Below are 114,098 nucleotides of genomic sequence, written 5' to 3'. Positions count from 1 at the left end.
CGGACCCCGTCGCAGCCCGGCGTGGGGTCCTCCGTGCACTCGAAGCGCGCGAGTTTCCAGTTGCGCAGGGCCGAGGTGATCCCGGCGGCGGTGCCCGGCTTCCCCTCCCAGTGCAGTTCGGCGCGCAGAGTCCCGGGGGCGGCGGGCTGGTCGGCCCACTCAAGGGACACGGGCACGCCGAGGACACCTGCGGCGGCCCACTCGATGTGCGGGCTCAGCGCAGGTGGCGCGGAGTGGACGTAGAAAACGCCACGTGCGGTCACCGGACCTCCTGGATCTGTACCGAGGCTCGTCTTCCCCTACGGCCTCGTTCGCACCACGGGCGGCGTCCGCGTTGCTCATTCTGCATCATCGGCACGGGTCGCACCACTGCGCGAGCCCTGTTTGCCGAACCCTTGCCGCCTTCTTCCGATCCGCGTGGCGTCATTCCGCCCGGCCAACCGGCATGTTCGTAGATATCCCCATTTCCAAATGACGATCATGGTGAAAAGCACCGCGCCGACGCGGGAGCCGTAAGGGCGGCCTCCAGGCCATTGCCCTGCGCCCGGTACCCATCCGGCCGGATTCCAATCATCGAGACTCGGCCACGACCCGGCCGCGACTCGATAACCGCCCCGTGCGCGTCGTGTGCCCGTCCGGCTACCGTCGGCGACCGGCGGGAACGACGGGGGGAACCGCGTGAGGGAACTCGTGCTCCGCGCGCGCGACGGCGACGCGGCGGCGTGGACGGCGCTCGTGGAGCGCCACACCGAGACGCTGTGGGCGGTGGCGCGCTCGTGGCGGCTCAGCGACGCCGACTGCGCGGACGTCGTCCAGATCACCTGGCTGCGGCTGGTCGAACGGCTCGACACGATCCGGGAACCCGAGGCCGTCGGCGCCTGGCTCGTCGTCACCGCGCGCCGCGAAGCCGGCCGCACGGCCCGCGAGCGCGGCCACGAGCCGCTCGGCGCGGCCTCGGCGGCGCTCCCGCCCCCGGACGACGTCGTCGCCGGACGCGAACAGGTCTGCGCCGTCGGGACGGCCCTGCGGGGCCTCCCCCGCCGCTGCCGGGACCTCCTGCGCCTCGCCGCCCTCGTCCCCCGCCAGGCCGAACTGGCGGCGGCGCTGGACATCCCCGTCGGCGGAGTCGGCCCGACCCGCGCCCGCTGCCTGCAACAACTGCGACGAAAGCTGGTCTCGTGACCGACGACGAGCTGGTGGCGGCCGTCGTCCGCGCGTTCCGGGCGACGGATCCCGTGCCGGACGGCGTTCTCGACGCCTCGCGGGCCGCGTTCGGACGGCGGACGGCGGGGGCCGTCGTCGCCGCCGAGGTCCCGGCCGCGGAGCCCGTGGGCGTGCGCGGGGACGGGGTGCGGCGGGTGGCGTTCGCGGCGGCGGACGCGGCGGTCGAGATGGAGGTCGCGGGACGGGAGGTGACCGGGCGGCTGCGGCCCGCGGCGTCCGTCCCGGTGGTCGTGCGGCGCGCGGGCGGCGAGACAGAGCGGACGCGGACGGACGCGGCGGGCCGGTTCGCCTTCCCCGATCTCGCGCGCGGCCCGCTCAGCCTCACGTTCGAGCTGGCCGCCGCGACGGTCGTCACGAGCTGGATCCGGGTCTGATGGAGACCCGGCCCGGCGCGGCCCCGGACGCCTACGCGGCGGCGTTGCTCCGCATCGACCTGATGGACGTCCTCGCGGCGCGCGGGGACGCGGCGGGGGCGCTGGCGGAGGCGGAGCTGGCGCGTCCGGTCGTGACGGGCGCGGACGCCGACCGGCTCGACGCGGCGGTCGCCCGCGCCCTCGCCCACGCCGGACGGCTCCCCGAGGCGACCGGCCTCGCGATGGACACGCTGCGGCGGCTGCGGCGCGGCGGCGACCCGGTGACGCGCGTGGACCTGCTGTCCGCGCTCGGCACCGCGCAGGCGCTGCGCGGGTCGGCCGGGTGCGCGCGGGCGGCGCTGGCCGAGGCGGTCGCGACGGCGGCGGACGCGGGGCTCGCGGCCCGCGCCGCGGCGGCCCGCGCCGATCTCGCGCTCGCCGCCGCGCGCTGCGGCGACCTGCCGGACGCGCTGGCGCTGTTCGCCGCCGCCGAGCCCGGCCTGTCCGGGGAGCGGCTGGCGCGGTGCCGGCTCGGCCGCGCCGAGACGCTGCTGCGGGCCGGGCTGCCCGCCGAGGCGCGGGCGCTGCTGGCCCGCACGCTGGCCGCGGCCGAGTCCGGCGGGCACCGCGCCGCCGTCGCCGACGGCCTGCTGCTGCTCGGGCACGCCGAACTGGCCGACGGCGCCCCGGACGCGGCGGCGGGCACGGCCGAGCGCGCTCGCGCGGCGTTCGCGGCGCAGGGCCGGACGGGCTGGACGCGGCCCGCCGAGCACCTGCTGCTCCGCGCCCGGTACGCGGCGGGCGACCGGTCGCCGCTGCTGCTGGCGACCGCGCGGGCCGTCGCGGCACGCCTGGACGCGGGCGGCTGGACGACCGCCGCCGCGCAGGCCCGCGTGATCGCCGCGCGGGTCGCGCTGCGCCTCGGGCGTCCGGACGCCGTGCCGCGCGGGGTGCCGGTGCGGGTGGGTCCGGCGGCGCTGCGGGCGGCGTCCTGGCACCTGGTCGCGCTGGAGCGGTGCGGGCGCGGGGACGCGGCGGGCGCGCGGGAGGCCGTCCGGGCGGGCCTGCGGATCCTCGCCGCGCACGCCGACGCGCTCGGCGCCCACGAGCCGCGCGCCCACACGGCCGGGACGGGCGCGGACCTGGCGGCGCTCGGGCTCGAACTGGCCGGGACGGCGGCGGACCTGCTGGCCGGCGAGGAGCGGCGGCGGGCGCTGGCGCGGCGCCCGGTGGCGGTGCGCCCGCCGCGCGACCCGGCGCGGGCGGCGGCGCTGGCCGAGATCCGGACGCTCAGCGCCCGCCAGGCCGCCGCGACCGCCGAGACCGCCGCGTGCCCGATCCTGGAACGGCGCCTGCTGCGTCTGGAGGCAGCCTTGCGGGCGGGCGCGCTGCGGCGGACTCCCGAGCGGACGCCCGCTCCGCCCTCATTGCGCGCATTGTCCGCCGCGCTGGACGGACGGGTGCTGGTCGAACTCGTCCGGATCGGCGACGGGCTGCACGCGGTGACCGTCCGGGACGGGCGCGCACGCCGCCACGTCCTCGGCCCCTACGCGGCGGCGGCCCGGGACGCGGCCCTGCTCCGGACGGCCGTCGACCACGCCGACGCGCCGCCCCCGTCCGCGCTGCTGGCGCCGCTGCGCGACGTGCTGGGGGACCGGGAACTCGTCCTCGCCCCGACGGGCGCGCTGCACGGCCTCCCGTGGGCGGCGCTGCCCGAACTGGCCGGACGTCCCTTCACCGTGGCGCCGTCGGCGGCGGCCTGGCTGCGCGCCCACCGCGTCGCCCGCCGCGCCGGACGGACCGTCCTCGCGGCAGGCCCCGGCCTCGACCACGCCGAGGACGAGATCACCCGCGTCGCAGCCGCCTATCCGGACGCCGAACGCCTGACCGGCGCGACGGCTCGGGCCGAGGCGGTCCGCGACGCGCTGGACGGCGCCGCCGTCGCCCATGTGGCCGCGCACGGCAGGTTCCGCCCCGGCAACCCGCTGTTCTCCGCCCTGCGGATGGCCGACGGCCCCCTGCTCGCCCACGACCTGGAGGACATCGCGTCCGTCCCGCCGCTCGTCGTCCTGTCCGCGTGCGACGCGGGCCGCTCGACGGGCGGCGAAGCGGTCCTCGGCCTGCCCGGCGTCCTGCTGGCCCTCGGCGCCCGGACCGTCATCGCCCCGGTCACCCGCGTGGCCGACGCCGAGTCCCCGGCGTTCATGGCCGCCCTGCACCGGGCTCTGGCGGCCGGAACCCCGCCCGCCTGGGCGCTGGCCAGGGCACCGGCGACGCCGGGCACAGCGGGCTTCCTCTGCTTCGGCGCGGGCTGAACCGTCAGCCCGTCGCCACCGGACGGGACGGGTCGGTGATCCACTCCGACCACGACCCGACGTACAGCGCGGCCGGCACGCCGGCGATCGTCAGGGCCAGGACCTCGTGCGCCGCCGTGATGCCCGAGCCGCAGTAGGCCCCGACGTGCTGCGCGTCCGTCGCGCCGAGGCCGGCGAACCGCTCCCGCAACGCCAGGGACGGCAGGAAGCAGCCGGATTCGTCCACATTGTCCGACGTCGGGGCGCTGACCGCGCCCGGAATGTGCCCCGCCACCGGATCCACCGGCTCCTTCTCGCCCCGGTACCGCTCGGCGGCACGCGCGTCGAGCAGGACGCCGTCGCGGGCCAGCGCCGCCGCGCCCGCCGCGTCCAGCACCGGCAGGCCGCCTGGACGGGCCGTGAAGTCGCCGCGCGGCGGATCCGGCTCGTCCGTCTCGACGGGACGGCCCGCGCCCGTCCACGCCCGGAACCCGCCGTCCAGCACGCGGACGTCCGGGTGCCCGTAGTACCGCAGCGTCCACCACAGCCGGGCGGCGGCCGACGCGTCCGCCTCGTCGTACACGACGACGGGCTGCGCCGCCGACACCCCGGCGCGGCGCATGGCCTCCTGGAACGCGTCGGCGGACGGCAGCGGGTGACGGCCGCCCGCGCCGGGCTCGGCCGCGACGTCGCGGTCCAGGTCCACGAACACGGCGCCGGGCAGGTGGCCGCGCCGGTACGCCTCGATGCCGGGCGGCCCGGCGAGGTTCCAGCGGACGTCCAGCAGGACGGGGCCGGGATCGCGATAAAGCTGACGCGCGAGGGCGCTCACGTCGACGAGAGGATGCACGGCGTCAGTCTGACCGGCGTGCACCGGGGTCGTGAAGGGCGGATCGACAGGCGTCACGCATCGTAGCCTAGCGGGTACGACACGCGGTCATTCCACCCGCCAGGCGACCCCGTGCGGGACGAGCGCGTCCAGGAATCCGGCGGGCTCGAACGCCTGCGCGGGCGTCAGCGCGCCGGGCCGCGCCTCCCCGCGCGCGAGCCGCAGCGCGCCCTCGACCGCGATGACGGCGGTCAGCCCGTACGGGTCGGGCCCGGTGACGGTCCCGGTCGCGGTGCCGCCGTCCCCGGTGGCGCGGGCGAGCATGAACCAGCGTCCCGCGCGGCGCGTCGCCTCGTCCAGGACGGCGGGCGCCAGCTCGGCGGCTCCAGGATCGAACGAGCCGAACAGCTTCACGACGTCCGCGCGCATCGCCGCCCGCACCCGCGCGGCCGGGACGTGGCGCGGCACCGTCGCGACGCCCGGCAGCGGGAACGACGCCACCTCGACCCGCTCACCGGGCAGGACGACCGGGTCGTGCCCCCCGTCGTCGGGACGCCAGCCGCCGTCGGCGTACTCCAGCGGGCCGCGCGCGACGATCGACGCCATCGACCGGGCGGTGCCGCGCGACGCCGCGCCCGGCGCACGCAGGTCGGCGACCAGGATCTCGCGCCCCGGGGCGACCCGCGCCGCCGTCAGCGCCGCGATGAGGTCGCCCGGACCGCCGTCGTCGGCGAGCGCGGGCACGACCGTCACCCCGGCGCGCTCGGCGTCCGGCCCGGCCGTCGCGAGGACGTCGTGGATCTGCCCCTGCTCGCCCGAGGTGTCGACGTAGTGGACGCGGGCGGCGAGCGCGGCCCGCAGCACCGGCCCGCCCCAGCGGGTGAACGGCCCGGCCGTGTTCACCACGGCGGCGCAGTCGGCGAACGCGGCGGCGAGCGCGTCCGGGTCGTCCAGCGTCGCGACGCGGACCTCCGTCCCGGCGGTCTCGCGCAGCCGCTCCCGCGACCGTCCGACGAGCACCGCCGGGACGCCCCGCCGCGCCAGCTCGGCGACGACCAGCCCGCCGGTGAATCCGCTCGCCCCGTGAACCGCGATCTTCATGTCCGGTCTCCTCTCGTTCGGAAACGACGCTAGGAAGCACGGACGAGACGAACAATGTGCGCGAGCCGCGCGACGATGTCCGATCGTCTCTACACTGGACGGCATGGACGTGCTCGGAGACGTCGTCCAGGTCATGCGCACCGGCCGTCCGCACGCGAACCGGACGGTGCTGGACGCCCCCTGGCGGCGGAGCTTCCCCGCCCGCGAGGCCGCCGGGTTCCACGTCGTGCTGCGCGGCTCCTGCGAGATCAGCCCCGCGGACGGCGCGCCGGTCGCCCTCACCCAGGGCGACGTGGCGTTCCTCCCGCGCGGCACCGGCCACACCATCACGGGCGACGCCGCGACCGTCCTGCTGTGCGGCGCCTACGACCTGGACCTGGCCCGTCCGCACCCGCTGCTCGCCGAGCTGCCCCGCGTCGTCCGGCTCCCGGCCGAGGCGCCGTGCCCGTCGGTGCGCGCCGCCGTCGGCCTGCTGGACCGCGAGCTGGACGGCGCGGGCCGTCCCGGCGCTCCCGCCGCGCTCACCGCCCTCCTCGACCTGCTCCTGCTCTACCTGCTGCGCGCCTGGCACGACGCGCACGCGGCCACCGGCTGGAGCGCGGCCCTGCGCGACCCGGCGGTCGGGGCGGCGCTGCGGGCCGTCCACGCCGACCCGGCCCGGGACTGGACGGTCGCGGCGCTCGGCGCGGAGGCCGGCCTGTCCCGCGCCGCGTTCGCGCGCCGCTTCACCGGCCTGGTCGGACGCCCGCCGCTCGGCTACCTCACCTGGTGGCGGATGAGCGTCGCGGCGCGGCTGCTGCGCGGCTCCGACCTGCCGCTGCGCGCCGTCGCCGCCCGCGTCGGCTACACGTCGGAGTACGCGTTCGGCAAGGCGTTCAAGCGGGAGCTGGGCGTGCCGCCGGGCGCGTACCGGGCCGTCAGCCCTTGACCGTCCGCACCAGCGGGACGAGCTGCTCGGCGGCCACCAGCGACCCGTGCATCCCGACCATCGCGGCCAGCCACGGTTCCCGCGCGGACGCCGTGATCGCCACGTCCGCGTGCGGCACCGCGACCACGTCGCCGACGCGCCCGGCCATCTCCGGCGTGATCGGCCCGAACCAGCCCTCGGCGACGGCCTCGGCGCGGGAGCGGACCCAGCACGTCCCGGCCAGCCGCTCCCGCCACGCCGCGAGGACGTCGCCGTGCGCGCCCGGCAGCGCGTACACATAGCGGGACCGGGCGTCGCCGCCGAGCCGCGCCACCCCGGCCGACAGCGCCGGATCGGTGTCGGCGTCGATCCGCCCGGACGGGTCGGTCATGCCGTGGTCGGCCGTGACGTACAGCGCCGTCCCGGACGGCAGGGCGTCGGCGAGGCGCTCGGCGAGCAGGTCCACGAAGCGGAGCTGCTGCCGCCAGTCCGCCGAGGCGACGCCGAACCGGTGGCCGGTCGAGTCCAGATCCGGGTGGTAGACGGTCGTGTAGGCGCGGTCGCCCGCGCTCAGCGCCCGCTGCGCCGCCGCGACGAGCTGGCCGAGCGCGTCCGCGCCCGTGTAGTCGGCGCCGCGCGCCGTCGCCCGGGTGAGCGGGCTGTCGCGGTAGAGGCTCGCGCCGACGTAGGACGCCGCGACGCCCGCCGCCCGCGCCCGCTCGTAGACGGTCGGGGCGGGCTGGACGACGAACGGGTCCGCGCCGTCGGCGGGCCAGCGCAGCAGGTTGACCAGGGCGTCCCGGCCGGGCAGCGCGATCTGGAGCCCGAGCAGCCCGTGCCCGCCGGGCGGCAGGCCGGTGCCGAGCGAGCCGAGGCTCGTCACGGTCGTCGCCGGGAAGCCCGCCGTGAGCGGGCCGCCGCCGAGCGACGTCAGGAACGGCGCGTCGCCGGGATGGGCGCGCAACTGCTCCCAGCCGAGGCCGTCCACGAGCAGCACGCAGATCCGCCGCGTCTCCTGCAGGCCGAGGACGTTCACCGCGCCCGGCACGCCGAGCGCCGCGAGCGCCGACTCCGGCAGGTCCGCCAGCGCCGCGCGCCCGTACGCCGGGACGGGCGGCGCGGGCCGGGTCACCCCGCCGTCACCCCGCCGCCGCCGAGGTCGCCGACGACAGCGCCTCGGCGAACGCCAGCACCTGCCCGACCGCCTCCGCGCCGTCGGCGGCCTCGCTGACCCGCAGCGACAGGTCGTCGGCGGTCACGCTGCCGGTGTAACCGTGGTCGGCCTCGCAGTTCTCGTCGCCGCAGGTCGCGGGCTCCAGGTCGATGTGCGCGATGGCGCCCCACCCGATCGTCAGCACGACCTCGGTGGGCGCGGTGCCCGGCACGTACGACGCCGGGTCGGGGACGACGCGCGTCACCGCCACCGACTGGACGCGCTCGATCTTCACCGCCTCGGTCGTCGTGGACGCGTGCGGCTGGGCGATGCCCTCCCCCGGCGGATGCTCGTCGGTGTGGCAGACGAGCAGCCGCGTCGGCGACAGGACCAGCACCGTCACATGGCGCCGCACCTCCATCGCCGGATCGAACGTCGCCTCGTGGTGGATCACGTAGGCGAGCACCCGCTCGTCGCCGATCGCCGACTGGACCGCGTCCGCGACCAGGGCCGGGTAGTAACCGCTGCGCTCGATGGCCGTGCGCAACCCGTCAGACGTCGCTCGGGTTTCCCTCATGGTCCCATCCTGCCCTGTCGGCGGCGGGCCGCGCACACGAGCCCGATCGGCCGCCGCTCCGGCCCGCATGGTCGTTTCGTCGCACACGGGGTAACAGATCCGCATGAGTACCCGCACAGGCAGGAACGCAACCCTCGGCCCGGACGACCGCGAACCGCTCCCGCAGCCGCCGCCGATCCCCCCGCCGGGGCCGGATCCGGCACCGCCGCCGCCCTCGCCCGTCCCGCCGGGGCCCGAGCCTCCGCCGCCGTCCCCGCAACCGCCCGCGCCGGGCCCGCCGCTCCGGCCGCCGGGACCCGGACCCGAGCCGGACCCGATCCCGCCGATCCCGCCGACGCCGGAGCCCGCACCGCCGCCCCCGCCGTCCTGACGGCCCGGCGGTCAGCGCAGGCGGCGCGGGCCGAGTTCCTGGCGCGGGCCGGTCGGACGGCGCAGGGTCAGCGCCACGTCGCGCACGACCGTGCCGGACGCGCCCGCGAGGACCGGCGACAGCTCCAGGCGCGCCACCTCGGGCAGGTCGTCGGCCAGCCGGGACGCGCGCAGCAGCAGCGTCTCCAGGGCCGCGACGTCCACCGGCTCCGCGCCCCGGTGGCCGAACAGCAGCGGCGCGGCGCGGATCGCGCGGACCATGTCGGCGGCCTCCACGTCGGTGAGCGGCGCCAGCCGGTAGGCGCGGTCGTCCAGCAGCGCGGCGGTCTCGTCGGCGAGCCCGAACGAGACGACGGCGCCGAACGATGAGTCCTCGCGGACGGTGATCTGCGTCGGGACGCCACCCGCCGCGTCGCCGAGCGCGATGCCGTAGCAGGCCAGCAGTTCGGCGGCCTGGGCGCGCGTCGCGGTGACCGGGCCGCCGCCGGCCAGCCACTCCTCGACCAGGGCGCGGGCGCGGCGCCGGTCCGCGCCGACGATCTCGGGGAGCCGTCCGGGCGGGCGCCGCCGCCACTGCGCGTACCGGACGACGTAGGCGAGTGCGCGCACCGCGTCCTCCGGCGCCGCGTAGGACGGCACCGACCCGGCGGCGGCCGACCCGTCCGGGCCGGGGACGCGCAGGTCGGCGGGCATGCCCTCCGAGCCCAGGTACGTCGCGACGATCGGCTTGTCCGCCCCCGCCGCCAGCCGCAGGATCTTCGCCGGGACCGACACGTCGTACCCGCCGATGGTCGGCGGCGTGAACAGGGCGACGACCGCGTCCACGGCGGGGTCGGCCAGCGCGGCGGCGAGCGCGTCCTCGTACTCGGCGGCGCCGGCGGCCGGGCCGAGGTCCACCGGCGGGCGGGCGCGCAGCCCGAACGCCGCCGCCGCGTCCTGCGCCAGCAGCCCCAGCGAGTCGGAGTTGTCGATGATCTCGATCCGGTCCCCGGCGGGCAGCGGCTGGTAGGCCAGGAGCTGCGCGACGTCGAACAGCTCCGACAGGTCCTCCACCCGGATCACCCCGGCCTGCGCGAACAGCGCGCTGACCGCGTGGTCGGGCAGGCTCAGCGCGGACGCCGCGTGCCCGAGCGGGACGCCTTGGGTGCTGCGTCCGCTCTTCACCGCGACGATCGGCTTGCGGCGCGACAGGCGGCGGGCCAGGCGGGCGAACTTGCGCGGGTTGCCCAGGGACTCCAGGTAGAGCAGGACGGCCTTCGTATCCGGGTCCTCCTCCCAGTACTGCATGAGGTCGTTCCCGGAGACGTCCGCTCGGTTGCCCGCCGATACGAACGTCGACAGACCGAGCCCGCGTTCCGCCGTGCGCTGGAGGATCGCGATGCCCAGCGCGCCGGACTGGGAGAAGAAGCCGACGGGGCCGCGTCCCGGCATCGTCGGCGCGAGCGTGGCGTTCAGGCGGACGTCGGGGTCGTTGTTGGCGATGCCGAGGCAGTTCGGGCCGACGACCCGCATCCCGTACGCGCGGGCCAGCCGGACCAGTTCCTCCTGGCGTTCGCGGCCGTCCGGGCCCGTCTCGCCGAAGCCCGACGACACCACGACCAGGCCGTGGACGCCCTTGCCCGCGCACTGCTCCACGACGTCCTGCACGACCGGCGCGCGGACCGCGACGATCGCGAGGTCCACGTCGTCGGGGATCTCCAGCACCGACCGGTACGCCCGGACGCCCCCGACCGCCGTCGCCGTCGGGTGCACCGGGTAGACCGGGCCGGTGAAGTCGCCCGCGAGCAGGTTGCGCAGGACCGTCCGGCCGACCGAGTGCTCCGACCGGCTCGCGCCGATCACCGCGACCGACCGGGGCGTCAGCAGCCGCTGGATCGACCGGGACTCCGCGCGGTGCTCCCGGGCGATCATGACCTCCACCGACGTCTCGGTCGGCTCCAGGTCCAGGACGAGTTCGATGACTCCGTCCTCGAACGTCTGCTCCGCGCGGTAGCCGACCTCGCGGAACACCCGCGTCATCCGCCGGTTGTCGGGCAGGACGCTCGCCACGAACCGCGTCAGGCCGCGCTCGCGGGCCGCCGCCGCGATGTGCTCCAGCAGGACCGGGCCGAGGCCCCGGCCCTGGTGCTCGTCCTCCACGAGGAACGCGACCTCGGCCGTCCCCGGGCGGTCCTTCAGCCGCTCGTAGCGGACGACCGCGACCATCCGGCCGCCGATCGTCGCGATCAGCGCGACCCGGTTCACGTGGTCCACGGTGGTCAGGTGAGCGATCTCACGTTCGCTCAGCCGGGGGCGCGCGGAGAAGAACCGGTAATAGATCGACTCGGGCGACAGCCGTGCGTAGAACTCGCGGAGCAGATCCGCGTCCGCGCTCCGGATGGGGCGCAGATGGGCCGTCCCGCCGTCGGTCAGCAGGACGTCGGCCTCCCAATGGTCCGGATACGCCTCGGTCACACCACCGAGCGTAGGACACGGGCCCGGACGTCCCGCACGCGGGAATTCCCCCGTCCTCCCCGTTTTCGCTGCGCGTTCGAGACCTAATCGCGCCTCGATAGCTGTTACGGTCGAGCACACGCCCAGTACGCCGCTCACGCGGGCCGTGTTGATCGAGGTGATGACTCCCATGACGCGCGTGGTCGTGGTTGGCGACTTGATGAGTGACACCGTGGCGCGTGCCGCGTTCCCCCTCGCCAAGGGCAGCGACACGCCCGCGGCCGTGACGACCCACGGCGGCGGCTCGGGTGCCAACGTGGCGTCCTGGCTCGCCCTGGAGGGCGTCGAGGCCGCGTTCGTCGGCCGCCGCGGGTCCGACATCGCGGGGCGCAACCGCGACATGGAGCTGATGGGCTACGGCGTGGACGCCCGTCTCGTCATGGACTCCGAGCGGCCCACCGGCACCTGCGTCGTCCTCGTCACCCACAAGGGCGACCGGACGATGCTCTCGGACCCGGGCGCCAACGCCGCCCTGCTCGTCGAGGACATCGAGCGCTGCCGCGACCTCTTCCGCCAGGGCACCCACCTGCACCTGTCCGGGTACTCGCTGCTCAACGAGGGGTCGCGCAAGGCCGCGATCTTCGCGCTGGACACCGCCCGCAAGGCGAAGATGTCGATCTCGGTGGACGCCGGGTCGTCCTCGCCGCTCCAGCGCATCGGCGCCGAGCCGTTCCTGGAGTGGACGCAGGGCGCCCGCCTGCTCGTCCTGAACGCCAAGGAGGCCGAGGTCCTCACCGGCCGCGACGTGCCCGAGCAGGCCGCCAAGGTCCTGACCGCCTGGTACCCGCAGGTCGTGATCACCTCCGGCGCCGACGGCGCCCTCTGGTACACCAACGGCCGCCCCGAACCCGTCACCGTGAAGGCCGAGCCCATCGACAAGATCGTCGACGGCACCGGCGCGGGCGACGCCTTCGTGGCCGGCTTCCTGCCGCCCTGGCTGGACGGCAAGTCCCCCGCCGACGCCCTCACGGCCGGCTCCCGCCTGGCCGTCAAGGCCATGCGCCACCTGGGCGCCCGCCCGTCCCTGGACGTCATGGACAACCCGATCAACTAGGTCGTCCCGCCGCTCCGTCCGCCGCCGAGCCGGGCGAGCGCGGCAGCGCGTCGCGCACCTCCCGCCCGGCCCGGTGCCGCGCCACGCGCCCGCGCGGCGGCCGGGTCAGGTGAGGTTCTCGCCGCCGTCGACGGTGATGATCTGGCCGGTCACATAGTTGTTGGTCATCAGGAAGAGAGCCGAGGCGGCGGCCTCCTCGGCGGTGCCGAAGCGGCCGAGGAGCGTCGGGGCGCCCGCGGCGGCCATCCCCTCGTCAGTGTCCAGGCCCGGCGCCGCGCGCAGGAGCGGGGTGTCGATCCGGCCGAAGCGGACGGTGTTCACGCGCAGCCTGGCCGGGGCGAGTTCCACGGCGAGGGTCTTCGTCAGGGCCTCGATGGCGCCGGCCGCCGCGACCAGCGCCGACATGCCGGGGAGCGGGCGGAGCACGACCGTCCCCGAGGTGAAGGTGATCGAGCCGCCCGCCGGAAGGAGGGGCGCCGCCGCGCGGGCGATCGTGAACGCCGCGCGGACGCGGCCGTCGAGGTTCACGGCGATGTCGTCGTCGGACAGCTCGGCCAGGGAGCCGAGGCCGCGGATGACGCCCGCCGTGACGAACACGTGGTCGATCCGGCCCGCGCGGTCGAACGCCTCCTGCACGGTGCGCTCGGCGCCGCCGTCGCCCGCGACGCCGAGGACGGCATCGCCCGGGGCCCCGGGGCTCGCGTCCCGCACGTGGGCCACGGCGGCGTCCAGCCGGGACGGGTCGCGGCCGACCAGCACGACGCGGGCGCCGACCGAGCGCAGCAGGACGCCCGCCGCGAGGCCGATGCCCGAGGTTCCGCCGATCAGGAGGACGGTGGCGCCGGAGAGGCCGCTCGGCAGCGGGGTGCGGACGGGGACGGGGGCGGCGGTGCTCATGTGGGGACCTTCCGAAAAATAAACCATCTGGTTGTTTTACTGTCCCGGCCGATCCTGCCGCGCGCGGGGAACGGAGTCAACCAGATGGTTTAATTCGTGCATGGGCTATGACGCGGAGGACACCCGGCGGCGGATCTTCGCCGCCGCCGCCGCCGAGTTCGCCGAGCACGGCCTCGCGGGCGCCCGGGTCGACCGGATCGCGTCCGCCGCCAAGGCCAACAAGCAGGCCATCTACCTGTACTACGGCGGCAAGGAGAAGCTGTTCGCCGCGATCCTGCGGGCGAAGCTGGAGGCGGTCGCCGTCTCCGTCACCATCGACCCCGAGGCGGTGGGCGAGTCCGCCGGGGAGATCTTCGACTGGTACCACGAGCACCCGGAGCTGATCCGGCTGCTGCTCTGGGAGTCCCTGGAGGCGTGCGACGCCCCCGCCGCCGAGGACCACGAGCGCCGCGACGGCTACCGCGCGAAGGTCCACGGGCTGGTGGACTGCGGCATGGCCCGCCACCTGCCCGAAGAGGCCCGCGTCCCCGCCGTCCAGGACCTGGTGTTCACGGTGATGGGCCTGGTCGCCTGGAACTTCGCCGTCCCCCAGATGTGCCGCATGGTCCTGGACGAGGAGACGAGCGAGGCCGCCCTGGCCCGCCGCCGCGCGGCCGTCGTGGCCGCCGCCCGCACGCTGGCCGCCGACTTCGCCCCGTCCCGCCGGAACGCCGAGCAGCCCGGCGACTGAACACCACCGCCCCGTCCAGGACGACGAGCACCGGCTTTGAGCGCGGGTAGGCAGCGCGCGTCGGACGGATAAGACCTCCTGACGGCTGGGTCAGTTCGGTACGGCGAGGACGAGCGGCAGGACGGCCGGAACCCCGGCGGCGCGCAGAGTGCGGGCGGCGACGGTCATCGTCCAGCCCGTGTCGATCCGGTCGTCCACCAGCAGGATCGGGCCGCCCGCCGCGGCGGCGGCGGACGCGACCGGCGGCGGCAGCGTCTGCGCCGCCCACACCGAGCGCAGCCGCTGGGCGCTGTTGTGGCGGCGCGGCACCGGTTCGGCGGCGGGCTCGAACGCGCCGGTGAACGGCAGGCGGCCGATCTCGGCGATGCGGCGCGCGAGCGTCCCCACCAGCCGGGGACGGCTCAGCGACCCGAGCGCGACGACGCCGGCGGGCCGCTGCTCCCAGTCCCAGGCGGCGAGCACCCGCACCACCGCGTCCACCAGGTCGGCGGGGACGTCGGCGTCGGGCGCGCCAGGGGCCAGCAGGTCGCGCAGCCGGTTGCCCCAGCCGATGTCGGTGAGGCGGCCGAGCGCGCGGCCCGGCTCGGCCAGGTCGGCGGGCGCGATCCGGCCGCCGACGCCGAGGTCGTCCTTCACCCCGGTCGGCCACATGCGGCGCGGCGCCACGTCCACGCCGGGCCGCCGCAGCCGGTCGCGGGCGCGGGCCGCGCCCTCCGCGCTGACCGTCGCGGGGCGCCGCCGCCCGGTGCAGTTGTCGCAGCGCCCGCACGGCACGGCGGTCTCGTCGTCCAGCAGGCGGCGCAGGAACTCCTCTCGGCAGCCCTCGGTGACGATGTACTCCAGCATCGCCCGCTGTTCGCGCTCCCGCGCCTCCCGCACGCGGGCGTACCGCTCGCGGTCGTAGGACCACGGCTGCCCGGTCGACGTCCAGCCGCCTTTGACGCGCCGGACCGCGCCGTCCACGTCCAGGACCTTGAGCATCATCTCCAGCCGCGACCGGCCGAGGTCGACGCGCGGTTCGAGCGCGCCGGTGGACAGCGGGCGGCCCGCCGCGTCCAGGACGTCCAGCGTCGTCCGCACGACCGGTTCGGGCGGGAACGCCAGGCCCGCGAAGTACTCCCAGATCTTCTGGTCCTCCGCGCCGGGCAGCAGGACGACCTCCGCGCGGTCCACGCCGCGGCCCGCGCGGCCGATCTGCTGGTAGTACGCGACCGGCGACTGCGGCGCCCCGACATGCACGATGAAGCCGAGGTCGGGCTTGTCGAAGCCCATACCGAGCGCGCTCGTCGCGACCAGGGCCTTCAGCTTGTTGTCGCGCAGGTCGCGTTCGGCCTGGAGGCGTTCGGCGGGCTCGGTCTGCCCGGAGTACGCGGCGACCTCGTACCCCCGGTCGCGCAGGTATCCCGCGATCTCGTGCGCCGCCGCGACGGTCAGCGTGTAGACGATCCCCGAGCCGGGCAGCGCGTCGAGGTTCTCGCCGAGCCAGGCGATCCGCTGCTCGGCCTCGGGCAGCCGGACGACCGACAGGTGCAGCGAGTCGCGTTCCAGCGGGCCGCGCAGCACGAGCGTGTCGCCCTCGGCGAGCTGTTCGGCGACGTCGGCGGTGACGCGCGCGTTGGCGGTGGCGGTCGTGGCGAGGACGGGGATGCCCGGCGGCAGGTCGGCGAGCAGGGTGCGCAGCCGCCGGTAGTCCGGACGGAAGTCGTGCCCCCAATCGGAGATGCAATGCGCCTCGTCCACCACGACGAGCCCCGCGCCCGCCGCGAGCCTGGGCAGGACCAGGTCGCGGAAGTCGGGGTTGTTGAGCCGTTCGGGGCTGACGAGCAGGACGTCCACCGCGCCCTGCTCGACGTCGGCGAAGACGCCGTCCCAGTCGTCGGTGTTGGCGGAGTTGACCGTCGCGGCGCGGATCCCGGCGCGCTCGGCCGCGTCGATCTGGTTGCGCATCAGCGCGAGCAGCGGCGACACGATCACGGTCGGCCCGGCGCCGCGGGCGCGCAGCAGCCGGGTCGCGACGAAGTAGACCGCCGACTTGCCCCAGCCGGTGCGCTGCACGACGAGCGCGCGCCGCCGGTCCACGACGAGCGCGTGGATCGCCGTCCACTGGTCCTCGCGCAGGCGCGCGCCGTCGCCCGCGAGGGCGCGCAGACAGGCCTCCGCCTCGTCGCGCAATCCATCGTCGGACGGGTTCGGGGCGGCGCCGGGCCGCTCGGGAGTGCTCACCCGTCCTTGCTACCAGCCGCCGCCGACGTCCCGCACCCGGACGGCCGACCTGTGGATAACCCGGCCGCCGCGCCCCGGGACGCGGAAGGTAGCCTGCGAAACAAGATCAGCCGACGGGACGGGAGGATCCGCGCGGAATGGGCCGGGCGACCGAGCGCTTGCGACGGGGCTGGCAGGCCCTGATGAACAACCCGCCGCCCGAACCTCTCGAAGACGAACCCGGCCCCGTCTTCGACCCCCGCGCCATCGACCTCGTGCTGCGGGTCGGGGAACTGCTGCTGGCGTCCGGCGAGTCCACCGAGCGGGTCAACGAGGCGATGCTGAGCCTCGCGGTCGCCTACGAGATCCCGCGCTGCGAGGTGGAGGTCACCTTCACGAGCCTGCTCGTGTCGGCCCATCCCGGCCAGGGCGCTCCCCCGGTGACCGGATCCCGCGCGATACGACGCCGCACCCCCGCGTACTGGCGGCTCACCGCGCTGCACGAACTCGTCCAGCAGGCGTCCATCGGCATGCTGGACCTGGGCGACGCCCGCACCGAACTCGCCCGGATCAAACGCGGCCGTGGCCCGTTCCCGCCGTGGCTGCTCGTGGTCGGGCTCGGGCTCATCGCGGCGTCGGCGGGCGTCCTCGGCGGGGGCGGGCCGATCGTGGCGGGGACGGCGTTCGTCGCGACCGTCCTCGGCGACCGCACCGCCGCCGCCCTCGCCCGGCGGGGCATCGCCGAGTTCTTCCAGCTCGCGGTGGCCGCCGCGATCGGCGCGTCGGCGGCCGTCATCGTCGTCGCGCTCGGCAGCCCCGGCCGCGCCCCGACGATCGTGACGGGCGCGATCCTCGCGCTGCTGCCCGGACGTCCGCTGGTGGCGAGCATCCAGGACGGGATCACCGGCGACCTGCTCAGCGCGGCGGCCCGTCTGCTGGAGGTCTTCCTCATCATCGCGGCGATCGTCGCGGGACTCGGCGCGGTCGTTTACCTGGCCGTCTATGCCGGGGTGCGGGTGGACGTCGGGGACCTGCCGCCCTCACCGGCCCTCCTCGAACCCGTCCGCGTCGTCGCGGCGGCGGGTGTCGCGGTGACGTTCGCCATCACGCTCGCGGTACCGCGCTCGGTGCTCATTCCGGCGGCGATCGGTGGCGCCCTGATCTGGATGATCTACGTGTCACTGCTGCACCTGGAAGTGGCGCCCGTGCTGGCGGCGGGGGTGTCGGCGGTCGTCATCGGCCTCGCCGGGAGCGCGTACGCGCGACGAAAACAGGCGCCGTCGTTGCCGTTCGTCGTCCCGTCCATCTCGCCGCTGCTGCCCGGGATGACGCTCTACCGATCCATGGTCGAACTGAACAGCGGGGACGCCGCCACCGGGGCGCTCAGCTTGGTCGGCGCCCTGTCGATCGCGCTGGCGCTCGCGGCGGGCGTCAACCTCGGCGGCGAACTCGTGCGGGCGTTCCAGCACGTCGGGCTGAGCGTGTCCGGACGCGGCGCCCGCCCGGCCGCGCGCCGGACGCGGGGCTTCTGATCTGCGGGAACGGATTCTGTCGGTGGCGCCGGTTACGTTGCGGGGCATGTACCGACAGGGAGACATCCTCATCGTTCCCGTGGCGGAGGACGCCGTGCCCGCGTCCGTCCGCGCGCTGCCGCCGGCGGCCCGCGACGGACGCGGCCGGATGGTCCTCGCGCTCGGCGAGGCGACCGGCCACGCGCACGCGCTCACCGCGCCGGGCGAGCTGCGCCGCGACCCGAACCCCCTCGCGCCCGACCATCTCTGGCTGCCGTCGGGCGGACGCCTCGCCCACGAGGAGCACGCCGCCATCTCGCTGCCGAAGGGCTGGTACCGAGTGATCCGGCAGCGCGAGTACGTGCCGGGCGCCGTTCGGGTGGTGGCGGACTGATGGAGACCGTCGACCGGGCGAGCCTGCTGCTGTCCTGGCAGTCCGCCGCCTTCGCCACCGGCGCCGCCGACCGTCCGACCGCCGAGGCGGGCATCGCCGCCGCCTACACCGCCGCCGGGCTGCCCGTCCCCGAGCGGTTCGTCTGGGTGGGCTCGCCCGCCGCGGGCGCGGTCGCCGCCGCCGCGCTCGGCGGGCACGCGGACGCGCTGCGCGCCGCCGGGCTGGACGTCCCGGACCTGCCTCCCGCCGGCGCGTCGGTGCGCGACGCCGTCCGGACGCGCCCCTGGGAGGAGGTCCGCGCGCAGGCCCACGCCGCGCTCGGCACCGACGGCTGGCCGCGCGCCTGGGCCGACACCGGCGCGCTGCTCTGGGACCCGGTGAACAGCGTGGTCACGCGCGTCCGCGCCGCGATCGGCGGGCTCGCCGAGCCGGTCGAGACGGTGCTGCGCGCCGCGACGCTCGACGCCGTCCTCGGCCAGCAGGACGCGCCGTGGCTCGCGCAGTTCGACGCGCTCGGCCTGCTCGAACCGCTGCGCGGCCTCGCCGGCGCGGCCCGGTCGGCGGGCTGGTGGTGGCCGTACGAGAACCTGGTGATCGTCGCAGAGCGGCCCGTCGAGCTGCACCGCGACGAGCCCGGCCGCCTGCATCGCGGCGACGGCCCGGCCGTCGCCTGGCCGGACGGCTTCGCCCTCCACGCCTGGCGCGGCATGCCGATCCCCGCCGACTTCGTCCGCACGCTGGACGGCCTGACCCCCGAGCGCATCCGCGCCGAGGAGAACGCCGAGCTGCGCCGCGTCATGCTGGAGATCTACGGCTACGACCGGTACCTCGCCGAGTCGAACGCCACGCCCCTGCACCGCGACGAGACGGGCGTGCTCTGGCGGATCGACCTGCCCGACGACGAACCCGTCGTCATGGTGGAGGTGGTGAACTCGACGCCCGAGCCCGACGGCACCAGCCGCACGTACTACCTGCGCGTCCCGCCCGCCACCCGCACCGCCCGCGAGGGCGTGGCCTGGACGTTCGGCGTGGACGAGACCGACTACCGCCCGCAAGCCCAGACCTGACCCCGTCCGGGGGCGAACGCGTCCACCCCCGCGTCCGCCCCGCGTGGGTGATCATGCGTTGTGGGTGGTGAACGTGGGTAGTGCGTCGTGTGTGACGTCGGGTGACGGGTCGGGGGCGTTCGGTGATGTGCCGCGAGGGTTGCGTACCTCGACGGCGATCGTCGCGTGTCTGATCGTGCTCGCCGTCGGGGGGTGGCTCGTCGCCATCGTGCTGGCGCGGCTCGCCTCGTTGACGTTGTCGCTGGCCGCCGCGTTGTTGCTCGCCGCGCTGATCATGCCGGTCGCGCGGGGGCTGCGGCGGCTGCACGCGCCGCCTTGGCTCGCCGCGCTCGGCGGCGTGCTGTCGATCGTGGTCATCGTCGCCGGGCCTCTCGCGCTGATCGGGAACGAGACCGTTCATCAGTGGCCGCAACTCCAGCAGGGGATCGGGCAGGGAGTCGACCGGATCCGCGAGTGGCTGCTCCACGGGCCGATGCCGATCAGTTCGCGGCGTATCGACGCCATCGGTGGCGAGATCCGTCACCGCATCACCGCGTCCGCGCCCGATCCGGCGGCCGGGGCCAGCGCCGCCGCGCAGGTCGCCGCCGCCGCCGCGCTCGCCCTGCTGCTGGTCTTCTTCGTGCTCAAGGACGGCGCGGCGATGTGGGGGTGGTCGCTGCGGATGATGCCCGAGCACCTGCGGCCCCGGGTGGACGCCGCCGCCCGCGCGGGGTGGGACTCCCTCGTGGCCTACGTTCGCGGCACCGTCGTGATCGCCGCCGTGGACGCCACCGGGATCGGCATCGGGCTCGTCGTCATCGGCGTGCCGCTGGCCGCGCCGCTCGCGCTGCTGACGTTCATCGCGGCGTTCGTCCCGATCGTCGGAGCGGCCGTCGCGGGCGCCGCGGCGGTGATCATCGCGTTCGTCAGCAAGGGGATCACCGCCGCGCTGCTCGTCATCGCCGTCGTCGTCGGCGTGCAGCAATCCGAGGGGAATCTGCTGCAACCGCTGATCATGGGGCGGGCGCTGCGGCTGCATCCGGCGGTGATCCTCGTCGCCGTCACCGCCGGGACGCTGCTGGCCGGGATCGCCGGGGCGGTGGTCGCCGTGCCGATCACGGCGGTCGCCTACCGGGTCTTCCTCACGCTCCGCGCGCCGCTGCCGATCGCCGCGCCCGAGACCGACGACGCGGAGACCGGCGCCGACGCGCCCTGAGCGGCGCCGGCACGGACGTCCCGGCCGGCGCCCCGGCCGGGTCCGGGGTGCGAGTGGTCGTCAGGGCGTGCCGAAGGTCGCCCAGACGCACTTGCCGACCGGCTCGACGGGACGCCAGCCCCAGCCCGCGGCGAGCGCGGCCACGATGATCAGGCCGCGTCCGCTGGTGCCGAGCGGGTCGGGGTCGGCGGCGCGGGGCGGGTCGGGGTCGTCGTCGGTGACCTCCAGGGTGACGGCGCCCGGACGGCGCGTCACCGCGACCGTCGCCGTTCCGGCGTGCCGGAGCGCGTTGGTGACCAGTTCGCTCGCGACCAGTTCGGCGTCGTCGGCGAGGTCGGGCAGCCCCCAGGCCCGCAGCGCCGATCCCACGGTCTCGCGGGCGACGCGGGCCCCCGGCGTCGCGGACGTGAACGTGAGCGCGAACCGGTCCGGGGCGGGCGACTCCGCGACCGGACGCGCGACGGCGCGGCCCGGCGGATCGGGCCGCCGTCGTTCGACGGGGAACGGGACGCCGCCGGGCACCGGCCGCCCGAAGGCGCACTTCGGCTCGGCCACCGGCGGTCCCGCCGGTGGTGTCTCGATCATCGTTCCCCCGTCTCGGGCCGGCCGTCCCCCTCGACCGGCCGGCCCGGGATCCCCCGCTGGCGTACGCGCGTCCACGTTCCCCCCGATCTCCGGCCGTCCAGGCCGAAGGAACCTTGCGCAATCATGTGATCTCTCTCCGTGACCGTGCGAAGCTGAGCCAAGAGTGCCCCCACCGCGCTGAAAATGCAAGGTATGCAGAAACATTCATTGCAACTTCCCCCCGAAGGAGGGACGGCCATGTCCGCCCGCAAGCCCGCGCCGACCGTCCGCCTGCGGCGCCTCACCGCCGAGCTGCGCCGCCACCGCCAGGCCGCCGGCCTGACGCGCGAGGACGTCGTGGAGCGGACCGGGATCAACGCCGCGACCCTGTACCGGATCGAGTCGGCCCGCGTCCGCCCGCAGCCCCGCACGCTGGCCGCCCTCCTGGAGGCGTACGCGGTGGACGAGCCCGTCCGCGCCGAGCTGACGACCCTGCTCAAGGCGGCCGGACAGCGGAGCTGGCTGCACACGCTGGCGTCCGAACTGCCCGAACGTTACGCCTCCTACATCGAGTTCGAGAGCGAGGCGCGGGAACTCCTCACCTATCAAAGCCTCCACATTCCGGGCCTGCTCCAGACAGCGGACTATGCCCGGGCGGTGACACGCGGGTCCCTGCCGGACGCCGGGGCCGAGGACGTCGAGCGCCGCGTCGAGGCCCGGCTCAAGCGGCAGGCGGCGCTCACCGGGACGAAACCGCTCCGGCTGTGGGCGATCGTGGACGAGGCCGCGCTGCGCCGCTCGGTCGGCGGCTCGAAAGTCATGGACGCACAACTCGCCCACCTGCGCGAAACAGCCGAATCGCCATCGGTCACCCTTCAGGTGATTCCGTTCGATGCGGGCGCCCATCCCGGACTTGTCGGCTCATTCACACTGATGCGCTTTCCCGAGGCCGTGGGCCCGGAGGTCGTCTACATCGAGAGCCAGGCCGGAGACCTGTTCCTCGAAGAGCCGCAGGACGTTGACAGGTATAGGGTTTCGTTCGAACATTTGCGGGCAGTGGCGCTGAGCCCGACGGCGAGCGCCGCGGCGACGTATCGGAATTGACCGGAAAGAGGAAGCACAATGGCCGAAGTGCCGAACGCCCAGCGCATGTGGCGGAAGAGCTCCGTGAGCGGGGCGACGGAGTGCGTGGAGATCGCGCCGGACGCGGCGGGCGTCCTGATCCGTGACAGCAAGCGTCCCGAGGGCGGTCTGATCCCCGTGGCCACCGGCGCGTGGACGGCCCTGATCGGTGACATCAAGACCGGGCGGATCACCCCCGCCTGATCCCCGGTGGAGCGGTCCCCGTCCCGCTCCGACTTCCCTCCCGATTCATTTTGCGGCGCGGTGGCATATTTTCCGGAGATCCCTTTGTCCACCGCTCACGGAATCGCCTTGACGTTCGGCGAATGAGAGAACACCCGCACTTTTGAAGAACTGGGAAGATTGTCCGGTTCACTGTACGTCTCACTGAACCGGAATCAACCTTCCGGTCGGCACGGTCGTTCATTCCGCGCCGATCCGGAAAGCGTCCGGCCGGGCCGGGCGCACGACGGAGAAGCCGCGGAACCCGCACCTCCTCACGGCACGGGTTCCGCGGCGGTCACCGGGCCGGGACGCGCTCCAGGACTCCCCCCGCGAACACGTCGTACAGGCCGAGCGGCTCCAGGTGGACGTAGCCGATGTGGCAGTCGCACACCGCCAGCGGGCACGGCCGGGGACGCAGCGCCGCGCGGAACGACCCGTCGTAGAGGTTGCCGAGCACGTCCGGGACGAAGTGGCAGCGCCGGACCGTCCCGTCGCCGTCCACCGAGACCACGCTGTCGCCCGTCCGGCAGGGCAGGCCGCGGCTCGGGTGCGCGCGGCGGCTGTGGCCGAACAGCGGGTCCAGGGCCGTCCAGTCCGCCGCCTCGGCGTCGGTGTACGTGCGTCCCTCGGCGGCGTTGACCCACAGGTAGACGCCCGGCGGCAGGTCGGCGCGCAGGCGGCGCGCGGCGTCCAGGTGCTCGGGCTGGCCGACGATCCCGACGCTGAACCGCACCCCGCGCTCGTCCAGCTCACGGCATCGGCCGAGGAAGCGCTCGTAGGGCACCTGGCCGGGATGGTAGGTCGCCCACAGCGCGAGCCGGAACAGGTCGGCGTCGCCGGTCCACGCGACGCGGTGGCTGAGGTTGGTCTGGATCGCGACGCGCTCGACGTGCGGCAGCCGGCTCAGCTCCACCAGCGCCCGCCGGTACCAGGACCGGACGAGCCCCTCCCCCCACGGCGTGAACAGCACCGACACCGGATGCCCGCACCCGGCGACCCACGCGGTGAAGCGCTCCAGCGCGGCGCGGTCGGCGCGGAGCTGCTCGGGCGTGTCGCGGCGCTTGGCGAACGGGCAGTACGGGCAGTCGTAGTCGCAGCTCGCGAGCGGACCGCGGTACAGGATCGTCAGGTGGTCCATCAGCGGGCCTCATAGGCGTCCATGAGCGCGCGGACGCGCGGGGAGAACAGCGCGGGACCGATCGCGTCGGAGTGCGCGAGCCCTTCGGGGGTGAGCCGCAGGACGTCCGGGGTCTCGGCCAGCCAGCCCCGCTCGGCGAACGGCGCGAGGTCCAGGTGATCGGCCGCGTCGCCGCCGAACCGGGCGCGGTAGGCGGCGCGGTCCAGGCCGCCGGCCTGGAGCAGGGACTGGACGGCGTGCCGGCGGCGCCGCTCGTCCTCGTCCAGCGCGAACCCGACGCGGGCGGTGCCGAAGTCGCGCGCCGCCACGTAGTCGTCGATGATCGCCCGGACGTGCCGCGCCTCGACCGCGTACTCGAACGAGTAGTGCAGAGCGGACGTGTAAGACCGTGCCCCGGCGCCGAGGCCGACCATCCCGTCGGTCTGGCAGCAGTACTCGGTGCCGCCGCCGGTGCCGGGACGGCGGAACATCCGCATCGACACCTGTTCGTATCCGGCGGCGAGCAGGTGGTCGCGGCCGATCCGGTACAGCTCCAGGCGCTGGTCGTCCCAGTCGCGGGCGCGGCGGCCGAGCCCGGTCAGCGGCCGGACGTACAGCGGGTACAGGTACAGCTCCTCCGGTTCCCAGGCCAGCGCCGCGTCCAGCGAACGACGCCAGGTCGCGGGGGTCTGGCCGTCGATGCCGTAGATGAGGTCGATGTTGAGGACGTCGAACCCGGCCGCGCGGATCCGGCCGAGCGCCGCCTCCACCTCGGCCCGCTTCTGCGGACGGACGGCCGCACGCGCCTCCTCGTCCAGGAAGCTCTGCACGCCGATCGAGATCCGGGTGGCGCCGTGCTCGGCGAGGACGGCGAGCCGGTCGGCGGTGGCCGTCGCCGGGGACGTCTCGACGCCGAGCGGGACGCCGGTCGCGAACCGTCCGGCGATCCGGCAGAGCCGGTCCAGCTCGGGCGCGGTGAGGTAGGTGGGGGTGCCGCCGCCGAACGCGGCCGTCGCGAACGTCGCCGGGCCGAGCGCGGCGGCGACCGCGTCGGCCTGCCGGTCGAGCGCGTCCAGGTAGGCGCGGGTCAGGTCCTCTGGGGCACCCGTGCGGGTGAACAGGTTGCAGAAGCCGCAGCGCATCTCGCAGAACGGCACGTGCAGGTAGAGGAAGAGCGCGTCGCGGGCCTCGTCCGCCCAGACGTCGGCGAGCGCCGGCGCGGGGTCGAGCGGCCGGTAGGCCGTCTTGTGCGGGTAGGCGTAGACGTAGGAGCGGTAGACGTCGCTCGTCGCCCGGTCGATCAGTTCAACGGTCATGTCAGGAGGAACTCCCCGTACGGAACGGTCCAGACGACCTCGTGGCCGATCCGGTGCCCGGTGTGGCCGTCCTCCCCGTAGGCGGTGCCGTGGTCGGAGCAGACGATCACCAGGCTCGGCCGCCGCAGCAGCCCGAACAGGCGGCCGAGGCCGGCGTCGGCGTGGCGGAGCGCGGCGGCGTGGCTGGCGCGGGTGTCGCCGTCCGCGCGGGTCGCGCCGGGCAGGTAGAACCAGTTGGGCTGGTGCAGGACGGCGACGTTGAGCAGCAGGAACAGCCGCCGGGACGCGGGCAGCCCGGCGAGGACGGCCACGATCCGGTCGACCTGGTGGCGCAGCGAGTCCGGATCGGTCACGCCGAACTCCGGCTCCCAGTGCGCCTCGGCGAACAGCGACGGCAGCGCCGAGCCGAGCGCGGTCCGGTTGTTGAAGAAGCCGACGCCGCCGACGCAGACCGTGTGATACCCGGCGTCGGCGAGGCCGGTGGGCAGGTCGGCGGCGTCGAACGTCCAGGTCTGCGGCGCGGTCGTCTCGCTGCCGGGGAACGCGGCGGCGAACAGGCGCGGGTGCGGGCCGGGCGCGGCCGGGGTGGGCAGGAACCCGGCGAGCATCGCGGCGTGCGCGGCGTAGGTGAAGCTGCCGGGCGTGTGCCGCTTCTCCCAGCGTCCGCCGGGCAGGACGGCCGCCAGGTTCGGCGTCTCCCCCGCCGCGCACAGTTCCTCGGCGACGTCGTGGCGCAGCGTGTCCAGGGTGACCAGGACGATGTCGTGCGTCCCGACGATCCGGTTCATGTCGAGCACAGGGCCTCCCGCGCGGCGGCGATCTGCGCGGCGTAGGTGTCGCGGCCCTCGGCGGGGCCGCCGGGCAGGCCGGTGAGGTTCGGCAGCAGGTCGCCGAACGCGTTGACCTCGCCGACCGCGACGCGGCGTCCGCCGAGCCCGACCAGCAGGTCCACGCCGGCCATGAGCGTGCCGGGGAAGCACGCCGCCGCCCGCGCGCAGACGTCGAGCGCGGCGGCGAACCCGTCCGGGCCGAGCAGGTCCCGGACGGCGCCGAGGTCCCCGCGCGTCCCGCCGAGGTGCAGGTTGGTGAGCGGGCCGCTGCCGACGCGGGCGACGGCGTGGGTCGGGACGCCGCCGACGACGACCACGCGCAGGTCGAACGGACGGCCGTCCAGCGACGCCTTCGGCAGCCACCGCTCGACGTGCAGGCCGTCCGGGGCGAGCGCGCCGATCAGCGCCGCGACCTCCTCCTCGGTCTCGTAGGAGCGCAGCCGCAGCGAGTTGACGAGCCCGCCGGGGCCGAACGCGGCGGGCGTGACGGCCTTGACGCGTCCCGGCGCGGTCTGCAGCGCGACCACGCCCGAACCGGACGACCCGTGCGCGGGCTTGACGAACACGCGCGGCTCGCCCGCCTCGGCCATCGCCGCGCGCAACTCCGCATAGCCGGTTACCTGCGGCAACGCGGGCGGGACGGGCACCCCGGCGGCGGCGAGCCTGGCGTGGCAGCGGCGCTTGTCGAACATGACGGCGATCTCGTCGGCGTCGCACGTGCGGTGGATCCCGGCCGCGTCCGCCGCCGCGACGACCCGGCGCAGCGCGGCCGTGAACGCCGCGTACCAGGCCGCGCCGCCGCCGACGCGCGCCGGGTCGCCGGGGCCGCGCAGCAGCGCGTCGGACTCGGGGCTCTCGCCGGGCGAGTCCACGCGCAGCACGGTGCCGGGGGCGAGGACGAGCGGGGCGCCGCGCAGCACGTCCGGCCAGCCGACGACGTCCGGGTCGGGCAGCCCGGACGCCCGGCAGGCGGCGGCGAACAGCGCGACCCGCCGGTCGCCGGGCGACCCGACGACGGTGTACCTCACTCCGAGACCGCCACGAAACGCCAGTCCTCGTCCGGGTCCTCCCGCTCGGAGAGGTCGAGGTCGACGCCGGGCAGCGCCGCGCGCGCCCGCTCGATCATCGGGTCGGTGACGAAGTGGTGGTGCAGGTCGAGCCTGCGCAGGTGCGTGAGCGGCTGGCCGGACAGCAGCGCCTCCATGCCGGTGTCGCCGAGCGCGCCGAGCGCCAGGCTCAGCGACTCCAGCCGCGCGACGACCGGCGCTCCCGCCAGCGCCGCGGCGATCTCGTCGGCGATCTCGGCGTTCTCCAGCCCGAGGCGCCTGAGCGCCGGGAACCGCTCGCCACCGAGGACGGGCGCGAGGTCCTGGACGGTCGCGTCGCCGCCGTACTCGCCGGTGCCGAGCCACAGGTCCAGGTGCTCCAGGGCGGGCAGGTCGGACGCGCCGACCGTCCGGACGATGCCCGCGGGCAGTCCGCCGGTCTCGAACCGCAACGTCTTCAGCGCGTCGCTCTTGAACGGGTCGAGCGTCAGGCCCTCCGAGCCCCGGACGTCGAACCGCTCCAGGGCCGGGAACGCGGCGAGGAGCGGGCCGATGTCGCCGTGCTCGATCCACGACACCTCCGACTCCTCCAGCACGATCTCGCCGAAGAACAGCGACCGCAGCTTCGGGAAGCGCGCGGCGGCGTCGGCCAGCAGCGCGACGGGGTAGTTGGCGTTGCCGCGCTCGCTCGGCCCCCAGTACCCGACGACCAGCGCCGTGATCTCGGCGGTGTCGACCGTGTCGAGGAAGCGGGCCCACAGCTCCGCGAACGCGCCTTCCTTGTAGCTCTCGGAGCGCACCCGCCACGCGTGCCCGGCGGCCGGGACGTCCGGCGCGGAGCCGGACGTGAACTCGGCGATCGGCAGGCCCGCGTACTCGGTGATGTGCCGGCTGATGGTCATGGATTCCCTATTCCGAGACGGTGATGAAGCGGCGGTCGCGGTCGGCGGCGATCTGCCCGCCGGAGTCGATCTCGACGCCCGGCAGCGCGGCGCGGAGCCGGTCCAGCAGCGCGTCGCCGACGAAGTGGTGGTGCAGGTCGAGCTTGCGCAGGTGCGTGAGCGGCTGGCCGGACAGCAGCGCTTCGGCCCCTTCGTCGGCGAGGGTGCCGAGCGCCAGGCTCAGCGACTCCAGCCGCGCGACGACCGGGGCGCTCGCCACCGCCGCCGCGAGGTCGTCGGCGGTCTCGGAGTTCTCCAGCCCGAGGTGCCGGAGCGCCGGGAACCGCTCGCCGCCGAGGACGGGCGCGAGATCGTCCACCGTCGCGTCGCCGCCGTAGATGCGGGTGCCGAGCCACAGGTCCAGGTGCTCCAGCGCGGGCAGGTCGGACGCGCCGAGCGCGCGGACGAGCGAGGCGGGCAGCCCGCCGGTCTCGAACCGCAGCGTCTTCAGCGCGTCGCTCTTGAACGGCTCGAACACGAGGCCCGTGGAGCCGCGCACGTCGAGCCGCTCCAGATCCGGGAAGGCGGCCAAGATCGGGCCGATGTCGGTGTGCTCGATCCAGGAGACCTCCGACTCCTCCAGCACGATGTCGCCGAGGAACAGCGACCGCAGCTTCGGGAAGCGGGACGCCGCGGCGGTCAGCAGCGCCACGGGGTCCGCCTCGTGCTCGTCGTACTCCGCGCCCCAGTAGCCGATCAGCAGCGCCGTGACCTGCGTGGTGTCGACGGTGTCGAGGAACCTGTTCCAGACCTCGTTGAACGGGGTCTCCTCGAACTCGGTGCGGACGCGCCAGGCGTGGTCGCCGGCCGGGGGCAGCGGCGGCGCGCCCGCGGCGTCGATCACGTACTCGTTGGTGAACTCGGCGACGAGCTGACCCGCGTAGGTGTCCAGGTGGTGGTCGATGGTCATCGGGGGGTTCGCCTTTCAGGGCTATTCGGACACGGCGATGAAGCGGAACTCGCGGTCGCCGACGACGGACGGGTTCCGGGGGCGGCTCAGGTCCACGTCGGTGCCGGGCAGCGCGGCGCGGAGCCGGGCGGCCAGGACTTCGCCGATGTAGTGGTAGTGCAGGTTGAGTTTCCGCAGGTGGGTCAGGGGCTGGCCGGTGAGCAGCGCCTCGGCGCCGCGGTCGGACAGGGCGCCGAGGGCGAGGCTCAGGGACTCCAGGCGGGCCACGAGCGGGGCGCTCGCCAGAGCCGCCGCCAGGTCGTCGGCGATCTCGGCGTCCTCCAGGCCGAGGTGGCGCAGAGCGGGCAGGCGTGCGCCGTCCAGCAGGCCGGCGAGGTCGGCGGGCGTGGCGTCGCCGCTCTGGTTCGCGGTGCCGAGCCACAGGTCCAGGTGCTCCAGGGCGGGCAGGTCGGACGCGGCGACCGCCCGGACGACCCCGGCGGGCAGTCCGGCGCTCTCCAGGCGCAGCGTCCGCAGCGCGGTGTGCCGGACGGGTTCGAGGCGCAGCCCGGCCCCGCCGCGCACCTCCAGGCGCTCCAGCGCGGGGAACGCGGTGAGCAGCGGCGTGATGTCGTCCTGCTCGATCCACGACATCTCGCTCATCTCGGGCGGAATTTCGCCGAGGAACAGCGACCGCAGCGCCGGGAACCGGTCGGCGGCTTCGGCCAGCAGCGGGACGGGGTAGTCCTCCTCGCCGTCGCCGGGCAGCCCCCACGCGCCGAAGATCAGCGCCCGGACGCGGGACGTGTCGACCTGGTCGAGGAAGGCGTCCCAGACGTCCCGGAAACGTTCCTCGTCGGACACGCGCCAGGCCAGGTCGGCGGCCTCCTGCGGCGTCACGGGCGCGGGGTCGCCGTGCTCGGGCAGCCGCCCGGAGTCGAAGTCGGCGACGATCTGTCCCGCGAACTCCGTGCGCATGTCGTAGTGGTTCATCGGCCCTTCCGGATCTTCGTCCGGACTGTCCTACCAGCCGTGAGCGACATTTCCGGGCAAGACGCCGAAACGGCCCCGGTCCCGGTGCGCGAACACCGGGAGCGGGGCCGTCGGCCGGACGGTCAGGACGGCAGCACCGAGCCCTGGTACTTGTCCTGGATGAACGTGCGGACCTCCGGGCCGGTCAGCAGCGCGACCAGCTTCTTGATCTTCGGGTCGTCCTTGTCCTCGGGACGGGTGACGATCCCGTTGACGTACGGGTTGCCCGCGGCCTTCTCGCTGACCAGCGCGTCCTTGGCCGGGTTCAGCCCGGCCTCCAGCGCGTAGTTGCCGTTGATGACCGAGGCGTCCACGTCGCCGAGCTGGCGCGGCAGCGACGCCGCGTCGGTCGGACGGAACCTGATCGCCTTCGGGTTGCCCGCGACGTCCTTCTCCGTCGCGGTCTGCCCCGCGCCCGGCTTCAGCGTGATCAGCCCGTTGTCGGCGAGCAGCCTCAGCGCGCGGCCCTCGTTGGTCGGGTCGCTCGGCAGCGAGACGGTCGCGCCCCGCCGCAGCTCCTGGAGGCTCCCGACCTTCTTGGAGTAGACGCCGAGCGGTTCCAGGTGGACGCCCGCGACGAACACCAGGTGCTCGCCGGTCTTCTGGTTCGACTCCTCCAGGTACGGCTTGTGCTGGAAGTAGTTGGCGTCGAGCTGCTTGGACGCGAGCGCCGGGTTGAGCTGCTCGTACTCGCTGAACTCCTTGACCTCGATCTTGAGGCCGGCCTTCGCGGCGAGGTGGTCCTTGACGTAGGTGAGGATCTCGGCGTGCGGGACGGACGTGGCGCCGATCGTGAGCGTGTCGTCGTCGTCCGCCGATCCGCCGCAGGCGGCCAGGCCGAACAGGAGCCCGGCGGACGCGAGGGCGGCGGTGAGCTTGCGGAGCACGGGGCGTGCCTCTCTCTTCGGGTGGGAACGGGCTCAGCGGTGGCTGAGCCTGCGGGCGAGCCGGTCGCCGAGCATCTGGACGAGCGCCACCAGCACGACGAGCAGGACGACGATGACGAGCATCATCCCGGTCTCGAACCGCTGGTAGCCGTAGCGTTTGGCGAGGTCGCCGAGCCCGCCGCCGCCGATCGCGCCCGCCATGGCCGAGTAGCCGATGAGCGCGATGACCGTCACCGTCAGGCCCGCGACGATGCCCGGCCACGCCTCGCGCAGCAGCACCTTCACGACGATCTGGCGGCGGGACGCGCCGAGCGCGAGCGCCGCCGCGACCGTCCCGGGCTCCACCTCGCGCAGCGACGTCTCGACCAGCCGCGCGTAGAACGGGATCGCGGCGATGGTGAGCGGCGGGATCGCGGCGGTCGTGCCGATGGACGTGCCGACCATCGCGGTGGTGACGGGGATCAGCGCCATCAGCAGGATGATGAACGGGACCGCGCGGCCGACGTTCACCACCAGCCCGACGGCCTTGTTGACGGGCGGGAGCGGCAGCAGCCCGCCCCGGTCGGTGACGACGAGCACGACGCCGAGCAGGACGCCGCCGAGCGCCGTGAACAGCGTCGACCACAGCGTCATCTGGAGCGTCTCGATCGTGCCCTGCCGCAGCAGCGGGAGCATCTCGTCGAACGTCATGACCGCACCTCCACCACCAGGCCGGACGAGCGCAGGTAGTCCAGCGGCGCCGCGTTGGCGGCCGGGTCGCCGGGCAGTTCGATCCGGAGCCGTCCGATCCGGGTCCCGCCCGCCTGCTCGACCGACCCGCCGACGATGTTGACGTCGATGTCATGGGTGCGGGCGAGCGCGGACACGAACGGACGGTCGGCGCCGTCGCCCTCGAACGTGACGTCCACGAGCGTCGTGCCGGGACGCGGGTCGGGCGGCGGCAGCGGGAACAGCCCGCGCGCCAGCTCCGATCCGGGCCGCAGCAGCAGATCGCGGACCGGGCCCGATTCGGTGAACCGCCCGTCCCGCATCACCGACGCCGCGTCGCAGATGCGCCGGACGACGTCCATCTCGTGCGTGATCAGCAGGATCGTCAGGCCGAGCCGCCGGTTCAGGTCGCGCAGCAGCTCCAGGATCGACGCGGTGGTCTCGGGGTCGAGCGCGGACGTGGCCTCGTCCGACAGCAGGACGTTCGGGCGTCCGGCGAGCGCGCGGGCGATGCCGACGCGCTGCTTCTGCCCGCCGGAGATCCGCGCCGGGTAGGCGGCGGCGTGCTCGGTGAGGCCGACGAGGTCGAGCAGTTCGGCGACGCGGGCGGTGCGCTCGGCGCGCGGGACGCCCATGACCTCCAGCGGGAACGCGACGTTCCCGGCGACGGTCCGGCTGGACAGCAGCCCGAAGTGCTGGTGGATCATCCCGATGCGCTGCCGCGTGCGGCGCAACTCGCCGCCGGGGAGCGCGAGCAGGTCCCGGCCGTCCACGACGACGCGGCCGGAGTCGGGGCGTTCCAGCAGGTTGACGCAGCGCAAAAGAGTGCTCTTGCCCGCGCCGCTGCGGCCGAGGACGCCGTGGACGGTCCCGGCGTCCACCGTGAGGTCGACGCCGTCGACGGCGGTCACCGTGCGGCCGCGGGCCTGGTAGACCTTGCGAAGTTTTTCTATCTGAATCACAGGAAATAGGTCCCGGGAGAGATGCGGGTTCAGGTCGACGGACGCGGACCGGCCCGGCGGATCAGGAAGGGGTCGCCCTCAGCGGCGCGCGCACATCGCCGTGCGGCTCCCCGGGACCGGGGGACGGCACGGCGGACAGGGGCGGGCGACGGTCATGTCACGAGTTAACACGCTCGACACAAATGTCGTCAAACGTGCAGGCCCGCCGACCTGCGACTATGGCGCGATTCACAGCCGTCCGGACCCGTATCCGGCGGTCACCGACCCTGAGCCGGTCGTGAGGTCCAGCAGGCCGGCCGCCCGGAGGTCGGGCAGCGCGGGATCGACCGCACGGTCCCCCGACCCGGTACTGCCCGCGACCCGGTAGTGCGTGCCGGGCGGGACGGTCACCGCCACCTCCCCCGACCCGGCCCGCGCCGACACCGAGCCGGGCGCGTCCGCGAACGCCAGCCGCACCGTCCCGGACCCGACCCGCGCGACGACCCGTCCGGCCAGCAGGCCCGTCGCGGCCAGCTCGCCCGAGTTCGCCTCGAAGTCCACCGGCCCGGACGTGCCCGCGAGGTCGAGCGTGCCGCTGTGCGTCCGCATCGTCACGGCCCCGGCCAGGCCGCGCACCGCGACCTCACCGGACGACGACGTGGACGTCACCGCCGTGCCGGGCGGGACGCGGAAGTCCAGGTCGGCGCCGCAGTCCAGGACCGGGACGACCTGCGTCCGCCGCCCGCAGTCGACCTTGACCCACAGGACGTCGCCCGCCCACGTCGTCCGCACGACGGGCCGGGCGAGCGTCCAGGTCAGCCGCTCGTGCAGGCCCACCCGCCCGGCCGGTCCGGCGCTGAACACCGCGCGCGTGTCGCCCGCGTCGATCCGGACCTCGCGGACGGGACGGGCGAAGGTGACCGGCACGTCCGCCGTCCGCCGCAGCACATGGCTCGCGATCTCGCCGCCGACCGGCACGACCACCCCGGCCGCCGTCAGCGCGGCGAGCGCGACCCAGCGGCCCCGGCGGCGCGGACGGCCGGTCACGCGTCGCCGTCCAGGAAGCGCAGCACGGCCAGCACGCGCCGGTGGTCGCCCTCGGCGTGCGGGAGGTCGAGCTTGGTGAAGATCCCGTTGATGTGCTTGGCGACCGCGCTCTCGCTGACCACCAGCGCCGCAGCGATCCCGGCGTTCGAGCGTCCCTCGGCCATCAGCTCCAGCACCTCGCGCTCGCGCGGCGTCAGCCGGCCGAGCGGCCCGCCGCCCCGGCGCAGCAGGAGCTGCGCGACGACCTCGGGGTCCAGCGCGGTGCCCCCGGCGGCGACGCGGCGCAGCGCGTCCAGGAACGTCGAGACGTCGGCGACGCGGTCCTTCAGCAGGTAGCCGATGCCGCTCGTGTGCTCGGCGAGCAGGTCGGCGGCGTAGCGCTCCTCGACGTACTGCGACAGCAGCAGGACGGCCACGTCCGGCGACTCGCGGCGGATCACCAGCGCGGCGCGCACGCCCTCGTCGGTATGGCCGGGCGGCATCCGGACGTCCACGACCGCGAGGTCCGGCCGGTGCTCGGCGACGGCGGCCAGCAGCCCGGCCGCCTCCCCGACCGCCGCGACGACCTCGAACCCGGCGGTCTCCAGCAGCTTGATCAGCCCGGCCCGGAGCAGGACCGAGTCCTCGGCGATCACAACGCGCACGGCAGCTCCACGGTCAGGGCGGTCGGGCCGCCGGGGGGACTCACGACGCGGAACGTCCCGTCCACGGACCGGACGCGGCGGGCGAGCCCGGCCAGCCCGGTGCCGCGCGCCGGATCCGCGCCGCCCGCGCCGTCGTCGGCGACGCGGACGCGCAGCGTGGGGCCGTCGCGGACGACGGCCACCTCGACGCTCGCCGCGCCCGCGTGCTTCACGACGTTGGTCAGCGCCTCGGCGACGACGAAGTACGCGACGGCCTCGACGGTCGAGGCGACGCGTTCGGCGACGTCCACGCGCAGCGTCACCGGCAGCGGCACGCGCGCGGCGACGCCCGACAGCGCGGCGTCCAGGCCCCGGTCCGCGAGGACGGCGGGGTGCAGCCCCCGGATGAGGTCGCGCAGTTCGGCGAGCGCCGCCTTGGCCTCCTCGTGCGCCTCGACGATCACGCGCCGGGCGGGCTCGGGGACGTCGGTCAGCGTCTCGCGGGCCAGGCCGAGGTTCATCGCGAGCGCGACCAGGCGCTGCTGGGCGCCGTCGTGCAGGTCGCGCTCGATGCGGCGGCGCTCCAGGTCGGCGGCGTCCACGACGTCGGCGCGCTTGCCCGCCAGGTCCTCGACGCGGCGCTCCAGCTCACGGGCGCGGTCGGGGCCGAGCAGCGCGGCCATCGCCCGGACGTCCAGCCGCCGCACCCCGGCCGCCAGCCACGGCGCGGCGGCCAGCAGCGCGAGCCCGGCGAGCGTCAGCCCGGCGATCAGGAGGGCGGCGTGCGGCGGCCAGAAGACCGCCGTCGCGAGCGCGGCCCCGCCCGCCCAGGCCAGCGCGACGGCCGCCGCCGCGCCGCCGAGCAGCGGCCCGACGACCAGGTGGTAGAGCAGTTCGCGGCCGAGGTCGCGGCGCGGGTCCTCGGCGCGCAGGGCGCGCAGGAGCCCGCCGGGACGGGCCGGCGGGACGGGCAGGTCCCTGCCGAGCACCGCCCACGCCCGCTCCCGGTGCGCCCGGGTGAGCGGCCGGACGAGCGCGAGCGCCGCCGCGCACGACGCCAGCAGCAGGGACAACACCGACCCGGCGCGCTCGGGGACCCAGAACGCCCAGGGCAGCGCGAGGAGCGTCCAGCAGGCGGCCTGGAGCGGCGCGCCGGACAGGACGAAGAGCGTGTCGCGCCACGCCTCCCGCGACCACGGCAGGCGCTCCGCGGCGGGGAGGTCCATGCCCGGAACCCTACGGTTCGCGGCGCGGCGGGCACCATGCGGCGAACTGCCGGTCCGGGCTGTACCTGGTGCCACCCCCGGCCGGAACGCCGCGCTACCGACAGACGCGGTCGGCGCCGGAAGGCTGGGGGGACGACCCGAGGGGAGTCCCGATGACCATGACCACCAGCCTGCCGCGCGTCCGGGCCGGGCACCGCACCGGCCACCTGCCGCGCCTGCTGCTCGCGGCGGGCGCGGCGCTCGTCCCGTGGGCGTGCGCCCTCGCGGCGCGGCTCCCGGCGACCGGCGAGGCGGCGCACTGGGCGACGGCCTGGACGGGCCTGGACCTCATGATCGCCGCCGGATTCGTCGCCACCGGGGCCCTGCTGCGACGGGGTGACCCACGTCACGGCCTGACCGCCGCCGGGACCGCCGCGCTGCTCGTGGCGGACGCCTGGTTCGACGTCCTGACGGCCGCGCCCGGAGCGGACCGGACGGTCGCGATCACCCTCGCCGCCGTGGCCGAAATACCCCTTTCGGCACTGTGCTGCGCACTGGCCGTCCAGGCCCTCCCAACTGCGACTTCACCGAACCTTTCCGCGCCGACAGGAGATTGATACCGGCTGAACGGGAAGAGAACGACCGTCTGCGCAAAACCTCACGAGCCGGACCTTTAGAGTATGTGCGGCGGCGGTTCCGCGCTCGCGGAGGCATTGGCCGGCCCAGCGAAGACAGAGGTCCGATCATGAACGATCACGAGGTGAACGAGGAGTGTCTGCGCCTCCTCCGTGACGGCCTGCCCGACACCCGCACGGGGGTGCCCGACGTCGGCCTGACGTTCCTCCCGCTGTGCCTGGACGTGGACGGCGACGTTGCCGTCGTCACCGTCCTGACGTTCGACGAGACCGGGAACGTTCCCGGCGAGAGCTTCATCGACGGCTGGACGTTCCACCGCCGCAACGGCGAGTGGATGGCCCTCGGCGGCGGGGGCGGCGCCGCGCCCGCCGAGCCGCTGGCCCGCCGCTCGGCGGCCGAGCTGGGCCGCCATCTGCGCCGGTACGGCAGCGGCCGGACGGTCCGCAACGCCGACCGGCTCCTGCCCTGGGGCGCCAAGTACGTCAACCAGGTGCGGCTGCGGGTCGCCAGCGAGGCCACGCAGATCCGCGTCGGGCGGCGGGTGATCCCGGTACCGCAGCACGGGCACGTCGCCGTGGTCTGGACGGCCCGCCGGGCGCCGCTCATCGAAGCGCTCGACCCCGCGGGGACGGTCCTCGACGCGCTCGAATTGGAGCGGTCCCAAACGCCCGAGCACAACTCCGCCTGACCCCGTTCCCGCACGTCACAGCCAGCCGAGGTCGCGGGCGGCGCGGACGGCCGCGTGCCGGTTGTCCACGCCGAGCTTGGTCACCGCCGACGACAGGTAGTTGCGGACCGTCCCCTCCGACAGCCCGAGCCCCCGCGCGATCCTCGCCACCGGCGCCCCGTCGGCGGCGGCGCGCAGCGCGTCCAGCTCGCGCGGGGTCAGCGGGCACTCCTCGGCGGCGAGCGCGTCGGCGGCGAGCTGCGGGTCGATGTACCGCGCGCCGCCCGCGACCTGCCGGACGACCTCGGCGAGCCGCGCGCCCGGCGCGTCCTTGCCGAGGAACCCGCGCACCCCGGCGGCCATCGCCCGGCGCAGGTTGCCCGGCCGGCCGTGCGCGGTGACGATCACCAGCCGGCACGCGGGCAGGTCCCGGGAGAGGCGTTCGGCGGCGGCCAGGCCGTCCAGTCCGGGCATGTCGATGTCGAGGACGGCCACGTCCGGTTTGAGCGCGAGCGCCCGGTCCACGGCCTCGTCGCCCCGGCCCGCCTCGGCGACGACCTCGATGTCGTCCTCGGTGCCGAGCAGCAGGACCAGCGCCTCCCGGATGAGCAGGTGGTCGTCGGCCAGCAGGACCCGGATCATGGCTCTCCCCTCGGGACGGCGGCGGCGACGCGGAACGTCCCGTCGCCGACCGGACCGGCCAGGAACTCCCCGCGCGCCGCCGCGATCCGCTCGGCGAGCCCGGACAGCCCCGAGCCCGCGCCGTGGGCGCGGCGGCCCGCGCCGTCGTTGACGATCTCCAGCCAGACCTGCGCGTCGTCCGCCCAGACCGTGATCAGGCACCAGGTCGCGCTGGAGTGCCGCAGCACGTTCGTCGCGGACTCGCGCGCGACCCAGCCGAGCGGTTCGTGGACGTGCGCGGGCAGCCCGGCGCCGACCTCCGGGCGCTCGCAGCGGATGCCCGCCGCGCGCAGCACCGCCGACATGCCGTCCAGCTCGGTGCGCAGCGACGTCCGGCGGTGGCCGCGCACGACCTCCCGGACGTCGCGGACCGCGTCCCGCGCCATCGTCTGGATCTCCGCCAGCTCCTTGCGGACGCGGCCGGGATCGCGGTCCAGGAACCGTTCGGCGACCTCGGCGCGCAGCGCGACGGCCTGGAGGCTGTGCCCGAGGACGTCGTGCAGGTCGCGGGCGAACCGCAGCCGCTCCTCCCCGACCGCCGACCGCGCCATCTCCGCGCGTGCTTCCGCCAGTTCCTGCACGACGTGGAAGAACCACACCGTCACGAAGCCGGAGAACGCGGTGAGTGGGATCGCGACCGCCGCGTACAGGACGGTCGGCGTGGGCTGCCCGAGCGCCAGCCCGTAGGCGGGCGCGAGGAGGGTCGCGGCGGTCGTCACGGCCGTCGCCGCGCGCACCGGGAGCACGACCGCGAACAACCCGGCGGGCGCGATCAGCGCGCTGCCCCAGCCGCCGTCGCCGCGCAGCAGCGCGGGCAGCAGCCAGCAGCCCGCCGTGACCACCGCGAGCCCGGCCGCGTGCCACGGGCGGGACCGGCGCATGAGGCTCGCCCACAGCATCCGGCCGTACAGCGCGAACACCGCGCCGACGAGCGTCCCGGCGAGCGCGAGGCGGGCCGGGTCGCCGCGGCCGAACAGCTCCGCCCAGAACCCGGGCGCGAGCAGGCCGGCCATCGTCACCAGCGTCATCGTCACGGTGATCGCGGCGATGACGGTGGGGCGCGGAATCCTCGGCTGCACCCGGCTGCCCGCCTCTGCTCGCTCCGCCCGCTTCCTGCGGGTGCCTCAGCGTATGTCAGTCGTCACGCCGGTCACGCCGCGCGCAGCCCCGGGACGGCCCGCGCCCCCGCCGCCTCGGCCGGCGCGGTGACCAGCACCGTCACGCCGTGCGCGGCGGCGAAGCGCAGCACCGACCAGACGCGGTCGGCGTCGCCGCGTTCGAGGCCGTGCGCGGGGTCCTCCAGGAACAGGACGTCCGAGCGGCCCACCAGCGCGAGCGCCAGGTCCAGCAGCCGCCGCCGGACGGGCGTCAGCCGCTCGAACGGCACGTCCGCCAGGCCGGTGAGCCCGGTGAGGCGCAGCGCGTCGTCGCGGCCGATCGGGTCCAGCGTCCAGCGGCGCCAGGTGTCGACCACCTCGGCGACGGTCAGGCCGGGGAACAGCCCGCCCTCGCGCCACACCGCGCCGGACCGGACGGCGCCGGGCCGCTCGTAGGGGTCGGTCCCGGCGACGCGCACCGTCCCGGCCACCGGCCGCCGCACCCCCGCCGCCGCCTCCAGCACCGCCGTCGCGCCCTTCCCGCGCAGCACGCCGATCTCGCCGGCCGCCAGCGCGAACGAGACGCCGCGGACGGACTCGTCCTCGCCCGCACGGACGTGCAGGTCGCGTACCTCGATCACATGTGCCGTCATATCCACGATCGTTCCGGTTCCGGGGCGTCCGGGGCAGTCACGGCCGTCAGGAACCGGCCGTGAGGATCGCGGGGACGACCCGTGACGAATGTCAGGCCCGGACGAGCGTGTCCGGCCCGAGGTCGCCGGGCCCGGTCAGCCCGGCGAGCGCCAGCGTGAGGTCCAGGTCGGCCAACAGCGACCGCAGGACGTGCCGGACGCCCGCCTCCCCGCCGAGCGCGAGCCCGTAGGCGAACGGACGGCCCACGAGCACCGCCCGCGCGCCGAGCGCCAGCGCCTTGATCACGTCCGAGCCGGTGCGGATCCCGCTGTCGAACAGGACGGTCAGCCGGTCCCCCACGGCCTCGGCGACGACGGGCAGCGCGTCCAGCGAGGCGACCGCGCCGTCCACCTGCCGTCCGCCGTGGTTGGAGACGACGACGCCGTCCATGCCCGCGGCGGCGGCGCGCCGGGCGTCGTCGGGGTGCTGGACGCCCTTGAGCACGATCGGGCCGCTCCAGCGCTCGCGCAGCCACGCCAGGTCGTCCCAGGTCAGCGCGGGGTTCCCGAACTGCCCGACCCAGGTGAGCAGGGCCGCGTCGCGGTTGGCGTCGGTGACGGGCCCGCCGACCATCGCCTGGAAGACGGGGTCGCTGAAGTAGTTCTGCACGCCGACGGCCCGCAGGAACGGCAGGTAGGCGCCGTCGAGGTCGCGGGGACGCCACGCGAGCGTGAACGTGTCCAGCGTGACGACCAGCGCTTGGTACCCGGCGGCCTCGGCGCGGGCGACCAGGCTGGCGGCCAACTCACGGCTCTTGGGCCAGTAGAGCTGGTACCAGCGCGGACCCGTCCCGGCGGCCTCCGCGACGTCCTCCAGCGCGGTCGAGGACGCGGTGCTCAGCACGCTCGTCAGGCCGAGCGCGGCGGCGGCGCGGGCGGTCGCGCGCTCCCCGTCGGCGTGCAGGATGCTCTGCACGCCGAGCGGCGCCAGCAGCACCGGCGCGGGCATCCGCTGCCCGAACACCTCGACCGACAGGTCACGGACGGAGACGTCGCGCAGCAGCCGCGGAACGATCCGCCACCGATCGAACGCCTCCCGGTTGAACCGGGCCGTCCGCTCGCTGCCCGCCGACCCCGCCACGTACCCGAACGCCCGCGCGCTCAGGACATCCCGCGCCGCGTCCTCCAGTTTCGTGAGATCCGTCGGGAACCCGGGCAGCACGTCCCCGAGGCCCGCCAGATAGATCTCGTTCTGGAAGTCCGCAGGCGTGCTCACTGTGCTCCCCGCTCGCCTACGGCGCGCTCACAGCCGCGCGCTTCCCTCGTCCCTCTGGTCGCAAGCTCCCGCCGCTCCTCAGTCCAGCGCGCGGCGCGCGCCTCCGGCGTGCTCATGGGCGCGTCCCCTCGTCGGAGATGATCGTGGTCAGGGCCGCCACCGCGTGGTCGCGGTGCTCGGCGAGCAGCGCGACCAGCCGGGCGGCGTCGCGGGCGCGCAGGGCGGCGACGATGGCCGCGTGCTCCCGTTCGACCGTCTCCCGGTGGGTGGGCGCATTGTAGTAAACCGACCGGTACGCGTCGGTGGCGTCCCACAGCGACCGGACGACCCGCACCAGGCGCGGCAGCCGGGACGCGCCGAGGATCGCGAAGTGGAAGCGCCGGTTCGCCTCGGTCATCGCCGCGAGGTCGCCCGCGGCCGACGCAGCCGCCACGTCCCGCTGCGCGGTCACGACCTGTTCCATCTCGGCGTCGGTGAGGTGGACGACGGCCGTCCGCGCCGCCTCCGACTCCAGCAGCTCGCGCATCAGGTACACCTCGCGCAGGTCCGCGAGCGACAGCTCGGCGACCGCGTAGCCGTGGTGCGGCCGGTGGACGACCTGCCCCTCGCCCTCCAGGACCTTCAGCGCCTCGCGGACCGGCACCCGGCTCACCCCGAGCGACGCGGCCAGGCTCTCCTGCCGGATCGGGCGGCCGGGCCGCAGCTCGCCCGCGACGATCGCCCGGCGCAGCTCGGTGAGCACGTAGTCCTGCACGGTCGGCGGCCGGGCCATGGGCCTCCCTGGACGAAATGTATATTGGATCCAACTTTACCCCGGGAAGGGATGTTCGCATGCGGCCCCTGGACGGCGTGCTCGTCGCCGACTTCAGCCGCGTCCTCGCCGGCCCGCTCGCGACGATGACGCTGGCCGACCTCGGCGCGACCGTCGTCAAGGTCGAGCGCCCCGGCACCGGCGACGACACCCGCCGCTGGGGACCGCCCTGGACGGACCGCTCCAGCACCTACTTCGCGGGCCTCAACCGGGGCAAGCACAGCGTCGCCCTCGACCTGGACGACCCCGCCGACCGGGCCGCCGCCGTCGAACTCGTCCGGCGCGCCGACGTGCTCGTGCAGAACTTCCGTCCGGGCGTCCTCGCCCGCTGCGGCCTCGACGCCGAGAGCGCGCTGGAGCTGAACCCGAGGCTGGTCTACACGTCCGTGTCGGGCTTCGGCGCCAGCGCAGACCTGCCCGGCTACGACTTCGTGGTGCAGGCGGCGGGCGGGCTGATGAGCGTCACCGGCGCCGCCGACGGCGAGCCGACCAAGGCGGGCGTCGCGCTCGTGGACGTCCTGACCGGCAAGGACGCCCTGATCGGCATCCTCGCCGCCCTGCGCCAGCGCGAAAGCACCGGACGCGGCCAGCACGTCGAGGTCAACCTGATGTCCAGCCTGCTCGCCGGACTCGTCAACCAGGCGTCCGCCTACCTCGCGACCGGCGCGGCCCCGGCGCGGATGGGCAACCGGCACCCCAGCATCGCGCCCTACGAGACGCTGCGCTGCGCGGACGGCCCGCTCGCCGTCGCCGTCGGCAACGACGCCCAGTTCCGCCGGTTCGCCGCCGCGCTGGACCGTCCCGCGCTCGCCGACGACCCCCGGTTCGCCGCCAACGCCGACCGCGTCGCGCACCGCGACGCCCTGGTCGCGCTGCTGGAGGACGCGCTGGCGGCCCGCCGCGCGGACGCGTGGGAGCCCGTCCTGCACGCCGCCGGGATCGCGTGCGCCCGCGTCAACGACGTCGGCGCGGCCGTCCGGTACGCCGAGGACCTCGGCCTGGACCCGGTGCTCGACCTCGGCCCGGACCACCCCGGCCAGATCAGGCCGCCGGTGACGTTCTCGGCCACCCCCGCCGGGACTGCCCTGCCGCCGCCCGGCCTCGACGAGCACGGCGACCGCGTCCGCGCCTGGCTGCGCGGCCCGGCCGTCCCGTTCCCCGAAGGAGAAGCATGAGCGTCCCGTTCGACCCGCGCGACCCGCTCGCCGTCGATTCCCTGCTGTCGGCCGAGGAGATCGACATCCGCGACACCGTGCGGAGCTTCTGCGCGGAGAACATCACCCCGCACGTCGCGGAGTGGTTCGAGCGCGGCGAACTGCCCGGCGTCCGCGATCTGGCCCGGGAGATGGGCAAGCTGGGCCTGCTCGGGATGCACCTGCAAGGCTACGGATGCGCCGGGACGAGCGCCGTCGCGTACGGCCTGGCCTGCCTGGAGTTGGAGGCGTGCGACTCGGGCATCCGGTCGCTCGTGTCCGTCCAGGGCTCGCTGGCCATGTACGCGATCTGGCGGTGGGGCTCGGAGGAACAGAAGCGGCAGTGGCTCCCGCGCATGGCCGCCGGGGAGGCCATCGGCTGCTTCGGCCTCACCGAGCCCGACCACGGCTCCGACCCCGGCTCGATGCGCACGTCCGCGCGCCGCGACGGCACCGACTGGGTGCTGAACGGCCGCAAGATGTGGATCACCAACGGGTCCGTCGCGGACGTCGCCGTCGTGTGGGCGCGTGCCGAGGACGGCGTCCGGGGCTTCGTCGTCCCCACGTCCGCGCCCGGGTTCTCCGCGCCGCTGATGCACCGCAAGATGTCGCTGCGCGCCTCGGTGACCAGCGAACTCGTCCTGGACGACGTCCGGCTGCCCGCCGACGCCGCGCTGCCGGACGGCACCGGGCTCAAGGCGCCGCTGAGCTGCCTCAACGAGGCCCGCTACGGCATCGTCTGGGGCGCCGTCGGCGCGGGACGCTCCGCGCTGGAGACCGCCGTCGACTACGCCGGGACGCGCGTCCAGTTCGGCCGTCCCATCGCCGGGTTCCAGCTCACGCAGGCCAAGCTCGCCGACATGGCCCTCGAAATCCACAAGGCGCTGCTGCTCGCGCTGCACCTCGGACGGCTCAAGGACGCCGGCCGGCTGCGTCCCGAACAGGTCAGTTTCGGCAAGCTGAACAACGTCCGCGAGGCGCTGGACGTGTGCCGGACGGCCCGGACGATCCTCGGCGCCAACGGCATCTCGCTCGAATACCCGGTGATCCGGCACATGAACAACCTGGAGTCCGTCCTCACCTACGAGGGCACCGCCGAGATGCACGCGCTGGTGATCGGGCAGGCGCTCACCGGGATCCCCGCCTTCCGCTGAGCGCGCCGTGCGCAACTGTCACCGGGAGCGGTCACAATTGTGCGCATGGCACGACGCGGATCCCAGGCCCCTCCCCCGCCGGACTTCGACGAGAACATCGTCGACATCGACGTCTCCGAGGAGATGCGCGGCAGCTACCTCGAGTACGCCTACTCGGTCATCTACCAGCGGGCGCTGCCCGACGCCCGGGACGGCCTGAAGCCCGTCCAGCGCCGGATCCTGTACTCGATGAGCGAGATGGGCCTGCGGCCCGACCGGGGGCACGTCAAGTGCGCCCGCGTCGTGGGCGAGGTGATGGGCAAGCTGCACCCGCACGGCGACAGCCCCATCTACGACGCGATGGTCCGCATGGCCCAGCCGTGGGCCATGCGGATGCCGCTGGTCGACGGGCACGGCAACTTCGGCTCGCTCGGCGGCGACGACATGCCCGCCGCCATGCGGTACACCGAGGCGCGGCTGTCCCGCGAGGCGATGCTGATGGTCGCCTCGATCGACGAGGAGACCGTCGACTTCCGGCCCAACTACGACGGGCAGGAGCAGGAGCCGGAGATCCTCCCGGCGGCGTTCCCGAACCTGCTCGTCAACGGGACGTCCGGCATCGCGGTCGGCATGGCCACCAACATGGCCCCGCACAACCTCGGCGAGGTCATCGCGGCGGCGCGGCACCTCATCGACCACCCCGACGCCACGTTGGACGACCTCATGCGGTTCGTCCCCGGCCCCGACCTGCCGACGGGCGGGCGGATCGCCGGGCTGGACGGCGTCCGCGACGCCTACGCCACCGGGCGCGGCACGTTCCGCACCCGCGCGACCGTCCGGATCGAGAACGTGACGCCGCGCCGCAAGGGCATCGTCGTCACCGAGCTGCCGTACGCGGTCGGTCCCGAGCGCGTCAAGGCCAAGATCAAGGAACTGGTCAACGCCAAGAAGCTCAACGGCATCGCCGACCTGAAGGACCTCACCGACCGGACGGTCGGGCTGCAGCTCGTCATCGAGATCAAGAACGGCTTCCACCCGGAGGCGGTGCTGGCGGAGCTGTACCGCCTCACGCCGATGGAGGAGACGTTCGGGATCAACAACGTCGCGCTGGTGGACGGCCAGCCCCGCACGCTCGGCCTGCGCGACCTGCTCGGCGTCTACGTCAACCACCGCATCGACGTCGTGCGGCGCCGCTCGGAGTTCCGCCGCCGCAAGCGCGCCGACCGCCTGCACCTGGTCGACGGCCTGCTCGTCGCGCTGCTGAACATCGACGAGGTCATCCAGGTCATCCGGCAGAGCGACGACGCCGGGCAGGCCCGGCAGCGGCTCATGCAGATCTTCTCGCTGTCGGAGATCCAGGCGCAGTACATCCTGGACACGCCGCTGCGCCGCCTCACCCGCTTCGACCGGCTGGAGCTGGAGAAGGAGAAGGAGCAGCTCGCCAAGGAGATCGCCGAGCTGACCGCGATCCTGGAGTCGGAGACCAGGCTGCGCAAGGTCGTGTCGCGCGAGCTGGCCGACGTCGCCAAGGAGTTCGCGACCCCGCGCCGGACGGTGCTGCTGGAGGCGTCCGGCGAGGCCCGCACCGCCGACGTGCCGCTGGAGGTCGCCGACGACCCGGTGCTCGTCCTGCTGTCGGCGACGGGCCAGCTCGCCCGGACGCAGGGCGCCGCGCCCCTGCCCGCGGACGGCGGACGCTCCGCGCACGACGTCCTGCTGTCGGTCGTCCCGGCGACGGCGCGCGGCGAGTTCGGCGCGGTGACCTCGGCGGGCCGGATGATCCGCGTGGCCGTCCTGGACCTGCCCGCCCTGCCGCCCTCGGCGTCGCCGCCGTCGCTGGCGGGCGGCGCGCCGGTCACCGAGTACGTCGATCTGGAACCGGACGAGACGGTCGTCGGTCTGGGCTCCCTCACCGGCGCCGGGGGCGGCCTGGCGCTCGGCACCGCGCACGGCGTCGTCAAGCGGGTGGTGCCGGACTTCCCCGCCAACCGGGACGAGTTCGAGGTCATCACCCTGAAGGACGGCGACCGCGTCGTCGGCGCCGCCCAGCTCCTCTCCGAGGACCACGACCTGGTCTTCATCACCACCGACGCGCAGCTCCTGCGCTACAAGGCGTCGATCGTCCGGCCGCAGGGCCGCACGGCGGGCGGCGTGGCGGGCATCAAGCTCGGCGCGGACGCGCGCGTCCTGTGGTTCGGCGCGGTCGACCCGTCCCGTCCGTCCCGGGTCCTGACCGTCTCGGGGTCGTCGGAGGCGCTGCCCGGCACGCAGACCGGCGCGGTGAAGCTCGCCGACTACGCCGACTTCCCGCCCAAGGGCCGCGCGACCGGCGGCGTCCGCTCGCACCGCTTCCTCAAGGGCGAGGACGCGCTGATCCTCGCCTGGGCCGGTCCCGTCCCGCTCCGCGCGGCGACCCCGGACGGCAGGCCGGCGGACCTGGACGTCGAGCTGGGCCGCCGCGACGGCTCCGGCGAGCGGCTCCCCGCCGCCCTCGGCATGGTCGGCGGCCCCATCGGCCCGTCCGCCCCGGAGACCCCCGCCGCGCCCGAGGAGTGACCCGGCCCGCGCCCGCGCCGCCGCGAGGCGGCGCGGGCGCGCGAGCCCGGCGGAGCCAGGTGATCGCCGCACGCACGAACCCGCGTTCGGGCGGACGCGGGTGAGCGGCGTCCTGACGGGGCGACGGATGCGTTGATCTTCGTGGGGCGCGCGGGCGGACGAGATGCCGGGGCGCGTTCCCGCGGGGTCGGCGGCCGGTCGTGATCGTTCCAGTTCCGCCGATCCGCGGGCGGCAGGCGGGCGGCGGGCGGGGCGTCGGTCACAATGGCCGCATGGCGATCAACTCGTTCATGGTTCCGCTGGGCACGCCCGCTCCCGAGTTCACGCTCCCCGCCGCCGACGGCGGCAAGCCGTTCTCGCTCGCCGACACCGGCGACGCGGCGGCCGTGCTGGTGGTGTTCCTGTCCAACCACTGCCCCTACGTCCGGCGCATCGAGACGGCGCTCGGCGCGGTGACGGCCGAGTACGCGGCGCGGGGCGTCGCCACGGTCGGCATCGGCAGCAACGACACCGACCGCTACCCCGACGACGACGCCGAGCACCTCGTCGAGCAGGCCGGGCGCGCGGGCTTCACGTTCCCCTACCTGCTGGACGACACGCAGGAGGTCGCGCTCGCCTACCGCGCCGCCTGCACCCCGGACTTCTTCCTCTACGACGCGGCGCGGCGGCTGGCCTACCGGGGCGAGTTCGACGGCGCGCGGCCCCGCAACGACGTCCCGTCCAACGGGGCGACGCTGCGGGCCGCGCTCGACCTGGTCCTCGCGGGCGAGCCGGTGCCCGAGCCGCACACGCCGTCGCTCGGCTGCGGCGTCAAGTGGCGGCCCGGCAACGAGCCCGGCTGAGCGGACGCCGTCAGTCCGCCATGCCGTTCCGGTACGCGTAGGTGACGGCCTGGGCGCGGTCGCGCAGCCCTGCCTTCGCGAACAGGTTGTTGATGTGGGACTTCACCGTCGCCTCGGAGATGAACAGGTCCCGGGCGATCTCGGCGTTGGACAGGCCCCGCGCGATGAGCCGCAGCACCTCGGCCTCGCGCGGGGTCAGCCCGTCGGGCAGCCCGCCGGGCGCCGCCGCCGGCCGCTCCCCCGACGCGACCGCCTCCACGAGCCGCCGCTGCACGGCCGGGTCGAGCTGGGCGGCGCCGCCGCGCACCGCCGCGACCGCGCGGGCGATCTCGTCGGCGCCGGCGTCCTTGGTGAGGTAGCCGCGGGCGCCCGCGCGCAGCGCCGCGAAGATCGACTCGTCGTCGGCGTAGGTGGTGAGGACGACGACCTCCACCTCGGGATGGTCGGCCTTGATCCGCCGGGTGGCCTCGGCGCCGTCCACGCGCGGCATCCGCAGGTCCATCAGGACGACCTCGGGCCGCAGCTCGGCGACCAGCTCCACCGCCCGCTCCCCGTCCCCGGCCGACCCGACGACCTCGATGTCGGGCAGCAGGTTCAGCAGGAGGATCAGGCCCTCCCGCACGACGGTCTGGTCGTCCACGACCAGGATCCTCGTCCGGCCCGTCATGACGGCACCCGTAGCGACACTGTGAAGCCCTTCTCGTCCGGTCCGGTCTCCAGGGTCCCACCGATCAGCGCCGCGCGTTCGCGCATGCCGACCAGGCCGTAGCCGCCGCTCGCGAGGTCCAGCGGCGGTTCGGTGCCGCCGGTGTCGGCGACGTCCAGGACGATCTCCCGCTCGGTGTAGCGCAGCGCGATCCGGGCGTCGGCGCCGGGGGCGTGCTTGCGGGTGTTGGTCAGCGCCTCCTGCGCCGTCCGGACGACCGCGAGCGCGACCGGCGGGGCGACCTCCCGGGCCGTCCCGGTCACCTCGACGGGGCAGGCGCGGCCGGTGCCGCCCCGGAAGTCGGCGGCCAGGCTCTCCAGCGCCTCGTCCAGCGGGGGCGCGTCGCCGCGCAGCGCCGCGAGCGCCCGCCGGGTCTCCTCCAGCCCGGACCGCGCGAGCCGTCCGGCGCGTTCGACCTGCTCGAGCGCCTGCCCGTCGCCGTCGCGTGCCAGCAGCAGCCGTGCCGCCTCCAGATGGACGACCTGCGCCGACAGCGAATGGGCGAGGATGTCGTGAATCTCCCGCGCCATCCGGGACCGCTCGGCCAGCGCGATCGTCTCGGCCTCGGCACGGCGCGCGGCGGTCTCGGCGAGCCGCCGCTGCCGGGTGGCGATCGCGCCGACGAGCACGCCGAGCCCGGCGGCGAGCAGGCCGAGGTCGGGGCCGTCCGGACGGATGGCCTCGCTGATGGCGGCCGTCGCCAGCAGCGTCGCGCCGCCCGCCGCGACCGCCCACGCCAGGCCGAGCCGCACCACGAGCGACCACAGCGCGACCATCGCGAACGTGAACCCGCCGCCCGACCGGGACGCCACGCCGTACAACGCGAGCGCGGTCACGAGCGCGAGGCCCGCCAGGACGACGGCGAGCCGCGCGTCGCGCGTCCCCGCGTCCCGGCCGCCGGTCCGCTTGCAGACGCGATCGGCCCGCCGGGACAGTCCGATGCACGCCCCGAGCAGCGCGACCGTCACGACGTTGAGCACCACGACGGCGAGGCCCGCCCCGTGCAGGGCGGGCCGCGGCGAGGTCTCGCCGACCGAGCGCAGATAGGAGAAGCCCGCCCAGCCGAGGCCGGCGGTCAGCAGCACCCTGCTGAGCCACCGGTCCCCGGCCGGGCGTCGCGGCTGCATCAGACGGCCACGGCCTGCACGGCGGGCGCCGGGACGAGCGTGCGCGCCCGGTAGACGACCAGCGCGTTCTGCACGACCAGCGTCAGCCCGAGGAACAGGAGCAGCCCGCCGCCCTCCGACGCCGCGCCGGTGACGTGGCCCGCGACGACGAGCCCGACGCGCAGCAGGACCGAACTGACCCAGGCGGCGAGCGTCCAGGCCGTCCCGCCGCGCCAGAGCGTGCCGTCCTCGGCGCGCCAGACCCGGACGGTCAGCGCCCGCACGACGCCCGACCCGAGCGCGACGACGAGGCCCGCGACGAGCAGCGTCACGCTCATGGCGAGGTGGTCGCGGTCGATCAGGCCGCCGCTGAACAGGCCGACGGCGGCGAGGATCAGCGGCACCCGGAAGGAGGACTTCTCCTCCAGCGGGCGGGAGGAGAGCTGGCGGCTCAGGACGAAGCCGAGCGCGACGACGACGAGGGCGATCTCTGCTGCGGTGCTCATGGGTTCAACGCTAGGCCGCGGCGGACCGGCGGGCATCGGAGCGCGGACGGGTTGCGCCCTTCCACCCGGGGGTGGAGGGGCTCAGCAGGGGGCGACCATCCGCCTGGTCAGGACGTGGAGGTAGCCCCGGAACCGCTCGATCTCGGCGGCGTCGGGATGGTGCCGGGACGGCAGGCCCTGCGTCGGCCGGCCGCCCGCGAGGAACCCGAAGACCGTCCAGATGACGGTCGCGACGAGGTAGTACGCGTCGACGTCCGGCGGGACCAGCTCCCGCGTCCGCTCCATGACGTGCCGCGTCTGCGACAGCACGTACTCGGCCTCCAGGCTCTCGGTGTCGGCGGCGTCGGCCAGCCACCGGTGCATCCACAGCGCGCGGAACTGCGGGTTCGCGGCGTAGAAGTCCAGCACCGCGTCCACGAGCGCGACGGCGCCCTCGACGGACGGGGTGAACGCGTCCGTCGCGGCGGCCAGCATCTCCTGCTCCGCCTCGTACGCCCGTCGCATGACCTCCAGGTACAGGGCCTGCTTGCCGCCGACCAGGCCGGTGACCATGCCGGTGCCGGTCCCGGCCGTGTCGGCGATCAGGTCCAGCGGGGTGGCGTCGTAGCCCAGCTCGGCGAACAGCCGCGTCGCGGCCCGCACGATCTGCTCGCGGAGGTCGTCGTCCGGCGGCACACCGGTTCCATCGCTCACCGTCACCACTCTAGACGGAGAGTGATCACGCACGCGCAGCCGGGTCAGGTGTCGATGCGGTCCATGTCCAGCTCGGACGCGCCCGCCGTGATGAACGCCCGGCGCGGCGCCACGTCGCTGCCCATGAGCAGGTCGAACGTCGCGGCGGCGCTCTCGGCGTCCTCCACGCGGATCCGGCGCAGCACGCGGTGGCGCGGGTCGAGCGTGGTCTCGGCGAGCTGGTCGGCGTCCATCTCGCCGAGGCCCTTGTACCGCTGGATCGGCTCCTTCCAGCGCTGCCCGCGCCGCTCCAGCTCCACGAGCCGCTGCCGCAGCTCGCCGTCGGAATAGGTGTAGATGTACTTGTCCTGGCCCTTGCGCGGCTTGATCAGCTCGATCCGGTGCAGCGGCGGGACGGCGGAGAACACCCGGCCGGCGTCCAGCATCGGCCGCATGTACTTGTAGAACAGCGTGAGCAGCAGGCAGCGGATGTGCGCGCCGTCCACGTCGGCGTCGGCGAGCAGGCACACCCGGCCGTACCGGGCGGCGTTCAGGTCGAAGGTGCGGCCCGAGCCCGCGCCGAGCACCTGGATGATCGAGGCGCACTCGGCGTTCTTCAGCATGTCCGCGACGGACGCCTTGTGGACGTTCAGGATCTTGCCCCGGATCGGCAGCAGCGCCTGGAACTCGGAGTTGCGGGCCAGCTTGGCGGTGCCGAGCGCCGAGTCGCCCTCGACGATGAACAGCTCGCTGCGGTCGTCGGCGGACCGGCAGTCCACCAGCTTGGCGGGCAGCGCCGAGTTCTCCAGCGCGTTCTTGCGGCGCTGGTTGTCGCGCTGGGTGCGGGCCGCGATGCGGGTCTTGGCCGCCCCGACGACCTTCTCCAGGACGGTCCGGAGCTGCTGCTTCTGTCCGCGTCCCGGGTTGTCGAAGACGGCCTTCAGCTCGCGCGTCACGACCTGCGCCACGATCCGGGTCGCGGCGGACGTCCCGAGGATCTCCTTGGTCTGCCCCTCGAACTGCGGCTCGGGCAGCCGGACCGTCACGACGGCGGTCAGGCCCTCCAGGCAGTCCTCCTTGAGCACGTCCTCGTCGTTGTTCTTCAGCAGCTTGGTGGCGCGGAGCTGCTCGTTCAGCACGCGCACCAGCGCCCGCTCGAACCCGCGCACGTGCGTCCCGCCCTTGGGCGTGGCGATCACGTTGACGAACGACCGGGTGATCGTCTCGTAGCCGGTGCCCCAGCGCAGCGCGACGTCGACCTCCAGCTCCCGCTCGACGTCGGTCGGGGTCAGGTGGCCCTGGTCGTCCAGGACGGGGACGGTCTCGGTGAACCCGCCCTTGCCCTCCAGCCGCAGGATCTCCACGATCGCGGGGTCCTTGGCGAGGTAGGTGCAGAACTCGCCGATGCCGCCGTCGAAGCGGAACGTCTCCTCGACCGGCTCCTCGCCGCGCTCGTCACGGACGTCGATGGTGAGGCCCGGGATGAGGAACGCGGTCTGCCGCATCCGGTCCATGACCAGGGGGCCGTCGACCGTGGCGTCCTTGAGGAAGATCTGCAGGTCCGGCCAGAAGCGGGTGCGGGTGCCGGTGACGTTCTTGCCGACCCGCCCGATCTCGTGGACGCCCGAGCGCTTCTTGAACCGGGCGTTCGGCCGTCCGGCGTCGGCGAACTCGCCGGGCAGGCCGCGCTTGAAGCTCATCGCCCAGGTGCGGCCGTCGCGGTCGATCTCGACGTCGAGGCGGGCCGACAGGGCGTTGACGACGGACGCGCCGACGCCGTGCAGGCCGCCGGACGCGGTGTAGGACACGCCGCCGAACTTGCCGCCCGCGTGCAGGCGCGTCATGACCAGCTCGACGCCGGGCAGCCCGGTGCGGGGCTCGACGTCCACCGGGATGCCGCGCCCGTCGTCGGCGACCTCGAACGAGCCGTCGGCGTGCATGGTCACCTGGATGTGCGAGCAGTAGCCCGCCAGCGCCTCGTCGACGGAGTTGTCGACGATCTCCCAGAGGCAGTGCGCGAGGCCCCGGCTGTCGGTGGACCCGATGTACATTCCGGGACGCTTGCGGACGGCCTCCAGCCCCTCCAGCACCGAGAGGTGCCGGGCGGAGTAGCCCTGCGGGTCGTCGGTCGTGGGTTCGGCTGTCGCGGCGGTCAACGTGCGTGCGCTCCTCGGGGGCGAGCCGGGTCAGGCGGGCGATCTCCGTCCGCCGGGGACGAGAGTACCCCCGGGTTCCGACATTCCTCCGCCAGGCTCGCCGCCGTCCGCCCCCGGCCGCGCGACCGGGGGTGGAGACGCCGGATCCACCTCCGGGCGGGTGTCCCGGGGCCGTCTCGGCCCTAAGGTCCCGATCATGGCACACACGATCAATGCGGACGGGCTCCGCAAGCGGTACGGCGACGTCCGTGCCGTGGACGGGGTCTCGTTCACCGTCGAGGAGGGCGAGTTCTTCGGCATCCTCGGCCCGAACGGCGCGGGCAAGACCACGGCGCTGGAGATCATCGAGGGTCTCCGGGAGGCCGACGAGGGGACGGTCACCGTCCTCGGCCTGCCGCCGTGGCCGCGCAACTCCAAGCTCCTGCCCCGCATCGGCGTCCAGTTGCAGGCGTCGGCGTTCTTCGAGCGGCTCACCGCGCGCGAGCAGTTGCAGACGTTCGCGTCCCTGTACGGGGTGCCGGCGCGCAAGGCCGACGCGATGCTGGAGGCCGTCGGGCTCACCGGCAAGGCGGGCGAGCGCGTGGAGAAGCTGTCGGGCGGGCAGGCGCAGCGGCTGTCGATCGCGTGCGCGCTCGTCCACGACCCCGAGCTGGTCTTCCTGGACGAGCCCACCGCCGCCCTCGACCCGCAGGCGCGCCGCAACCTGTGGGACGTCCTGCGGCAGATCAACACGGCGGGCCGCACGATCGTGCTGACCACGCACTACATGGACGAGGCCGAGTCCCTCTGCGACCGCGTCGCGATCATGGACGGCGGCAAGATCCTGCGGATGGGGCCGCCCGCCACGCTCGTGCGCGGCCTGGACGCGCCCGCGCGGATCAGCGTGGCCAGCGGCGTCCTGCCGCTGGAGGACGCCCGCGCGCTGCCCGGCGCCGACGAGGCCGCCGACGACGGCGTGTCCCTGACCGTCGAGACCCGCGACCCGTCGGCCGTCGTCGCGGCCCTGGCGACGCGGGACGCGCTGACGGGCGTCCAGATCCGCGGCGCCACCCTGGAGGACGTGTTCCTCGACCTGACCGGACGGGAGTACCGCGCATGAGCACCTGGCAGAGTTTCCGGAGCCTGGCGCGGGCGATGTTCCTCGGCTTCCGCCGGGACCGGGGCGCGCTGTTCTTCACCGTCCTGTTCCCGCTGATGTTCCTCGTGGTGTTCGGCGGCGTGTTCGGGCACCAGACGTCGTCCAAGGTCGACGTGATCGAGATCGGCGCGGCGCCGCTGATCGACGGGGCCGTCGCCCATGACGCGGACCTGCGCAAGACCATGAAGGTCACCCGCTACGCCACGTCGGCGGCGGCGCTGCGCAAGGTCGAGAAGGGCGACGCCGCCGCGGCCGTGGAGCAGCGGGACGGGACGCTCGTCGTCCACTACTCGGCGGCCGACCAGGTCAAGGCCGGGACGGTGCGGGGCCTGCTCGGCGCGGTCGTCCAGGCGGCGAACCAGGAGGCGTCCGGCAGGCCGCCCACCTACCGGATGTCGGACGTCCAGGTGGAGGACGACTCGCTCAAGGCGATCCAGTTCTTCACGCCGAGCCTGCTCGGCTGGGCGCTGGCGTCGGCGGGCGTGTTCGGTGCCTCGCAGACGCTCGTGACCTGGCGGACCAAGGGCATGCTGCGGCGGCTGCGGCTGTCGCCCGCGCCGATCGCGACCGTGTTCGGCGCGCGGGTGGCCGTCAGCCTCGCCGTCGCGATGGTGCAGCTCGGGCTGTTCCTCGCGGTGGCCCAGCTCCCGGTCTTCGGCCTGAAGCTGATGGGCGCGTGGTGGATGGCGATCCCCTCGGTCGTGGCCGGGGTGCTGGCGTTCCTCGGCATCGGAATGCTGATCGGGGCATGGGCCAAGACGCAGGAGTCCGCCCAGTCGATGACCCAGCTCGTCGTGCTGCCGATGGCGTTCCTCGGCGGTTCGTTCTTCCCTCTGGACGATGCGCCGGTGTGGATGCGGACCCTGTCCTACGTTTTTCCGCTGCGTTACCTGAACGAGGCGATGCTCAACGTGATGGGGCGCGGACTCGGCCCCGCGTCGGCGTTGCCGCAGATCGGAGTACTCCTCGGGGTGGCCGCGGTGACCGCGTTCCTCGCCTCCCGGCTGTTCCGCTGGGACGCTTCGTGACGGAGCGTCACCAACCCGATGTGACCTCGGTCACTAAGGCTGCCATTCTGCTCTCGGCGTACCTGGAAACCGGTTGGGAACGTTCACGTCGGGTTAGATGTTGTCTTAAGTACCGACCCCGAGCATGAGGAAGGTGCCGTGACTGGAGCCCTTGCCCCGACCAAGCCGTTGACCGTCGCCGACCGGTGCGACCGCTGCGGCGCCCAGGCCTACGTCCGTGCGGTCCTTGTAGGCGGCGGCGACCTTCTCTTCTGCGCCCACCACGGGCGCAAGTACGCGGAGGCGCTCCGATCCAATGGGGCCGACATACAGGACGAGTCCGCCCGACTCACCGAAACGCCCGCCTCCGCCGTCGACGACGACCGGTAGGTCGGACCAGACCCGCTTGCGGCGGCCACCGAGCCACGGGGGCCGCCGTTTCCGGTGCCCGCGACCGGTCCGGTGCGCGGGCCGCGCCGTTCCGGGGGGAACGTGTTCATCCTGCTGCCGCCGTCGGAGAAGAAGGCCGCCGGCGGGGACGGGCCGCCGCTCGATCTCGCCGCGCTGGCGTTCCCCGGGCTGAACCCGGTCCGCAAGCGGCTGCTGACGGCCGTGCGCCGCGTGTCGGCCCGGCCGTCCGGCGCGGACGTCCTCGGGCTGCCCGCCGGACAGGCCGCCGACGCGCTCGCCCGCAACCGCGCCCTCGCCGACGCGCCCGCGCTGCCCGTCGCGCGGCTCTACACCGGCGTCCTGTACGACCATCTCGCCCTCGACACGCTCGATCCCGTGCGCGCCGCGGAGCGGATCGTGGTGTTCTCGGGGCTGTGGGGCGCTCTGCGGCTCACCGACCGCGTGCCACCGTACCGGCTGTCCATGAACGTCACCCTGCCGCGACTCGGCCGGCCGGCGACGCTCTGGCGGCCCGCCCTGACCCGCGCGCTGGACGGCCCGCTCGGCGCGGACGGACGGCTCGTCGTCGATCTGCGCTCCGGCCCCTACTCCGCCGCGTGGCGTGCGCCCGGCCCCGCCGTCGCCGTCCGGGTGTTCCGGGAACGGGTCGTCGGCGGCGAGGTGCGGCGCACGGTCGTCAGCCACATGGCGAAGGCGACGCGCGGCCTGATCGCCCGCGACCTGATCGCGTCCGGCACGGACCCGCGCACGCCGGACGAACTCCTGAAGATCGTCACCGGCCTCGGCCATACGGCCGAACTGACCGGCACACCCCAGGGCCCCGCCCTGGACGTCATCCTCCCCGACTGATCCCTGTCGCTCGCGTGGCATGGCGGCCTGATCGGTTCGCGCGGCACGGAGGGCACGAGTGGCCGGCTCAGCGCGAGTCGCTCGCTCGGTCCGTGCGGTGCGCTCGTTTGGAACGTGCCGAATTCGGGCCGGGCGGCGCGTCCCGGCCGGTGAACCGGTTCAGTCCGTGACGACGTTCAGGTGTTTGCACGCCTTGAGGTACTGGTGCGTGCCGTCGCTGCCGAGGTACGTCCACGGCAGCCCGCTCGGCCGCCCGAACGTCCGCAGCAGGTGCTGGCGGGCGGGACGGCGCGCGTCGGCCAGATGGAACGCGGCTCCGAAGATGTTGTGCGCCTCGATCGTCCGCGGATGCGGGCGGGCGCCCTCGAACCAGCCCCGCGCCGCCGTCGCCACGTCCCGGTTCTCCTCGGGCGTGAACCACGACGACGACCCGCGGATGATCCCCGAGCGCGACTGGACGAAGTGCTCGAAATAGGCCAGCGGAACGAGCGCGGCCCGCGGGTCCTCGCGGCCGGCCGTGCTCATCGCCACCCGCGCGAAGTCGAACATCTCCTCCGGCACCCCGCCCCACTGCGGCGACAGCGTCACCACGCGCGCGACGTGCGCGCCGTAGAGCGTCGGGCAGCGGCGGCTGACCTGCTCCCAGAGCGCGTCCTTCTCCTCGCGGTCCAGGTCCAGCCCGAGCGCGAGCCACAGCATCGACTCCCACGGGACGGGATCCTCGGGCAGCATCTCCGCCGCCTTGCGCAACGGCTCGCGCGCGCCGCGCATCAACTTGGTGTAGGTGGTGAAGCGGGCGGCCTGCACCGCACGCGCCCGGCCGTCCGGCCGGACCGACCACGCCTCCTCCACCCGGGTGCGGCCCAGCCACAGCCACAGGTCGGGGTTGCGGGCGTCCTCGGCCAGCAGCGCCTCGATGCCGCCGCTCCAGCCGATCGCCGCCTTCGCCAGCGCCTCGACGCGCAGCGAACGCAGCTCCGGATCCGCGCGCGACTCGGCCAGGACGTGCGCGCCGAACCGGAAATAGCGGTCGCGGACGGCCGTGACCGCCTGGTCGAGCGCGGGATCCACCCACGGCCGCCCGGTGATCACCTGCGCGGTGCGGGGACGGACCACCGTGGCCCCGCTGCTCGTCGGGTTCCGGTCCACCGGTCCTCCCGGTGCCCGGTCAAGCTCCATGAGTCCCATAGCGCGGAAGCGTAGGAAGGAGCGAGGCGGTGGAAGCTACTTGGCGGTAAACACTGTGTTACATACCCAGGAGTAAATTGACCTGGCCGTTTTCCTTAAGTGAGCCTTGTCCGGACTCCTGCCGTCCGCGTGCCGACACATGCACGAAACGTGTCCGGCCCCCGCCCGTAGCGCGGACGAGGGCCGGACCCGGCGAACGATCCGTCAGTCCAGGTAGTCGCGCAGGACCTGGGACCGCGACGGGTGGCGCAGCTTGGACATCGTCTTGGACTCGATCTGCCGGATGCGCTCCCGGGTCACCCCGTACACCTTGCCGATCTCGTCCAGCGTCTTCGGCTGGCCGTCGGTCAGGCCGAACCGCATCGACACCACGCCCGCCTCGCGCTCGCTCAGCGTGTCGAGCACCGAGTGGAGCTGCTCCTGGAGCAGCGTGAAGCTGACCGCGTCGGCCGGGACGATCGCCTCGGAGTCCTCGATGAGGTCGCCGAACTCGCTGTCGCCGTCCTCGCCCAGCGGCGTGTGCAGGGAGATCGGCTCGCGGCCGTACTTCTGGACCTCGACGACCTTCTCGGGCGTCATGTCCAGTTCCTTGGCCAGTTCCTCCGGGGTGGGCTCGCGGCCCAGGTCCTGGAGCATCTGCCGCTGCACGCGCGCCAGCTTGTTGATCACCTCGACCATGTGGACCGGGATGCGGATCGTCCGCGCCTGGTCGGCCATCGCGCGGGTGATCGCCTGCCGGATCCACCACGTGGCGTACGTGGAGAACTTGTAGCCCTTGGTGTAGTCGAACTTCTCGACCGCGCGGATCAGGCCGAGGTTGCCCTCCTGGATCAGGTCCAGGAACAGCATGCCGCGTCCGGTGTAGCGCTTGGCCAGCGACACCACGAGCCGGAGGTTGGCCTCCAGCAGGTGGTTCTTGGCGCGGCGGCCGTCCTCGGCGATCCACTCGAAGTCTTCGAGGTCCTCGTCCGACATCGCCGGGCCGTCGGCGGCCAGCCGCTCCTCGGCGAACAGGCCCGCCTCGATGCGCTTGGCCAGCTCGACCTCCTGCTCGGCGTTGAGCAGCGGGACCTTGCCGATCTGCTTGAGGTAGTCCTTGACCGGGTCGGCGGTGGCGCCCGCGGCGGCGATCTGCTGCGCGGGGGCGTCCTCGTCGTCGTCGCCGAGGACGAACGCCTCCTCCTCCGAGACCGGCGCGCCGTCGGCGGGCTTGTCCTTGGCGGCGGGCGCGGCGACAACGGCGGGGGCGGGCTCCTCGGCCTCCGCCTCCTCGGTCTCCTCGGTCTCCAGCTCGACCGCGTCGTCGGTGAGGTCGGCCTCGAGGTCGTTCAGGTCCTCGAGTTCGGTGACGTCGACCTCGTCGTCCAGCTCGGGGTCCTCGCCGCCCTTGGCGCCGCCCTTGGCCGGGGCCTTGGCGGGCGCGGCGGCGACGGTCTTGGCGGCGGCCTTCTTGGCCTTGGCCGGGGCCTTGCGGGCAGCCGGCTTCACCGGCTTGGGCTTGGCGGCCGGCTCGTCGTCATCGCTGACGACGGCGGTCACCGTCTCGGGCTGCTGCTCCTTGGCGGCAGCGGCGGTCTTCGGCCGGCGCGCCGGAGGCGTCGTCGCGCGCTTGCGCGGACGCTTCGGCGCTGCGGATTCGGCGGCGCTCACCACGACCGTCACACCCTCCTTGCTGAGGCTCCGCAAGATGCTGGAGGCCTTCGACACGGGGATGTCGGCCTCCTCGAACGTACGGCGTACGTCGTCGGCTTCGAGGTAACCCTGGGACCGTCCACGCTCGATCAGTTGCGCGATGACGTGCTCGTGCAGATCTGACGCTTTCGAGGTCGAGCTAGCAGGCGACACAAATACCTCTCGAACGAACGTGTGGCTTGGTTGACCCAAGTGCCCTGACGGGCCAGGACCGGCCTCACACGGGGTGGGACCACACACCGAGCTGGGCCACATGTGCGGGAACGCAGCGTACCCGCTCTTCAGTGGGTCAAGCATTCTGGCACGGCTGCGCATTCCGCCTCGGTGTCCTTCTCGGTAGCTCCCCACCTTAGAGGGCGCGGAGCGGTCCTTCGTACGTACGGGACCGCATTCCGCACCACCGGCGGGCGGCCTTCTTACGCGGGCGCGGGCGGGACGTGCAGGGCGAGTACGGTCACATCGTCCACTTGCTCGTATCCGGCAAGCATCCGATCGACCAGGAAGTCGACGAGTCTCTCGGGATCTCCTACCACTTCAGGTGGGGCGTCTTCCGCGACGGCGACCAGCTCCTCCAGGCCGGCGTCCACCCCACGCCTACGGTTCTCCACCAGTCCATCGGAGTAGAAGACCACAGTGTTGCCGGTCTCCACGGAAAAACTTGTCTGCAGCCGCTCGCTCGGCCAGCCGAGGGGTGTCCCCGGCTCGACGTCGTCCACCCGCGCGGGCGCGTGCGGCGAGACGATCAGCGGCGGCGGATGGCCCGCGTTGCTGAACGTCCCCTGACCGGTCTCGGGGTCGATGACCACGTACGCGACCGTCGTGAACTGTTCCTCGGACTCGGTCGCGCTGAACAGCCGGTCGAGTCCCGAGAGCACCGCGGCGGGACGCGGGTCGTTCAGCGCGAGGGCGCGCAGGGCGTTGCGGACGCGTCCCATGACGGCCGCCGCCAGCACGCCCTTGCCCATGACGTCCCCGACGGCGATCGCGAGCCGGTCGTCGGGCAACTTGAAGACGTCGTACCAGTCGCCGCCGACCTGCACGTGCCGCGTCGCCGGGCTGTACCGGGCGGCGAGCACCATGCCGGGCAGTTGCGGCAGGTCGCTCGGCAGCAGGCTGCGCTGGAGCTGCTCGGCGGTGCGGTGCTCGCGCTCGAACAGCATCGCGCGTTCGAGCGCGAACGCGCACTGGCCCGCGAGCGCCTCCAGGAACACGCGTTCCTCGTCGGTGATCTCGCGCGGCCGGGTGAAGGAGAACCGCAGCGCGCCGATCGCCGCGCCCGCCGCCAGCAGCGGCAGCCCGACCCAGGCGCGCTCCTCGGCGTGCCGGGCGAACAGGCCCGACTCGTCGCGGCCGAGCTGCAGGCGCAGCACGTTCGGATGCTCGGCGAGGAACGGACGGCTCTCGCGGACGGCCACCGACATCACCGTCTGGTCGGCGACGGGGAACACCTCGCGCAGGACGGTGCTCTCACCGGTGTCGTCGCCGGGCGTGGACGACTCCACGATCGACAGGTTGGCCTTGGCGTCGTCCAGCAGCGCGACCGCCGAGTAGTCGGCGCCGATCGCCGACCGTCCGACCTCGGTGATGACCTGCACCACCTGCGCGACCGTCAACGCCTCGGCGAGCATGGACGTGGCCTGCTGGAGCCGGGCGGTGCGCAGCGCGGCGGCCGAGAGCTGCTCGGTCAGCCGGCCGCGCATCTCCTCGGCCTCGCGCTGGCCGGTGACGTCCAGGTTCGCGCCGACCCACTCCACGACCGTCCCGCCGCGCCAGATCGGGACGGCCCGGACGTCGAAGTGCCGGAACGCGCCCGTCCTGGTCCTGACGCGGTAGGAGCCCTCGAAAACGCGGTTCTCCCCGACGCACTCGCGCCACAGCGCCTCGACGCGCGGCCGGTCCTCGGGGTGGACGACGGCGAGCCAGCCGCCCTCGGCGTAGTCGGCCTGGGTCTGGCCGGTGACGGTGCGCCACTCCGGCGCGTCGTCCAGGACCGTCCCGTCGGGGGCGGCGACCCACACGATCTGCGAGCTGGCCTCGACCAGCGACCGGTACCGCTCCTCCTTGCGTCGGATGACGTCCTCGGAGCGGCGGCGGTCGGTGATGTCCAGCGCGGTCAGCACCGCGCCGATCGGCGCGCCGTCGGCGTCGCGGGCGGGCAGCCAGGTGCAGGCGAGGATCCGCTCGGTGACGGGCGGCGCGGCCGGCGACGGGACGTCGGGCACCGGACGGCGCGGCTCGGGGACGGGCAGGACGAGTTCGGTCTCGGTGACCGCGGGCTCCCCGGCCAGGACGGCGCCGAGCGCGTTCTCGGCCGCGGCGGCGGCCTCGGCCGGAAGGATCTCGGCGAGCCGCCGTTCGGCGAGGTCGCGCGCGGCGACGCCGAGCAGGCGGCCGAGCGCGTCGTTGGCGCGGCGGCAGCGGCGGGCCGCGTCGAAGAAGGCGATCCCGGCGGGGGCCTCGTTCATCAAGGCGGTGTAGAGCGCGGCGTCGGACGCGTTCATCTGCTGGCCCTCCACCCCGGAGACGCGGGGATGCGGAACGGGCGTCCCCGTGCTCATCAGCGACACCTCCGGCCCTCGGGCTTCCGCACCGCGCGGCGAGTTCTCATCACTATGGGCGAATGGGAGCACGGTAGCGCTCCCGCCTCCCTCACAACACCGGTCGAAGTCAGGTTCTCATCATCCCGAGGGTTCGGCGCGGGCGGAAGGTCCGGGACGCCGTCGTCCCGCGGCCCTCGTCCGGCGGCGGTGGTTTCGGACGTCGCTCCCGCGCGCGGTGTCCGGGGTCCGGGCGCGCGAGGGCGGCAAGTACGAGATGGTACGACGCCACGCCATGAATCGGGGTCCGGCTCGCCGGGTTCCCTCCGGTCCGGATGGGGGCATCCCACCGCGAAACCACCCGGAACATGCGGCAAAAACCTGGTAAAGCGACACCCTACTCTTTACCGGCTCCACCCCCAGCGAACGACCGCGGCAGCCGGAATCCACCGGCCCGGCGGCTCAGCGGGCGGACTTGGCGGCGGCTTTCTGGGCCTGCTTGAACGCCCGCACCTCGGCCAGGGACTCCGGACCGGTGATGTCGGCGACCGAGCGGCGCGACCCGTCCTCGCCGTACGCGCCCGCGGCCTCCCGCCACCCCTCGGGACGCACGCCGTACTGCTTGCCGAGCAGCGCCAGGAAGATCCGCGCCTTCTGGTCGCCGAACCCCGGCAGCGCCTTCAGCCGCTTCAGCAGCTCCGCGCCGGACGGGACGTCGCGCCAGACCGCCTCGGCGTCCCCGCCGTAGTTCTCCACAAGGTACTGACAGAGCTGCTGCACCCGCTTGGCCATCGACCCCGGGTACCGGTGCACGGCCGGCTTCTCCGACAACAGCGCCGCGAACGCCTCCGGGTCGCGCCCCGCGATCTCGTGCGCGTCCAGATCCTCCGCGCCCATCCGCCGCGCGATCGTGTACGGCCCCGCGAACGCCCACTCCATCGGGATCTGCTGGTCCAGGAGCATGCCGACGAGGGCTGCGAGGGGGCTGCGCGACAGGAGCGCGTCGGCCTCGGGCGACTGCGCGAGATGGACCGTCGTGGGCATGTGCCCAGCTTAGGGGGCGGGCCGCGGGGGCGGGCGCGGACGCGGGGTGACGCGGCGGGCGGCGGATCTGCGAAGCTAGAGGCGTGAGTCCCCGCAGCAGCCGCCGTTCCGCCGGGGAGCCCGATCGTCCGCCGCCCCCCGACGAGATGACGCTCGTCTACGAGGGGATGCTTCAGCATGCGCGGGAACTGCTCGCGGTGCGCGGGCCGCTGGACGCCGAGCTGATCGTCAGCCGGATCCTCGGGGCGTGGTGGGGGCGGCGCGTCGTCGAGGGCGACGTGGAGGAGGTCGTCGGGGACGGGCTCGTCCGGTACGCGGCCGGCGCCGGCACCCCGGCCGCGCTCGCGCTGCTCACCGGCATCGGGTACCTCGGGACGCCGCGGCAGGCCGCCGAGGCCGAGCGGGCCGCGCTGGACCTCATGGCGCGCGGCGTCGCCCGTCCGGCGTGGGCGGACCGGCTCGGGACGGTCATGCCGGAGGAGTGCTTCGTGTCCGGCGACGTCTACGGCGACCACGAGTCGATCGTCTGCACCTTCTCCTACGGCGGCCCGCGGCGGCACGCGCTCGTCGTCCTGGTGGACCGGACGAAGGCCGAGCCGGTCGGCGCGGGCGGGCGGACGCCGCGCGGCACGGTCCCCGCGTACGGGATGGTCCGGGACGCGTGGGTGTCCTCGCGGGTGGAACGCCTGCTGGCGCAGTGCCGCGCGGAGAGCCGGGACCGTCCGCTGATGCGGTTCGAGCCGCTGGACCCCGCCGACACGCGCGCGATGCTGCACCGGGCGCTGGAGCACACGAACGCGACCGTGAACCCGCCCGTCGGGGAGGACTTCGCGTCCTACCACGCGTTCCTGCGGGCGCGGGTGCGGGCACTGCCGCCGGGCGGGCGGGCGCCGCAGCCCGTCCCGCACGGCGGGGACCGGCGGGCCACGCTCGCGGCGCGGTTCCTGGCGTCGGACGAGGCGGAGGGCCTGTCGGACCTGTCGGCGGCGGGACGCTGCGTGGACCGGATCATCGACTACGGCTGCGCGCAGGACTTCGGCCGTCCGCTGCGCGTGAGCCCGCTCAAGGCCGAGATGTTTCTGCTGGACTGGCTGCCGCGCAAGGTTCTCCTCTCCCCGGCGGAACAAGAGGCTGTCCCGCACGTGCTGGCGTCGTGGGTGCGGTGGGCGGCGCGGCAGACGGGGCTGCCGGACGAGGGCGTCCGCGCGACCCTGGACGCCGTCTGGGACGCCACCGTCCGGTTCGCCGCCGCCTACCGCGACCCGGCCGCCGCCGGGCTGGACCGCGCGCTGGTCGACCGGCTGCTGCCCGACGGCGACCTGGAGGCGCTGCCCCGGCGGGCCTTCGCGCTGCCGTTCCTGTCCGGACGGCACCGGCTGTCGGGACGGCACGGCGTCGTCGATCTCGGCGCGCTGGACCCGTCCGCGCCGGCCGACCGCCGTATCCTGCTGGAATTCGAGCATCCGGGGGCCGACCAGGAACATCTCGACGCGCACGAGCGTCTCGCCGCCCGGCTCTGGGACGGCGATCCGCCGGAGTTGTGGGAGACGGCGCAGGCGCTGCTGGACGTCGGTTTCGAGCGTCATGACGTCCTACACCGGCTCATCGGGGCGTTCGAACGGGCCGGCGACGATCCGGACGCACTCCGGGACGCGCTCGGCGCCCTGCGGCATGAGCCGCCGCCGGGCTGAACGCCGGTTTGCCAGAAGGAGTCCGGGGCGACAATCATCATTACTCCGGGACCCCGGTTCCCGCGCGGCTCAGGGGGGCCGATCGCGGGCATAAGGAGTGATCTTGTTGGAGTGGTCCGAGTTCACCCGGCGGCTGGGGCGCGAGCTGGCGGGTCTCGACCGGGACACCATCCTCATCGTGCGCGAGCGCGAGGAGAGCCGCCACTACGTCCAGGCGATGCGCGAGCCGGACCGGCTCTACGCCGAGGCGGTGAGCAACAACTTCCTCGAAGGACCGCTGCTCCTGACCCTCGCGGACGAAGAGGTCATGAGCGAGGCGGGCTGGCGTCCGCCCGCCGATCCCGCGCCGCGCAACTGGTGGACCGAACTGCCCGCCTACGCCTCGCCCGCCGACCACGCGCGGCTGGCCGAGGTGATGGTGACGGCGCTGCGGGACGTGCAGGGCGTGCGGCGGCCGTCCGACCTCGTCTACGAGTCGTTCCACCGGCACGGCACCGGGCTGATCGAGCTGCTGGACTTCGGCATCGAGACCGCCGACCCGGCGCGGATCGCCGAGCGGCGCTCGACCGTGTCCGTCCTCGCCGAGGCGCTGGTGCGGGACGAGCCGCACTTCACTCATGACGACGGGCACTTCGGGATGAACGGGTCGGCGGTGAACGGGTCGGCGGGGGCGTTCGCCGGGGCCGGGCTGCTCGGCGCGCCCGTGCCCGACCCGGAGCCGGCGCCCGCGCCCGCTCCCGTCCCGCCCCCGTCGGACCTGGAGGGGTTCCTCGCCGACGCGCGGCGGCGCGGCGACCACGCGGCCTACTTCGACCTGCTGCGCGGCGCGGACCTCGTCCTGCCGGGCGCGGGCGGGCCCGACGAGCCGTACGGCCTGCCGCTGATCTCCATCGGCGGCGGGACGTTCGTGGCAGTGTTCACGTCCCCGGCCGCGATGAGCCGGGACGGCGGGCCGCCCGGACCGTACCGCCGGACGTCCTTCGCCGAGCTCGGCGCGGCCTGGGCCGACCCGGCGTGGCAGCTCGCGGTGAACCCGGGGCTGCCGAGCGAGGTCCTGCTGGACGCCGCCGCCGTCGCGCGGCTCGGCGCCGACCGGCTCGCCGAGGCGCCCGCCGCCCCGGCCGCGCCGCCGTCGCCGCCGCCGGTGCAGGACGTTCCGGTGCTGCGTCCGCCGCACGGCACGCGGCTCTGGCGGGTGGACGTCGAGGAGGGCCGCGAGACCACGGCCGTCCCCGTCGCCGTGTACGACGCGATCGGCGGCGTGTGGGCGCCCGTCCGCGCGGACGTGCTTCCGGGCCATCCTCCCGAATGACGCAATAACGGCGCGGGGCGGCTACCGTTCGCTGAGACCGTGTCGACGATTGGCGGGAGCGGGAGTGGACTGGGAAGACTTCGCCGGACGGCTGTCCCGGGAGTTGCAGCGCCTCCCGGTCCGGTCGTTCATCATCGTGCAGGGTCCCACGGGGCTGCCGTACGTGCAGGCGATGCGGTCCACGAGCGCGATCGACGCCGAGGCCGTCGGGAGCGCGTTCCTGCCGCGTCCGCTGTCGCACCGGCAGGAGCGGCGGCTCGGCGCGCTCGGCTGGCGCAAACCGGACGGCCGGGACCGGCTGAACTGGTCGCACCGGCTCACGATGCCGCCCCGCATGCGGCTCACGCCGCTGCAGTCCGCCGAGGTGGACCGGCTCGCCGACCGGATGGTCGCCGCGTTCCGGGACGTCTACGGCGTCCGGTCGCCGCTGGACCTCGTCTACCAGGCCGGACGCACCTCCGGGGACGGCGGCGGCCTCGCCCTGCCCGGCCTCGGGCTGCCGCTGGCGATCCCCGAGGCCGAGCAGACGACCGCGGAGGCCGCCGGGCTCGCCCCGCCGCCCGCCGTCGACGACCTGGAGGCCGAGCTGACGGCCGCGCGGCGGCGCGGCGACGAGCAGGCGTACCTCGCGTTGCTCGCCGGGGCCACGCTGTGCCTGCCGGTGCCGGGCGAGCCTGGCTCGGAGGCCGCCGACCAGTTCGCCACCGCCAAGTTCGGGGACGGGACGTACGTCCTCGGGTTCACCTCCCCGGAGGCGATGGACCGGTCGCTGCGCGGTCAGGCCGTCCACCACCGTCCGGTGACGCTGGCGGAACTGGCACGGGCGTGGCCACGCCGCGAGTGGGGCCTGGCGGTCGACCCGGGCCTGCCGAGCGCCGCCTACCTGGACGCCGAGACGGTCGCCAGGACCGCCGGAGCCGACCTCGCGGCCCGTCCCGCGGCGGCGCCCGTCCCGGAGTCCCCCTCCGTGCGGACGACGCCGCTGCCGTCGGTGGAGCCGCCCGCCAAGCCCGAGCCGGACGACAAGCGCGTCGCGGGGAAGCCCGCCCCGTCCGACCCCTCCCGCACCACACCGGACGCCCCGCCGCGCCCGCCCGCACCCCCGGCCCCGCAGGCCGTGCCCGAGCCGCCGAGCCGCCCCGCGCCCCCGCAGCCCGAGCCGTCCGTCCGCACACCACAGGCCACGCCGATGCCCGGCCGACCCGCCGCAGCACCGGCCACGCCCCCGCAGCCCCCCGTCCGCACCCCGCAGGCCACGCCCACGCCGGGCCGACCCGCCGCGACCCCCGCGCCGGACACGCCCCCGCGCCGTCCGGCGCCCGAACCGGCGAGTCACCCCGCCGCACCGGACATCGCGCCGCGCCAGCCGGACCGCCAGGCCGAACCACCGCGCCGCGCCACACCCCCGCAGCCCGAACCGGCCGTCCGCACACCGCAGACCACGCCTGCGCCGACCCCGACACCCGCAGCGCCGGACTCACCGCGTACCCCGGCCGAGCCCGGCAGGCCGGACGTCCCGGTGCGCCAACCGGCCGCGCACGAGTTCGGCCACCGACCCGAACCGGCTCGGCCCGGCACGCCCGACGTCCCGGCGCGCAAGCCCGCTGCGGCGCAGGAGCCCGGCCGTCAGGTCGCGCCGCCCGAACCGCCGCGCCGTCCCGCCGTGCCGGACGTTCCAGTGCGGCAGCCCGCCGCCGCGCCGTCCGAGGCTCCGCGACGGCCCGGCACGCCCGAGGTCCCGGCCCGGCAACCCGCCGCGCAGCACGCTGAACCGCCGCACCGGCCCGGCGCCCGGCAGCCTGTCGCGGCGCAGGAGTTCGGCTACCAGCCCACGCCGCCCGAACCGCCGCGCCAGCCCGCCGTGCCGGACGTTCCGGCGCGGCAGCCCGCGGCGCCCGAGGCCGGTCGGCAGCCGTTGCGGGACGTGCCGCGCTGGGCGGCCGAGCCGGCCTCGCACGCGCAGGAGAAGCCAGTGCCCGTCGAGCGGCATGCGGCGGCGGCGCACGCGCTGCCGCAGGCGCCGGGCGGGACGCGGCTGGGCGATCGGCGGGTCGCGCCCGTCCCGGGGAGCACGACGCCGGACCCGCCGGGCGGGGGCCGGGGGACGCGCACGCCGTCGGAGACGCGTGTCGACGCGCCCAAGCCGTCCATGACGCAGCCCGACCCCGTGCCCGCCGACGGACGCGCGCCCAAGCCGCTGCCGACCGTCGAGCGGGCGGCGCCGACGCGGATCCGCCCGACGTCGGCGGAGTTCGTCGTGATGCAGAAGGTGCTGCGGCCCGAGCACGTCCGGCACTACGTGGAGGGCGGGTACGAGCTGGTCGCGGGGTACGTCCACCGGCTGAAGGACGTCGCGGACCTGCGGACGCCCACCGAGATCGTCCGCGCGCTCGGCCTCACCTACCAGGGGACGCCGTTCTCGGCGTCCGACGACACGATCCACGTGCTGCGCTGGCCCGCCGTGAAGCCCACGCTGTTCCGGACGCCGCTCGGCGGCATCGACGAGTGGAGCATGGAGATCATCCCGGGCGGCTGGGTGATCGAGAACGCGCCGTTCCCCGGCTCGGGCTACGCGCCGGGCGACGGCCCCCCGATCCCCGAGTTCAAGATCGACAGCCAGCGGCTGCCGCACGAGGCGGAGATCTACCGGATCGACCGGTCCGGCGAGGCGACGCCGATCGCCCGGTTCGACGCGGACCGGCGGCAGTGGCGGCGGACGGCGGGCGGGGACGCGGAAGGGGCGCGGCGGTGACCGACACGCTGACGATCCGGCACGGCTACTACGCGGGCTGGGGCGGCACCGACTACGAGGCCAGTCCCTGCGGCGCCCAGGTCCGGCTGTACGGGACGCGGGCGGCGACGGGGTTCGTCCCGGCGGGGACTGGGCGGTACGTCCGGATCGTCCCGCTGGCGGACGTCGAGCACCTGTCGTACGTCACCACGCGCTGCGTGTGGCGCGGCGAGCCGTTCCTCGTCCTCGCCCACCACGACGGGTGGCTGCGCGTCGAGTACACCGGCGGACGCGCACCCCTCGCGGAGCGGCTCGGCCTGGAGTGCTTCGACCGGGGCGTCTACCAGGCGTGGGCGCCGGCGCGCGACGTGGCGGAACTGCGGGAGGAGTGGGTCTGACGGCCGCCGGCCCGCGCCGTCCGCGACAATGGCGGGATGGCGGTCATCGACATCAACGCCGACCTCGGCGAGGGCTTCGGCCGGTGGGAGCTGGGCGACGACGCGGCGCTGCTCTCGATCGTCACGAGCGCGAACGTCGCGTGCGGGTTCCACGCGGGTGATCCGCTGACGCTGCGGCGCGTCTGCACGGGCGCGGTGCAGCACGGGGTGACGATCGGCGCGCAGGTGTCCTACCGGGACCTGGCCGGGTTCGGGCGGCGCGAGATGGACGTCCCGCCCGACGAGCTGACCGCCGAGATCCTGTACCAGATCGCCGCGCTGGACGGCATCGCGCGCACCCAGGGCGGACGGGTCGCCTACGTCAAGCCGCACGGCGCGCTCTACAACCGGATCGCGCGGGACCCGGTGCAGGCGGCGGCGGTCGCGGCGGCCGTCCGCGCGTACGACCCGGCGCTGCCGCTGCTGACGCTGCCGGGCTCGGCGGTGTTCGCGGCGGCCGACGATCTGACGGTCGTCGCGGAGGCGTTCGCCGACCGCGCCTACACCCCCGACGGACGGCTCGTGTCGCGGCGCGAGCCCGGCGCGGTGATCCACGACCCGGAGGCGGTGGTGCGGCGCGCCGTCGCGATGGCGGTGGACGGCGAGGTCAAGGCCGTCGACGGGACGCCGGTCCCGGTGCGCGCCCGGTCGATCTGCGTCCACGGGGACACGCCGGGCGCGGTGGGGCTGGCGCGGGCCGTCCGGGACGCGCTGGTCGCCGCCGGGGTCACGCCGGAGCCGTTCGCATGAGGATCCGGCGCGCCGGGGACGCGGCGCTGCTGGTGGAGACCGCCGACCCGCACCGGCTGGACGCCGCCGTCCGCGCGGCGGGCCTGCCCGGCGTGGTGGACGTCGTGCCGGGCGAGCGGACCGTCCTGATCACGACGACCGGCGACCCGGACCGCCTCGCCGAGCGGGTCGCCGCGCTGGCGCCCCCGCCGCGCACGGCCGCCGACGCGCCCCCGGTGGAGATCCGGGTCGTCTACGACGGCGCGGACCTCGCGGAGGTCGCCGACCTGACCGGCCTCAGCGCCGCCGAGGTCGTCGCGCGGCACGCCGCCGCCGAGTACACGGTCGCCTACCTGGGCTTCTCCCCCGGCTTCGGCTACCTGACGGGCCTGCCGGACGAGCTGCGGGTGCCGCGCCGCCCGACGCCGCGCACGTCCGTCCCGGCGGGCGCGGTCGCGATCGCCGGCCCGTACGCGGCGGTGTACCCGTCGTCCTCGCCGGGCGGCTGGCGCCTGCTCGGCCGCACCGACGCACCGCTGTGGGACATCGACCGCGACCCCCCGTCACTCCTGACCCCCGGCGCCCGAGTCCGCTTCGTCCAGGCGGACGAGCGGGAGACACAGTGAGCGAGCCGGAGGCGCGCGCCGCGTGCTGGACTGAGGAGCGGCGGGAGCTTGCGACCAGAGCGACGAGGGAAGCGCGCGGCATCAGGCGCGCCGCAGGCTCGCGGGGAACACAGCGCGAGCTGGAGGCGTGCGCCGTGCGCTGGACTGAGGAGCGGCGGGAGCTTGCGACCAGAGCGACGAGGGAAGCGCGCGGCATCGAGCGCGCCGCAGGCTTGCGGGAGACACCGTGAGCGGGCTGGTGGTGTTGCGGGCGGGGCCGTTGGCGACGGTGCAGGATCTCGGGCGGGCCGGGCTGGCGCATCTCGGGGTGCCCGGGTCGGGGGCGGCGGACGTCCCCGCGCTGCGGCTGGCGAACCGGCTCGTGGGCAATCCCGAGGGCGCGGCCGGGCTGGAGTTGACGTTCGGCGGCGCCGCCCTGCGGCCGGAGGGCGCGGTGTGGGCCGTGGTGACCGGGGCGCCCGCGCCTGTCGCCGTGGACGGGCGGCAGCAGGGCATGAACGCGCCGTTCCGCGTCCCGGCGGGCGCGACGCTGGAGGTCGGCGCGCCCGTGCGGGGCGTGCGGACGTACGTCGCGGTGCGGGGCGGGCTGACGCCGGACGCGGTGCTCGGCAGCCGTTCGGCCGACCTGCTGTCGGGGCTCGGGCCGCGTCCGCTGACGGCGGGCGACGTCGTCCCGTTCGGCCGCGCGGACGGCCTGGACCCCATCGCGGTGGACCTCGCCCCCGTCCCCACGCTGCCCGAGACGCCCGAGCTGCGCGTCCGCCCGGGACCGCGCGACGACTGGTTCGCGTCCGACGCGCTCGCCACACTGACCGGCGCCCCCTACGCGGTGACGGACGCGTCCAACCGCGTGGGCGTGCGCCTGGACGGCCCCGTGCTCGCCCGCGCCCGCGACGGCGAGCTGCCGAGCGAGGGCATGGTGACCGGTGCGCTCCAGGTGCCGCCGGACGGCCTGCCGATCCTGTTCCTCGCCGACCACCCGACGACCGGCGGCTACCCGGTGCTCGCCGTGGTCGCCGCCGCCGACGTGCCGCTGGCCGCGCAACTCCGCCCGGGGCAGAACGTCCGGTTCCGCGCGGTCAGGTGAGCAGCGCCCGCACCCGGTCGACCTCGGCGGCGAGCGGCCCGGCGGGCACGTCCGTGAACGTGGTGACGGCGACGTCGCCGTCCTTGGCCTCCCAGACCCCGGCGACGCGTCCCTCGTGCAGCACGACCGCCGAGATCCACCCCGCCGCGCGGCTCACCGCCGCACGGTGTTCGGCCGGGACGAGGTAGCCCGCCGACGTCCCCGCGCCCAGCACGTACTGGTCGAACGGCCCGAGCAGCCGCACGGGCGGGGCGGGCGGGCCGGACGCGATGTCCGCGGCGTCGCCGGGACGGGCTTTCATCGGCACGCCGTCCACCGCGACGTCCTCCAGGCCGTCGAACCAGCCCGCGACCTCGCGTTTGCGCAGGTTGCCGCGCGTCAGCCACTGGTCGAACGCGGCGGGCGTGCCGGGCCCGTGCGCGCCGAGGAACGCCCGGACGACGAGCGCGCCCGCCTCCTCCAGCGGCGGCGACGAGACACCGACCGGCGCGGTGAACGTGACCCGCGTGCCGCGCGGCGGCCCGTAGCAGAGCACGCCCCACCAGGCCAAAGGCTTGAGCAGCGTCCCCCAGCCGGAGCCGAGCACCTCGGCGAGGTGCTCGGACCCGGTCCGCTCCACGATCGCGGCGGTCAGTTCCTCGCGGGTCAGCACCGCGCCGCCCGCCAGCGCGTCCGCGGCCGCCGCCGCGATGGCCTCCAGGTCGGCGGGCGTGGCGCCGAACGTCCGCTGCCAGCTCGGTTTCTCCCAGTTCCGGACGCGAGCGCACACCGCCAGATAGGCGCCCAGCTCGTCGGACGGGAGCAGATGCAGCGTGCCGCGCATCGCCCACGTCTTGACCAGCGACCCGTCCGCGAGCGCCGGAGCGGCGGGCGGCGCGCCGCGCACCGCGAGCGCCAGTTCCGCCGCCGACGCCACCTGCGCCTGCACGCCGCCGAGCCGCCGCGCGACCCCGGCGGCCGTGTCCGCGCCGGGGTCGGTGACGAACTGCCGTCGCATCCGCCAGGCCAGCACCTGCGGCCACGTCACCGAGAGCATGGCCCGATCCAACCACGCGCCGCCGACAGAACCGTCAGGACGAGACGCGCCCCAGCCCGGCGTAGGCGTCCCGGACGTCCTCGGCGGTCAGGACGGTCAGGTCCGCGGTCGTCGCGGCGTCCCCCAGCTCCGCCGCCCGCAGCGCCCGGAGCGCGCACGCCTTCTCGTACAGGGTGCGGGCGAACCGGCCGTTGCCGAGCTCGTCCACGCGGCCCTGCCCGACGACGCGCTGGAACACGAGCGCCAGGTCGTCCAGCGCCCGGTCGGCCCAGACGTCGCCGCCCTGCTCGGCGACGAGCTGAGCGATCCGCAGCAGTTCGTCGGGGCCGTAGGACGGGAACGTCACGCGCGTCCCGAACCGGGACGCCAGACCCGGATTGGACGCCAGGAACCGGTCCATGTCGGCCTCATAGCCGGCGAGGACGACGACGAGCCGGTCCCGGTCGTCCTCGGCGCGCTTCAGCAGCGTCTGGACGGCCTCGGCGCCGAACGCGTCCCCGCCCGCGTACCCCGAGCCCGCGAGCGCGTACGCCTCGTCGATGAACAGCACGCCGCCGAGCGCGGAGTCGATGAGCCGGTTGGTCTTGAGCGCGGTGGAGCCGAGGTGGTCGCCGACCAGGTCCGCGCGCTGCGCCTCGACCACGACCGGACGGGCGAGCAGCCCGAGCGCGGCGAACACCCGGCCGAGCAGCCGCGCGACGGTCGTCTTCCCGGTGCCGGGCGGGCCGGTGAACACGAAGTGCCGGGTCGGCGGACGGGTGACGAGCCCCTGTTCCTGCCGCAGCCGTGCCACGCGGGCCTGCGCGGCGATCTCGCGGACCTGCTGTTTCACCGGCGCGAGACCGATCATCGCGTCCAGTTCCCCAAGGGCCTCGTCCAGGGTGGGGGTCTCGGCGAAACCGCGGTAGCGCTCGGTCAGCTCGGCGAAGGCGGCGTCGACGTCCACGGCGCGCAGCGTGACGAGGTCGTCGGCGGTGGGCGGGGACGCGGCGTCCCCGACGACCCGGACGTCCCGCGCCCGCGCGGCGCCCTCGGTGAGCGACCGTACGAACCGTCCGTTCCCCAGCTCGTCCACGATGCCCCGCCGCTGGACGTCCGCGAACCGATCGGCGAGGCGGGCGCGGGCGTCGGGGGCGAGCCGGTCGCCGCGCAGCCCGGCGTGGTACTCGGCGATGCGCAGCAGCTCGTCAGGTTGGAAGCTCGGGAAGTGGACGCGGGTGCCGAACCGGGACGCCAGCCCCGGGTTGGAGTCGAGGAAGGCGTCCATCTGCGTCTCGTAGCCGGCCAGGATGACGACCAGGCGGTCGCGGTCGTCCTCGGCGCGCTTCAGCAGGGTCTGGACGGCCTCGTCCCCGAACCGGTCCGAACGCCCCTCCCCCGCGTTGACCAGCCCGTACGCCTCGTCGATGAACAGCACGCCGCCGAGCGCCGACTCGATCAGCGCGTTGGTCTTGATCGCCGTCGCGCCGAGGTGCTCGCCGACCAGGTCCGCCCGGCCCGCCTCCACGACCAGCGGCGAGGGCAGCAGCCCGAACGCGTAGAAGATCTTGGCGAGGACGCGCGCGACGGTCGTCTTGCCCGTCCCCGACGGCCCGACGAACACGAAGTGCCGCATCGGCTTCTCGGTCGGCACCCCGGCGGCGGCGCGCAGGTGCGCGGCCTCCAGCGACGCCGCGATCGACCGGACCTGCCGTTTCACCGGCTCCAGCCCGACCATCGCCTCCAGCTCGGCGAGCGCGTCCTCGACGGAGATGCCGGGCGCGTCGCCCGGGGACGCCGCGACGCGCTGCTCGTAGGCCGCCTGCAACGCCGCGGGCACGCCCGCCGCCGGGGCGGCCTCCGCCGCGACCTCCGACGGCGGCTCGGACGCGCGGGGCACGGGGACGGCCCGTTCCGGCTCGGACTGCTCCTGCACCCAGCCCGTCTCGTACGCCTCGGCCGCGACCGTCTCCCGCGACCGCAGCCACCGGTGGACGAGCACGACCGCCATCGCCGCGATCGCCGCGAGGATCCCGGCGCGCGGCGCGACGGCGGCCCCGGCGGCGGCGACGAGCCCGCCCGTCCCGAACGCCAGCAGGGCCGTCCGCCACGGCGCGAACCCGCCGAGCCGCGACGACGCGACCGCGACGGGCAGCGCGAGCGCCGCCAGGACGAGCGTGTTGCCGTCGTAGGGCGCCCGGTAGAGGTGGTCGAGCGGGAAGGACACCGCGACCCAGCCGGCGACGACGAGCAGCAGCGCGGTGCCCGCCGGGGTCCGCAGCACCAGGTGCCCGACCGTCAGCAGCACCGCGGCGGCGCCCGCGACGAGCGCGACCGGGCCGCCCAGCACGACTGCCGCCGCAGCGACGGCCGCGAGCAGCACCAGGCCGCCGAGGAACCGCAGTCCCGCGGGGAACTGGAAGTACCGCGAGCGCAGGCGCTCGAACAGATCCCGCGCCGTCGTCGCGATCGCCGTCGCCGGGCGGGAGCGGAAGCCGCCGAACCGTGCCATCCCCATGAGTAAATCGCAGGACTCGGCCGAATGGGACTCTTCGCCGCGGGTTCGTCGGAACACCGCAGGTACGGTTGCGGCGTGGATCAAGAGAGTCCCAGGTGAGGCGCCGTCCGCCGCTCGACCTCGCCCGGATCGACGGCTCCGGGCCGGACGCGCGCGGCCTGTCGGTGTGGGTCGTGGTGTTGGCGTGGCCCGCGTCCGACGTCGTGTCGGGGTCGGCGCGCCCGCGCTGGGCCGCCGCGCTGCTCGTCGCCGTGGTCGCCGTGCTGTTCGTCGCCACACTGCGCACCGCGTTCGACGGACGGCGCCCGCTGCGCGCGGCCGTCCTGCTGCTTGCCGCCCAGACCGCCGCGACGGGCGCCGCGATCGCCTGGTTCGGCGGACACTGGCTGTCGGCGCTCGGCGTCCTCGGCGTCGCGGCGGGCGCGGTGATCGGGCACCTGCCGCGTCCGCGCGGCGGCCTGGAGGTGCCGATGTTCGCTGGCGTCGGCGGCGTGACGGCCGTCGCGACCGGGTCGGCGTGGCTCGGCGGGCTCGGGACGGGCGGGGTCGCCGCCGCCGCCTGGACGACGCTGACCGCCGGGCTCGTCACCACGATCGTCGTCCGGCTGTTCCTGGTGATCACGCTGCTGCGCGACGCCCGCGAGGAGCTGGCGTCGGCGGCCGTCGAGCGCGAGCGGCTGCGCTTCTCCCGCGACCTGCACGACCTGCTCGGCCACACGCTGTCGCTGATGGTGGTGCAGGCGCAGGCCGTCCGGCGGATCGCCGAGCGGGACCCGGCGCTCGCCGCGCGGCAGGCCGCCGACATCGAGACCGTCGGGCGGGACGCGCTCGGCGAGGTCCGCCAGGCCGTCGCCGGGTACCGGGGGCGGGGCCTGGCGGCCGAGCTGGACGCGGCGCGGTCCGCGCTGGCCGCCGCCGGGATCGAGCCGGTCGTGCGGCGCTCGGACGACCCGCTGCCGCCCGGGGCGGACGCGCTGCTCGGCTGGGCCGTGCGGGAGGGCGTCACCAACGTCGTCCGGCACAGCGGCGCGCGGACCTGCACGATCACGCTGGAGGACGACGTGCTGTCGATCGTGGACGACGGTTCCGCCACCGGAACGCCGTCCGGCGGGCACGGGCTGCGCGGCCTGCGGGAACGCGTCGCGGACGCGGGCGGCTCGCTGACCGCCGGGCCGCGTCCGGGCGGCGGGTTCGCGCTGACCGTCCGGCTCACAACGGAGGTGCCGTGATCAGGGTGCTGCTCGCCGAGGACCAGGGCATGATGCGCGGCGCGCTCGCCCTGCTGCTCGGGCTGGAGGACGGCATCGAGGTCGTCGCGGAGATCGGGGACGGCGCCGAGGTGCTGGCCGCCGCGCTTTCGGCCCGTCCCGACGTGGCCGTCCTGGACATCGAGATGCCCGGCCGCACCGGGCTGGAGCTGGCCGCCGACCTGCGCGAGCACCTGCCCGGCTGCCGGGTGCTCATCGTGACGACGTTCGGCCGTCCCGGCTACCTGCGGCGCGCGATGGACGCGGGCGCGCACGGCTTCCTGGTCAAGGACGGGCCGATCGAGGACCTGGTCGCCGCGATCCGGCGCGTCCTCGCGGGCGAGCGCGTCGTGGACCCGGCGCTCGCGACGGCCGCGTTGTCGGTGGGGCCGAACCCGCTGACGGCGCGCGAGCGCGACGTGCTGTCGGCCGCGTCCGACGGCGCCACGGTCGCCGACGTGGCCCGCGCGCTGCACCTGTCGGAGAGCACGGTCCGCAACTACCTGTCGTCGGCGATCGGGAAGACCGGCGCCCGCAACCGCGTCGAGGCGCTTCACACCGCGCGCGACAACGGGTGGCTCTAGGCTTTCCCGCATGGACGAGCTGCTTGCGGCGCCCGCGCCCGTGCCGCGCGAGCGGGCGGACTACGCGATCGAGCACGCCCTGCGGGATGCGCTCGGCGGCGCGCCCGTCATCGCCGGGGTGGACGAGGTCGGGCGCGGCGCCTGGGCCGGGCCCGTGGTGGTCTGCGCGGCCGTCACCGATCTGTCCGAGCCGCCGTCGCTGCCCGGACGCGGCGGGAAGACCGTCCGGCTCACCGACTCCAAGCTGCTCACCGCCGCGCATCGGTCCGCGTTCGCCGCCGTCCTGCCGGACTGGCTGGCCGGGCACGCGTTCGGTTCCGCGTCGCCCGCCGAGATCGACGAGCTGGGGATGACCGCCGCGCTGCGCCGGGCGGCCGTCCGGGCGCTGGAGGCGCTGCCCGTCCCGCCCGGCATCGTGCTGCTGGACGGCTCGCACGACTTCCTCGGCCGTCCGTGGCGGGTGCGCTGCGAGATCAAAGCGGATCAACGTTCCGTTACGGTCGCCGCCGCGTCCGTCCTCGCCAAGGTCCACCGCGACGAGCACATGGCCGCGCTCGGCGCCGACTTCCCCGCCTACGGGTTCGCCGACAGCGCGGGCTACCCCTCGCCCGTCCACCAGGAGGCGCTGCGGGAGTCGGGCCCGACGCCGCACCACCGGCTGAGCTGGTCGTATCTGGACGACCTGCCGCGCTGGCGGCACCTCAAGCGGCACCGCGACCCGAACGCCGGCGAGGGCCAGCTCAGCCTGATGTGAGCGGCGCGCCCGTCGTGGGTAGGCGCTGCGCATGGACGCCAAGGCCAAGAAGCTCCTGGACGACGCCGGACGGCAGACCTACGCCGAGGAGGCGGGCATCCCGGTCAAGGACCAGCCCGCCGCGCTGTGGAAGCTGCTCGTCCTCGCCAACCTGCTGAGCACCCGCATCTCCGCCAAGATCGCCGTCGCCGCCGCGCGCGAGCTGTTCGCCGCCGGGGGCGGCACGCCGCGCGGCATGGCCGGCCTGAGCTGGCAGCAGCGGGTGGACGCGCTCGGCCGCGCCCACTACCGCCGCTACGACGAGGGCACCTCGACACGGCTCGGACGCATGGCGGAGATCGTCCTCGACGTGTACGGCGGCGACCTGCGCCGCCTGCCCGACAAGGCCGGACGCGACCGGTCCCGCGCCGCCGAGCTGCTGGAGCACTTCCCCGGCATCGGACCGACCGGCGCGGACATCTTCTGCCGCGAGGCGCAGGCCGTCTGGCCGTGGCTGCGGCCCTACGTGGACCGGCTCGCGCTGCGCGGCGCCGACCGCGTCGGACTGCCCGGCGACCCCGGCAAGGCGGGCGTTCCCGGCAAGGACGTCGCGCGGTTCACGGCCGGGCTCGTCCGCGTCGCGCGGGACAAGAAGCTCGCCGACGCCGTCGCACGCGCCTAGTCCTTTCCGCGCGAGGCGACCCACTCCAGCTTCCAGTTGTACGCCTCGTCCACGGCCATCTTGCCCCAGCGCGGGCGGCCCGGCGGGGGGAGTACGAACCGTCCCTCGCGGCGCACGACCAGCTCGCCGCCCACGTTCTCGATCAGCGCGAGGACGGCGTCGCGGGACGCGTCGGCGCAGTCGTCCATCCGCATCTCGATCGGCGGCGAGCCGACCGGGTAGAGGGTGGCGATCGCGTCCAGGCCGCGGAAGTCGTCGGCGCCGTCGTAGATCTCGGCGAACACCAGGATCCGCTTGAACTTCGCCGTGTGGTCGAGGTTGATCACCAGGTTCTCGCCGGTCTCGACGGTCCCGGTGCGGTCGTCCTTGTCGAGCTGCACGTACGGGGGACGGTCCAGCGCGCCCATGTCGCCGACCGCGTGGACGATGCCGCGCCGTCCGTCGGTCAGCTCCCACAGGCAGCACAGGTCCAGGTCCAGGTCGACGCCGCGGCGGCGCTTGCCGAGCAGGCCCCGGGCGGCGCCCGTGCGCGCCGTCCAGTTGAGGTTGACGCGCATGTTCCCCGACGTCGCGCCGTGCTTGGTCAGCGACACCGACGGCGCGCTCTTGGTCAGCGAGATCTTCCCGCCCGCCCCCGCGCCGGGCGGTGCCGCAGCGGGCGGGGGCGCGTACTGGTGCTGCACGGGCGGCGGCTCGTACGGCGGCGGCGGCGCGTACTGGTCCTGGACGGGCGGCGGCGGCGCGTCGTCCACCGAGATGCCGAAGTCGGTGGCGAGACCCGCCAGCCCCGAGTCGTAGCCCTGCCCGACGGCGCGGAACTTCCACGCGCCCTGCCTGCGGTACAGCTCGCCGAGGACGTAGGCGGTCTCGGTCGTGGCGCCCGCGCTGTCGAAGCGGGCGATCTCGGCGCCGTCGGCCGCGTCCACGACCCGGACGTACAGGTCCGCGAAGCGCGCGAATGTGCCGCCGTCCGCCGACGCCGCGATCACGACCCGCTCCACGGCGGGTTCGACGCGCGCCAGATCGACCGCGAGGACGTCCCGGACCGTCACCCCCGGCTGCTTGCCCTCGTGCCGCACCGCGCCGGACGGATGGCCCGGCTGGTTGTAGAACACGAAGTCCGCGTCGTCCCTGACCCGTCCATCCGCCGTGAGCAGCAGCGCGGACGCGTCGGCGTCGGGCGCCCCCGAACCACCGCGCCACCCCAGCTCGACCCGGACCGCGGCGGCAGGCACCGCCGTGTTGGCGCCCTTCTGCAACGACATGAACGCTCCTCGCTCGACGACCCGTCCTCCCAGCGAGACGGACGAGCGCCCGCCGAGGTTCCCGCCCTAGCCCCCGAACACCGGTTCGTGCCGCACCGGGAAGTTGACGGAGGACGCGATGAAGCACATCTCGTGGGCGCGCTCGTGCAGGGCGCGAGCCCGCTCGACGTCCGTGCCGGGCGCGAGCGTCACCTCGGGACGCAGGACGACCTCCTGGAACCGTCCGGACCCGTCCCGCTCCTCGCTCATGGTCCCCTCGGGACGGTCCACGTAGCCGGTGACGACGACGCCCTCCGCCGCGCAAAGCCCCAGGTACCAGAGCATGTGGCACTGCGACAGCGACGCGACGAGCAGTTCCTCGGGATTCCACCGCGCCGGATCGCCCCGGAACGCCGGATCGGAGGACCCGCCGATGACCGGCTTGCCTTCGGCGCTCAGATCGTGCGCCCGCTCGTAGGCGCGGTATCCGCTCGTCCCGGTCCCGGTGTTCCCGGTCCACGTGACGGCAAGTCCGTAATGATGCGTTCTGGCCATGCCCCCATTGTCGACCGCCCGGCGGACCGCCGAAGGGCGCGGGGCCGCCGCACGGCCCCGCGCCCGCCCCCGTCGCAGCACTCAGACGACGAGGAGCGTCTTCCCCGGCACCGAGCGCGCTTCCATCGCGGCATGCGCCTCCGCCGCGTCCGCGAGCGGGAACGTGCGCCCGATGGCCGGCCGGAGCCGTCCCGCCGCGGCGTCCGCCAGCACCCGCGCGACCCGGTCCCGGGCATCCGCCGCACCGGCCAGCGCGAAGAGCTGATCGAGCCCGATCACGGTGACCCCGCGCGCGGCGGCCTCCGCCGCGTCGACCGACGTCGCCGCCCCGCTGGACGCGCCGTGAATCGAGAACCGTCCCCCGCGCGCCGTGACCTCGAACGCCGCCCGGCCGATCGCCCCGCCGACCCCGTCGAACACGACATCGGGCCCGCGCCCGCCGGTCGCGGCCCGGACGGCGTCCGTCCACCCGTCACGCGAGTAGTCCACGACCGCCTCGGCACCCAGCGCACGCGCCACGTCCAGCTTCGCGGAGCTACCGGCCGCGCCCACCACCCGCGCCCCGGCACCGCGCGCGAGCTGAACGAGCAGGCTCCCGAGCCCCCCGGCCGCCGCCTCGACCAGCACCCATTCCCCGGGCCGGATCGCGGCGCGCTCGAACAACGCGAGCGCCGTCTGCCCATCGTTCAGCAAAGCGGCGGCCTCGGGCGTCCCAAGCCCGTCCGGCACCGGCACCAGGAACTCGGCGTCCGCGACAGCGAACTCGGCATTCCCACCGCGCCCATCGACCGTCCGCGTGACGACGCGCCGCCCGACCCACCCGGGATCGACACCGCCCCCGACCTCCACGACCGTCCCCCCGACACCCCCGCCGGGCACGAACGGCACCTCGGGCAACGGCGGCCCCGGCGAGAACCCCCGCCGCAACTGCGTCTCCACAAAGTTGATCTCGGCGACCTCCACCCGGACGAGCACCCGCCCGTCCCCCACACCAGGCTCCGGCACCTCCTTCGCCACCAACACGTCCGGTCCCCCGAACGCCGTAACGACAACAGCACGCATGTGCCACACCCCTTTCGATCGACACCCCAACCCTCCAACCTCAACCGCACTAGAGGTCAACCCGCACCCAACGTGACCCCCACCTCCCGTGCCCCTCAACCACCCACCCCGAATCCTCACCCCACCTGCTCGGCGACGACAGGCACCGAGCACATCAACGTCCAAGCCGGTCTGTGCCCAAGGCGTCAGTGACCCCTGAAAGACTGACGAACATCCCTCCACCAAAAGGATGCAGACAATGTTCGAGCCACTGAGCCGGGAGGACGTGCCGCTAGGCCCCTTCGGCGGCGTAGAGCTGAAACTATGGCGCAGCCGTTCGGGCAAGATCTGGCACGGAGACCGGACGTGCCGGGTACTCAACGACGCTCTGCGAGAGATCGTCCAGACCCAGCCGTATAGCGGGACGCTCGCGGACGTCGCCCAGCCCGGGGGCCTGCACTGCGCGCCCGACGGCACTCTGGCCACCTATCTCACGGCGGCGCGGGCTCTCCTCAAATTCGATACTGAGACCATCAGGAAGGCGATTCGTTTCGCTGAGGGCGACTTCGATCTCTCGATCTTCTCACCGAGCACGCTACCCGAAGAGCATCCGACGCTCACGGAGGCCTCTCTTCTGGAGGTCTGGCAGCTCTGCCTTTCACGCAGGAAGCAACTGACCGAGTCCATACTGGAAGAAATCCCCAGCCGACTTCCGATCATCATCGCGGCAGCAGCACTGCGCCATCAAACAGCGTCTCGCGTTCCATATGGCCGCTGGGAGAAATATGAGGATTTCCTGGCGGCAGCGGAACGTGAATTTGCGCCGCTAAATTCGGACGAATGGGATGCAGAGACGGCAGGCCGGCTGATTTCGCGTAGCTACGTCTTTACGAAATACTTGAAAAAGATCGAGGAGGGCATTCGACCCGACAAGGCCATTGCCACTCTCGCGGAACAGCAAAAGAACTGGGTACAGCGTGCAGCCATGAACAACGTCACCTCTCCACCCGACGAGGTCCACGCAATCTGGTTGCGGATAGGCGAGAAATGGAAAGCCATGCTCCAGGGAGCCTGCGCTGGACATCCTGGAGAGGTCTTCGCAATCCTTCACGAGGATTTGCTACCCTTCCCCGCCCCCATTTTCCATCGACTATACCCGTGCGCGCGATTGAGAACGACCCACTTTACATGGCTTGCGGGGAACGTACCGGCCGTATTTCGAATGATGTTCCGAGAACGCAACAGGGGACTTCTGGGTCTCGACCTCGAACGAGAGTACACACACCTCTACACGGGCGATAAGCCAGCCTTGTTCCTGCAAAACCTTGTCACCTACCATGGCATGCAGAAACTTGCCGAACACGTGGAAACTAACGCCGAGGAGACCAACCGGGAGCCCGTAGAAGTTAACACCGAGGACCCCCACCTTCACGGCTTCGGCGAAGGGTTCAATGACGGCGGCCTCGCCCGGTGGCAATGTTTTCCCGCATTGCGAGCCGCCAAGGACGGGATCAGCTTTGCCGACGAAGAAGACGAAGAAGATCCATGGGACGACGATCCCGACCTCGAAGAGGCGATCAACCAGTTGCTGGACCGCGGCGACTCGGCGACCGTCCTCGAAGCGGCACAACTGCAGTTGAGGCGAGAAAAGCTGGCCGAATTGAAAGTGCTGGTCGAGTCCAGGTCAAGTAGCGAAGGCGAAGTCCATCAAGCCTTGAAAAAATTGTCGTGGATTTTCGGCGGCGAGTACGTGAACGAAGCCGTCCGCCGTCGGCTCACACCGGGCCTCGAACTCGACATCCCGCTACTGCGACCGGACGGTGTCCTCCACATCGTAGAGCTGAAGAAACCATCGCTACGAATTGTTAAAAAACACCGGAGCGGCTTCGTCGCGGCACGGGCCGTCCACGAAGGCGTCGGCCAAGTGATGAACTACATGACCTTGCTCGACGAGCGAAGAAGCGAACTGCTCGACGAGTTCGAGATCGATACAAGGCGGGCCAGCGCCACAGTCGTCGTCGGCCATCCTGAGTTCGAGGAGAACGTGAGCGAGCGTACGATCAACGAAACACTGCGCGTCCTCAACTCACATCTGAGCAGAGTCGAAGTGATCAGCTACAAGCAGTTGATCGACCGCGCTGAACGGAACCTCGACCTGACCGAGCACTGGACGCCGGACGACAGCGCCCAAGGCCCAGACCCCGAACTAGGCGCCGACGACCAGGCGTAACGGAGCCGGGGGCCGGGCGGGTGCCCGGCCCCCGGCTCGCGGGGCGTTCGGTTAGCTGCAGCCGCTGGTGGAGCCGCAGCCTTCGCAGACGTAGCAGCTACCGGCGGGGCGCATCTTCGTGCCGCAGGTCATGCAGAGCGGCGCGTCGGCCGTCCGGCCCTGCGTGCTCTCGATGATCTCCATCGAGGAGTGCGCGGGGGCGGGCGGCGCGGCGACGGCGGGCGACGGCGCCGGACGGGTGATCTCCGCCGACTGCGCCAGCGCGTCGTGGTCCTCGGCGCGCAGCGCGGCCGGGTCCTCGCCGCTGGCCTGCCGCGCGCGCTCCTCGGCGGTGAAGATGCCGAGTTCGGCGCGCTGCTCGTACGGCATGTTGTCCAGCGCCAGCCGGCGGAAGATGTAGTCCATCACCGACGTCGCCATGCGGATGTCGGGGTCGTCGGTCATCCCGGCCGGCTCGAACCGCATGTTCGTGAACTTCTCCACCCACGTCTCCAGCGGCACGCCGTACTGGAGGCTGATGGAGATCGCCATCGAGAAGGCGTCCATGACGCCCGCGAGCGTCGACCCCTGCTTGCCGAGCTTGAGGAAGACCTCGCCGAGCCCGTCGTCGGGGTAGGACGACGCCGTCATGTAGCCCTCGGCGCCCGCCACCGAGAACCGCGTCACGGTCGCCGGACGCTGCTTGGGCAGCCGCTTGCGGACGGGCCGCACCTCGGCCGGCTCGGCCACGGCCGCGGGAGCGGCGGTCTCCTTCTTGCCCGCCGCCGACAGCGGCTGGCCCACCTTGCAGTTGTCGCGGTAGATCGCGAGCGCCTTCAGGCCGAGCTTCCAGCCCTCGAAGTAGACGCGCTCGATGTCCTCGATCGTCGCCTGCTCCGGCATGTTGACGGTCTTGGAGATCGCCCCGGACAGGAACGCCTGCACCGCCGCCATCATCCGGACGTGCCCCATCGGGCTGATCGCCCGCTCGCCCATCGCGCAGTCGAACACCTCGTAGTGCTCGGGACGCAGCCCCGGCGCGTCCACGACGTGCCCGTTCTCGGCGATGTACTCGACGATCGCCTCGATCTGCTCCTGCTGGTAGCCGAGCTGGGTGAGGGCGCGCGGCACCGTCTGGTTGACGATCTGCATGGACCCGCCGCCGACGAGCTTCTTGAACTTCATCAGCGCGAGGTCGGGCTCGATGCCGGTGGTGTCGCAGTCCATCATCAGGCCGATGGTGCCGGTCGGCGCGAGCAGCGACGCCTGCGCGTTGCGGTAGCCGTTGCGCTCGCCGAGCTTCAGGCACTCGGCCCACTGGCGGGTGGCGGCCTTGTGGACGGCGCGGTCCACCGCGTCCAGCGTCCGCAGGTCGTCGTTGGCGGCGGCGTGCTTGCGCATGACCCGCTTGTGGGCGTCGGCGTTGCGCGCGTACCCCTCGTACGGGCCGACGATCCCCGCCAGCTCCGCCGACCGCCGGTAGGCGACGCCCGTCATCAGCGACGTGATCGCGGCGGCGAGCGACCGCCCGCCCTCGGAGTCGTAGGCGTGCCCGCTCGCCATGAGCAGCGCGCCGAGGTTGGCGTAGCCGATGCCGAGCTGCCGGTAGTCCCGCGTCGTCCGCGCGATCTTCTCGGTCGGGAAGTCGGCGAACGTGATCGAGATGTCCATCGCCGTGATGATCAGCTCGGTGAGCTTGGCGAACCGCTCGACGTCGAACACGTTGCCCGCGCCGAGGAACTTCAGCAGGTTGATGCTCGCGAGGTTGCAGGACGAGTTGTCCAGCGACATGTACTCCGAGCACGGGTTGCTCGCGGTGATGCGGCCGGTCTCGGGGTTGGTGTGCCAGTCGTTGATCGTGTCGTCGTACTGGATGCCCGGGTCGGCGCACCCCCACGCCGCCTTGGCCATCAGCCGGAACAGGTCCTTGGCGCGGACCTTCTCGATGACCTCGCCGCTCAGCCGCGACCGCAGCCCGAACTCGCCGTCCTCCTCGACCGCGCGCATGAACTCGTCGGACACGCGCACCGAGTTGTTGGCGTTCTGGTACTGGACGCTCGCGATGTCCCGGCCGCCGAGGTCCATGTCGAACCCGGCGTCGCGCAGCGCGCGGATCTTGTCCTCCTCGCGCGCCTTGGTCTCGATGAACTCGGCCACGTCGGGGTGGTCCACGTCCAGCACGACCATCTTGGCGGCCCGGCGGGTCGCGCCGCCCGACTTGATCGTCCCGGCGGACGCGTCCGCGCCGCGCATGAACGACACCGGCCCGCTCGCCGTCCCGCCGGACGACAGCAGTTCCTTGGACGAGCGGATCCGCGACAGGTTGAGTCCGGCGCCCGACCCGCCCTTGAAGATGATCCCCTCCTCCTTGTACCAGTCGAGGATCGACTCCATCGTGTCGTCCACCGACAGGATGAAACACGCCGAGACCTGCTGCGGGGACTTGGTGCCGACGTTGAACCAGACGGGAGAGTTGAAGCTGAAGAGCTGGTGGGCCAGGGCGTAGGTCAGCTCGTGCTCGAAGATCTCGGCGTCGGCCGAGGACGCGAAGTAGCCCTCCGCGAGGCCCGTGTCCACGTAGGCACGGACGACGCGGTCGATGAGCTGCTTCAGGCTCCACTCGCGCGCGGCCGTGCCGACGGCGCCGCGGAAGTACTTCGACGTGACGATGTTGACCGCGTTCAGCGACCAGAAGTCGGGGAACTCGACGCCGCGCTGCTCGAAGTTGACCGAGCCGTCGCGCCAGTTGGTCATGACGACGTCGCGCCGCTCCCAGCGGATCTCGTCGTACGGATGCACGCCCTCCGTCGTGAAGATCCGCTCGACCTTGAGGCCCTTGCGGCCTCCCTTGCCGCGCCGGGCCGACGATCCGCTCACCGTCTCGGTCATGGGCTTCCCCCTCCGGACCCTCCCGCCGGGTCCTGTCCAGGACGATTGAACCCGGAGGACGATGGCGTCCCCGGGCTGTCCGTTCTCAGTGCTGTTGTGCCGATCCGCCGCTCACCGGGGCGGCGCGTGTTCTCCAGGAGTGCGCCCGCGCAGGTCCTCGATCTCCCGGGCGAAGTCGTCCAGGGACTCGAAGGACCGGTAGACGGACGCGAAGCGCAGGTAGGCGACCTCGTCGAGTTCGCCGAGCGGCCCGAGGATCGCCAGGCCCACCTGGTGCGAGGGGATCTCGGCCGAGCCGGTCCCCCGGAGCGCCTCCTCGACCCGCTGGCCGAGCTGGGCCAGCGCGTCCTCGCCGACGGGCCGCCCCTGGCAGGCCCGGCGCACCCCCGCGATGATCTTCTCCCGGGAGAAGGGCTCGGTGACGCCGCTGCGCTTGGCCACCATGAGGAGCACGTTCTCCTGGGTCGTGAACCGCTTGCCGCACTCCGGGCACGAGCGGCGCCGCCGGATGGCGGCCCCGTCGTCGGCGGAGCGGCTGTCGATGACCTTGGTGTCGGGGTTGCGGCAGAACGGGCAGTGCACGTGTCTTCCTCTCCCCTGACGCAAGGCCGCGTCACACGGACGTCACACGACCACAATCTGTGGTTAATGATACCGCGTCGACTACTAGATGTTGTGGTCAACCGTAGGGCGCCGACGCACGCTACGCAACTCTGACCTGGCGTCCCGCGCGTAGACCCTGATCACATCGGACCTCGCGCGCACCATTCCGGCGTGTCGCGCCGGCGCAGCAACTTACTCCCGCCGCGCGGGTCAGCGGGCGGGGACCCGCAACCTGCTCCCGGGCTGGACGATCGACCCCGACATCCCGTTGAGGTCGCGGATCCGCCGGACGGTCGCGCCCGGGTCGCCGTGCGGGTCCGCCCGGACGGCGATGTCCCAGAGCGTGTCGCGCTCGCCCACGACGACCGTCGCGGTGCGGGCGGCGTCCCGGACGGGCCGGGGCCGCGGGCTCGGCGGCGTCCCGGCGTGCAGCGCGCCGGCGACGGGCCACAGCACGGCCAGCGCGACCCCCGCCGCGAGGACGCCGACGACGATCCGTCCGCGCCGCGTCAGCCGCAGCCCCGGCCGCCCCTCCGGCCGGCTCACGGCCCGCGCCTCGGCCCGGCGCACGACGCGGGGCGCCACGAACGCCGGGACGTCCGCCAGCGGTTCGCCGCGCCCGCCGATGATCAGTCGCAGATGCCCCCGGCGGCGCGGGAACCCCCGCCGCGCGCCGTCCTCGGGAGCACCGCGCTCCTCGTGCCCGGCGACGAGGCCGCCGCCGCACACCGCCACCTGTCCCCGCTGGAGCGAATCACCCATCTCTGCCCCTCCGCGACCGGTCCGCACCCGACGTTTCGAATGCATTTTCGATCGAACGTGTGTACGATGTTCTATCGCACGGCAGTGGGGGAAGGCGAGCATCTTCTTCGAACAATTGTTTGATCATCGGTCGTGGAGGCGGTAGCGTTCCCTGGACGAGGAGTGACGGATCCGACCGCCTGGAGGCGACGAGCGATGAGCAAGGCCCGGGAGCTGCCCGACGGTTCCGGCGAGGGAAGCGGGCTGACCCAGCGGCAGCGCATGGTCCTCGAGGTCATCCGCGACTCGGTCCAGCGGCGCGGCTACCCGCCGTCGATGCGCGAGATCGGGGAGGCCGTCGGCCTGACGAGCACCTCCAGCGTGTCCCACCAGCTCCGCACCCTCCAGCGCAAGGGCTACCTGCGGCGCGACCCGAACCGTCCGCGCGCGGTCGAGGTGCGGGTGCCGGGCGCGACGCCGGTGCGCACCGCCGAGGACGTCGACGGCGCCGAGCCGGCCGGGACGCGGCCCGCGCCCGCGTACGTGCCGCTCGTCGGCCGGATCGCGGCGGGCGGCCCGATCCTCGCCGAGGAGGCCGTCGAGGACGTCTTCACGCTGCCCAAGCAGCTCGTCGGCGAGGGCACGCACTTCCTGCTCAAGGTCACCGGCGACTCGATGATCGACGCGGCCATCGCCGACGGCGACTGGGTGGTCGTCCGGCAGCAGCCGGTCGCGGAGCAGGGCGACATCGTCGCCGCGATGATCGACGGCGAGGCCACCGTGAAGACGCTGAAGCACAGGGACGGCCATATCTGGTTGATGCCGCAGAACCCGGCGTATGACCCGATTCCGGGTGACGAAGCGTCGGTTCTGGGACGTGTGGTCGCGGTTCTCCGCAAGATGTGACGGGAGAATCCTGACATACCACGGCGTTCCCGTCCGGCGGACCGAAATCTTTCCCGCATTGACAAACCGTCCAGTGCGACGGCCCCGAACGGCCCCGTGATTCCGTCCCCGAGCACGGACACGCGAAAGCCCCGCCCGGACGTCCCGGACGGGGCTTTCGCGCGTGCTCAGCGGCGCGGCACGATGTTCACGATCTTGGGCGCGCGGACGATCACCTTGGCGATCTCCGCTCCGGCCAGGGCCTCCACGACCCGCTCGGACGCCAGCGCGAGCGCCTCCAGCTCGCCCGCGTCGATGCCGGGCGCCACGTCCAGCCGGTCCCGGACCTTGCCCGCGACCTGCACGACGCACGTCACCGACTCCTGGACGAGCAGCGCCGGGTCCACCGCGGGCCAGCCGGCCGTCACGACGGGCGCGGTGCGGCCCAGCCGCTCCCACGCCTCCTCGGCCGTGTAGGGCGCGAACAGCGACAGCAGGACGGCGACGGTCTCGGCGGCCTCGCGGACGGCCGGGTCGGCGGCGCCGGGCCCGGAGTCGATCGCGCGCCGGGCGGCCGAGACCAGCTCCATCAGCCGGGCGATCGCGACGTTGAACCGGGTGGCCTCGACCAGCCCGGTGACCTCCTCGATCGTCCGGTGCGTGACGCGGCGCAGCTCGCGGTCCCCGGCGGCGGGGTCGGCGCCGGGCGCGGACGCGACCTCGGACGCGACGCGGTGCACGCGCGACAGGAACTTCGCCATGCCCTGCGGGGACACGTCGGCCCAGTCGATGTCGTCCTCGGGCGGGCCGGCGAACAGCATCGCCAGCCGGACGACGTCCACGCCGTACTCGCCGATCTGCTCGCCCAGGTCGACGCCGTTGCCCAGCGACTTGGACATCGCCTTGCCGCCGTTGACGACCTGCCCCTGGTTGAGCAACTGCTTGAACGGCTCGGTGAAGTCCACCAGGCCCATGTCGTACAGGACCTTGGTGAAGAACCGGCTGTACAGCAGGTGCAGGATCGCGTGCTCGACGCCGCCGGTGTAGCGGTCGACGGGCATCCAGCGGCGGACGGCCTCGACGTCGAACGGCCCGTCGGTGTAGTCCGGCGAGCAGTACCGGAAGTAGTACCAGGACGAGTCCACGAAGGTGTCCATCGTGTCGGAGTCGCGCTTGGCGGCGCCCCCGCACTTCGGGCAGTCGACGTTGACCCACTGCTCGGCGGCGGCCAGCGGGGACGTCCCCTTGGGCGCCAGGTCCGAGCCGCGCAGGTCGTCGGGCAGCCGCACGGGCAGCTCGTCCTCGGGGACGGGCACCTCGCCGCACGCCGGGCAGTGCACGATCGGGATCGGGCAGCCCCAGAACCGCTGCCGCGAGACCAGCCAGTCGCGCAGCCGGAAGTTGACGGCGGCGCGTCCGGTGCCGCGCTCGGCCAGCAGCTCGACCGTCCGGGCGATGGCGTCGGCCTTGCCCAGGCCGTCCACCGGCCCGGAGTTGACCAGCGTGCCCTCGCCGGGCGTGGCGACGCCGGTCGCCGCGGGGTCGGGCGCGCCGGTGTCCACGACGACGCGGACCGGCAGCCCGAACTTCAGCGCGAAGTCCAGGTCGCGCTGGTCGTGCGCGGGCACCGCCATGATCGCGCCGTGCCCGTACTCGGCCAGGACGTAGTCCGACGCCCACACCGGGATCCGCTCGCCGTTCACCGGGTTCACCGCGTACCGGCCGAGGAACACGCCGGTCTTCTCGCGCTCGGTGGACAGCCGCTCGATCTCGCTCTCGCGCGACACCTCCTCGCGGTAGGCCTCGAACGCGGCGCGCTGCTCGGGCGCGACGACCTGCTCGGCCAGCGGCGCGTCGGCCGCGACGACCATGAACGTCGCGCCGTGCAGCGTGTCCGGACGCGTCGTGTAGACGGTGACGGGCTCGGCGCGGCCCTCGATGACGAAGTCCACGTCCGCGCCGGTGGAGCGGCCGATCCAGTTGCGCTGCATCAGCAGGACGCGCTCGGGCCAGCCGCCTTCGAGCTGGTCCATGTCGTCCAGCAGCCGGTCGGCGTAGTCGGTGATCTTGAAGTACCACTGGGTCAGGACGCGCCGCTCCACCAGCGCGCCGCAGCGCTCGCAGTGGCCGCCGACGACCTGCTCGTTGGCCAGGACGGTCTGGTCGTTGGGGCACCAGTTGACCTGCCCGCCCTTGCGGTAGGCCAGCCCGCGCTCGTAGAAGCGCAGGAACAGCCACTGCGTCCAACGGTAGTACTCGGGGTCGGAGGTGTGCAGGCGCCGCGTCCAGTCGAAGGACGGGGCGTAGCGCCGGAACGACTCGGCCTGGGTCTCGATGTTGGCGTACGTCCACTCGGCGGGGTGGGAGTCGCGCTTGATCGCGGCGTTCTCGGCGGGCAGGCCGAAGGAGTCCCAGCCGATGGGGTGCAGGACGTTGTACCCGCGCTGCGTCCAGTAGCGGGCGGACACGTCCCCGATCGCGAACGCCTCGGCATGGCCCATGTGCAGGTCACCGGACGGGTAGGGGAACATGTCCAGGGCATAGCGGCGCTCGCGCGGGTCGTCCGGGCCGCCCGCCCGGTGGGGCGCGAGCCGCGCCCAGCGGTCCCGCCACTTGTCCTGGACGGCCCGCGGGTCGTACCCGTCGGCCGCCTGGTCGTTGCGCGAGGTCTCGTCGCTGCTCACGTCGCTGCTCCACTGGTTCCGGTCGTTGAGGGGCCTGCACGGACATGCCCTGACATGAAAGAACCCCTCGCACAGGAGGGGTCGCCGCGCTCGCCGGGTAGGGCTCAGCGCGGCGGTCGAAGAAGGAGGGCCGTGGTCCGCATACAACAAGACTAGCGCAGGGGCAAGGCCGTCGCGCGGTCGATAACGGCCACCGAACCGACCGGATGGTCACAACCTTGATGTCAAGCAAGCACCACATATGGCGTCGGCCGCAACTTATGTATCAGGATGAGCACTACGGTTCGTACACTCGCCAGTAGTAACCGCCTGGTGACACCACCCGGTACGAGGAGTGCCATGCTCAATCTCTCCGTCCTTCTCGAAGACGCGGCCCGCGAGACGCCCGACCGGGACGCGGTCGTCCTCGGCGACACACGGCTTTCGTACGCGCTGCTGGACACGGTCGCGAACCAGGTGGCGAACCTGCTGGCGGCGCGCGGCCTGCGGCCCGGCGACAAGATCGCCCTGGCGTCGCCCAACGTGCCGTACTTCCCGATGGTGTACTTCGGGGCGCTCAAGGCCGGGGTGGTGGTCGTGCCGCTGAACGTCCTGCTGAAGCCGCGCGAGATCGCCTACCACCTCGCCGACTCCGAGGCGAAGGCGTTCTTCTGCTTCGAGGGGACGCCGCAGCTCCCGCTCGGCGAGGCCGGGTTCGCCGGCTTCCAGGAGACCGACGCCTGCGAGCACTTCTTCCTGATGCCCGCCGACCCGACCGCGACCGCGTCCCCGATCGAGGGCGCCGAGCCGTTCCTCGCCGCGATCGGCGGGCAGCCCGGGACGTTCGAGGCCGTCCAGACCGACGCCAACGACACCGCCGTCGTCCTCTACACGAGCGGCACCACCGGGCAGCCCAAGGGCGCCGAGCTGACGCACGGCAACCTGCTGATGAACGCGATCGTCTCCGACAGCCTGTTCGAGAAGACGCTGCACGACACGCTGCTCGTCGCGCTGCCGCTTTTCCACATCTTCGGGCAGACCTGCATGATGAACGTCGGCCTGTTCCGGCGCGGGACGCTCGTCCTGCTGCCCCGGTTCGACGCCAAGCAGGCCGTCGCGCTGATGGTGAAGGAGAAGGTGAACGTCTTCGCGGGCGTCCCGACGATGTACTGGGCGCTGCTGACCGACGACACCTCCCCCGAGGACGTGGCGACGATCCGCGACAACCTGCGCGTCGCGTCGTCGGGCGGGTCGGCGCTGCCGATGGAGGTCCTCAAGGGGATCAAGGCCAAGTTCGACGTGAGCATCCTGGAGGGCTACGGGCTGTCGGAGACGTCCCCGGTCGCGTCCTTCAACCGGCCCGACCGCGAGCAGCGGCCCGGCTCGATCGGCCTGCCGATCTGGGGCGTGGAGATGAAGCTCATCGACGACGAGTGGAAGACGATCGAGGGCGAGGGCCCCGGCGAGATCGCCATCCGCGGCCACAACATCATGAAGGGCTACTACAACCGTCCCGAGGCCACCGCGGGCGCGATCCGCGACGGCTGGTTCCGCACCGGCGACGTCGCCCGCCGCGACGAGGACGGCTACTACTACATCATCGACCGCTCGAAGGACATGATCATCCGGGGCGGCTTCAACGTGTACCCGCGCGAGCTGGAGGAGGTCCTGATGACGCATCCGGACGTCTCCCTCGCCGCGGTCGTCGGCGTCCCGCACGAGTCGCACGGCGAGGAGATCAAGGCGTACGTGATCCGCACGCCCGGCGCGACCGTCACCGAGGACGAGCTGATCGCCTGGGGCAAGGAGCAGTTCGCCAACTACAAGTACCCGCGCATCGTGGAGTTCCGCGACGAGCTGCCGATGACCGCCACCGGCAAGATCCTCAAGCGCGCGCTGCGCTGATCCGCCGCGGTCCGGGGACGACGGCGCGGTCCCCGGGCCGCTCAGCCGGTGTACGGCAGCCGCTTGATGCCGTTGACGAAGGCCGACTCCAGCCGGTCCGGCGCGCCCGTGGCGCGGACGTCCGGCAGGCGCCCGAACAGCTCGCGGAACAGCACGGAGACCTCGCGGCGGGCCAGGTGCGCGCCGAGGCAGAAGTGTGGGCCGGGACCGCCGAAGCCGACATGCCCGGACGTGTCGCGCAGGATGTCGAACCGCTCGGGCTCGGGGAAGACCGACTCGTCCCGGTTCGCCGACCAGTAGTAGAGCACCAGCTTGTCGCCCGCGGCGACGTCGTGGCCGTTCAGCGTCGTGTCGCGGGTCGCGGTGCGGCGCATCCAGATCACCGGCGAGACGTACCGGACGATCTCCTCCACGGCCCCGCCGATCCGTCCCTCGAAGTCCGCCAGCAGCAGTTCCCGCTGCTCGGGATGTTGGGTGAACAGGTCCAGGCCGTGCGCGATGGCGTTGCGCGTCGTCTCGTTGCCCGCCACGACGAGCAGGATGAAGAACGAGCCCAGCTCCTGGTCGGTCAGCGACTCGCCGTCGATGTTGGCGTTGACCAGCGCGGACGTCAGGTCGTCGGCGGGCTCGGCGCGGCGGCGCGCCGCCAGGTCCTCCACGATGGCCTTGAGCGTCTGCGCCGCGTCCAGCAGCGCCACCACGATCCGGTCGGGCTCGCCGAGCGGGATGAACTCCGCGTCGTTGCCCGCCAGGATCGTGTTGGACGCCGCCAGCACCGCCGCGTGGTGCTCGGCGCCGATGCCCATGAGGTCGCAGACGATCGTCAGCGGGAGGCGGGCCGCGACGTCCGCCACGAAGTCGCCGGTGCCCTCGCCCGCCGCGACGCCGGCCACGAGCCGTGCGGCGACCTCGCGGACCTGCTCGTCGAAGCGCCGCACCATGCGCGGCGAGAACGCGCGCGACACGATCCGGCGGATCTTGGCGTGCCGGGGGTCGTCCATGCTGATCATCGAGCCGAAGTACTCGTGCATGTCGCCCGGCATGTCCGGAATGCTGATCGCGCCCCGGCCCGAGCAGAAGTCCTGCGGCCGGCGCGACGCCTCGACCACGTCCGCGTGCCGCGTCACCGCGTAATAACCCGGGCCGCGCGGGACGACGAAGACCTCGGGCTCCTCGAACCGGGGCAGCCGGGGCTCGCCGCGCAGCGCCGCGAACGCCGCGTGCCGGTGCTCGTGCGGCGCCCGCCAGAACGCCCAGTCGGTCAGGTTCACGTCCGCGGCCCGCAGCTCGTCCATGATCGTGAACGTACCCCGGGACGCGGCGGCCGTCAGCCCCCACAGCGGGCGCGGGGGGCGTGCCCCCGCGCCCGCCGCCGCGTCAGACCCCCCAGTCGGGACGCAGCGGCATCCGCGCCCCGCCCTCGTCGTCCACCTTCACGCCGAGCGTCTGGTGCAACTGGATCCAGTTCTGCTCGAACCCGAGGACGCACCCGGCCATGTAGACCCGCCACACCCGCGCGGTGCCCTCGCCCACCTCGGCGACGGCCTCGTCCCAGTGGTCGTCCAGGTTCCGGCACCAGCCGAGGAGCGTCCGCGCGTAGTGCTCGCGCAGGTTCTCCTGGTGCCGGATCTCGAAGCCCGCGTCGTTCATCTGCTGCTGGATGAACCCCGGGCCCTCCAGCTCGCCGTCGGGGAACACGTACCGGTTGATGAAACCGCTCTGCTTCATCGACGGCGCGAGGTTGTCCGGACGGGTGATGGTGTGGTTCAGCATCCGGCCGTACGGCTTCAGCTTCCCGTACAGGAACGAGAAGTACGACGGCAGATTCGCCTTGCCGATGTGCTCGGTCAGGCCGATCGAGCTGACGGCGTCGAACCCGGACTCGGCAACGTCCCGGTAGTCCATGTGCCGCACTTCGGCCAGCTCCGACAGGCCCCGGTCGGCGATGGCCTTCTGCGCCCACTCCGCCTGCTGCTTGGACAGCGTCACGCCGAGTGCCTTGACGCCGTACTCCTTGGCGGCGTGCATCACCATGCCGCCCCAGCCGCAGCCCACGTCCAGCAGCCTCATCCCCGGCTTCAGGCCGAGCTTCTTGGCCACCAGGTCGTGCTTGTGGAACTGCGCCTCCTCCAGCGTGGAGTTCTCCTCCGGGAAACAGGCGCACGTGTACGCCATCGAAGGACCGAGAACCCACTCATAGAAAGTGTTGGAAACGTCGTAGTGGTGGGAGATCGCCTGCGCGTCCCGCCGCTTGGAATGCCGCAACCACGCCGGGACCCGGCTGAACGGCGCCTCCTGCGGCGGTGGCGGGAGCCGGCGCGACACCGCGCCGCGCAGCAACGGGTCCCCGAGGACGCCCCCGACGATCCGCAGCTTCTCGCGCGGCGTCACGTCGCCGAGCACCTTCTGCATCGTCGACAGGGCCGTGTACATGTCGCCGCTCACGTCGACCATGCCGCTCACGTACGCGCGGGCGAGCCCGAGCGCGCCCGGCGAGTGCACGAGATACGACACCGCGTACGGGGAGCGCACGTCGAACCGGATGTCCGCGCCCGGATGCCCCGAGCGCGACCCGTCGTAGGCCGCGAACTCCACTGGCGCCGCAGGCCCGGCCAGGCGCTCGAAGACCTTGGCCAGCGTCATCTTTCTTCCTCCTGTCTCCACGCCCCGCCGAGGCGACGGGATCGCGCCGGCCCGCGCGGGACCGGCCCCTCCCCAGGCGCGGAACGCCTCAGCGCCCGCGCACGCACTTGTCGTAGAGGTCCAGCAGCCGCTTCCCGGGGTCGTAACCCGCTTTCAGCCGCTGGTAGGTCTCCCCGTCGTAGTGCCGCCAGAACTCGTCCCGGCTGTAAAAAGCGGTCGAGTAGAGCGATTTGTGCCCGTCGAGGGCCGCTACCTCACGCTCGATGAGCCGGTTGTGGTATTCGGGGATCTGGCCGGGGGGCAGCCGCACCGTCCCCCAGAAACCGGCGTTGACGTACGTCCGGCCCGGCTCCAGCGGGTACAGCGGCCAATTCTCGCGGGCGCGCAGCGGGCACAGCCAGATCGGCGCCATCCCGACCTTGGCGTGGAAGAAGTCCAGGAACTCCGGCAGCCGTCCGACCGGCACCTCGATGTCCTGGATGACGTCCTCGCGGGGACGCAGCCCGCGCCACCGCTCGATCCGCGCGATGACCTGGTAGCGGCGGTCGTAGGCGACGAGCTTGCGGTAGACGTCCGAGCGCTTGGCCCGGTCCGGCCAGACGCGGCGGACGAGCGGGTTCTGCACCCCGAACGCGCCCGAGCACCAGAACCAGTCGGTGTCCCAGCGCCAGATGTAGTCGCGGACGGTCAGGAAGTCCACCGAGCGCTGCTGGATCGAGCGGTAGTAGATGTTCTGGCCGGTGTAGTCGGACGTGTAGGGCGCTTCGTCGGTGAAGAAACCGAGGGTGAGGTACTGCTCGTCGGCGCTGAAGACCGTGCCGTCCAAAAAGTCGACGGTCTCGCCCTCGTGGACGCCGCTCGCGACGAGTTCGTCCATCGCGCGGCTCAGCGCGTCGGCGTCGGCGAACCGCAGGTGCCGCAGCTTGACGTACGGCTTCACCGGCACCAGGTCGATCTTCAGGCGGAGGCTGTAGCCGAGCGTGCCGTAGGAGTTCGGGAAACCGTAGAAGAGGTCGCTGTGCTCGTTGTCGCGCGTGGCGACGACGACCTGCCCGTCGCCGGTGAGGATCTCCAGCTCCCGGACGCCCTCGTGCGGCAGGCCCAACCGGAACGACGTCGACTCGATGCCGAGGCCGGTGACCGCGCCGCCGAGCGTGATCGTCTTGAGCTGCGGGACGACGGTCGGCATGAGGCCGTGCGGCAGCGTCGCGTCGACCAGGTCCTCATAGGTCGTCATGCCCTGCACCTGCGCGGTGCGCGTGTCGGGGTCGACGCTCAGCACGCGGTCGAAACCGGAGACGTCCAGGCCCGGGGCGTCGGACGGGTCGCGCCACCGGAACAGGTTCGAGGTCCGCTTCGCCAGCCGGATCGGCTGCCCCTCCGGGATCGCCGCGTACGAGCGGCGCAACGCCTCGACCGCCTGTTCGTGATCACCGTTGACCAGCAGGTCCGTCATCTCACCCTCCCCGTGACAGTAAACCGGTCATCCCATGTATCGTCCACATAATTGGGCGAGAGGGTGCTCACACACCCCAGGGAGTACCGGCCGTCCGACTATCTCACGAGGCGCAGGATCCAGGGCGTCCGGAAACCCTTCCCGGTGAGCGCGACGACGGCCGCGACCGCCGCGACGGCCCAGGTCAGAGCGTAGAGCACGCCCCCGATCCCGAACGTCACCACCGTGACCAACAGCAGAGTCAACTGGAAGTTGACGGCCTCGACGGCGTGCCGCCGCACATACGCGGAGCGCTTGCCGCTCGTCAGCATCAGCACGAGCGGACCGACGAAGAGCGTCGGAACACCGAGCGCGTGCGACAACGCGGCGAGCACCCGGTCCTCCCCGCTCAGCTCACCCGTCCGCGTCCCGTCCTCCCGGCCCGACGCGAGGTCGACGAGCACGGTGTCGAGTTCGCCGCGCGTCTTGGCCGTCATCGCCAGGTGAGTACGGAGATCGAACTCGTCGTGATCGAGACGCCCCTCGGCATAGGCGTCCTGAAGACGCCCGACGACAGCGTCCCGCTCGGCATCGGACACACGAAGCCGGCCGACGTCCTCGACGCCGCCGAACTGATTCCCGTCCATGCCCTCATGGTGCGCTCCCCGCACGCCCACCACCATCGGGGACGTCCCTGACCCAACCCTGACCCGCCCTCCCCCCAAGGTCCCGCCCCACACCCACCCACGCCACCACACGCACGCCACAACACGCACACCGTCACACACGGCCGCAGTTCTCCCCGAACACGCACGGCATCGCGCGGCAACGCACGCGGCGGACGGCAACGGACGCGGCGGACGCGGCGGACGCGGCGGACGCGGCGGACGCGGCGGACGCGGCGGACGCACGCATTATGGACGTCCACGCACGCGGCGGACGCACGCGTTATGGACGCGCACGCCTGCGGTAGCAGACCATCCCAAGCCGACGCAGGCGATTGTCGACGCGCGGTCGCACGCGAGGCGAGCGACATCGTCGCCGACCAGGGAGCGCTCTAAGCGGCCGTCGCGCTCGTGCCCGCTGGAGTCATGTGGCTGGATCGGTGCGCAGGAACTCGGGCGGCCGTTCCTCCCACTCCGGGACGTCCAGCGCGTTGAGCGCCGTGACGATGCTGCGCTCCTCGTAAGCGAAGTGCGATTCCATAATCGCCATGAGGCCGTCGAGTTCGCCGCGCACGCGCTGCGCCTGCCGGGGGTCAGCGGCGCGGGGATCTATGCCGGCGACGAGCTCTCGAAGACGGCGCAGGATGTCGGAGACCAGCCGATGGTCCTCGCGCAGCTTGTCCAGTACGGGCGCCAGGTCGGGATGCCGCTCGGCAAGTGCGACGAAAGCCCCGCCGTCCTCCCCGGTGTGATGGCGTTCCAGCGCGGTGCAGAAGGTCAGGCAGTGCGCCCGCAGTTCTTCCGGCGCCGGGCCGCCATCAAGCCGGGCGTCAACGCCCTCGCTCAGACGGGCGAGTTCCGCGCGGAGCCAGTCGTGAACCTCGATCAGTTGGTCGCCGAACGCCGCCAAGCGCGCGGACTGGGTGTCGGGAGTCTCCATTGACGACCCATCGTGGATCCGAGCGCCTCCACGGTCAAGACGCATGCGCCCGGCCCGCCACCCGGCACCTTCACGCCTCCAGAAGAAGATCGCCGATCCCCGCGCGGCGGGCTGCCACGCGCGGCGGGGTGTCCCGTGCGGCGGGGTGTCCCGTGCGGCGAAGTGCCGCGCACAGTGGGGTGCCGCCTGCGGCGGGGTGCCGCCTGCCGTGAGGCGCCGCGTGCCGTCAGGCGCCGCGTGCCGTCAGGCGCCGCGTGCCGTCAGGCGCCCCCGCGCGGCGGGGTGTCGCGTGTGGCGGGGTGTCGCGTGTGGCGGGGTGTCGCGTGTGGCGGCGTGCCCCGTGCGGCGGGCTGCCCCGTGCGGCGGGGTGTCCCGTGCGGCGGCGTGCCCCGTGCGGTGAGGTGCCCCGCGCGGCGGCGTGCCACGCACAGTGGGGTGCCACGCACCGTGGGGTGCCGCGTGCGGTCGGGTGCTCCGTTGGGTGAGGCGCTCCGTGCGGCGGCGTGGCCCGCGCGGTGGGACGTCGTTACCCGCGCCGGGTGCCGCGTGCGGCGGGGTTGGGCGGGGTGGGTCAGTGTTTGCGCATGGTGTAGCGGTGGCCGGGCTTGAGGTGCGTGCCGAGTAGTTCGGGGACGGTCGCGAAGACGTACCCCTTGGCCTTCAGCGCGCGGATGATCGCCGGGACGGCCGCGACCGTCGTCGGGTGGATGTCGTGCATGAGGACGATGTAGCCGGGCTTCGTGCCGCGCACGACGCGCCGCGTCACGATGCCGCTGTTGCGGTCCTTCCAGTCGAGCGGGTCGACCGCCCAGAGGATCTGCGCGAGGCCCAGCTCGCGGGTGACGGCGGCGACCGTCCGGTCGGTCGAACCGTAGGGCGGACGCATCAGCACCGGCGTGACACCGGCGGCGCGGCGGACGGCGCGCTGGGTGCGCAGCAGTTCGGAGCGGACGGTGGCCGCCGAGGCCCGGCCGAGGTCGGCATGGCTCCAACTGTGGTTGCCGACGACGTGGCCGTCCGCGATCTCGCGGCGGATCACGGCCGGTTGGGCGGCGGCGTTGCGTCCGACGACGAAGAACGTCGCGCGGACGCCGCGCTCGGCGAGCATGCGCAGCAGCGTGCCCGTCTTCGGGCCCGGTCCGTCGTCGAACGTGAGCGCGACGCATTTCTGTTTCGCGCAGTCGATGTGCCGGGGCGCGCCCGTCCCGGCCGTCACCGGGTCCTCCGTCGGCGGCTCCTCGGTCGGCGGCAGGGTGCCCGCCGGTGCGGGCGTTCCAGGACCGCCCGCCGTACCCGGCCGGACGGGTGCGCTGCCGAGTCCCGGTCGTCCGGGATTCGCCCCGCGCCGTCCGGGAGCGACGGCCGGACGTTCGACCGACTTCCCCGATCCCCGCACATTCCCGGGACCGGCCTGCGGTGCGGGCACCGCGGAAAAGGAACGGTCCGCCGCGGCCGGAACACTCCCGAAACTGCTCGACCACCCGCAGAGGACCGCCGCCGCGGTGACCACCGCGGCGAAGCGCACGCGACTCGCCATCTGTCCCCCTTCTACCGGCCCCGATGCCGGTCATCCTAGAACCGCGCGCCCCGAAAAGGCGGCCGGTGGGAACCCGCGCGTCCCCAAGACCGTTTATGGTCATAGTCCGCTCATCGACCCGGAAAAGGATTCCGGGCACCGCGAACGGGGGACGCCGATGAGGATCCGCGACCGTTTCGGGCTCCGCAAGAACCGGGGGCCGCGACAGAACACACTCGACCGCGAGGCGACCGACGCCGACGTCGAGGCCCTGATCGCCTTCGCCCGCTCCCGCCGGGGCGTGGAGTTCTTCGTGGAGCCGGAGACCTTCGCCACCGACACGACGGCGGTCGCCGTGGCCCACGACGGCGAATGGACCCGCCGCCGCGTCGGCTCACCCCGCGTGATCGCCAAGGTGGCCCGCAACCTGAGCCTCCCCATCTACGACGTCCAGATCGTCGGCTACCCGCCCCGGATGCGCGCCTACAACGAACGCAACTGCGACCGCCGCCTGGACCCCGGCACCCCCGGCGAAGCCGTCGCCTCCTAACTCTTCTCTTCGCCCACAGGACAGTCTGGGCGTGGTCGGCGCAGGTCGGGCTGTCAGAAGTGGCGGGCCAGGCGGGCCTGGGTGTCGGACGGCGGGACGCCCAGGGCGATGATCTCGCGCAGGAGCGCGGCCATCGAGTAGGACGGGGCGGCGGTCAATGCCCTGTCGAGAGCCAGGTTCGCCAGGGCTCCATTCCCTACAAGGTAGGCCGTGTAGGCGAGGAGTGACGCGGGAGCGGCCGTGTAGTGCGGCGCAATGCGGCGGGTCGTGTCGCACCAGAGGTGAAGGTGGTCGGCGGGGGCGTCGTTGGCGTGCTTCCACGCTTCGTCCCGGACGGGCAGGGACGTCAGCAGAAGGCCAAGCCAGGCTGTGTCGTCGTCGGTCGGCGGGGTTCGGTCCGTGCGGAAGCGTTCGAGCAGGCAGGTGACGAAGGGGATCCCTTCGGCCGTCAGCAGGGTCGGGGTCGATGGCGGGCCGGTGGCGGACGGACCCCTTGCCAAGGCGGCCAGGCGGTCTTCGGCGCGACGGGTGGCGGCGCGCATCGCGGCGGCGGCCTGGCCGGTCACGGGAGCGATCGTCCGGGCCAGGTCGGCGCGGTCGGCCAGGGCGACGTGGCCCGCGTAGACCGCCTCGGCCGTGACGCGGGCGGCGCGGGTGTCGATCGGACGGCCCGACGGCGGGCAGCACGTCTCGTCGGGGCAGCCGAGGCGCCACCAGCGGTCGCCCAGGACGCGCAGGATGTCGATCACCTTGACGCCGTGGCGGTCGAGGGCGGCGGCGAGCGCGTGCGCCGCGTCGTCCGTCCGGTCCGGGGGACCGTAGCCGAGGACGATCGCCTGCTCGAAGCCGTTGCGGGCCAGGACGGGCGCGGTCTGCTCGTCCACGTCGGGCAGGTCCTGCCGGACGGCGCACGCGGTGCGCGGGCCGCCGAACGCCAGACAGACGAGGCTGTCGGCGGGGTGGAAGCCCAGCAGATAGGGCACGGCGGCGATGGCGTCCCGAGGGTCGCCGATCTTCAGAGGCTCGTTCATGCGTCGAGCCTCGCCGCCGGGAGAGGCGAAGCGAAAGCCCCGTCGCAACTTGTGGAAAACCCAGGAGTCAGGACGAGTCGCGAGAAAGGACGGGAGGGTCCGCTGACCAGGGAAAATCAATCCACCGATCCGTGCGCCGCCACACGTACTCGCACTTCACTGCGGAGCGGGGCTTCTCGTATACGACCGCGCACCGTACGTCCGCCACATGGTCGGCGCAGAAGTCCCGGACGAGCCGAAGCGTCGCCCCCGTGTCGGCCACGTCGTCCGCGACCAGCACCCGCGCCCCGGACAGGTCCACCGCGCTCGGCGTGGGCGGCAGCATGACCGGCATCTCCAGCCGCTGGTCCACGCCGGTGTAGAACTCGATGTTCATGACGTGCAGGTTCTTCACGTCCAGCGCGTAACCGAGCGCGCCCGCGACGAACAGCCCGCCCCGGGCGATCGACAGGATCAGGTCCGGCCGGTACCCGTCGGACGCGACCGCCACGGCCAGCTCCCGGCTCGCCGTGCCGAACAGCTCCCAGGTGAGGACTTCTCTCGACGCGGACACACTCCCATCCTCCCCGATCCCGCACGCCGACCCCTCCGGAACACCGGCAACAGGCGCGCGGAGCAGCGGAGACTACGAGACCGGAACACGCGTGCCCGCGACGGCAGTACCCGGTGCGATGCGGGCGCCGTTCCGGCGCGCCAGACGGCCGGGAACGCGTGCGGCCGTGACGGCCAGCGGGCGACGCGGAGCGACCGCGTGCCCCCGCACGACCCTGTAGCGTTGCCCCGTGCCAGCCCCCGAACTCCTGAGCGAATCCGCGCCGAGCTCCGACGTTCCCGACGTCAAGGACCTATTGGCCGCAGCGGTGACGGCCGTCGGCGGCGCGGAGCGGCCCGGCCAGATGGCGATGGCCGAGGCGGTCGCGCACGCGATCGAGTCCGGCGAGCACGTCGCCGCGCAGGCCGGCACCGGGACGGGCAAGTCGCTGGCCTACCTCGTCCCCGCGATCCGGCACGCGGTGGCGGCGAAGAAGACCGTCGTCGTCTCGACGGCGACGATCGCGCTGCAGAACCAGCTCGTCGACCGCGACCTGCCGAGGCTCGCCAAGGCGCTGGAGCCGCACCTCGGCGTCGAGCCGAAGTTCGCGATCCTCAAGGGCCGCCGCAACTACCTGTGCCTGCACCGCGTCCAGACCGGCGCCCCCGAGGACCCCGAAGAGGAGTCCCTGTTCGACCCGCAGCAGCTCTCCGGCCTCGGCCGCCAGGTGAAGCGGCTGAACGAGTGGGCCGAGGAGACCACGACCGGCGACCGCGACGAGCTGGTCCCCGGCGTGAGCGAGCAGGCGTGGCGGCAGGTCGCGGTGACGGCCCGCGAGTGCGTCGGCGCGACGCGCTGCCCGCAGGGCACCGAGTGCTTCGCCGAGCGGGCGCGGGCGACGGCGGGCGAGGCGCACGTCGTCGTCACCAACCACGCGCTGCTCGCGATCGACGCGCTGGAGGACTTCCAGGTCCTGCCCGAGCACGACGTCGTGATCGTGGACGAGGCGCACGAGCTGGTGGACCGCGTGACGTCCGTCGCGACCGGCGACCTCAGCGGCCCCGGCGTGGAGGCGGCGGCGCGACGGCTCGGCCGGCTGGTCGAGGAGGCCGTGGCGGACCGGCTGAAGGAGGCGGGCGAGGCGCTCGGCGTCCTGCTGGACGATCTGCCCGAAGGCCGGATGGACGTCCTGTCCCCGGCGCTCGGCACGACGCTCGCGGTCGTCCGCGACACCGCGCACGCCTGCCTGACGGCGCTCGGCCCGGAGAAGAAGGACGCCGACCCGTCCGACATGGGCGCGCGCAAGGCGGCCCGGACGGCGCTGGACGACCTGCACGACACGGCGGTCCGGCTGGTCGACGCGTTCGCGGCGGAGATCGCGGCGCGCACCGAGGTGGTGTGGCTGGCCAAGCCGTTCGCGCAGGAGGGACGGCCGAGCCGCCCGCCGACGCTGCACGTCGCGCCGATCGGGGTGGGCGGGCTGCTGCGCGGCACGCTGTTCGAGGACCGCACGACCATTCTGACGTCGGCGACGCTGACGCTCGGCGGCTCGTTCGACCCGCTGGCCCGCCAGTGGGGCCTCCCGGCCGAGGACGCGAAGGACGACAAGCTGAAGTGGTCCGGCCTGGACGTCGGGTCGCCGTTCGACCATCCGAGGTCGGGCATCCTCTACGTCGCCAGGCACCTCCCGCAGCCGGGACGCGACGGTCTCGCCGACGCCTGCCTCACCGAGATCACCGAGCTGGTCGAGGCGGCGGGCGGCCGGACGCTCGGCCTGTTCTCCTCGATGCGCGCGGCGCGCCAGGCCGCCGACGAACTGCGCGACCACCTGTCGCATCCGCTGCTGTGCCAGGGCGACGACACGACGTCCCTGCTGGTCAAGCGGTTCGCCGAGGAGGAGCGGACGTGCCTGTTCGGCACGCTGTCGCTGTGGCAGGGCGTGGACGTGCCCGGCCCGTCCCTGCAACTGGTGATCATGGACCGGATCCCGTTCCCGCGCCCGGACGACCCGGTGACCTCGGCGCGGCAGCGGGCCGTCGCGGCACACGGCGGGAACGGGTTCATGGCCGTCGCGGCGACGCACGCGGCGCTGCTGCTGGCGCAGGGCGCGGGACGGCTGCTGCGGTCGATGGACGACCGGGGCGTCGTCGCGATCCTGGACCCGAGGCTCGCGACCGCCCGCTACGGCGGCTTCCTCAAGAACTCGCTGCCGCCGTTCTGGGCGACGACGGACCCGCAGGTCGCGCGGGGCGCGCTGCGCCGGCTGGACGCCGCGGCGGGCTGATCAGCCGACCCGCCGGCCGCTGACCTCGACGGGCGTCAGCGAGACATAGGACTCGCGTTCGCCCCCGGCCCACGGCCGCACGTCCGGCAGCGCCTCGATCTCCGCCGCCGACAGGTGGTGCGCCGGGCCGCGCAGCAGGACGCTCCAGCCCGCGTGCCGCTCGGCGTCGATCGCGTCGACCTCGAACGCGACGCGGGCCTCGGCGCCGCGCACGACGGTGGTGACGCCGGTGCTGATCCGGCCGCCGAAGCTCGTCCGGAAGACGACGGTGTCACCGGCGACGACGTAGTTGACCGGCAGGACGGACGGCCCCGCGCCGTCGTCGAACCCGACGCGGCCGATCCCGCCCGGCGCGATCAGCCGCAGGCACTCGTCCCGGTCGAGCTTCTCGGGCAATCCGTCCGACGTGGTCATCACTCGCCTCCCTGGCAACTCCCCTGTCGTCGTTCCCCGCGGACGCGCGGATCATCCCCGGCGGCGGGAGAGCAGGAACTCGCCGATCCTGCCGATGGCCTCCTCCAGGTCGTCGGCGTACTGGAGCGTGACGATCCGGAAGTGGTCGGGGCGCGGCCAGTTGAATCCGCTGCCCTGCACGACGAGGATCTTCTGCTCCTCCAGCAGGTCGAACGCGAACTGGACGTCGTCCTCGATCGGGTAGACGTCCGGGTCCAGGCGCGGGAACACGTACAGGGCGCCCTGCGGCCGGACGCAGGACACGCCGGGCAGCGCGTTGAGCCGGTCGGCGGCGCGGTCGCGCTGCTCGCCGAGCCGTCCGGTCGGCAGGACGAGTTCCTCGATCGTCTGCTTCCCGCCGAGCGCGGCCTGGATGGCGTGCTGGCCGGGGACGTTCGGGCAGAGCCGCATGTTGGCGAGGATGTCCAGGCCCTCGATGTAGGACGCGGCGTGCTGCTTCGGCCCCGACAGCACCACCCATCCGGCGCGGAACCCGGCGACCCGATAGTTCTTGGACAGCCCGCCGAACGTGAGGCACAGCAGGTCGGGGGCGAGGGACGCGATCGAGGTGTGGACGGCGCCGTCGTAGAGGATCCGGTCGTAGATCTCGTCGGCGAAGATCAGCAGGTGGTGCCGCCGGGCCAGCTCGACGATCCGCTCCAGCACCGGACGGGGGTACACCGCCCCGGTCGGGTTGTTGGGGTTGATCAGGACGAGCGCCCGCGTCCGGTCGGTGATCTTGGCTTCCATGTCGGCGAGGTCGGGGATCCAGTCGGCGCCCTCGTCGCACAGATAGTGGACGGCCTGCCCGCCGCACAGCGCGACCGACGCCGTCCACAGCGGGTAGTCCGGCGCGGGGATGAGGACCTGGTCGCCGTTGTTGAGCAGCGCCTGCAGCGTCATGACGATCAGCTCGGAGACGCCGTTGCCGAGGTAGACGTCCTCGACGTCGACGTCGGCGATGCCCAGTTCCTCGCAGCGCTGCACGACGGCGCGGCGCGCGGGCAGGATGCCCTTGGAGTCGCTGTAGCCGTGCGCGTCGGGCAGATTGCGGACCATGTCCTGGAGCAGTTCGGGCGGGCACTCGAAGCCGAACGGCGCGGGGTTGCCGATGTGCAGCTTGAGGATGCGGTGCCCCGCGGCCTCCAGTTGCCGCGCGCGGCCGAGGACGGGGCCGCGGATGTCGTAACAGACGTTGCCGAGCTTCGCCGACTGGGTGACCTGCATGGCTTCCAGCCTATCCGCGGACGATCACGCTCCCGCCGGGTCGCTTTACTCCGGATTGTGATGCGACCGACATACAAGCAGGCTTGCTTGCTTGTATGTCGGCTCGTACCTTCGTGGTGTGACAGTAAGCAGTCGCCGACACGGGCCCCCGCCGAGTCGCCGCACCCAGGAGGAGCGGCGGTCGACGACGCGTCGGCGGTTGCTGGACGCGACGATGGAGTGCCTGGTGGATCTCGGCTGGTCGGGGACCTCGACCACGGAGGTCGCCCGGCGCGCCGGAGTCTCGCGCGGCGCCCAGCAGCACCACTATCCGACGAAGATGGAGCTGGTCACCGCGGCCCTGGAGCACATGCTCCAGGCGCAGCGGCTCGCGTACGAGACGGCGTTCGCGATCCTCCCGGCCGCCCGCCGCAACGTCGAGGGAGCCCTCGACCTGCTGTGGGAGGTCTTCCGCGGGCGTCCCGCCAAAGCGCTCATGGAACTGGCCGTCGCGGGGCGCACCGACGACGAACTGCGCCCCCTGTGCCGGGACATGAACGAGCGGATCATCCAGGTGATCATGGAGACGTTCGTCCGGCTGTTCCCCGCGAACACGCTGCCCGCCGACTTCGTCTCGACGCTGCTGCGCGCCCTGTACGCGCTGTACATCGGGCTGTCGGTGCAGAACGCGCTGGACGACGACGCGGACGGTCACCAGGCGGAGGTGCTGGCGCAGCTCAAGGCCATCGCCCTGCTCATCGTCCCCGAGACCGGCGGACCCGTCCTGACCCCCTCCCCCATCCCGACCCCCACCCCCGAAGACGGCGGCGACGCCGGACGCACCACCCCCGAGGGAGCGCCATCATGACCAAAGCCCCCACCGAACTCGCCGAGGAAGTCCGCGAGCAGGTCAAGGACAAGAAGGCTTATCTCGGTGTCATCAGCCGCCTGAACAAGGCGTCGGTGGACAAGCACTGGGAGGCGTACGCCGACATCCCGTGGGACGACCCCGAGTTCCTGGTCGACAAGAACGACCCGCGCTGGGTCCTTCCCCAGTTCGACCGGCTCGGCGACACCGCCTGGTACAAGGCGCAGCCGCCGGAGATCCGGGCGCAGATCGGGCTGTGGCGCGTCGCGACGGCCATGAAGATCGGCCTGCAGTTCGAGAACCTGCTCAAGCGCGGCCTGCTGAACTACGCCTACCGGCTGCCGAACGGCCGCCCGGAGTTCCGGTACGTCTACCACGAGACGACCGAGGAATGTCATCACGGCATGATGTTCCAGGAGTTCGTGAACCGGACGAAGATGCCCATCCGCGGCATGCCCCGGTCGCTGAGCCTCATCGCGCAGGTCGCGCCGTGGATCCCCCTGGTCAGCACCGAGCTGTTCTTCGTGTTCGTGCTCGGCGGCGAGGACCCGATCGACTACGTGCAGCGCAAGTCGCTCAAGGGCGGGCACATCAAGCACCCGCTCGAAGAGACGATCATGAAGATCCACATCGCCGAGGAGGCGCGGCACATCTCGTTCGCGCGCCACTACCTCAAGCACCGCGTGCCGAACCTGAACCGCACGCAGAAGGCGATCCTCGGCGTGCTCACGCCCGTCGTGCTCGGCGTCATGGCGCGGATCATGCTGGCCCCGCCCGGACCGATGGTGCGGCACTTCAACATCCCGTCCGAGGTCGTCCGCGAGGCCTACCACGACCCGGACAGCAAGGCAGAGATCTCCAACTCCGTCGCCAAGATCCGCGACCTGATGAACGAGCTGGGGCTCGTCAACCGGCGCAACAAGCAGGTCTGGAAGGCGTTCGGGATCTGGGACAAGCCGGGCACCCGCCGTCCGCTGAGCACCGACGCCGCCCCCGCCAAGGCCGCCTGACGATGGGCGCGCACGAGAGCCCCGCCGTGGTGACGCCCGCGGCGGGGCCGGGCGAGGCCTACGGCGTCGTCATCGTCGGGACGGGCTTTTCCGGCCTCGGCATGGCGATCGGGCTGAAAAAGGCCGGCGTCCACGACTTCGTCATCCTGGAGAAGGCCGGCGAGGTCGGCGGGACGTGGCGGGAGAACACCTACCCCGGCTGCGGCTGCGACATCATGTCGCTGCTCTACTCGTTCTCCTTCGAGCCGAAGGCCGACTGGTCCCGGATGTTCCCCAAGCAGGCCGAACTGCTGGAGTACATCAAGGAGGTCGTCGCCAAGTACGAGCTGGAGCAGCACATCCGGTTCAACACCGAGGTGACGGGCGCCGAGTACAACGACGCCGACGACACCTGGGGCGTGACGATCGCCGGCGCGGGCGCCGAGCCGGGCGAGGTCGTGCGGGGACGGGCGCTGGCGGCCGGCATGGGCCCGCTGCACCAGCCGAGCATCCCCGACCTGCCGGGCCTGGACTCCTTCGAGGGCACGACGTTCCACTCCGCCGAGTGGAACCACGACTACGACCTCACGGGCAAGCGCGTCGCCGTCATCGGGACGGGCGCGTCGGCGATCCAGTTCGTCCCGCGCGTGGCGAAGCAGGCCGGGGCGCTGACGCTGTTCCAGCGGACGCCGCCGTGGATCCTGCCCAAGCCCGACCGCCGCGTCACCGGCGTGGAGAAGGCGCTGTTCCGGCGCGTCCCCGGCGTGCAGCGCGGCTACCGCAACGGCATCTACCTGATGCAGGAGAGCTTCGTGCTGGGGTTCAAGAACCCCAAGCTGCTGAAGGCCGCGAGCGGCCTCGCGAAGTGGCACCTGAACCGCCAGGTGAAGGACCCGGAGCTGCGCCGCAAGCTGACGCCCGACTACACGATGGGCTGCAAGCGGACGCTGGTGTCCAGCGACTACTACCCGGCGCTGACCCGTCCCAACGTGGAGGTCACGACCGAGGGGATCGCCGAGATCCGGCCGCACTCGATCGTCACGACGGACGGCGCCGAGCACCCGGTCGACGCGATCATCTTCGGCACCGGCTTCCACGTCACCGACGCCTTCGAGCACGCCCACATCGTGGGCCGCGGCGGCGTGAAGATCCAGGACGCGTGGCAGGACGGCGTCGAGGCGCACCTCGGCGTGTCCGTCGCGGGCTTCCCGAACCTGTTCCTGCTGCTCGGGCCGAACTCCGGGCTCGGCCACAACTCGATGATCTTCGTCATCGAGGCGCAGGTCCGGTACGTCCTGCGGTGCCTGCGGATGCGGGACGCGGCGGGCGCCGGGCGGATCGCCGTGCGCGCCTCCGCGCAGGACCGCTTCAACCGCTGGGTCCAGGCCAAGTCCGAGGGCGCGGTGTGGGTCGCGGGCGGCTGCACGAGCTGGTACCTGGACCGCAACGGCGTGAACCGGGCCGCGTGGCCCGCCTCGACCGTGAACTACTGGCTGCGCACGCGCCGCCTCGACCCGGCGGACTTCGAGATCGCCGGGAAGGCCGCGAGCTGAGCGCCCTGTCGCGCACCGGGCACGGGCCGTAGACTCGCCCCTCAATTCCACCCTTCATCCAATTGCCGCCGTCGCGGGACCGGGGTCTCCCGGCCCCGCGGCCCGGCGTTCCAACCGAGCGGAGCACGCCATGAGCATCGCGATCGTGACCGGAGGCGCGTCCGGCATCGGCCGCGCCATCGCCACGTCCCTGGTCCACCGGGGCGACACGGTGGTCGTCAGCGACATCAACGCCGAGGGCGCCCGGAAGGTCGCCGACAAGCTCAACACGCTCGGCCGGGGCAAGGCGTCGGCCGCGCCGCTCGACGTCACCGACGCCGCCGCCGTGGCGGAGCTGTACCAGGCCGTCCGCGACGAGCACGGTCACCTCGACCTCGTGTTCAACAACGCGGGCATCTCGATCGGCGGCCTGGCCGAGGAACTGACCCTCGACCACTGGAACCGCGCGATCGACATCAACCTCAAGGGCGTCGTCCACGGCGTCGACGCGGCGTACCGGATCATGCTGGAGCAGGGGTCCGGGCACATCGTCAACACCGCGTCGCTCGCGGGGCTCGTCCCGATGCCGATCGGCATCCCCTACACCGCCACCAAGCACGCCGTCGTCGGGCTGTCGCTCGGCCTGCGCGCCGAGGCGGCCGGACGCGGCGTCAAGGTCAGCGTCGTCTGCCCGAGCTTCGTCGACACGCCGCTGCTCACCAACGTCAACCCGGGCCTGCCGGAGACGGCGATGAGCGGCAACGCCACCGAGGACATCAAGAAGGCGGTCCCCCGGCTCTACACCGCCGAGAAGCTCGCCCGCGACATCATCCGCGGCGTCGACCGCAACAAGGCCCTCATCGTCGCGCCCGCGCACGGCCGCGCCGCGTGGCGGGGCGTGCGGCTCAACCCGGCGGCGGCGGTGCGCGTCGCGCAGTTCGCCGTCGACAAGGTGCTGTCCGGCAAGAAGTGAGCGGCAGCGGCCTCCTGGACGGCCTCGCCGGGGGCGGTGCCTCCCCGCCCCCGGCTCAGGTCACGCCCGAGCAGGGCGCGTCCAGCCGGTAGCCGTCGGCGGTCGCGCCCGCCTGGTAGTCCGTCAGCACCCGCAGGCCCGTGTACCGGGACGGGTCCGGACGCTCGAACACCGTCTCCCGGAACGCCGACGCGTTGGGCGTCCCGGAGAAGTCGCCCGCCGCCGGGGGCATCATGCCCTCGTAGTCGACGAACGTGGTCTCCTTCATCGCCGTGTAGAGGCCCTGGCGCGTCAGCCACCCGTTCTGCGCGGCGCGTTCCAGCACCGCCTTCAGCGGATACTGCATCGACCAACCGACCGTCAGGGTGTCGTCGGGCACCACCGCGCCGAGCGCGGCGCGCATCGCGGTGTAGCCGGGCGCGTCGGTCGCGAACGGCTTCCACGTCGCGGTCATGAGGTAGTGGTCGCGCATCGCGGTGGCGACGGGCGACTTCATCACCGCGACGTTCCAGGTCGTCTGGTCGCCGAAGAACCGGCCCTTGTAGCCGTGCGCGACGGCCTGCCCGACGATCGCGGCCGTCTCCGCCGGGCCGGTGGACAGCAGGACCACGTCCGGCTTGAACTTCAGGATCGACCGCACCGCCGCGGCCTGCCGGTCGGGACCCTGCGGCGTCTGGACGCTCCGGTACGCCAGCCGGTGCGCGCGGGCCGCGACCCGTCCGCCGCCCGCGCCGTCCGCGCCGTAGTCGCCCGCGAAGTGGACGCTCATCACCCGCCGCACCCGGCCCTGCCGGACGGCGTAGTCCACGGCGTTCATGTAGTGGAAGCAGTACGACGTGCCCGACTCCAGGATCACGTCCTCGAACTCCCAGCGGGACTGGAACGACGCGGGCACCGCCAGCATCCGCTCGGTCCGCAGGTCGCCGAGGATCTCCTCGGTCGTCGAGGACCCGAGCGTCTGCGCCAGCGCCAGCACCCGGTCCTTCATCTCCAGGTACGCGGCGAGATGACGGCTCGGGACGTACCCGGTGTCGCGGACATAGGTGACGGCGTCCACGTCGTACCCGCCGATGCCGCCCTCGGCGTTCACCCGCTCCCAGAACGCCCGCTGCGCCCGCGTCAGCAGCACGCCGAGCGCGCTGAACGGGCCGGTGGACAGGTCCGACAGCGTCCCGAGGTAGATGCAGCCGTGGTTCCGGTTCACCGCGTGCGGGCACGGCCGCGACGTCACGCCGGGGACCGTCTCGGCGTTCGCCGGACCGCCCAGCAGGCCGCAGCCGGACGCGCCGAGCGCCGCCGCGAGCAGCACGAGCCCCGCCAGCCACGCCCGCAGCCTCCGACCGTCAGAGCGCGCGCAGACCATCGATCATTTCCTTCAGCAGGTTCGTGTCGGGACGCCCGGACACCGTCTCCGGGCTTCGCGCCGTCACCAGACGGCGTTCCAGCAGATCGCCGAGCAGCACCCGGACCACGCCGAGCGGCAGCGCCAGCTCCGCCGCGATCTCGGCGACCGGCACCGGGCCGCGGCACAGGTCGAGGATCGTCTCCTCCTCCGGCGACAGCACCGCCGGATCGGGCAGCGGCTCCCGCGCCTGGACGGTCGCGAGCAGGTCCAGCGCGTCGCCGCCCGCGTGCCGGGCGCGTCCCTTGGCCACCGCGTAGGGACGGACGACCGGGCCGGCCATCTCGTCCACCCACAGCTCCTCGGGACCCTCGGGCATCACTCGCCCCCGGGCACGGCCGGGCCGTCCTCGTCCGCCGCGGCGGCCCGGCCCCGCTCCAGCCCGCTCTGCAGGCCGGTGAGCAGCCGCTGCGCGGACTCCGGCGAGCGCGGCCCGACGGCCGGCTCGGCGGCCGACTCGACGACGGGCGCGGCGAGCAGCGGCTCGTCGACGCGCAGCCGCTCGGCGAGATGGGTCTGGCGCCGCCGCGCGGGCAGGCCCGCCGCCGTCTCGCGCGGGACGTCCGGCGCCGGCTCGCGGCCCGGCTCCACCACCAGGTCCAGCGGCAGCAGCACGATCGCCGTCACCCCGCCGTACGCCGACGGCCGCAGCGTCACCTTCGCGCCGAGCCGCGCCGCGAGCCGCGCGACGACGAACAGGCCGAGCCGTGTCGTGTCGCCCAGCCTCCCGTCCGGATCGGTCGCGAGCAGTTCGTTGCACGCCTCGAACTCCTCGGTGCCGAGACCGAGGCCGCCGTCCTCGATCTCGATCGCGAACCCGCGTCCGACCAGCTCGCCGGAGACCCGCACGGTCGTTGTCGGCGGAGAGAACGTGGTGGCGTTCTCGATCAGCTCGGCGAGCAGGTGGATGGTGTCGGCGACGGCGGAGCCGCGCAGCGCGGTCCGTCCCATCGGGGCGACGTCCACCCGCGTGTAGTCCTCGACCTCGGCCGCGGCGGCGCGGGCGACGTCCACCAGCCGGACCGGGTCGCGCCAGGACCGTCCGGCGGGCCGTCCCGACAGCACGACCAGGCCCTCGGCGTGCCGCCGCATCCGCGTGGCGAGGTGGTCGAGCGCGAACAGCGCCTCCAGCTCGTCGGGACGCTCGGTGCGGCGCTGCATCGCCTCCAGCATCGCCAGCAGCCGCTGCAGCAGCGACTGGTTGCGGCGCGCCAGCGTCACGAACACCTCGTTGAGCCTGCGGTGCGCGGCCTCCTCGTTCGCGGCGGCGCGGCGGACGGCGTCGCGGGCGCGGTCGAACGCGTCCCCGATCCGCCGGATCTCGCCGACCGTGTAGACCGGGCCGGGCGCGTCGGGCGCGGTCGGCGCCGGTTCCAGCCGCTCGGGCGGCGGCGGGTCGCCGGGACGCGCGGGCAGCCGCCGCTCGGGGGCGTCCGGCTCCGGGCCGCCCGGCAGCCGCTCGGCGGCGAACGCCGACACGTCGCGGGCCAGGTCGCGGCTCTCGCGGATCAGCGTCCGCCCGATGCGGACGGCCAGCACCACCGACACGACCACCGCGACGAGCCCGAGCCCGCCCGCCAGCACCAACCGCAGCAGGAACGCGCGGGCGGTGTCGCGGGCGCGGTCGGTCGTGACGGCGCGGATCCGCGTGGCCAGGCCCGTCAGCTCACGGCCGACGGCCTCCGTCGCGGTGTGCCAGGCGCCGACGTCCAGCGGCGGCGCCGCGCCCGGACGGCTCTGCGGCCGGATCACCAGCCGTTCGAGGGAATCGAAGCGCGCGGCGTCCGGACCGGTGACGATCTCCCGGTACCGGGCGGCGTCGGCGCCGCTCAGCGACCGCGACGCCTCGTCGTACAGCGCCTGGCGGGCACCGGCGAGCCGGATCATCTCCAGCCGCTCGTCGGCGGTCATCCGGCCGGCCGCGAGGACGCCGGTGACCAGCGCGTCCTCACGGGCGAGCTGCTCGCGGCCCCGCTCCAGCGAGATCAGCATCCGCGAGTTGCGCACGACGCGCCGGTCGCTGGACGGGACGTCGTCGTACACGTCGGCGGCGAGGTCGATCAGCGCGCTGTAGCGCGTCATCGCCTGCGGACGGTCGATGGCGCGGTGGTCGACGGCCTGGCGGAGCGCGTCGAGGTCGCCGAGCGCGTCCACGAGCCGCGTCATGCGCTGGAGCGTCTCCGGCCGGGTCGCGCCGCGCGTGCCGGGGTCGGCGGCGGCGCGGCGGAACGCGTCGCGGGCGTCCCCGGTGCGGGCGCGCTGGGCGTCGAACCCGGCGCGGCCGATCGTCGCGTCGTCGCCGAGCGACGACAGGGACATGCGGCGCTCGTCCTGCAACGCGGCGATCAGCGTGTCGGTGGGTTCGGCGACGTTGGTCGTGAACGTCTTCGCCCGCGTCTGGCGGAGGCTGTCGGTGAGCGCCGTCGCGGCGACGAATCCCCAGAGCAGGACGAGCGCGGTGAGCGGCGGGAACAGCAGAAGGAACATCTTGGCGCGAACCGACTGGCCGCGGCCCCGGCGACCTGTTCCCATCTTGACCCCCGCGGACCCTCACCCCGAATGGGATCGGACCGTATCGCGGTGATTCGGGGCGCATCTTGCGGTTCGCGGAGAAGATCGTGATTGTTATGTTTATGTTACTGACAGATGACAGTTGATCAACTCCGCGTCATCTGCCCGGCCGCCCCCGCATTCCAGTCCCCTCCGCGTCGCCCGCCCCGGGCAGGGGCAGCGCGGCCACCTACGCGCCTCCTCCCTCAGGTGCCGGACGGCGCGTTCGTGTCGACGCCTACGCTGGACGGATGGAGCGGATCCTCGTTAGCGCGTGCCTGCTCGGCCGGCCCGTCCGCTACGACGGCGCGGCCAAGCCAGTGGCCGACGACCTATTCGCGCGCTGGCGGTCCGAGGGACGGCTAGTCCCGTTCTGCCCGGAGGTATCGGGCGGGCTGACGGTGCCCCGTCCCGCCGCCGAGATCGTCCCGGCAGCCGGTGGCGGCGCGGCCGTCCTGGCCGGAACGGCACGCGTTCTGACCGCCTCAGGCGACGACGTCACGGAGGCATTCGTGAACGGCGCACGCCTGGCCCTCGACTGCGCCCGCCGCGCCGGCGCCCGCATCGCGCTCCTGAAGGAGGGCAGTCCGTCCTGCGGCGTCCACCGCATCCACGACGGCACCTTTCAGGGCCGCTCCCTCCCCGGAGAAGGCATCACGGCCGCCTTGCTCGCCCAAGCAGGCCTGCGCGTCTTCACCGAGTCGGAACTCCCGTCCCTGGCGTCCTTCCTGGACTCCCCCGCGCCCTAGACGACCCGCGACCACATGCGCGCTCAGCTGCCCTCCGCAAACGCCGCCCACCCAAGAACAACTAACCACCCCGAACACAAAAAAGGCCCCGCCGTCGGCGGGGCCCCGAAAAGTGCCTGGAAATGCGTTGAGGGCCACCCCTAAGGATGGCCCTCAACCACAATAAGTCCGGCGGTGTCCTACTCTCCCACACAGTCTCCCATGCAGTACCATCGGCGCTGAAAGGCTTAACTTCCGGGTTCGGAATGGAACCGGGTGTTTCCCTCTCGCCAAA

The 114,098-nt window shown here is 73.7% G+C and carries 101 protein-coding genes, 1 rRNA gene and 1 pseudogene (1 of these 103 running past the window's edge); 43 read left to right on the top strand and 60 right to left on the bottom strand.

Features of this window, described 5'->3' with window-relative positions; genetic code table 11:
• On the bottom strand, positions 1–263 hold the 5' portion of the coding sequence (locus tag BTM25_RS24780; RefSeq protein ID WP_103565435.1) for a DUF3145 domain-containing protein. Its footprint begins 232 nt before the window's first position; 263 of the gene's 495 nt are visible here — the first part of the coding sequence; it begins with the start codon at positions 261–263; its stop codon lies off the left edge, out of view.
• A 415-nt stretch (positions 264–678) separates the two neighbouring features.
• On the opposite strand from BTM25_RS24780, the gene BTM25_RS24775 reads away from it, so the two are divergent.
• Genes BTM25_RS24775 through BTM25_RS24765 form a run of 3 tightly spaced genes read left to right on the top strand, consistent with a single transcriptional unit; the run spans position 679 to position 3,892 of the window.
• Positions 679–1,182, top strand: a complete 504-nt coding sequence (locus tag BTM25_RS24775; RefSeq protein WP_103565434.1) for an RNA polymerase sigma factor — start codon at positions 679–681, stop codon at positions 1,180–1,182.
• Entirely contained in the window at positions 1,179–1,598 is a 420-nt protein-coding gene (locus BTM25_RS24770) for a peptidase associated/transthyretin-like domain-containing protein (RefSeq protein WP_103565433.1), read from the top strand. Before BTM25_RS24775 ends, BTM25_RS24770 begins: the two co-directional genes overlap by 4 nt.
• Positions 1,598–3,892, top strand: coding sequence for a CHAT domain-containing protein (locus BTM25_RS24765; RefSeq protein WP_103565432.1), 2,295 nt, complete (start codon positions 1,598–1,600; stop codon positions 3,890–3,892). The genes BTM25_RS24770 and BTM25_RS24765 overlap by 1 nt, the downstream gene beginning before the upstream one ends.
• A 4-nt stretch (positions 3,893–3,896) precedes the next feature.
• Here BTM25_RS24765 and BTM25_RS24760 read toward each other — a convergent pair whose 3' ends face one another.
• Entirely contained in the window at positions 3,897–4,721 is an 825-nt protein-coding gene (locus BTM25_RS24760; RefSeq protein WP_103565863.1) for a sulfurtransferase, read from the bottom strand.
• A gap of 87 nt (positions 4,722–4,808) precedes the next feature.
• Positions 4,809–5,801 carry a saccharopine dehydrogenase NADP-binding domain-containing protein gene (locus BTM25_RS24755; protein ID WP_103565431.1) on the bottom strand — a complete coding sequence of 331 codons (993 nt, stop codon included), beginning with the start codon at positions 5,799–5,801 and terminating at the stop codon, positions 4,809–4,811.
• 103 nt (positions 5,802–5,904) lie between these two features.
• On the opposite strand from BTM25_RS24755, the gene BTM25_RS24750 reads away from it, so the two are divergent.
• The gene (locus tag BTM25_RS24750) at positions 5,905–6,729 is read left to right on the top strand and encodes a helix-turn-helix transcriptional regulator (RefSeq protein WP_103565430.1); all 825 of its coding nucleotides are present in this window, start codon (positions 5,905–5,907) and stop codon (positions 6,727–6,729) included.
• Here BTM25_RS24750 and BTM25_RS24745 read toward each other — a convergent pair.
• From BTM25_RS24745 to BTM25_RS24730, 3 genes are all read right to left on the bottom strand, one after another.
• The gene (locus BTM25_RS24745) at positions 6,719–7,840 is read right to left on the bottom strand and encodes an alkaline phosphatase family protein (RefSeq protein WP_103565429.1); all 1,122 of its coding nucleotides are present in this window, start codon (positions 7,838–7,840) and stop codon (positions 6,719–6,721) included. The genes BTM25_RS24750 and BTM25_RS24745 overlap by 11 nt on opposite strands.
• Before the next feature lie 7 nt (positions 7,841–7,847).
• A complete protein-coding gene (locus BTM25_RS24740) occupies positions 7,848–8,438 on the bottom strand; it encodes a DUF5998 family protein (RefSeq protein WP_103565428.1) in 591 nt (196 codons plus the stop codon).
• 381 nt (positions 8,439–8,819) lie between these two features.
• Complete coding sequence (locus tag BTM25_RS24730) at positions 8,820–11,261, bottom strand: bifunctional acetate--CoA ligase family protein/GNAT family N-acetyltransferase (RefSeq protein WP_235828635.1); 2,442 nt, start codon at positions 11,259–11,261, stop codon at positions 8,820–8,822.
• A gap of 169 nt (positions 11,262–11,430) precedes the next feature.
• Here BTM25_RS24730 and BTM25_RS24725 point away from each other — a divergent pair, with 169 nt between their 5' ends.
• Positions 11,431–12,354, top strand: a complete 924-nt coding sequence (locus BTM25_RS24725) for a carbohydrate kinase family protein (RefSeq protein ID WP_103565425.1) — start codon at positions 11,431–11,433, stop codon at positions 12,352–12,354.
• Between the two features lie 105 nt (positions 12,355–12,459).
• Here BTM25_RS24725 and BTM25_RS24720 read toward each other — a convergent pair whose 3' ends face one another.
• On the bottom strand, positions 12,460–13,251 hold the full coding sequence (locus BTM25_RS24720) for an SDR family NAD(P)-dependent oxidoreductase (RefSeq protein ID WP_205648259.1): 792 nt from the start codon (positions 13,249–13,251) through the stop codon (positions 12,460–12,462).
• Between the two features lie 100 nt (positions 13,252–13,351).
• Here BTM25_RS24720 and BTM25_RS24715 point away from each other — a divergent pair, with 100 nt between their 5' ends.
• Positions 13,352–13,981, top strand: a complete 630-nt coding sequence (locus BTM25_RS24715) for a TetR/AcrR family transcriptional regulator (protein ID WP_103565423.1) — start codon at positions 13,352–13,354, stop codon at positions 13,979–13,981.
• Between the two features lie 90 nt (positions 13,982–14,071).
• On the opposite strand, the gene BTM25_RS24710 is transcribed toward BTM25_RS24715, so the two are convergent.
• Positions 14,072–16,204, bottom strand: coding sequence for a RecQ family ATP-dependent DNA helicase (locus BTM25_RS24710; RefSeq protein WP_205648258.1), 2,133 nt, complete (start codon positions 16,202–16,204; stop codon positions 14,072–14,074).
• Between the two features lie 137 nt (positions 16,205–16,341).
• On the opposite strand from BTM25_RS24710, the gene BTM25_RS24705 reads away from it, so the two are divergent.
• The 4 genes from BTM25_RS24705 (at position 16,342) to BTM25_RS24690 (ending at position 20,350) form a co-directional block, all read left to right on the top strand.
• Positions 16,342–17,715 carry a threonine/serine exporter family protein gene (locus BTM25_RS24705; protein WP_103565421.1) on the top strand — a complete coding sequence of 458 codons (1,374 nt, stop codon included), beginning with the start codon at positions 16,342–16,344 and terminating at the stop codon, positions 17,713–17,715.
• Positions 17,716–17,761: 46 nt separating this feature from the next.
• Entirely contained in the window at positions 17,762–18,088 is a 327-nt protein-coding gene (locus BTM25_RS24700; RefSeq protein ID WP_103565420.1) for a hypothetical protein, read from the top strand.
• Complete coding sequence (locus BTM25_RS24695; protein WP_103565419.1) at positions 18,088–19,155, top strand: DUF6745 domain-containing protein; 1,068 nt, start codon at positions 18,088–18,090, stop codon at positions 19,153–19,155. Before BTM25_RS24700 ends, BTM25_RS24695 begins: the two co-directional genes overlap by 1 nt.
• Positions 19,156–19,294: 139 nt before the next feature.
• On the top strand, positions 19,295–20,350 hold the full coding sequence (locus BTM25_RS24690) for an AI-2E family transporter (protein ID WP_235828629.1): 1,056 nt from the start codon (positions 19,295–19,297) through the stop codon (positions 20,348–20,350).
• A 60-nt stretch (positions 20,351–20,410) separates the two neighbouring features.
• On the opposite strand, the gene BTM25_RS24685 is transcribed toward BTM25_RS24690, so the two are convergent.
• Complete coding sequence (locus BTM25_RS24685) at positions 20,411–20,935, bottom strand: ATP-binding protein (protein ID WP_103565417.1); 525 nt, start codon at positions 20,933–20,935, stop codon at positions 20,411–20,413.
• Between the two features lie 237 nt (positions 20,936–21,172).
• On the opposite strand from BTM25_RS24685, the gene BTM25_RS24680 reads away from it, so the two are divergent.
• Entirely contained in the window at positions 21,173–22,018 is an 846-nt protein-coding gene (locus BTM25_RS24680; protein ID WP_103565416.1) for a helix-turn-helix domain-containing protein, read from the top strand.
• Positions 22,019–22,036: 18 nt separating this feature from the next.
• Entirely contained in the window at positions 22,037–22,240 is a 204-nt protein-coding gene (locus BTM25_RS24675) for a DUF397 domain-containing protein (protein ID WP_328589676.1), read from the top strand.
• Between the two features lie 316 nt (positions 22,241–22,556).
• Here the strand turns inward: BTM25_RS24675 and BTM25_RS24670 are convergent, their stop codons facing one another.
• The 13 genes from BTM25_RS24670 to BTM25_RS24610 form a co-directional block, all read right to left on the bottom strand.
• On the bottom strand, positions 22,557–23,399 hold the full coding sequence (locus BTM25_RS24670; RefSeq protein ID WP_103565415.1) for an STM4011 family radical SAM protein: 843 nt from the start codon (positions 23,397–23,399) through the stop codon (positions 22,557–22,559).
• A complete protein-coding gene (locus tag BTM25_RS24665) occupies positions 23,399–24,694 on the bottom strand; it encodes an STM4012 family radical SAM protein (protein WP_103565414.1) in 1,296 nt (431 codons plus the stop codon). Before BTM25_RS24665 ends, BTM25_RS24670 begins: the two co-directional genes overlap by 1 nt.
• A complete protein-coding gene (locus BTM25_RS24660; RefSeq protein ID WP_103565860.1) occupies positions 24,691–25,482 on the bottom strand; it encodes an STM4013/SEN3800 family hydrolase in 792 nt (263 codons plus the stop codon). Before BTM25_RS24660 ends, BTM25_RS24665 begins: the two co-directional genes overlap by 4 nt.
• Positions 25,479–26,552, bottom strand: coding sequence for an STM4014 family protein (locus BTM25_RS24655; RefSeq protein WP_103565413.1), 1,074 nt, complete (start codon positions 26,550–26,552; stop codon positions 25,479–25,481). Before BTM25_RS24655 ends, BTM25_RS24660 begins: the two co-directional genes overlap by 4 nt.
• The gene (locus BTM25_RS24650) at positions 26,549–27,472 is read right to left on the bottom strand and encodes an STM4015 family protein (RefSeq protein ID WP_103565412.1); all 924 of its coding nucleotides are present in this window, start codon (positions 27,470–27,472) and stop codon (positions 26,549–26,551) included. The genes BTM25_RS24655 and BTM25_RS24650 overlap by 4 nt, the downstream gene beginning before the upstream one ends.
• 7 nt (positions 27,473–27,479) lie before the next feature.
• Positions 27,480–28,421, bottom strand: coding sequence for an STM4015 family protein (locus BTM25_RS24645; RefSeq protein WP_103565411.1), 942 nt, complete (start codon positions 28,419–28,421; stop codon positions 27,480–27,482).
• Positions 28,422–28,442: 21 nt separating this feature from the next.
• Entirely contained in the window at positions 28,443–29,393 is a 951-nt protein-coding gene (locus BTM25_RS24640; RefSeq protein WP_103565410.1) for an STM4015 family protein, read from the bottom strand.
• 122 nt (positions 29,394–29,515) lie between these two features.
• Complete coding sequence (locus tag BTM25_RS24635) at positions 29,516–30,319, bottom strand: MetQ/NlpA family ABC transporter substrate-binding protein (protein WP_103565409.1); 804 nt, start codon at positions 30,317–30,319, stop codon at positions 29,516–29,518.
• A gap of 33 nt (positions 30,320–30,352) precedes the next feature.
• Positions 30,353–31,009: a methionine ABC transporter permease gene (locus tag BTM25_RS24630; protein ID WP_103565408.1), complete on the bottom strand. Its 657-nt coding sequence runs from the start codon at positions 31,007–31,009 to the stop codon at positions 30,353–30,355.
• The gene (locus tag BTM25_RS24625) at positions 31,006–31,989 is read right to left on the bottom strand and encodes a methionine ABC transporter ATP-binding protein (protein WP_103565407.1); all 984 of its coding nucleotides are present in this window, start codon (positions 31,987–31,989) and stop codon (positions 31,006–31,008) included. Before BTM25_RS24625 ends, BTM25_RS24630 begins: the two co-directional genes overlap by 4 nt.
• Before the next feature lie 228 nt (positions 31,990–32,217).
• A complete protein-coding gene (locus BTM25_RS24620) occupies positions 32,218–33,015 on the bottom strand; it encodes a DUF4097 family beta strand repeat-containing protein (protein ID WP_103565406.1) in 798 nt (265 codons plus the stop codon).
• Entirely contained in the window at positions 33,012–33,659 is a 648-nt protein-coding gene (locus tag BTM25_RS24615; protein ID WP_103565405.1) for a response regulator, read from the bottom strand. Before BTM25_RS24615 ends, BTM25_RS24620 begins: the two co-directional genes overlap by 4 nt.
• Positions 33,647–34,864: a sensor histidine kinase gene (locus BTM25_RS24610; protein ID WP_103565404.1), complete on the bottom strand. Its 1,218-nt coding sequence runs from the start codon at positions 34,862–34,864 to the stop codon at positions 33,647–33,649. Before BTM25_RS24610 ends, BTM25_RS24615 begins: the two co-directional genes overlap by 13 nt.
• Positions 34,865–35,016: 152 nt before the next feature.
• Between BTM25_RS24610 and BTM25_RS24605 the strand changes: the two genes are divergently transcribed.
• Both BTM25_RS24605 and BTM25_RS24600 read left to right on the top strand, forming a co-directional pair.
• On the top strand, positions 35,017–35,460 hold the full coding sequence (locus tag BTM25_RS24605) for an LPXTG cell wall anchor domain-containing protein (protein WP_103565403.1): 444 nt from the start codon (positions 35,017–35,019) through the stop codon (positions 35,458–35,460).
• Positions 35,461–35,588: 128 nt separating this feature from the next.
• On the top strand, positions 35,589–36,167 hold the full coding sequence (locus BTM25_RS24600; protein ID WP_235828626.1) for a hypothetical protein: 579 nt from the start codon (positions 35,589–35,591) through the stop codon (positions 36,165–36,167).
• A 15-nt stretch (positions 36,168–36,182) separates the two neighbouring features.
• Here the strand turns inward: BTM25_RS24600 and BTM25_RS24595 are convergent, their stop codons facing one another.
• From BTM25_RS24595 to BTM25_RS24575, 5 genes are all read right to left on the bottom strand, one after another.
• A complete protein-coding gene (locus BTM25_RS24595; RefSeq protein ID WP_103565402.1) occupies positions 36,183–36,788 on the bottom strand; it encodes a response regulator transcription factor in 606 nt (201 codons plus the stop codon).
• Entirely contained in the window at positions 36,785–37,906 is a 1,122-nt protein-coding gene (locus tag BTM25_RS24590) for a sensor histidine kinase (RefSeq protein ID WP_103565401.1), read from the bottom strand. Before BTM25_RS24590 ends, BTM25_RS24595 begins: the two co-directional genes overlap by 4 nt.
• Positions 37,907–37,977: 71 nt before the next feature.
• Positions 37,978–38,577, bottom strand: coding sequence for an ATP-binding cassette domain-containing protein (locus BTM25_RS24585; RefSeq protein ID WP_235828624.1), 600 nt, complete (start codon positions 38,575–38,577; stop codon positions 37,978–37,980).
• Positions 38,578–38,668: 91 nt separating this feature from the next.
• A complete protein-coding gene (locus BTM25_RS24580; protein WP_103565399.1) occupies positions 38,669–39,832 on the bottom strand; it encodes an alpha-hydroxy-acid oxidizing protein in 1,164 nt (387 codons plus the stop codon).
• Positions 39,833–39,944: 112 nt separating this feature from the next.
• Entirely contained in the window at positions 39,945–40,604 is a 660-nt protein-coding gene (locus tag BTM25_RS24575) for a GntR family transcriptional regulator (RefSeq protein WP_103565398.1), read from the bottom strand.
• A 59-nt stretch (positions 40,605–40,663) separates the two neighbouring features.
• Between BTM25_RS24575 and BTM25_RS24570 the strand changes: the two genes are divergently transcribed.
• From BTM25_RS24570 to BTM25_RS24555, 4 genes are all read left to right on the top strand, one after another.
• Positions 40,664–41,818, top strand: a complete 1,155-nt coding sequence (locus tag BTM25_RS24570) for a CaiB/BaiF CoA transferase family protein (RefSeq protein WP_103565397.1) — start codon at positions 40,664–40,666, stop codon at positions 41,816–41,818.
• A complete protein-coding gene (locus BTM25_RS24565) occupies positions 41,815–42,990 on the top strand; it encodes an acyl-CoA dehydrogenase family protein (RefSeq protein ID WP_103565396.1) in 1,176 nt (391 codons plus the stop codon). Before BTM25_RS24570 ends, BTM25_RS24565 begins: the two co-directional genes overlap by 4 nt.
• A gap of 45 nt (positions 42,991–43,035) precedes the next feature.
• Positions 43,036–45,525, top strand: a complete 2,490-nt coding sequence (locus BTM25_RS24560) for a DNA gyrase/topoisomerase IV subunit A (protein ID WP_103565395.1) — start codon at positions 43,036–43,038, stop codon at positions 45,523–45,525.
• Between the two features lie 272 nt (positions 45,526–45,797).
• Positions 45,798–46,367, top strand: a complete 570-nt coding sequence (locus BTM25_RS24555) for a thioredoxin family protein (protein WP_103565394.1) — start codon at positions 45,798–45,800, stop codon at positions 46,365–46,367.
• 10 nt (positions 46,368–46,377) lie between these two features.
• Here BTM25_RS24555 and BTM25_RS24550 read toward each other — a convergent pair whose 3' ends face one another.
• From BTM25_RS24550 to BTM25_RS24530, 5 genes are all read right to left on the bottom strand, one after another.
• Positions 46,378–47,034, bottom strand: a complete 657-nt coding sequence (locus BTM25_RS24550) for a response regulator (protein WP_103565393.1) — start codon at positions 47,032–47,034, stop codon at positions 46,378–46,380.
• Entirely contained in the window at positions 47,031–48,200 is a 1,170-nt protein-coding gene (locus tag BTM25_RS24545) for a sensor histidine kinase (RefSeq protein ID WP_103565392.1), read from the bottom strand. The genes BTM25_RS24550 and BTM25_RS24545 overlap by 4 nt, the downstream gene beginning before the upstream one ends.
• Complete coding sequence (locus BTM25_RS24540) at positions 48,200–48,685, bottom strand: hypothetical protein (RefSeq protein WP_103565391.1); 486 nt, start codon at positions 48,683–48,685, stop codon at positions 48,200–48,202. Before BTM25_RS24540 ends, BTM25_RS24545 begins: the two co-directional genes overlap by 1 nt.
• Before the next feature lie 81 nt (positions 48,686–48,766).
• Complete coding sequence (locus tag BTM25_RS24535; RefSeq protein WP_103565856.1) at positions 48,767–49,378, bottom strand: TetR/AcrR family transcriptional regulator; 612 nt, start codon at positions 49,376–49,378, stop codon at positions 48,767–48,769.
• A 44-nt stretch (positions 49,379–49,422) separates the two neighbouring features.
• Positions 49,423–51,513 carry a DNA gyrase/topoisomerase IV subunit B gene (locus tag BTM25_RS24530; protein ID WP_103565390.1) on the bottom strand — a complete coding sequence of 697 codons (2,091 nt, stop codon included), beginning with the start codon at positions 51,511–51,513 and terminating at the stop codon, positions 49,423–49,425.
• Between the two features lie 196 nt (positions 51,514–51,709).
• Between BTM25_RS24530 and BTM25_RS24525 the strand changes: the two genes are divergently transcribed.
• The 4 genes from BTM25_RS24525 to BTM25_RS24510 all read left to right on the top strand — a co-directional run bounded on the left by BTM25_RS24525 (position 51,710) and on the right by BTM25_RS24510 (position 54,918).
• On the top strand, positions 51,710–52,612 hold the full coding sequence (locus BTM25_RS24525; protein ID WP_103565389.1) for an ABC transporter ATP-binding protein: 903 nt from the start codon (positions 51,710–51,712) through the stop codon (positions 52,610–52,612).
• On the top strand, positions 52,609–53,679 hold the full coding sequence (locus tag BTM25_RS24520; RefSeq protein WP_103565388.1) for an ABC transporter permease: 1,071 nt from the start codon (positions 52,609–52,611) through the stop codon (positions 53,677–53,679). The genes BTM25_RS24525 and BTM25_RS24520 overlap by 4 nt, the downstream gene beginning before the upstream one ends.
• A gap of 138 nt (positions 53,680–53,817) precedes the next feature.
• Positions 53,818–54,048, top strand: coding sequence for a DUF7455 domain-containing protein (locus BTM25_RS30530; RefSeq protein ID WP_103565387.1), 231 nt, complete (start codon positions 53,818–53,820; stop codon positions 54,046–54,048).
• A gap of 102 nt (positions 54,049–54,150) precedes the next feature.
• On the top strand, positions 54,151–54,918 hold the full coding sequence (locus BTM25_RS24510; protein WP_103565386.1) for a YaaA family protein: 768 nt from the start codon (positions 54,151–54,153) through the stop codon (positions 54,916–54,918).
• Positions 54,919–55,077: 159 nt separating this feature from the next.
• Here BTM25_RS24510 and BTM25_RS24505 read toward each other — a convergent pair whose 3' ends face one another.
• The 4 genes from BTM25_RS24505 to BTM25_RS24490 form a co-directional block, all read right to left on the bottom strand.
• Positions 55,078–56,067, bottom strand: a complete 990-nt coding sequence (locus tag BTM25_RS24505; RefSeq protein ID WP_235828623.1) for a hypothetical protein — start codon at positions 56,065–56,067, stop codon at positions 55,078–55,080.
• Between the two features lie 243 nt (positions 56,068–56,310).
• Positions 56,311–57,951 (bottom strand): RNA polymerase sigma factor, encoded by a 1,641-nt coding sequence (locus BTM25_RS24500; RefSeq protein WP_207657005.1) that lies wholly within the window; start codon positions 57,949–57,951, stop codon positions 56,311–56,313.
• 263 nt (positions 57,952–58,214) lie between these two features.
• A complete protein-coding gene (locus BTM25_RS24495) occupies positions 58,215–60,356 on the bottom strand; it encodes a SpoIIE family protein phosphatase (RefSeq protein ID WP_103565852.1) in 2,142 nt (713 codons plus the stop codon).
• Between the two features lie 441 nt (positions 60,357–60,797).
• Positions 60,798–61,379, bottom strand: coding sequence for an HhH-GPD-type base excision DNA repair protein (locus BTM25_RS24490; RefSeq protein ID WP_103565384.1), 582 nt, complete (start codon positions 61,377–61,379; stop codon positions 60,798–60,800).
• 83 nt (positions 61,380–61,462) lie between these two features.
• On the opposite strand from BTM25_RS24490, the gene BTM25_RS24485 reads away from it, so the two are divergent.
• The 7 genes from BTM25_RS24485 to BTM25_RS24450 all read left to right on the top strand — a co-directional run bounded on the left by BTM25_RS24485 (position 61,463) and on the right by BTM25_RS24450 (position 69,992).
• Positions 61,463–63,070, top strand: coding sequence for a hypothetical protein (locus tag BTM25_RS24485; protein WP_407923404.1), 1,608 nt, complete (start codon positions 61,463–61,465; stop codon positions 63,068–63,070).
• Positions 63,071–63,173: 103 nt separating this feature from the next.
• Positions 63,174–64,382: an SseB family protein gene (locus BTM25_RS24480; RefSeq protein WP_235828622.1), complete on the top strand. Its 1,209-nt coding sequence runs from the start codon at positions 63,174–63,176 to the stop codon at positions 64,380–64,382.
• A gap of 64 nt (positions 64,383–64,446) precedes the next feature.
• Positions 64,447–67,134, top strand: a complete 2,688-nt coding sequence (locus BTM25_RS24475) for an SseB family protein (protein WP_103565381.1) — start codon at positions 64,447–64,449, stop codon at positions 67,132–67,134.
• A complete protein-coding gene (locus BTM25_RS24470) occupies positions 67,131–67,511 on the top strand; it encodes a hypothetical protein (protein WP_235828620.1) in 381 nt (126 codons plus the stop codon). Before BTM25_RS24475 ends, BTM25_RS24470 begins: the two co-directional genes overlap by 4 nt.
• Positions 67,512–67,547: 36 nt before the next feature.
• Positions 67,548–68,300 (top strand): LamB/YcsF family protein, encoded by a 753-nt coding sequence (locus BTM25_RS24465; protein WP_103565380.1) that lies wholly within the window; start codon positions 67,548–67,550, stop codon positions 68,298–68,300.
• Positions 68,297–68,905, top strand: a complete 609-nt coding sequence (locus BTM25_RS24460) for a 5-oxoprolinase subunit B family protein (protein ID WP_103565379.1) — start codon at positions 68,297–68,299, stop codon at positions 68,903–68,905. The genes BTM25_RS24465 and BTM25_RS24460 overlap by 4 nt, the downstream gene beginning before the upstream one ends.
• 226 nt (positions 68,906–69,131) lie before the next feature.
• Positions 69,132–69,992 (top strand): 5-oxoprolinase subunit C family protein, encoded by an 861-nt coding sequence (locus BTM25_RS24450; protein WP_103565377.1) that lies wholly within the window; start codon positions 69,132–69,134, stop codon positions 69,990–69,992.
• Here BTM25_RS24450 and BTM25_RS24445 read toward each other — a convergent pair.
• Together BTM25_RS24445 and BTM25_RS24440 are read right to left on the bottom strand one after the other, a co-directional pair.
• The gene (locus BTM25_RS24445; RefSeq protein ID WP_103565376.1) at positions 69,985–71,028 is read right to left on the bottom strand and encodes a DNA glycosylase AlkZ-like family protein; all 1,044 of its coding nucleotides are present in this window, start codon (positions 71,026–71,028) and stop codon (positions 69,985–69,987) included. The two genes, BTM25_RS24450 and BTM25_RS24445, sit on opposite strands and share 8 nt — an antisense overlap.
• Before the next feature lie 34 nt (positions 71,029–71,062).
• Positions 71,063–73,519, bottom strand: a complete 2,457-nt coding sequence (locus tag BTM25_RS24440) for an AAA family ATPase (protein WP_103565849.1) — start codon at positions 73,517–73,519, stop codon at positions 71,063–71,065.
• Between the two features lie 101 nt (positions 73,520–73,620).
• On the opposite strand from BTM25_RS24440, the gene BTM25_RS24435 reads away from it, so the two are divergent.
• Genes BTM25_RS24435 through BTM25_RS24420 form a run of 4 tightly spaced genes read left to right on the top strand, consistent with a single transcriptional unit; the run spans position 73,621 to position 76,771 of the window.
• Positions 73,621–74,754: a sensor histidine kinase gene (locus BTM25_RS24435; protein WP_205648256.1), complete on the top strand. Its 1,134-nt coding sequence runs from the start codon at positions 73,621–73,623 to the stop codon at positions 74,752–74,754.
• A complete protein-coding gene (locus BTM25_RS24430; protein ID WP_103565375.1) occupies positions 74,751–75,356 on the top strand; it encodes a response regulator transcription factor in 606 nt (201 codons plus the stop codon). Before BTM25_RS24435 ends, BTM25_RS24430 begins: the two co-directional genes overlap by 4 nt.
• A gap of 19 nt (positions 75,357–75,375) precedes the next feature.
• On the top strand, positions 75,376–76,110 hold the full coding sequence (locus BTM25_RS24425) for a ribonuclease HII (RefSeq protein WP_407923410.1): 735 nt from the start codon (positions 75,376–75,378) through the stop codon (positions 76,108–76,110).
• Positions 76,111–76,141: 31 nt separating this feature from the next.
• Positions 76,142–76,771, top strand: a complete 630-nt coding sequence (locus tag BTM25_RS24420; RefSeq protein ID WP_103565373.1) for an HhH-GDP family DNA glycosylase — start codon at positions 76,142–76,144, stop codon at positions 76,769–76,771.
• On the opposite strand, the gene BTM25_RS24415 is transcribed toward BTM25_RS24420, so the two are convergent.
• The 3 genes from BTM25_RS24415 to BTM25_RS24405 form a co-directional block, all read right to left on the bottom strand.
• Positions 76,768–78,036 carry a TerD family protein gene (locus BTM25_RS24415; RefSeq protein ID WP_103565372.1) on the bottom strand — a complete coding sequence of 423 codons (1,269 nt, stop codon included), beginning with the start codon at positions 78,034–78,036 and terminating at the stop codon, positions 76,768–76,770. The two genes, BTM25_RS24420 and BTM25_RS24415, sit on opposite strands and share 4 nt — an antisense overlap.
• A gap of 66 nt (positions 78,037–78,102) precedes the next feature.
• Positions 78,103–78,570, bottom strand: coding sequence for an OsmC family protein (locus BTM25_RS24410; protein ID WP_103565371.1), 468 nt, complete (start codon positions 78,568–78,570; stop codon positions 78,103–78,105).
• An 81-nt stretch (positions 78,571–78,651) separates the two neighbouring features.
• A complete protein-coding gene (locus tag BTM25_RS24405; RefSeq protein WP_328589673.1) occupies positions 78,652–79,593 on the bottom strand; it encodes a zinc-binding dehydrogenase in 942 nt (313 codons plus the stop codon).
• A gap of 277 nt (positions 79,594–79,870) precedes the next feature.
• Between BTM25_RS24405 and BTM25_RS24400 the strand changes: the two genes are divergently transcribed.
• Positions 79,871–81,841, top strand: coding sequence for a Shedu anti-phage system protein SduA domain-containing protein (locus BTM25_RS24400; protein ID WP_168212234.1), 1,971 nt, complete (start codon positions 79,871–79,873; stop codon positions 81,839–81,841).
• A gap of 51 nt (positions 81,842–81,892) precedes the next feature.
• Here the strand turns inward: BTM25_RS24400 and BTM25_RS24395 are convergent, their stop codons facing one another.
• From BTM25_RS24395 to BTM25_RS24385, 3 genes are all read right to left on the bottom strand, one after another.
• On the bottom strand, positions 81,893–84,709 hold the full coding sequence (locus tag BTM25_RS24395) for a vitamin B12-dependent ribonucleotide reductase (protein WP_103565369.1): 2,817 nt from the start codon (positions 84,707–84,709) through the stop codon (positions 81,893–81,895).
• Positions 84,710–84,820: 111 nt separating this feature from the next.
• The gene (gene nrdR, locus BTM25_RS24390) at positions 84,821–85,291 is read right to left on the bottom strand and encodes a transcriptional regulator NrdR (RefSeq protein ID WP_103565368.1); all 471 of its coding nucleotides are present in this window, start codon (positions 85,289–85,291) and stop codon (positions 84,821–84,823) included.
• A gap of 231 nt (positions 85,292–85,522) precedes the next feature.
• Positions 85,523–86,074: a LysM peptidoglycan-binding domain-containing protein gene (locus tag BTM25_RS24385; RefSeq protein WP_168212233.1), complete on the bottom strand. Its 552-nt coding sequence runs from the start codon at positions 86,072–86,074 to the stop codon at positions 85,523–85,525.
• Positions 86,075–86,269: 195 nt separating this feature from the next.
• Here BTM25_RS24385 and lexA point away from each other — a divergent pair, with 195 nt between their 5' ends.
• Positions 86,270–86,959 carry a transcriptional repressor LexA gene (gene lexA / locus BTM25_RS24380; RefSeq protein WP_103565366.1) on the top strand — a complete coding sequence of 230 codons (690 nt, stop codon included), beginning with the start codon at positions 86,270–86,272 and terminating at the stop codon, positions 86,957–86,959.
• A gap of 167 nt (positions 86,960–87,126) precedes the next feature.
• On the opposite strand, the gene leuS is transcribed toward lexA, so the two are convergent.
• Positions 87,127–89,622 (bottom strand): leucine--tRNA ligase, encoded by a 2,496-nt coding sequence (leuS, locus tag BTM25_RS24375; protein WP_103565365.1) that lies wholly within the window; start codon positions 89,620–89,622, stop codon positions 87,127–87,129.
• A 339-nt stretch (positions 89,623–89,961) separates the two neighbouring features.
• Here leuS and BTM25_RS24370 point away from each other — a divergent pair, with 339 nt between their 5' ends.
• Positions 89,962–91,506, top strand: a complete 1,545-nt coding sequence (locus BTM25_RS24370; protein WP_103565364.1) for a long-chain-fatty-acid--CoA ligase — start codon at positions 89,962–89,964, stop codon at positions 91,504–91,506.
• A gap of 41 nt (positions 91,507–91,547) precedes the next feature.
• Here the strand turns inward: BTM25_RS24370 and BTM25_RS24365 are convergent, their stop codons facing one another.
• From BTM25_RS24365 to BTM25_RS24340, 7 genes and pseudogenes are all read right to left on the bottom strand, one after another.
• On the bottom strand, positions 91,548–92,801 hold the full coding sequence (locus BTM25_RS24365; protein ID WP_103565363.1) for a cytochrome P450: 1,254 nt from the start codon (positions 92,799–92,801) through the stop codon (positions 91,548–91,550).
• An 82-nt stretch (positions 92,802–92,883) separates the two neighbouring features.
• On the bottom strand, positions 92,884–94,149 hold the full coding sequence (locus tag BTM25_RS24360) for a class I SAM-dependent methyltransferase (protein ID WP_103565362.1): 1,266 nt from the start codon (positions 94,147–94,149) through the stop codon (positions 92,884–92,886).
• Positions 94,150–94,237: 88 nt separating this feature from the next.
• Positions 94,238–95,605 (bottom strand): FAD-binding oxidoreductase, encoded by a 1,368-nt coding sequence (locus BTM25_RS24355; RefSeq protein ID WP_103565361.1) that lies wholly within the window; start codon positions 95,603–95,605, stop codon positions 94,238–94,240.
• 98 nt (positions 95,606–95,703) lie between these two features.
• Positions 95,704–96,081: a DUF4870 domain-containing protein gene (locus BTM25_RS24350; protein ID WP_235828689.1), complete on the bottom strand. Its 378-nt coding sequence runs from the start codon at positions 96,079–96,081 to the stop codon at positions 95,704–95,706.
• Positions 96,082–96,093: 12 nt separating this feature from the next.
• Positions 96,094–96,231, bottom strand: a pseudogene (locus BTM25_RS30525) (DUF1707 SHOCT-like domain-containing protein); the annotation flags it as partial.
• A 442-nt stretch (positions 96,232–96,673) separates the two neighbouring features.
• Complete coding sequence (locus tag BTM25_RS24345; protein WP_103565359.1) at positions 96,674–97,189, bottom strand: hemerythrin domain-containing protein; 516 nt, start codon at positions 97,187–97,189, stop codon at positions 96,674–96,676.
• A gap of 571 nt (positions 97,190–97,760) precedes the next feature.
• Positions 97,761–98,405 carry a polysaccharide deacetylase family protein gene (locus tag BTM25_RS24340; RefSeq protein ID WP_168212232.1) on the bottom strand — a complete coding sequence of 215 codons (645 nt, stop codon included), beginning with the start codon at positions 98,403–98,405 and terminating at the stop codon, positions 97,761–97,763.
• A gap of 478 nt (positions 98,406–98,883) precedes the next feature.
• On the opposite strand from BTM25_RS24340, the gene BTM25_RS24335 reads away from it, so the two are divergent.
• Entirely contained in the window at positions 98,884–99,255 is a 372-nt protein-coding gene (locus tag BTM25_RS24335; RefSeq protein ID WP_103565357.1) for a hypothetical protein, read from the top strand.
• Between the two features lie 53 nt (positions 99,256–99,308).
• Here BTM25_RS24335 and BTM25_RS24330 read toward each other — a convergent pair whose 3' ends face one another.
• Positions 99,309–100,286 (bottom strand): DUF4192 domain-containing protein, encoded by a 978-nt coding sequence (locus BTM25_RS24330; protein WP_103565356.1) that lies wholly within the window; start codon positions 100,284–100,286, stop codon positions 99,309–99,311.
• A gap of 67 nt (positions 100,287–100,353) precedes the next feature.
• Positions 100,354–100,839, bottom strand: a complete 486-nt coding sequence (locus tag BTM25_RS24325; RefSeq protein ID WP_103565355.1) for a phosphoribosyltransferase — start codon at positions 100,837–100,839, stop codon at positions 100,354–100,356.
• Positions 100,840–101,068: 229 nt separating this feature from the next.
• Here BTM25_RS24325 and BTM25_RS24320 point away from each other — a divergent pair, with 229 nt between their 5' ends.
• Positions 101,069–103,102 carry an ATP-dependent DNA helicase gene (locus BTM25_RS24320; RefSeq protein ID WP_103565354.1) on the top strand — a complete coding sequence of 678 codons (2,034 nt, stop codon included), beginning with the start codon at positions 101,069–101,071 and terminating at the stop codon, positions 103,100–103,102.
• Here the strand turns inward: BTM25_RS24320 and BTM25_RS24315 are convergent, their stop codons facing one another.
• Positions 103,103–103,516 (bottom strand): pyridoxamine 5'-phosphate oxidase family protein, encoded by a 414-nt coding sequence (locus BTM25_RS24315; RefSeq protein ID WP_103565353.1) that lies wholly within the window; start codon positions 103,514–103,516, stop codon positions 103,103–103,105.
• A gap of 51 nt (positions 103,517–103,567) precedes the next feature.
• Positions 103,568–104,782: a pyridoxal phosphate-dependent aminotransferase gene (locus tag BTM25_RS24310; RefSeq protein ID WP_103565352.1), complete on the bottom strand. Its 1,215-nt coding sequence runs from the start codon at positions 104,780–104,782 to the stop codon at positions 103,568–103,570.
• 118 nt (positions 104,783–104,900) lie between these two features.
• Between BTM25_RS24310 and BTM25_RS24305 the strand changes: the two genes are divergently transcribed.
• The 4 genes from BTM25_RS24305 to BTM25_RS24290 all read left to right on the top strand — a co-directional run bounded on the left by BTM25_RS24305 (position 104,901) and on the right by BTM25_RS24290 (position 109,123).
• Positions 104,901–105,629, top strand: a complete 729-nt coding sequence (locus BTM25_RS24305; RefSeq protein WP_268877687.1) for a TetR/AcrR family transcriptional regulator — start codon at positions 104,901–104,903, stop codon at positions 105,627–105,629.
• Entirely contained in the window at positions 105,626–106,639 is a 1,014-nt protein-coding gene (locus tag BTM25_RS24300; protein ID WP_103565351.1) for an AurF N-oxygenase family protein, read from the top strand. The genes BTM25_RS24305 and BTM25_RS24300 overlap by 4 nt, the downstream gene beginning before the upstream one ends.
• A gap of 2 nt (positions 106,640–106,641) precedes the next feature.
• Positions 106,642–108,171: a flavin-containing monooxygenase gene (locus BTM25_RS24295; protein WP_103565350.1), complete on the top strand. Its 1,530-nt coding sequence runs from the start codon at positions 106,642–106,644 to the stop codon at positions 108,169–108,171.
• Between the two features lie 130 nt (positions 108,172–108,301).
• On the top strand, positions 108,302–109,123 hold the full coding sequence (locus BTM25_RS24290) for an SDR family NAD(P)-dependent oxidoreductase (RefSeq protein ID WP_103565349.1): 822 nt from the start codon (positions 108,302–108,304) through the stop codon (positions 109,121–109,123).
• 55 nt (positions 109,124–109,178) lie between these two features.
• On the opposite strand, the gene BTM25_RS24285 is transcribed toward BTM25_RS24290, so the two are convergent.
• Genes BTM25_RS24285 through BTM25_RS24275 form a run of 3 tightly spaced genes read right to left on the bottom strand, consistent with a single transcriptional unit; the run spans position 109,179 to position 113,012 of the window.
• Positions 109,179–110,486, bottom strand: a complete 1,308-nt coding sequence (locus tag BTM25_RS24285; protein ID WP_103565348.1) for an ABC transporter substrate-binding protein — start codon at positions 110,484–110,486, stop codon at positions 109,179–109,181.
• Positions 110,467–110,844: a DUF742 domain-containing protein gene (locus tag BTM25_RS24280; RefSeq protein ID WP_103565347.1), complete on the bottom strand. Its 378-nt coding sequence runs from the start codon at positions 110,842–110,844 to the stop codon at positions 110,467–110,469. Before BTM25_RS24280 ends, BTM25_RS24285 begins: the two co-directional genes overlap by 20 nt.
• On the bottom strand, positions 110,844–113,012 hold the full coding sequence (locus BTM25_RS24275) for a sensor histidine kinase (protein WP_168212231.1): 2,169 nt from the start codon (positions 113,010–113,012) through the stop codon (positions 110,844–110,846). Before BTM25_RS24275 ends, BTM25_RS24280 begins: the two co-directional genes overlap by 1 nt.
• 314 nt (positions 113,013–113,326) lie before the next feature.
• On the opposite strand from BTM25_RS24275, the gene BTM25_RS24270 reads away from it, so the two are divergent.
• Positions 113,327–113,824, top strand: a complete 498-nt coding sequence (locus tag BTM25_RS24270) for a DUF523 domain-containing protein (RefSeq protein ID WP_103565345.1) — start codon at positions 113,327–113,329, stop codon at positions 113,822–113,824.
• Between the two features lie 166 nt (positions 113,825–113,990).
• Here BTM25_RS24270 and rrf read toward each other — a convergent pair.
• A 5S ribosomal RNA gene (gene rrf, locus BTM25_RS24265) occupies positions 113,991–114,098 on the bottom strand; the annotation flags it as partial.

The sequence above is a fragment of the Actinomadura rubteroloni genome, from assembly GCF_002911665.1.
GTDB classification, from domain to species: Bacteria; Actinomycetota; Actinomycetes; order Streptosporangiales; family Streptosporangiaceae; genus Spirillospora; species Spirillospora rubteroloni.
Note: the sequence above shows the minus strand (reverse complement) of the source record. Positions and strands in the feature narration are given on the sequence as shown.

Coding starts and splice junctions, on each gene's coding strand:
- BTM25_RS24335 (WP_103565357.1), top strand. CDS start 98,884: ATGAGGATCCGCGACCGTTTCGGGCTCCGCAAGAACCGGGGGCCGCGA.
- BTM25_RS24275 (WP_168212231.1), bottom strand. CDS start 113,012: ATGTTCCTTCTGCTGTTCCCGCCGCTCACCGCGCTCGTCCTGCTCTGG.
- BTM25_RS24330 (WP_103565356.1), bottom strand. CDS start 100,286: ATGAACGAGCCTCTGAAGATCGGCGACCCTCGGGACGCCATCGCCGCC.
- BTM25_RS24705 (WP_103565421.1), top strand. CDS start 16,342: ATGGGCCGGGCGACCGAGCGCTTGCGACGGGGCTGGCAGGCCCTGATG.
- BTM25_RS24395 (WP_103565369.1), bottom strand. CDS start 84,709: ATGACCGAGACGGTGAGCGGATCGTCGGCCCGGCGCGGCAAGGGAGGC.
- BTM25_RS24490 (WP_103565384.1), bottom strand. CDS start 61,379: ATGCCCACGACGGTCCATCTCGCGCAGTCGCCCGAGGCCGACGCGCTC.
- BTM25_RS24645 (WP_103565411.1), bottom strand. CDS start 28,421: ATGACCATCGACCACCACCTGGACACCTACGCGGGTCAGCTCGTCGCC.
- BTM25_RS24360 (WP_103565362.1), bottom strand. CDS start 94,149: ATGACGCTGGCCAAGGTCTTCGAGCGCCTGGCCGGGCCTGCGGCGCCA.
- BTM25_RS24700 (WP_103565420.1), top strand. CDS start 17,762: ATGTACCGACAGGGAGACATCCTCATCGTTCCCGTGGCGGAGGACGCC.
- BTM25_RS24410 (WP_103565371.1), bottom strand. CDS start 78,570: ATGGCCAGAACGCATCATTACGGACTTGCCGTCACGTGGACCGGGAAC.
- BTM25_RS24650 (WP_103565412.1), bottom strand. CDS start 27,472: ATGACCATCAGCCGGCACATCACCGAGTACGCGGGCCTGCCGATCGCC.
- BTM25_RS24600 (WP_235828626.1), top strand. CDS start 35,589: ATGAACGATCACGAGGTGAACGAGGAGTGTCTGCGCCTCCTCCGTGAC.
- BTM25_RS24585 (WP_235828624.1), bottom strand. CDS start 38,577: ATGACGGCACATGTGATCGAGGTACGCGACCTGCACGTCCGTGCGGGC.
- BTM25_RS24420 (WP_103565373.1), top strand. CDS start 76,142: ATGGACGCCAAGGCCAAGAAGCTCCTGGACGACGCCGGACGGCAGACC.
- BTM25_RS24630 (WP_103565408.1), bottom strand. CDS start 31,009: ATGACGTTCGACGAGATGCTCCCGCTGCTGCGGCAGGGCACGATCGAG.
- BTM25_RS24765 (WP_103565432.1), top strand. CDS start 1,598: ATGGAGACCCGGCCCGGCGCGGCCCCGGACGCCTACGCGGCGGCGTTG.
- BTM25_RS24750 (WP_103565430.1), top strand. CDS start 5,905: ATGGACGTGCTCGGAGACGTCGTCCAGGTCATGCGCACCGGCCGTCCG.
- BTM25_RS24715 (WP_103565423.1), top strand. CDS start 13,352: ATGGGCTATGACGCGGAGGACACCCGGCGGCGGATCTTCGCCGCCGCC.
- BTM25_RS24290 (WP_103565349.1), top strand. CDS start 108,302: ATGAGCATCGCGATCGTGACCGGAGGCGCGTCCGGCATCGGCCGCGCC.
- BTM25_RS24350 (WP_235828689.1), bottom strand. CDS start 96,081: ATGACGGCCAAGACGCGCGGCGAACTCGACACCGTGCTCGTCGACCTC.
- lexA (WP_103565366.1), top strand. CDS start 86,270: ATGAGCAAGGCCCGGGAGCTGCCCGACGGTTCCGGCGAGGGAAGCGGG.
- BTM25_RS24525 (WP_103565389.1), top strand. CDS start 51,710: ATGGCACACACGATCAATGCGGACGGGCTCCGCAAGCGGTACGGCGAC.
- BTM25_RS24640 (WP_103565410.1), bottom strand. CDS start 29,393: ATGAACCACTACGACATGCGCACGGAGTTCGCGGGACAGATCGTCGCC.
- BTM25_RS24465 (WP_103565380.1), top strand. CDS start 67,548: ATGGCGGTCATCGACATCAACGCCGACCTCGGCGAGGGCTTCGGCCGG.
- BTM25_RS24310 (WP_103565352.1), bottom strand. CDS start 104,782: ATGCAGGTCACCCAGTCGGCGAAGCTCGGCAACGTCTGTTACGACATC.
- BTM25_RS24560 (WP_103565395.1), top strand. CDS start 43,036: ATGGCACGACGCGGATCCCAGGCCCCTCCCCCGCCGGACTTCGACGAG.
- BTM25_RS24565 (WP_103565396.1), top strand. CDS start 41,815: ATGAGCGTCCCGTTCGACCCGCGCGACCCGCTCGCCGTCGATTCCCTG.
- BTM25_RS24370 (WP_103565364.1), top strand. CDS start 89,962: ATGCTCAATCTCTCCGTCCTTCTCGAAGACGCGGCCCGCGAGACGCCC.
- BTM25_RS24575 (WP_103565398.1), bottom strand. CDS start 40,604: ATGGCCCGGCCGCCGACCGTGCAGGACTACGTGCTCACCGAGCTGCGC.
- BTM25_RS24300 (WP_103565351.1), top strand. CDS start 105,626: ATGACCAAAGCCCCCACCGAACTCGCCGAGGAAGTCCGCGAGCAGGTC.
- BTM25_RS24685 (WP_103565417.1), bottom strand. CDS start 20,935: ATGATCGAGACACCACCGGCGGGACCGCCGGTGGCCGAGCCGAAGTGC.
- BTM25_RS24345 (WP_103565359.1), bottom strand. CDS start 97,189: ATGGAGACTCCCGACACCCAGTCCGCGCGCTTGGCGGCGTTCGGCGAC.
- BTM25_RS24720 (WP_205648259.1), bottom strand. CDS start 13,251: ATGAGCACCGCCGCCCCCGTCCCCGTCCGCACCCCGCTGCCGAGCGGC.
- BTM25_RS24540 (WP_103565391.1), bottom strand. CDS start 48,685: ATGAGCACCGCAGCAGAGATCGCCCTCGTCGTCGTCGCGCTCGGCTTC.
- BTM25_RS24520 (WP_103565388.1), top strand. CDS start 52,609: ATGAGCACCTGGCAGAGTTTCCGGAGCCTGGCGCGGGCGATGTTCCTC.
- BTM25_RS24595 (WP_103565402.1), bottom strand. CDS start 36,788: ATGATCCGGGTCCTGCTGGCCGACGACCACCTGCTCATCCGGGAGGCG.
- BTM25_RS24665 (WP_103565414.1), bottom strand. CDS start 24,694: ATGACCGTTGAACTGATCGACCGGGCGACGAGCGACGTCTACCGCTCC.
- BTM25_RS24440 (WP_103565849.1), bottom strand. CDS start 73,519: ATGGCACGGTTCGGCGGCTTCCGCTCCCGCCCGGCGACGGCGATCGCG.
- BTM25_RS24605 (WP_103565403.1), top strand. CDS start 35,017: ATGACCATGACCACCAGCCTGCCGCGCGTCCGGGCCGGGCACCGCACC.
- BTM25_RS24675 (WP_328589676.1), top strand. CDS start 22,037: ATGGCCGAAGTGCCGAACGCCCAGCGCATGTGGCGGAAGAGCTCCGTG.
- BTM25_RS24610 (WP_103565404.1), bottom strand. CDS start 34,864: ATGGACCTCCCCGCCGCGGAGCGCCTGCCGTGGTCGCGGGAGGCGTGG.
- BTM25_RS24400 (WP_168212234.1), top strand. CDS start 79,871: ATGTTCGAGCCACTGAGCCGGGAGGACGTGCCGCTAGGCCCCTTCGGC.
- BTM25_RS24550 (WP_103565393.1), bottom strand. CDS start 47,034: ATGACGGGCCGGACGAGGATCCTGGTCGTGGACGACCAGACCGTCGTG.
- BTM25_RS24495 (WP_103565852.1), bottom strand. CDS start 60,356: ATGAGCACGGGGACGCCCGTTCCGCATCCCCGCGTCTCCGGGGTGGAG.
- BTM25_RS24670 (WP_103565415.1), bottom strand. CDS start 23,399: ATGGACCACCTGACGATCCTGTACCGCGGTCCGCTCGCGAGCTGCGAC.
- BTM25_RS24570 (WP_103565397.1), top strand. CDS start 40,664: ATGCGGCCCCTGGACGGCGTGCTCGTCGCCGACTTCAGCCGCGTCCTC.
- BTM25_RS24740 (WP_103565428.1), bottom strand. CDS start 8,438: ATGAGGGAAACCCGAGCGACGTCTGACGGGTTGCGCACGGCCATCGAG.
- BTM25_RS24315 (WP_103565353.1), bottom strand. CDS start 103,516: ATGACCACGTCGGACGGATTGCCCGAGAAGCTCGACCGGGACGAGTGC.
- BTM25_RS24295 (WP_103565350.1), top strand. CDS start 106,642: ATGGGCGCGCACGAGAGCCCCGCCGTGGTGACGCCCGCGGCGGGGCCG.
- BTM25_RS24555 (WP_103565394.1), top strand. CDS start 45,798: ATGGCGATCAACTCGTTCATGGTTCCGCTGGGCACGCCCGCTCCCGAG.
- BTM25_RS24680 (WP_103565416.1), top strand. CDS start 21,173: ATGTCCGCCCGCAAGCCCGCGCCGACCGTCCGCCTGCGGCGCCTCACC.
- BTM25_RS24270 (WP_103565345.1), top strand. CDS start 113,327: ATGGAGCGGATCCTCGTTAGCGCGTGCCTGCTCGGCCGGCCCGTCCGC.
- BTM25_RS24725 (WP_103565425.1), top strand. CDS start 11,431: ATGACGCGCGTGGTCGTGGTTGGCGACTTGATGAGTGACACCGTGGCG.
- BTM25_RS24545 (WP_103565392.1), bottom strand. CDS start 48,200: ATGCAGCCGCGACGCCCGGCCGGGGACCGGTGGCTCAGCAGGGTGCTG.
- BTM25_RS24755 (WP_103565431.1), bottom strand. CDS start 5,801: ATGAAGATCGCGGTTCACGGGGCGAGCGGATTCACCGGCGGGCTGGTC.
- BTM25_RS24460 (WP_103565379.1), top strand. CDS start 68,297: ATGAGGATCCGGCGCGCCGGGGACGCGGCGCTGCTGGTGGAGACCGCC.
- BTM25_RS24695 (WP_103565419.1), top strand. CDS start 18,088: ATGGAGACCGTCGACCGGGCGAGCCTGCTGCTGTCCTGGCAGTCCGCC.
- BTM25_RS24365 (WP_103565363.1), bottom strand. CDS start 92,801: ATGGACGAGCTGCGGGCCGCGGACGTGAACCTGACCGACTGGGCGTTC.
- BTM25_RS24285 (WP_103565348.1), bottom strand. CDS start 110,486: ATGGTCTGCGCGCGCTCTGACGGTCGGAGGCTGCGGGCGTGGCTGGCG.
- BTM25_RS24355 (WP_103565361.1), bottom strand. CDS start 95,605: ATGACGGACCTGCTGGTCAACGGTGATCACGAACAGGCGGTCGAGGCG.
- BTM25_RS24385 (WP_168212233.1), bottom strand. CDS start 86,074: ATGGGTGATTCGCTCCAGCGGGGACAGGTGGCGGTGTGCGGCGGCGGC.
- BTM25_RS24445 (WP_103565376.1), bottom strand. CDS start 71,028: ATGCTCTCGGTGACGTGGCCGCAGGTGCTGGCCTGGCGGATGCGACGG.
- BTM25_RS24415 (WP_103565372.1), bottom strand. CDS start 78,036: ATGTCGTTGCAGAAGGGCGCCAACACGGCGGTGCCTGCCGCCGCGGTC.
- BTM25_RS24660 (WP_103565860.1), bottom strand. CDS start 25,482: ATGAACCGGATCGTCGGGACGCACGACATCGTCCTGGTCACCCTGGAC.
- BTM25_RS24280 (WP_103565347.1), bottom strand. CDS start 110,844: ATGCCCGAGGGTCCCGAGGAGCTGTGGGTGGACGAGATGGCCGGCCCG.